Origin of the sequence: Algoriphagus lacus (genome assembly GCF_003583985.1) — a bacterium.
Classification (GTDB): Bacteria; Bacteroidota; Bacteroidia; order Cytophagales; family Cyclobacteriaceae; genus Algoriphagus; species Algoriphagus lacus.
Window position 1 is genome coordinate 287415 of record NZ_QXML01000004.1, and the last position, 115343, is coordinate 402757.

100 protein-coding genes, 2 tRNA genes and 1 other RNA gene (2 of these 103 cut by a window edge) are annotated in these 115343 nt (G+C 43.4%); 40 read left to right on the forward strand and 63 right to left on the reverse strand.

Going from position 1 to position 115343, the window contains the following annotated elements:
* Positions 1 to 320: the 5' portion of a M1 family metallopeptidase gene (locus tag D0X99_RS10300; RefSeq protein WP_119477742.1), read on the reverse strand. It extends 1519 nt beyond the left edge of the window; only the first 320 of its 1839 coding nucleotides appear in the window; its start codon is at positions 318 to 320; its stop codon lies beyond the left edge, outside the window.
* Positions 321 to 580: 260 nt separating this feature from the next.
* Here D0X99_RS10300 and D0X99_RS10305 point away from each other — a divergent pair, with 260 nt between their 5' ends.
* Positions 581 to 3733, forward strand: coding sequence for a VPS10 domain-containing protein (locus D0X99_RS10305; RefSeq protein WP_119477743.1), 3153 nt, complete (start codon positions 581 to 583; stop codon positions 3731 to 3733).
* Between the two features lie 86 nt (positions 3734 to 3819).
* Positions 3820 to 5109 (forward strand): APC family permease, encoded by a 1290-nt coding sequence (locus D0X99_RS10310; protein WP_119477744.1) that lies wholly within the window; start codon positions 3820 to 3822, stop codon positions 5107 to 5109.
* Between the two features lie 19 nt (positions 5110 to 5128).
* On the opposite strand, the gene D0X99_RS10315 is transcribed toward D0X99_RS10310, so the two are convergent.
* The 3 genes from D0X99_RS10315 to D0X99_RS10325 form a co-directional block, all read right to left on the reverse strand.
* Complete coding sequence (locus D0X99_RS10315; RefSeq protein WP_119477745.1) at positions 5129 to 5575, reverse strand: DinB family protein; 447 nt, start codon at positions 5573 to 5575, stop codon at positions 5129 to 5131.
* On the reverse strand, positions 5572 to 6402 hold the full coding sequence (locus D0X99_RS10320; protein ID WP_119477746.1) for an N-acetylmuramidase domain-containing protein: 831 nt from the start codon (positions 6400 to 6402) through the stop codon (positions 5572 to 5574). Before D0X99_RS10320 ends, D0X99_RS10315 begins: the two co-directional genes overlap by 4 nt.
* Positions 6403 to 6478: 76 nt before the next feature.
* Positions 6479 to 7882: a DEAD/DEAH box helicase gene (locus D0X99_RS10325; protein WP_119477747.1), complete on the reverse strand. Its 1404-nt coding sequence runs from the start codon at positions 7880 to 7882 to the stop codon at positions 6479 to 6481.
* A gap of 185 nt (positions 7883 to 8067) precedes the next feature.
* On the opposite strand from D0X99_RS10325, the gene D0X99_RS10330 reads away from it, so the two are divergent.
* Positions 8068 to 9126 (forward strand): carboxypeptidase-like regulatory domain-containing protein, encoded by a 1059-nt coding sequence (locus D0X99_RS10330; protein WP_119477748.1) that lies wholly within the window; start codon positions 8068 to 8070, stop codon positions 9124 to 9126.
* Positions 9127 to 9144: 18 nt separating this feature from the next.
* Positions 9145 to 11016, forward strand: coding sequence for a gamma-glutamyltransferase family protein (locus tag D0X99_RS10335; protein WP_119477749.1), 1872 nt, complete (start codon positions 9145 to 9147; stop codon positions 11014 to 11016).
* Between the two features lie 386 nt (positions 11017 to 11402).
* Here D0X99_RS10335 and D0X99_RS10340 read toward each other — a convergent pair whose 3' ends face one another.
* On the reverse strand, positions 11403 to 12896 hold the full coding sequence (locus D0X99_RS10340) for a calcineurin-like phosphoesterase C-terminal domain-containing protein (RefSeq protein ID WP_119477750.1): 1494 nt from the start codon (positions 12894 to 12896) through the stop codon (positions 11403 to 11405).
* Between the two features lie 129 nt (positions 12897 to 13025).
* Positions 13026 to 14045, reverse strand: coding sequence for an alkaline phosphatase D family protein (locus D0X99_RS10345; protein WP_119477751.1), 1020 nt, complete (start codon positions 14043 to 14045; stop codon positions 13026 to 13028).
* A 268-nt stretch (positions 14046 to 14313) separates the two neighbouring features.
* Between D0X99_RS10345 and D0X99_RS10355 the strand changes: the two genes are divergently transcribed.
* On the forward strand, positions 14314 to 15921 hold the full coding sequence (locus D0X99_RS10355; RefSeq protein WP_147392217.1) for an amidohydrolase family protein: 1608 nt from the start codon (positions 14314 to 14316) through the stop codon (positions 15919 to 15921).
* 60 nt (positions 15922 to 15981) lie between these two features.
* Here the strand turns inward: D0X99_RS10355 and D0X99_RS10360 are convergent, their stop codons facing one another.
* From D0X99_RS10360 to D0X99_RS10375, 4 genes are all read right to left on the reverse strand, one after another.
* Positions 15982 to 17160 carry a serine hydrolase domain-containing protein gene (locus tag D0X99_RS10360; protein WP_119477754.1) on the reverse strand — a complete coding sequence of 393 codons (1179 nt, stop codon included), beginning with the start codon at positions 17158 to 17160 and terminating at the stop codon, positions 15982 to 15984.
* Complete coding sequence (locus D0X99_RS10365; protein ID WP_147392218.1) at positions 17157 to 17765, reverse strand: hypothetical protein; 609 nt, start codon at positions 17763 to 17765, stop codon at positions 17157 to 17159. Before D0X99_RS10365 ends, D0X99_RS10360 begins: the two co-directional genes overlap by 4 nt.
* Before the next feature lie 100 nt (positions 17766 to 17865).
* The gene (locus tag D0X99_RS10370) at positions 17866 to 18693 is read right to left on the reverse strand and encodes a LytTR family DNA-binding domain-containing protein (RefSeq protein ID WP_119477756.1); all 828 of its coding nucleotides are present in this window, start codon (positions 18691 to 18693) and stop codon (positions 17866 to 17868) included.
* A gap of 5 nt (positions 18694 to 18698) precedes the next feature.
* On the reverse strand, positions 18699 to 19670 hold the full coding sequence (locus D0X99_RS10375) for a tryptophan 2,3-dioxygenase family protein (RefSeq protein WP_119477757.1): 972 nt from the start codon (positions 19668 to 19670) through the stop codon (positions 18699 to 18701).
* 117 nt (positions 19671 to 19787) lie between these two features.
* Here D0X99_RS10375 and D0X99_RS10380 point away from each other — a divergent pair, with 117 nt between their 5' ends.
* Positions 19788 to 20993 carry an acyl-CoA dehydrogenase family protein gene (locus D0X99_RS10380; RefSeq protein WP_119477758.1) on the forward strand — a complete coding sequence of 402 codons (1206 nt, stop codon included), beginning with the start codon at positions 19788 to 19790 and terminating at the stop codon, positions 20991 to 20993.
* A gap of 77 nt (positions 20994 to 21070) precedes the next feature.
* Here D0X99_RS10380 and D0X99_RS10385 read toward each other — a convergent pair whose 3' ends face one another.
* Genes D0X99_RS10385 through D0X99_RS10395 form a run of 3 tightly spaced genes read right to left on the reverse strand, consistent with a single transcriptional unit; the run spans position 21071 to position 27544 of the window.
* The gene (locus tag D0X99_RS10385; RefSeq protein ID WP_119477759.1) at positions 21071 to 21937 is read right to left on the reverse strand and encodes a hypothetical protein; all 867 of its coding nucleotides are present in this window, start codon (positions 21935 to 21937) and stop codon (positions 21071 to 21073) included.
* 7 nt (positions 21938 to 21944) lie between these two features.
* Complete coding sequence (locus D0X99_RS10390; RefSeq protein ID WP_147392219.1) at positions 21945 to 26423, reverse strand: T9SS type A sorting domain-containing protein; 4479 nt, start codon at positions 26421 to 26423, stop codon at positions 21945 to 21947.
* A gap of 23 nt (positions 26424 to 26446) precedes the next feature.
* Positions 26447 to 27544, reverse strand: coding sequence for a DUF1573 domain-containing protein (locus D0X99_RS10395; RefSeq protein WP_119477761.1), 1098 nt, complete (start codon positions 27542 to 27544; stop codon positions 26447 to 26449).
* Positions 27545 to 27614: 70 nt separating this feature from the next.
* On the opposite strand from D0X99_RS10395, the gene trpS reads away from it, so the two are divergent.
* Complete coding sequence (gene trpS / locus D0X99_RS10400; RefSeq protein WP_119477762.1) at positions 27615 to 28589, forward strand: tryptophan--tRNA ligase; 975 nt, start codon at positions 27615 to 27617, stop codon at positions 28587 to 28589.
* A 64-nt stretch (positions 28590 to 28653) separates the two neighbouring features.
* On the opposite strand, the gene D0X99_RS10405 is transcribed toward trpS, so the two are convergent.
* The 4 genes from D0X99_RS10405 to D0X99_RS10420 all read right to left on the reverse strand — a co-directional run bounded on the left by D0X99_RS10405 (position 28654) and on the right by D0X99_RS10420 (position 33302).
* Positions 28654 to 29508, reverse strand: coding sequence for a PIG-L deacetylase family protein (locus tag D0X99_RS10405; protein WP_119477763.1), 855 nt, complete (start codon positions 29506 to 29508; stop codon positions 28654 to 28656).
* Entirely contained in the window at positions 29505 to 32918 is a 3414-nt protein-coding gene (locus D0X99_RS10410) for a HEAT repeat domain-containing protein (RefSeq protein ID WP_119477764.1), read from the reverse strand. The genes D0X99_RS10405 and D0X99_RS10410 overlap by 4 nt, the downstream gene beginning before the upstream one ends.
* Positions 32919 to 33097: 179 nt before the next feature.
* A tRNA-Glu gene (locus tag D0X99_RS10415) sits at positions 33098 to 33169 on the reverse strand.
* A 61-nt stretch (positions 33170 to 33230) separates the two neighbouring features.
* Positions 33231 to 33302 (reverse strand) — tRNA-Glu (locus D0X99_RS10420).
* A 186-nt stretch (positions 33303 to 33488) separates the two neighbouring features.
* Here D0X99_RS10420 and gap point away from each other — a divergent pair.
* The gene (gene gap / locus D0X99_RS10425) at positions 33489 to 34502 is read left to right on the forward strand and encodes a type I glyceraldehyde-3-phosphate dehydrogenase (protein WP_119477765.1); all 1014 of its coding nucleotides are present in this window, start codon (positions 33489 to 33491) and stop codon (positions 34500 to 34502) included.
* Here gap and D0X99_RS10430 read toward each other — a convergent pair.
* From D0X99_RS10430 to D0X99_RS10460, 7 genes are read right to left on the reverse strand one after another with little or no spacing between them, the layout of a single operon-like run.
* Positions 34499 to 35569 carry a VOC family protein gene (locus D0X99_RS10430; protein ID WP_119477766.1) on the reverse strand — a complete coding sequence of 357 codons (1071 nt, stop codon included), beginning with the start codon at positions 35567 to 35569 and terminating at the stop codon, positions 34499 to 34501. The genes gap and D0X99_RS10430 overlap by 4 nt on opposite strands.
* Positions 35553 to 36266 (reverse strand): TIGR04283 family arsenosugar biosynthesis glycosyltransferase, encoded by a 714-nt coding sequence (locus tag D0X99_RS10435; protein ID WP_233553696.1) that lies wholly within the window; start codon positions 36264 to 36266, stop codon positions 35553 to 35555. Before D0X99_RS10435 ends, D0X99_RS10430 begins: the two co-directional genes overlap by 17 nt.
* Positions 36263 to 36913 (reverse strand): DUF6134 family protein, encoded by a 651-nt coding sequence (locus D0X99_RS10440; protein ID WP_317133427.1) that lies wholly within the window; start codon positions 36911 to 36913, stop codon positions 36263 to 36265. Before D0X99_RS10440 ends, D0X99_RS10435 begins: the two co-directional genes overlap by 4 nt.
* A complete protein-coding gene (gene arsM / locus D0X99_RS10445; RefSeq protein WP_119477768.1) occupies positions 36867 to 37838 on the reverse strand; it encodes an arsenosugar biosynthesis arsenite methyltransferase ArsM in 972 nt (323 codons plus the stop codon). The genes D0X99_RS10440 and arsM overlap by 47 nt, the downstream gene beginning before the upstream one ends.
* On the reverse strand, positions 37831 to 38442 hold the full coding sequence (locus D0X99_RS10450; protein ID WP_119477769.1) for a TIGR04282 family arsenosugar biosynthesis glycosyltransferase: 612 nt from the start codon (positions 38440 to 38442) through the stop codon (positions 37831 to 37833). The genes arsM and D0X99_RS10450 overlap by 8 nt, the downstream gene beginning before the upstream one ends.
* Positions 38439 to 39494 carry an arsenosugar biosynthesis radical SAM (seleno)protein ArsS gene (gene arsS, locus D0X99_RS10455; protein ID WP_119477770.1) on the reverse strand — a complete coding sequence of 352 codons (1056 nt, stop codon included), beginning with the start codon at positions 39492 to 39494 and terminating at the stop codon, positions 38439 to 38441. Before arsS ends, D0X99_RS10450 begins: the two co-directional genes overlap by 4 nt.
* On the reverse strand, positions 39494 to 39826 hold the full coding sequence (locus D0X99_RS10460; RefSeq protein WP_119477771.1) for an arsenosugar biosynthesis-associated peroxidase-like protein: 333 nt from the start codon (positions 39824 to 39826) through the stop codon (positions 39494 to 39496). The genes arsS and D0X99_RS10460 overlap by 1 nt, the downstream gene beginning before the upstream one ends.
* Positions 39827 to 40112: 286 nt before the next feature.
* Here D0X99_RS10460 and D0X99_RS10465 point away from each other — a divergent pair, with 286 nt between their 5' ends.
* A complete protein-coding gene (locus D0X99_RS10465) occupies positions 40113 to 40748 on the forward strand; it encodes a peroxiredoxin (protein ID WP_119477772.1) in 636 nt (211 codons plus the stop codon).
* Between the two features lie 51 nt (positions 40749 to 40799).
* Here the strand turns inward: D0X99_RS10465 and D0X99_RS10470 are convergent, their stop codons facing one another.
* The 5 genes from D0X99_RS10470 to D0X99_RS10490 are packed head-to-tail and all read right to left on the reverse strand — an operon-like array spanning position 40800 to position 45221.
* Entirely contained in the window at positions 40800 to 42098 is a 1299-nt protein-coding gene (locus D0X99_RS10470) for a TRAP transporter large permease (RefSeq protein ID WP_119477773.1), read from the reverse strand.
* Complete coding sequence (locus D0X99_RS10475; protein ID WP_119477774.1) at positions 42085 to 42576, reverse strand: TRAP transporter small permease; 492 nt, start codon at positions 42574 to 42576, stop codon at positions 42085 to 42087. Before D0X99_RS10475 ends, D0X99_RS10470 begins: the two co-directional genes overlap by 14 nt.
* A gap of 1 nt (position 42577) precedes the next feature.
* On the reverse strand, positions 42578 to 43558 hold the full coding sequence (locus D0X99_RS10480; protein ID WP_119477775.1) for a TRAP transporter substrate-binding protein: 981 nt from the start codon (positions 43556 to 43558) through the stop codon (positions 42578 to 42580).
* A gap of 2 nt (positions 43559 to 43560) precedes the next feature.
* Entirely contained in the window at positions 43561 to 44229 is a 669-nt protein-coding gene (locus D0X99_RS10485) for a beta/alpha barrel domain-containing protein (protein WP_119477776.1), read from the reverse strand.
* Positions 44229 to 45221, reverse strand: a complete 993-nt coding sequence (locus D0X99_RS10490) for a sugar kinase (protein WP_119477777.1) — start codon at positions 45219 to 45221, stop codon at positions 44229 to 44231. The genes D0X99_RS10485 and D0X99_RS10490 overlap by 1 nt, the downstream gene beginning before the upstream one ends.
* 48 nt (positions 45222 to 45269) lie before the next feature.
* On the opposite strand from D0X99_RS10490, the gene D0X99_RS10495 reads away from it, so the two are divergent.
* A complete protein-coding gene (locus D0X99_RS10495; RefSeq protein WP_119477778.1) occupies positions 45270 to 46904 on the forward strand; it encodes a UxaA family hydrolase in 1635 nt (544 codons plus the stop codon).
* 55 nt (positions 46905 to 46959) lie between these two features.
* On the opposite strand, the gene D0X99_RS10500 is transcribed toward D0X99_RS10495, so the two are convergent.
* A complete protein-coding gene (locus D0X99_RS10500; protein ID WP_147392221.1) occupies positions 46960 to 47616 on the reverse strand; it encodes a hypothetical protein in 657 nt (218 codons plus the stop codon).
* Between the two features lie 139 nt (positions 47617 to 47755).
* Positions 47756 to 48037, reverse strand: a complete 282-nt coding sequence (locus D0X99_RS10505; RefSeq protein ID WP_119477780.1) for a DUF1330 domain-containing protein — start codon at positions 48035 to 48037, stop codon at positions 47756 to 47758.
* Between the two features lie 45 nt (positions 48038 to 48082).
* On the opposite strand from D0X99_RS10505, the gene D0X99_RS10510 reads away from it, so the two are divergent.
* Positions 48083 to 49390 carry a tagaturonate reductase gene (locus D0X99_RS10510; RefSeq protein ID WP_119477781.1) on the forward strand — a complete coding sequence of 436 codons (1308 nt, stop codon included), beginning with the start codon at positions 48083 to 48085 and terminating at the stop codon, positions 49388 to 49390.
* Positions 49391 to 49406: 16 nt separating this feature from the next.
* On the opposite strand, the gene D0X99_RS10515 is transcribed toward D0X99_RS10510, so the two are convergent.
* The 9 genes from D0X99_RS10515 to D0X99_RS10555 all read right to left on the reverse strand — a co-directional run bounded on the left by D0X99_RS10515 (position 49407) and on the right by D0X99_RS10555 (position 56631).
* The gene (locus D0X99_RS10515; protein WP_119477782.1) at positions 49407 to 50795 is read right to left on the reverse strand and encodes a TolC family protein; all 1389 of its coding nucleotides are present in this window, start codon (positions 50793 to 50795) and stop codon (positions 49407 to 49409) included.
* Positions 50792 to 52147 carry an HlyD family secretion protein gene (locus D0X99_RS10520; protein ID WP_119477783.1) on the reverse strand — a complete coding sequence of 452 codons (1356 nt, stop codon included), beginning with the start codon at positions 52145 to 52147 and terminating at the stop codon, positions 50792 to 50794. Before D0X99_RS10520 ends, D0X99_RS10515 begins: the two co-directional genes overlap by 4 nt.
* A gap of 4 nt (positions 52148 to 52151) precedes the next feature.
* Positions 52152 to 53849, reverse strand: a complete 1698-nt coding sequence (locus tag D0X99_RS10525) for a peptidase domain-containing ABC transporter (RefSeq protein ID WP_119477784.1) — start codon at positions 53847 to 53849, stop codon at positions 52152 to 52154.
* A complete protein-coding gene (locus D0X99_RS10530) occupies positions 53842 to 54519 on the reverse strand; it encodes a TetR/AcrR family transcriptional regulator (protein WP_119477785.1) in 678 nt (225 codons plus the stop codon). The genes D0X99_RS10525 and D0X99_RS10530 overlap by 8 nt, the downstream gene beginning before the upstream one ends.
* A 97-nt stretch (positions 54520 to 54616) precedes the next feature.
* Entirely contained in the window at positions 54617 to 54979 is a 363-nt protein-coding gene (locus D0X99_RS10535; RefSeq protein WP_119477786.1) for a DUF2237 family protein, read from the reverse strand.
* Positions 54972 to 55367, reverse strand: coding sequence for a DoxX family protein (locus D0X99_RS10540; protein WP_119477787.1), 396 nt, complete (start codon positions 55365 to 55367; stop codon positions 54972 to 54974). Before D0X99_RS10540 ends, D0X99_RS10535 begins: the two co-directional genes overlap by 8 nt.
* An 87-nt stretch (positions 55368 to 55454) precedes the next feature.
* Positions 55455 to 55829, reverse strand: a complete 375-nt coding sequence (locus tag D0X99_RS10545) for a DUF983 domain-containing protein (RefSeq protein WP_119477788.1) — start codon at positions 55827 to 55829, stop codon at positions 55455 to 55457.
* Between the two features lie 83 nt (positions 55830 to 55912).
* On the reverse strand, positions 55913 to 56116 hold the full coding sequence (locus D0X99_RS10550) for a hypothetical protein (RefSeq protein ID WP_119477789.1): 204 nt from the start codon (positions 56114 to 56116) through the stop codon (positions 55913 to 55915).
* Positions 56116 to 56631, reverse strand: coding sequence for a DUF4920 domain-containing protein (locus D0X99_RS10555; protein ID WP_119477790.1), 516 nt, complete (start codon positions 56629 to 56631; stop codon positions 56116 to 56118). The genes D0X99_RS10550 and D0X99_RS10555 overlap by 1 nt, the downstream gene beginning before the upstream one ends.
* A 224-nt stretch (positions 56632 to 56855) precedes the next feature.
* Between D0X99_RS10555 and serA the strand changes: the two genes are divergently transcribed.
* Positions 56856 to 58748, forward strand: coding sequence for a phosphoglycerate dehydrogenase (serA, locus tag D0X99_RS10560; RefSeq protein ID WP_119477791.1), 1893 nt, complete (start codon positions 56856 to 56858; stop codon positions 58746 to 58748).
* A gap of 77 nt (positions 58749 to 58825) precedes the next feature.
* Here the strand turns inward: serA and rfbB are convergent, their stop codons facing one another.
* From rfbB to D0X99_RS10595, 6 genes are all read right to left on the reverse strand, one after another.
* Positions 58826 to 59881: a dTDP-glucose 4,6-dehydratase gene (rfbB, locus tag D0X99_RS10565; RefSeq protein ID WP_119477792.1), complete on the reverse strand. Its 1056-nt coding sequence runs from the start codon at positions 59879 to 59881 to the stop codon at positions 58826 to 58828.
* A 4-nt stretch (positions 59882 to 59885) separates the two neighbouring features.
* Positions 59886 to 60938: an NAD-dependent epimerase gene (locus tag D0X99_RS10570; protein WP_119477793.1), complete on the reverse strand. Its 1053-nt coding sequence runs from the start codon at positions 60936 to 60938 to the stop codon at positions 59886 to 59888.
* A 40-nt stretch (positions 60939 to 60978) separates the two neighbouring features.
* Entirely contained in the window at positions 60979 to 62145 is a 1167-nt protein-coding gene (locus tag D0X99_RS10575) for a glycosyltransferase family 4 protein (protein ID WP_119477794.1), read from the reverse strand.
* 174 nt (positions 62146 to 62319) lie between these two features.
* Positions 62320 to 62520, reverse strand: a complete 201-nt coding sequence (locus D0X99_RS10585) for a helix-turn-helix transcriptional regulator (protein ID WP_119477796.1) — start codon at positions 62518 to 62520, stop codon at positions 62320 to 62322.
* 12 nt (positions 62521 to 62532) lie between these two features.
* Positions 62533 to 62979, reverse strand: coding sequence for a hypothetical protein (locus D0X99_RS10590; protein WP_119477797.1), 447 nt, complete (start codon positions 62977 to 62979; stop codon positions 62533 to 62535).
* 12 nt (positions 62980 to 62991) lie between these two features.
* Positions 62992 to 63414, reverse strand: a complete 423-nt coding sequence (locus tag D0X99_RS10595) for a hypothetical protein (protein WP_119477798.1) — start codon at positions 63412 to 63414, stop codon at positions 62992 to 62994.
* A 183-nt stretch (positions 63415 to 63597) separates the two neighbouring features.
* On the opposite strand from D0X99_RS10595, the gene proC reads away from it, so the two are divergent.
* Positions 63598 to 64398: a pyrroline-5-carboxylate reductase gene (proC, locus tag D0X99_RS10600; RefSeq protein WP_119477799.1), complete on the forward strand. Its 801-nt coding sequence runs from the start codon at positions 63598 to 63600 to the stop codon at positions 64396 to 64398.
* 393 nt (positions 64399 to 64791) lie between these two features.
* On the opposite strand, the gene D0X99_RS10605 is transcribed toward proC, so the two are convergent.
* The 6 genes from D0X99_RS10605 to D0X99_RS10630 form a co-directional block, all read right to left on the reverse strand.
* Positions 64792 to 65904, reverse strand: coding sequence for a TlpA disulfide reductase family protein (locus tag D0X99_RS10605; protein WP_119477800.1), 1113 nt, complete (start codon positions 65902 to 65904; stop codon positions 64792 to 64794).
* Positions 65905 to 66012: 108 nt separating this feature from the next.
* The gene (gene gatB, locus D0X99_RS10610; RefSeq protein ID WP_119477801.1) at positions 66013 to 67473 is read right to left on the reverse strand and encodes an Asp-tRNA(Asn)/Glu-tRNA(Gln) amidotransferase subunit GatB; all 1461 of its coding nucleotides are present in this window, start codon (positions 67471 to 67473) and stop codon (positions 66013 to 66015) included.
* A gap of 18 nt (positions 67474 to 67491) precedes the next feature.
* Complete coding sequence (alaS, locus tag D0X99_RS10615) at positions 67492 to 70116, reverse strand: alanine--tRNA ligase (RefSeq protein WP_119477802.1); 2625 nt, start codon at positions 70114 to 70116, stop codon at positions 67492 to 67494.
* A 264-nt stretch (positions 70117 to 70380) separates the two neighbouring features.
* The gene (locus D0X99_RS10620) at positions 70381 to 71373 is read right to left on the reverse strand and encodes an MlaD family protein (RefSeq protein ID WP_119477803.1); all 993 of its coding nucleotides are present in this window, start codon (positions 71371 to 71373) and stop codon (positions 70381 to 70383) included.
* A 132-nt stretch (positions 71374 to 71505) separates the two neighbouring features.
* Positions 71506 to 72246, reverse strand: coding sequence for an ABC transporter ATP-binding protein (locus tag D0X99_RS10625; protein WP_119477804.1), 741 nt, complete (start codon positions 72244 to 72246; stop codon positions 71506 to 71508).
* A 4-nt stretch (positions 72247 to 72250) separates the two neighbouring features.
* A complete protein-coding gene (locus D0X99_RS10630; RefSeq protein ID WP_119477805.1) occupies positions 72251 to 73024 on the reverse strand; it encodes an MlaE family ABC transporter permease in 774 nt (257 codons plus the stop codon).
* Between the two features lie 247 nt (positions 73025 to 73271).
* On the opposite strand from D0X99_RS10630, the gene D0X99_RS10635 reads away from it, so the two are divergent.
* The 3 genes from D0X99_RS10635 to D0X99_RS10645 all read left to right on the forward strand — a co-directional run bounded on the left by D0X99_RS10635 (position 73272) and on the right by D0X99_RS10645 (position 75275).
* Positions 73272 to 74381 (forward strand): alanine racemase, encoded by a 1110-nt coding sequence (locus D0X99_RS10635; protein ID WP_119477864.1) that lies wholly within the window; start codon positions 73272 to 73274, stop codon positions 74379 to 74381.
* Between the two features lie 152 nt (positions 74382 to 74533).
* Positions 74534 to 75034, forward strand: a complete 501-nt coding sequence (locus tag D0X99_RS10640; protein WP_119477806.1) for an SRPBCC family protein — start codon at positions 74534 to 74536, stop codon at positions 75032 to 75034.
* A gap of 43 nt (positions 75035 to 75077) precedes the next feature.
* The gene (locus D0X99_RS10645) at positions 75078 to 75275 is read left to right on the forward strand and encodes a DUF5683 domain-containing protein (RefSeq protein ID WP_119477807.1); all 198 of its coding nucleotides are present in this window, start codon (positions 75078 to 75080) and stop codon (positions 75273 to 75275) included.
* A gap of 18 nt (positions 75276 to 75293) precedes the next feature.
* On the opposite strand, the gene D0X99_RS10650 is transcribed toward D0X99_RS10645, so the two are convergent.
* Complete coding sequence (locus tag D0X99_RS10650) at positions 75294 to 76454, reverse strand: THUMP domain-containing class I SAM-dependent RNA methyltransferase (RefSeq protein WP_119477865.1); 1161 nt, start codon at positions 76452 to 76454, stop codon at positions 75294 to 75296.
* A gap of 173 nt (positions 76455 to 76627) precedes the next feature.
* Between D0X99_RS10650 and D0X99_RS10655 the strand changes: the two genes are divergently transcribed.
* The 4 genes from D0X99_RS10655 to D0X99_RS10670 all read left to right on the forward strand — a co-directional run bounded on the left by D0X99_RS10655 (position 76628) and on the right by D0X99_RS10670 (position 84437).
* Positions 76628 to 77995, forward strand: coding sequence for a 3-keto-disaccharide hydrolase (locus tag D0X99_RS10655; protein ID WP_119477808.1), 1368 nt, complete (start codon positions 76628 to 76630; stop codon positions 77993 to 77995).
* A gap of 11 nt (positions 77996 to 78006) precedes the next feature.
* Positions 78007 to 79356 (forward strand): Gfo/Idh/MocA family protein, encoded by a 1350-nt coding sequence (locus D0X99_RS10660; protein WP_119477809.1) that lies wholly within the window; start codon positions 78007 to 78009, stop codon positions 79354 to 79356.
* A 369-nt stretch (positions 79357 to 79725) separates the two neighbouring features.
* Positions 79726 to 82743: a SusC/RagA family TonB-linked outer membrane protein gene (locus D0X99_RS10665; protein WP_119477810.1), complete on the forward strand. Its 3018-nt coding sequence runs from the start codon at positions 79726 to 79728 to the stop codon at positions 82741 to 82743.
* A gap of 17 nt (positions 82744 to 82760) precedes the next feature.
* A complete protein-coding gene (locus D0X99_RS10670) occupies positions 82761 to 84437 on the forward strand; it encodes a RagB/SusD family nutrient uptake outer membrane protein (protein WP_119477811.1) in 1677 nt (558 codons plus the stop codon).
* 75 nt (positions 84438 to 84512) lie between these two features.
* Here D0X99_RS10670 and D0X99_RS10675 read toward each other — a convergent pair whose 3' ends face one another.
* Positions 84513 to 85538: a LacI family DNA-binding transcriptional regulator gene (locus D0X99_RS10675; RefSeq protein ID WP_119477812.1), complete on the reverse strand. Its 1026-nt coding sequence runs from the start codon at positions 85536 to 85538 to the stop codon at positions 84513 to 84515.
* 180 nt (positions 85539 to 85718) lie between these two features.
* On the opposite strand from D0X99_RS10675, the gene uxaC reads away from it, so the two are divergent.
* The 6 genes from uxaC (at position 85719) to D0X99_RS10705 (ending at position 93134) form a co-directional block, all read left to right on the forward strand.
* Positions 85719 to 87152: a glucuronate isomerase gene (uxaC, locus tag D0X99_RS10680; RefSeq protein ID WP_119477813.1), complete on the forward strand. Its 1434-nt coding sequence runs from the start codon at positions 85719 to 85721 to the stop codon at positions 87150 to 87152.
* The gene (locus D0X99_RS10685) at positions 87153 to 87974 is read left to right on the forward strand and encodes an SDR family oxidoreductase (protein ID WP_119477814.1); all 822 of its coding nucleotides are present in this window, start codon (positions 87153 to 87155) and stop codon (positions 87972 to 87974) included.
* Between the two features lie 136 nt (positions 87975 to 88110).
* Positions 88111 to 89289 carry a mannonate dehydratase gene (uxuA, locus tag D0X99_RS10690; RefSeq protein ID WP_119477815.1) on the forward strand — a complete coding sequence of 393 codons (1179 nt, stop codon included), beginning with the start codon at positions 88111 to 88113 and terminating at the stop codon, positions 89287 to 89289.
* A gap of 168 nt (positions 89290 to 89457) precedes the next feature.
* Positions 89458 to 91239, forward strand: coding sequence for an acyl-CoA dehydrogenase (locus D0X99_RS10695; protein WP_119477816.1), 1782 nt, complete (start codon positions 89458 to 89460; stop codon positions 91237 to 91239).
* Positions 91240 to 91364: 125 nt separating this feature from the next.
* Entirely contained in the window at positions 91365 to 92297 is a 933-nt protein-coding gene (locus tag D0X99_RS10700) for a UDP-glucuronic acid decarboxylase family protein (RefSeq protein WP_119477817.1), read from the forward strand.
* A 117-nt stretch (positions 92298 to 92414) separates the two neighbouring features.
* Positions 92415 to 93134 (forward strand): DUF5715 family protein, encoded by a 720-nt coding sequence (locus tag D0X99_RS10705; RefSeq protein ID WP_119477818.1) that lies wholly within the window; start codon positions 92415 to 92417, stop codon positions 93132 to 93134.
* Between the two features lie 77 nt (positions 93135 to 93211).
* Here D0X99_RS10705 and D0X99_RS10710 read toward each other — a convergent pair whose 3' ends face one another.
* Together D0X99_RS10710 and D0X99_RS10715 are read right to left on the reverse strand one after the other, a co-directional pair.
* Positions 93212 to 94600 carry an arginine decarboxylase gene (locus tag D0X99_RS10710; protein WP_119477819.1) on the reverse strand — a complete coding sequence of 463 codons (1389 nt, stop codon included), beginning with the start codon at positions 94598 to 94600 and terminating at the stop codon, positions 93212 to 93214.
* A gap of 209 nt (positions 94601 to 94809) precedes the next feature.
* The gene (locus tag D0X99_RS10715) at positions 94810 to 95253 is read right to left on the reverse strand and encodes a hypothetical protein (protein WP_119477820.1); all 444 of its coding nucleotides are present in this window, start codon (positions 95251 to 95253) and stop codon (positions 94810 to 94812) included.
* A gap of 202 nt (positions 95254 to 95455) precedes the next feature.
* Between D0X99_RS10715 and rocF the strand changes: the two genes are divergently transcribed.
* From rocF to D0X99_RS10750, 7 genes are all read left to right on the forward strand, one after another.
* A complete protein-coding gene (gene rocF, locus D0X99_RS10720) occupies positions 95456 to 96406 on the forward strand; it encodes an arginase (protein WP_119477821.1) in 951 nt (316 codons plus the stop codon).
* Positions 96407 to 96579: 173 nt separating this feature from the next.
* A complete protein-coding gene (argS, locus tag D0X99_RS10725; RefSeq protein ID WP_119477822.1) occupies positions 96580 to 98370 on the forward strand; it encodes an arginine--tRNA ligase in 1791 nt (596 codons plus the stop codon).
* A 2-nt stretch (positions 98371 to 98372) separates the two neighbouring features.
* Positions 98373 to 98957, forward strand: coding sequence for a glutathione peroxidase (locus D0X99_RS10730; protein WP_119477823.1), 585 nt, complete (start codon positions 98373 to 98375; stop codon positions 98955 to 98957).
* Positions 98958 to 98973: 16 nt separating this feature from the next.
* On the forward strand, positions 98974 to 99882 hold the full coding sequence (locus tag D0X99_RS10735) for a 1,4-dihydroxy-2-naphthoate polyprenyltransferase (protein ID WP_119477824.1): 909 nt from the start codon (positions 98974 to 98976) through the stop codon (positions 99880 to 99882).
* Between the two features lie 79 nt (positions 99883 to 99961).
* The gene (locus D0X99_RS10740) at positions 99962 to 100816 is read left to right on the forward strand and encodes a universal stress protein (protein WP_119477825.1); all 855 of its coding nucleotides are present in this window, start codon (positions 99962 to 99964) and stop codon (positions 100814 to 100816) included.
* Between the two features lie 53 nt (positions 100817 to 100869).
* Positions 100870 to 101223: a translation initiation factor gene (locus D0X99_RS10745; RefSeq protein ID WP_119477826.1), complete on the forward strand. Its 354-nt coding sequence runs from the start codon at positions 100870 to 100872 to the stop codon at positions 101221 to 101223.
* Positions 101220 to 101936 carry an SGNH/GDSL hydrolase family protein gene (locus tag D0X99_RS10750; RefSeq protein WP_119477827.1) on the forward strand — a complete coding sequence of 239 codons (717 nt, stop codon included), beginning with the start codon at positions 101220 to 101222 and terminating at the stop codon, positions 101934 to 101936. Before D0X99_RS10745 ends, D0X99_RS10750 begins: the two co-directional genes overlap by 4 nt.
* A gap of 8 nt (positions 101937 to 101944) precedes the next feature.
* Here the strand turns inward: D0X99_RS10750 and D0X99_RS10755 are convergent, their stop codons facing one another.
* Positions 101945 to 102508: a DUF3109 family protein gene (locus D0X99_RS10755; RefSeq protein ID WP_119477828.1), complete on the reverse strand. Its 564-nt coding sequence runs from the start codon at positions 102506 to 102508 to the stop codon at positions 101945 to 101947.
* A gap of 292 nt (positions 102509 to 102800) precedes the next feature.
* On the opposite strand from D0X99_RS10755, the gene rnpB reads away from it, so the two are divergent.
* Together rnpB and D0X99_RS10765 are read left to right on the forward strand one after the other, a co-directional pair.
* An RNA gene (rnpB, locus tag D0X99_RS10760) (RNase P RNA component class A) lies at positions 102801 to 103205 on the forward strand.
* A gap of 15 nt (positions 103206 to 103220) precedes the next feature.
* Entirely contained in the window at positions 103221 to 104378 is a 1158-nt protein-coding gene (locus D0X99_RS10765; protein WP_119477829.1) for a sigma-54-dependent transcriptional regulator, read from the forward strand.
* 279 nt (positions 104379 to 104657) lie between these two features.
* Here the strand turns inward: D0X99_RS10765 and D0X99_RS10770 are convergent, their stop codons facing one another.
* On the reverse strand, positions 104658 to 105653 hold the full coding sequence (locus D0X99_RS10770; protein WP_119477830.1) for an acyl-CoA synthetase family protein: 996 nt from the start codon (positions 105651 to 105653) through the stop codon (positions 104658 to 104660).
* Between the two features lie 68 nt (positions 105654 to 105721).
* Between D0X99_RS10770 and D0X99_RS10775 the strand changes: the two genes are divergently transcribed.
* Positions 105722 to 106402 (forward strand): hypothetical protein, encoded by a 681-nt coding sequence (locus D0X99_RS10775; protein ID WP_119477831.1) that lies wholly within the window; start codon positions 105722 to 105724, stop codon positions 106400 to 106402.
* Positions 106403 to 106431: 29 nt separating this feature from the next.
* On the opposite strand, the gene D0X99_RS10780 is transcribed toward D0X99_RS10775, so the two are convergent.
* Positions 106432 to 108846, reverse strand: a complete 2415-nt coding sequence (locus tag D0X99_RS10780) for an alpha-ketoacid dehydrogenase subunit alpha/beta (RefSeq protein WP_119477832.1) — start codon at positions 108844 to 108846, stop codon at positions 106432 to 106434.
* Positions 108847 to 109277: 431 nt separating this feature from the next.
* Between D0X99_RS10780 and ald the strand changes: the two genes are divergently transcribed.
* Positions 109278 to 110393 (forward strand): alanine dehydrogenase, encoded by a 1116-nt coding sequence (gene ald / locus D0X99_RS10785; RefSeq protein ID WP_119477833.1) that lies wholly within the window; start codon positions 109278 to 109280, stop codon positions 110391 to 110393.
* A gap of 146 nt (positions 110394 to 110539) precedes the next feature.
* On the opposite strand, the gene D0X99_RS10790 is transcribed toward ald, so the two are convergent.
* The 4 genes from D0X99_RS10790 to D0X99_RS10805 form a co-directional block, all read right to left on the reverse strand.
* Positions 110540 to 110881, reverse strand: coding sequence for a zinc ribbon domain-containing protein YjdM (locus D0X99_RS10790; RefSeq protein WP_119477834.1), 342 nt, complete (start codon positions 110879 to 110881; stop codon positions 110540 to 110542).
* Positions 110882 to 110971: 90 nt separating this feature from the next.
* Positions 110972 to 111505 carry a DUF4136 domain-containing protein gene (locus D0X99_RS10795; RefSeq protein ID WP_119477835.1) on the reverse strand — a complete coding sequence of 178 codons (534 nt, stop codon included), beginning with the start codon at positions 111503 to 111505 and terminating at the stop codon, positions 110972 to 110974.
* A 70-nt stretch (positions 111506 to 111575) separates the two neighbouring features.
* Positions 111576 to 112181 (reverse strand): DUF6992 family protein, encoded by a 606-nt coding sequence (locus D0X99_RS10800; protein ID WP_199708061.1) that lies wholly within the window; start codon positions 112179 to 112181, stop codon positions 111576 to 111578.
* Between the two features lie 42 nt (positions 112182 to 112223).
* Positions 112224 to 112847 carry a LysE family translocator gene (locus D0X99_RS10805; RefSeq protein WP_119477836.1) on the reverse strand — a complete coding sequence of 208 codons (624 nt, stop codon included), beginning with the start codon at positions 112845 to 112847 and terminating at the stop codon, positions 112224 to 112226.
* Positions 112848 to 112908: 61 nt separating this feature from the next.
* Here D0X99_RS10805 and D0X99_RS10810 point away from each other — a divergent pair, with 61 nt between their 5' ends.
* From D0X99_RS10810 to D0X99_RS10820, 3 genes are all read left to right on the forward strand, one after another.
* Positions 112909 to 113577, forward strand: a complete 669-nt coding sequence (locus D0X99_RS10810; protein WP_119477837.1) for a YggS family pyridoxal phosphate-dependent enzyme — start codon at positions 112909 to 112911, stop codon at positions 113575 to 113577.
* A 105-nt stretch (positions 113578 to 113682) separates the two neighbouring features.
* Positions 113683 to 114063, forward strand: a complete 381-nt coding sequence (locus D0X99_RS10815; protein ID WP_119477838.1) for a DUF423 domain-containing protein — start codon at positions 113683 to 113685, stop codon at positions 114061 to 114063.
* A 2-nt stretch (positions 114064 to 114065) separates the two neighbouring features.
* On the forward strand, positions 114066 to 115343 hold the 5' portion of the coding sequence (locus tag D0X99_RS10820; protein ID WP_119477839.1) for a D-alanyl-D-alanine carboxypeptidase/D-alanyl-D-alanine-endopeptidase. The gene runs 30 nt beyond the window's last position; 1278 of the gene's 1308 nt are visible here — the first part of the coding sequence; it begins with the start codon at positions 114066 to 114068; its stop codon lies off the right edge, out of view.

Below are 115343 nucleotides of genomic sequence, written 5' to 3' on the forward strand. Positions count from 1 at the left end.
ATTTCATCAGGTTTCAATTTGGAAATTCTATCCCCTACCCTTCGATCTGGATCGGCAATGCTTCGCGATCTGACATCCATCATGCTGCCTGGCTGAAAGGCATTGTTGTAGAGGTGATAAAAAACCCGGTTCAGCGTATCAGGGGAATTGTTGGTGTACTTCAGAACCTGAATTCCAGTGTATTGATTGGTCTGGACATCCATTTTGACATCCATTTTGTAATCTACTGCTTGCTGAAACCGCCCGTTCTGGGCATTAACTGTAAAAGCAACTATCAAAAGAAAAAGCCCAAAAACAGGCTTCATCGAAATTTTAAGCATATCATTTAATTTTTCCCTAAAGAAAAAGAAATCATCTACTCAGCCCAAACCAGCCGTCATAAAATGAAGGAACAGAAAAACCAAACCCGTATTCCATTGGAGTAAAATCTACTCCACATTACATTCTTTTTGACTTATTTGAGAACAAAATGAAAACCACCTTAGACACGTGAAATCGAGCATGATTACATCCCATCGAAGAGAGATGGATATCAACCATGAGAGATTCCATGTGCTATTAAAAAATCAATTTTAAACACATGAAAAAAATCTACCTTTTGATTGTGGCGGCTTTGTTCAGCTTGGGAATCCAAGCTCAGCAGGTCAACATGGATCAGTTTAAGTCCATGAAAGCCAGAAGCATTGGACCAGGAGCAATGAGCGGAAGAATTACCGCAATCGATGCCATCCATGAAAACCCAAACATCATTTACGCCGGGTCTGCATCCGGTGGCCTATGGAAATCTACCTCGGGAGGGATTACCTGGGAGCCGATTTTTGACAATGAACGAGTACACTCCATCGGTGCCATCTCCATCTATCAGAAAAACCCAAATATCATTTGGGTAGGAACTGGTGAAGGAAACCCCAGAAACTCCCTCAATATGGGTTACGGCGTCTACCGTTCTCTCGATGCCGGCAAAACCTGGCAGCTGATGGGATTGGAGAAAACCCGTGCCATCCACCGAATCATTGTTCATCCTGACGATCCTAACACCGTATTTGTAGGAGCTATCGGTTCTCCATGGGGTGAGCAAGAAGACCGCGGCGTGTACAAAACTACCGACGGTGGCAAAACCTGGAAGAAAATCTTATATGTAGATGCAAAAACCGGTGTCGGTGAAATGATCATGGATCCCAATAATCCTAACAAGATCTTTGTCAACATGTGGCAACACAGACGCTATCCTTGGTTTTTTGAATCAGGCGGAGCGTCTTCAGGCCTATATGTCACGCAAGACGGTGGAGATAATTGGAAAAAACTGACTGCTGAAGAAAATGGACTTCCAACAGGAAATCTGGGTCGTATGGGTCTTGCCATTTCCAAAGCAAACAGCAGCAAGGTGTATGCCTTGATCGAATCTTCCAAAAATGCACTTTATGTTTCTGAAGACGGAGGAGAGAAATTCAGCCTGTTGAATACCAACGCGGAAATAGGCGATCGTCCCTTCTACTACTTTGAAATCTATGCAGATCCGAAAAACGAAAACCGTATCTACACACTCTATTCCCGAGTGGGTATCAGCGAGGATGGTGGAAAAACTTTCAGACAATTGCTGGAATACGAGGGAGTACACCCGGATCACCATGCCTGGTACATCAATCCCAACGATCCAAGTTTGTTGATCGATGGAAATGACGGAGGATTGAACATCTCAAGAGACATGGGCAAGACCTGGTTCTTTGCTGAAGGCCTTACTGTGGGTCAGTTTTACCACATCAATGTGGACAATGAACTCCCTTACAATGTCTATGGAGGCATGCAAGATAACGGCAGCTGGACGGGTCCGGCTTACAATTGGAGAGTAGACGGAATCCGCAATACCTACTGGCAGGAAGTTTCCTTCGGTGACGGTTTTGACGTTGTATCTCATCCAGCCAATTCCCGCTATGGCTACACCATGTCTCAAGGTGGAAACGTGAGCAGATTTGACAAACTCACCGGGCACAACAGAACCATCCGTCCTACACATCCGGACAAAGATGTCTTCCTGAGGTTCAACTGGAATGCGGCTATCGCTCAGGACCCACACGATGAGAACACCGTCTACTATGCTTCTCAATTTTTGCATAAATCCACCGATTCCGGTGAAACTTGGGAAATCATTTCTCCTGATTTGACTACCAACGATACAACTAAGCAGCGTCAGCAGTTTACGGGAGGATTGACTTACGACATTACCGGTGCTGAAAACCATACCACCATTATTGCCATTGCGCCATCACCAGTGGATAAAAATGTGATTTGGGTAGGAACTGATGACGGCAATCTTCAGGTAACCAAAGACGGAGGAAAGACCTGGACCAACGTTGCAACCAAGTTGACAGGACTTCCTAAAGCTTCTTGGATCCCACAAGTGCAGGCTTCCAAATACAATGCAGGGGAAGTTTGGGTTGTAGCCAACAACTACCGAAACAATGACTTTGCAGCCTATGCTTACCACAGCGCTGATTATGGAAAGACATTTACCAGGATCGTTGACGACAGCAAAGTTTGGGGATATACCCTTTCCATCAAGCAGGATACCGAGGAGCCAAACTTGGTGTTTTTAGGTACGGAATACGGCTTGTATGTTTCTTTTGACAAAGCAAAAACATGGAACAAATGGGAGCACGGCTATCCAAAGGCAGTATCTACCTATGACATGACCATTCAGGAAAGAGAAGCTGATTTGGTAATCGGTACGTTTGGCCGTGCGATTTATGTGTTGGATGACATTCGTCCACTTCGTGCCTTTGCTAAAAATGGAGGAAAAGCCCCCGCAGGAAAAGTAGTTGCTTTCCCAGCACCGGATGCTTATCAGGCAGAAATTCAGCAACCACATGGGGAGCGTTTTGCCGCTAATGCAAAATATGCTGGTGAAAACAGACCTTTTGGAGGCAGACTTTCCTACCTGATCCAAGACGAAAAGGAAAAACTCGACTCTGTTACGGTGAAAATCTTCAATGCATCCGGAGAGCAGATCAGAACTTTGAAAACCCTACCGGTAAAAGGTGTTAACCGCATCATCTGGAACCTCGATCGCAAATCTACGTCAGAAATGACCGGTGGATTTGGTGGCGGTGGTGGCCAAGGTGGTGGCGGACGCCGAACCGGTTTCTTTGAGCCAAGTGGTGGAGATGCACTTCCGGGAACCTATAAAGTAGTTTTTGAATACGGTGGAGAATCTTCAGAAACTTCCATCAAAGTAAGCGCAGATCCAAGAATCGATGCCCAACTGGCGAACCTTCAGGCTAGAGAAGCATTCCTGAAAAAGAACGAAGCGCTTTCCTCTGAAGTAAGTGCAGCAACCAAGAAATTGGATGAAGCACAGAAAGTCATCGACAAAGTCAATGCCTTGATCAAAGATATAAAAACGGAGGAAGCTAAAGCCCTTGAAGCTGCCTCTAAAGACATCAAGAAAAAACTTGATGCCACTCGGGAAGCATTTAACGGTCCAAAAAGAGAAGGTCAGGGTATTGTGAGAAACCTTTACCCTACAACCATGACTCGTCAGTTTGTACCGCGCAGCTATGCAAGTTCAAGTTACGGTGCTCCGGGAGCAACCGAAGAAAGGCTGTACACCCAAGCTAAAGAATCTGCAGAAGAGGCCATTGCAAAGGTCAATGAATTTATGAACGGAGACTGGAAAGCTTTCGAAGAAAAAGTGAAAGCCACAACCATCGATCTGTTTGAGGCTGTAAAAAACTAAGATTTCAAGTTTATTTGTAGGAAAGCACTCCGGATTTTTCCGGGGTGTTTTTTTTTGTTTTACCTAATCCATTATTTTGACGGAAGATGCCTTCACTCACTAAAATCTCCTGGAAAACCGCTGCCGGTCTTGTCATCGCAAATATGATCGGAACCGGAGTTTTTACCAGTTTAGGATTTCAGTTGGCAGAAGTCCAAAATACCTGGTCCATTATTTTGCTTTGGACCTTAGGTGGTGGAATGGCTTTGATCGGAGCTTTGGTCTATGCTGAACTCGGAACTCACTTTCGAAAAACCGGAGGCGATTACATTTTTCTTTCCGAAACCATCCATCCCTCTGTTGGCTATTTATATGCTTGGGTTTCTTTAGCAGTTGGATTTTCGGCACCGATCGCAATTGCTGCGATGGCCATGAATGACTACCTCAGTCCGATGCTAGGAGAAACTATCCTACCTGGTCTGTTTTTCCTGCTAGCTGTTCCTGTTGCTCATGCCTTCTCGGTAAGTAGATCAGCCTACTTCCAGGATATTCTTACCCTGATTAAAATCTGTTTTGTGTTGGCTTTGATTTTTTTGGGATTTGCATTTGCTCCTCGGATCGACTCTTCAGCATTTGATTTTTCTTCCTCCTGGAAGCAGGAGGTATTCATGCCTGGCTTTGCGGTTTCGCTCATCTATGTCTTCTATGCATACACCGGGTGGAATTCTGCCGCTTACATCATTGAAGAAGTGGATGAGCCTAGAAAGAATCTTCCCAAAGCACTGATCTGGGCCACCATGTTGGTGATGGTGGTTTACATTCTACTCCAAATTGTCCTGCTTAAACATGCTTCAGTAGATCAGCTTTCCGGCAAAGTTCAGGTAGCAGATATTGTATTCGGAAACCTGTTCGGCGTAAGAGGCGCACTGTGGGTCAGTTTTTTCATTGCTGTTCAGCTGATCGCGACCATCTCCGGCTATGCCTGGGTAGGCCCGAGAATCACTTATGCGATGGCAAAAGATTTCCGGCTTTGGCGCCCCTTGGCAAAGGTAAACCCCAATGGAATTCCTGTGCGGGCGATCGTCTTAAATACCCTGATTAGTTTAGCGCTTTTCCTTTCCGGTTCATTCGAACAGGTGATGCTGTACGCGGGCTTTGTGCTGCAGTTGATGGGAACCATCACAGTTTATTCCTCACTCCGGATCAAACAGGAAAACGGATTTAAAACTCCGTATAAACCCATGCTTCAGCTTATTTATCTGACATTCAGCACATCAGTGTTGGTATACCTGTTTTGGGATAGACCGGTGGAAAGTCTGGCTGGATTGGGAATTCTGGGGCTGGGATTGGTCGTATTTCTGTTGGATAAAAAAGTTGCAAACGAGTCCTCCGATTAAGTGAATTCTACCTACTTGATCAGTTTCCCAGGAGTCTACGGTGGTAATTAATCTGCCCCAAATGGTAGTTAAAATGTCCGTAAAGGTGGGCCAAAAAGTATCCAATGGACATCGGATATCCGAAAAACGCATGAATCGACATATCTCCCATCCGGCTGGGATCCAGATTCAATAAAGCAGCTTCGACGATCTTTTTCACTTCAGCCAATTCTTCCATCAGTGCTTCCCGAGGTTCGCCTTTTGCTTCAAATTCCCGATCCCTGTTTCTTACATAGGCCACGCCACCCAAATCCATCCCAACAAAATGACGAAGGTTCCCAAAAAGATGTAGGGCTAGGTTTCCGGCCGAATTGGAGATTTGCTGATCAACAATCCAAAGCTTGCTTTCATCCGGATAGCCCATCAACTCCTGGCCAAGTTTATCCAAATCCCGCTGAAAAAGCTGATTAAGTTCTTTTACGTTCATGGATGACTGAGGTGTTTTTGATAGGCTTGGGCCAATTTGATATCGTACTTATTTTGGGCGTAGGCAGGACCATTGTAGCATTTGGCAAATCCTGCCCAGTTTTTATTCCTGAGATGGGTAACACATCCGAACGCTGAAATGTATCTTCCAAATGCTTCCAGTTGGTTTCGTTCATGGAGGTACATTTCATCCACAAAACCTTGCACCGAAGGATAGCCAAGCTTTTTCGCATGGAAACCCATGATTTGATAACTTCCCCAAGAAACTGAAGCCAAAGCGGCTTCCCTTACTTTAGGATCAGGCAGCAGGTTAGCGGCTTTCTCCAAGCGATCATATTCTCTGGTTCCTCCCAGATAATGGGCCTTGGTCCATTTGGAATAAAGCACATCCAAATTGGAAGGATTTGAAATCAACCTTGGATTAAAACCTCTTTCCTCCAACTGTCGCCAGAAAATATGTCCTTCGAATAGAATCTTTGGTCGTCCATCCACCAAAAAACCTTTCCCACTACTTTCCACTTCATTCACTGCTTTTACGGCAGGTAGTTCGAGTTGATGCTTTAGGGCAAAGGCTTTCAGATCCTGTTCTCCCAGAAACTTATCACCTAAAGTCAAAGCTGGGCGGGTTTTGTCAATCAAAACTGTCCAGGTCTTGATGGCTACTTCCCCATCTACGACGAGGTTGTTCTTTTCCTGAAAGTCCCTCACTGCGGAATCGGTCATTTCACCAAAATAACCCGTAGTTGGAATCTGATAGCCGAGTTTGCCTAAAAGCTCCTGAAGGTAAGAGACTAATGGGCCTCTGGATTTGAGTTTTACAGTTTGCATAGCGCTGGATATAAAAATGAAAAGTACTTCAAGATACCTGAAGTACTTCACAAATACCAAAAGATGGCTGGGAAACTCAATCAATCACATTCTTTCTTTGACCGTATTTTGATGGACTGGATTCCTTGGGTTGAGTGGGTTTTGATTCAGCTGAAGCCGGTTGCTGAGCCTGAGGTCTTGGCTTAGGCGGCCTGGGTTGCTCGGATTTTGGTTGCTCAGGTCTTGGTTGATCGGGTCTAGGAGCATCCCCTCCCTGAGGTCTATTTGGTTTTTTCTTTTTCTTCTTGTTTTTGGATGGTGCAGGAGTTCCTGCGTAACCTGAAGCTTTCGCCTTTTCTCCAAGGTATTCAGGTCCTCGCTCAAATCCTTCCGGAAGGGGATTTTGAGTCACTTTCATTCCGATCAGGTTTTCTATTCTCACGAATTTGTGCTGATCTTTTGGATTGACAAACGTGATTGCCTCGCCTTCTTTGTCCGCTCTTGCGGTACGACCGACACGGTGTACGTAATCCTCAGGATCGCCCGGCGTATCGTAATTGATTACCAACTCAATGCCTACCACATCGATCCCACGTGAGATGATATCGGTACCAATCAGGATTTTTACAGCTTTATTCTTGAAAGCTGACATAATATTTTCCCGCTCCACTTGCTCGAGATCAGAGTGAAAAGCTTCCACATCAAAGCCTTTTTTAAGAACCTTATGCAAGGCTTTTACTTTGTCTTTGGTCGAGCAAAAGATAATCACAGCCTCGTAGGCCTTTTGGGAAAGGATATGCCTTACCAAGTCTTCTTTTTGGGTGTCGTAGACAGAGTACATACTCTGAGTAACCCCTTCTGCAGTTTTTCCGAGTGCGATGGAAATCTCCACAGGCTTGTTCAGAATCTTCATGCTGAACTGCCGAATTTTTGCAGGCATAGTCGCCGAGAATAGAATTGTCTGGCGGTTTTGAGGCAGGTAATTGACGATTTTGAGAATATCGTCCGAAAAGCCCATATCCATCATCCGGTCAGCTTCATCCAGAATTAAATGTTCCAAAGAAGAAAGGTCCATCTTTCCTCCAGCAAGTAAAGCAATCAATCTACCCGGAGTAGCCACGACGATTTCAGCACCGGTTTCCAGGGCTTTCTTTTGTTGTTCCCATACAATCCCGTCTCCTCCACCATAAATGGGTACGGAACTGATTCCAAGGAAATAGGAAAAGCCCTGAATCTGCTGATCGATTTGGATGGCAAGTTCACGGGTGGGTGCCAAAATCAGGGTATTCAGAGTCCCTGCACCTGATTTTGAAATTCTGTTAAGGATAGGAAGGACAAAAGCGGCAGTTTTTCCGGTTCCGGTTTGTGCGCAAGCAATCAAATCTTTTCCTTCCATGATGACAGGAATTGCTTTTTCCTGAATCGGAGTGGGTTGATCAAAACCCATTGCATCGAGCCCCTCCTGAAGAGCTGGCTCGAAGTTGAATGTTATAAAATCCAAATTATAAGGTGATTTACGAGAGTAAAAAGGTGTCGGTATCCTTACCGATGTCGGTAAATATACGCCCTTAATGCATAGAAAGCCAATCCTTAAGCCATTGATCTCCTTTCCTTTCATGGAAAAACAAATCAATTGGCATCAATTCCAAGTTTGGCCTATATTACTTACCGATTCTAATCGCTACCATGACTTTTCCCCGCATTGTTGGACTTCTCTTGTTGCTCCTGATGTTTTGGGCCCCTTTAATGCTCCAAGGCCAAAACTTCAGGTTAAAAGGAAGAATTATGGACTTTGACATTCAAGAACCTATCGATGGTGCATCTGTCACCCTCCGCAATACACCTTATGGAGGGCTTAGCAATGGCGCAGGAATTTTTCTGATGGAAAAGGTCCTTTCAGATAAATACACTCTCGCTATTAACTACCCTGGATACAATACCTATGAGCAGGTGATCAAACTGGACAAAGACCTGGATTTGGGTAACATTTTCCTGGTCAAATTTGGAAGTGAAGGTACCGGCTCTGCCTTGCAAAAAACCATCCGTGCCACCAATGTCAGCCGATTGCTGGTGGAGAGGCCCAATTTCATCGGAAATACGTTTTACGGAATTCCACCAGAGCCCAAAAAAGTCGAAGGAAATTTCTACCTCGACAACAAATGGAACATTGCCTCCATCCTCCTCTATCGGGAACAAACGGTCCTGGAAGGCTTTAGGGTACGGTACAACATCAACTCCAATCTGTTTGAATTGTGGGAACCGGAAAGCAGTCAAGTCACCACCGTGCCCGGCTTGCGTATCCAAAACATTGTCTGGATGGACAGTAGCTATCAGGTGCCAAGGTATTTTGTCAACGGCATGGACTTCAGAGAAGACAACGTGCCGATTTCGGGTTTTTTCGAAGTTTTGGTCGAGGGAAAACTGCCTCTGATGCGGCGCACGATGGCAATTTTCAAAGAATCCAATTACAATACAGCACTGATGGTCGGAAACCGAAATGATCAAATCATCAAACGGAATGTCTATTATTACCTGAAGGGAAAGGATCTCTTTGAGGTTCCAAAAAAACGCAAGGAACTCTTCCAAATCTTTGGAGACCAAGCGGCAGCAATTGAAGCTTTTGTGAATGCCAACGGTATCGACCTTAAGGACAGAACTTCCATTTTCCAAATGTTCACCTTTTACAATTCCCAGTTTCCAGGTTTCGTCCCAATCATGGATCAGCTGCTGGATGAGAAAAATTAAATCACCAATTACCCAAATATGAAGAAACTCCTACTTCTCGCATTTATCCTGCTCACCTTCAATTCCCATGGACAAGGTCTCCCCGGACTTGGTGCAGGAACAACCCCCAATAACCGCCCCATCCTTCATGGGAAAAACTGGGTAGCCATCACCGGAAAACCGCTTGCAGCTACCGCAGGAGCGATGGTTTTCCAACAGGGTGGAAATGCTGTTGATGCTGCCTGTGCGATGATTGCAGCCACGTCCACTATGTGGGATGTGCTTTCCTGGGGTGGAGAAACTCAAGCACTCATTTACAATCCAAACACCAAAAAAGTCATCGCGATCAATGCCATGGGTGTGGCCCCAACTGGTGCTACTGTGGATTTCTACAAATCCCAAGGAATGGATTACCCACCACAGTTTGGTCCCTTGGCAGCGACAACTCCCGGTACACCCGGAGGCATCATGACGATGCTGGCAGAGTATGGTAAACTGAGTTTGGAGCAAATTCTTAAGCCTGCGATGGACTTGGCTAAAGGCTATCCAATCGAAGCCCAAACTGCAAATGCAATCGAAACCCAAAAGGCACGAATTAAAGAATGGCCATATTCCAAAAAGGTTTTTCTTCCTCATTTGGGTGAAAAGCGGGAAGCTCCCGAAGCAGGAGAAATTTTCGTTCAGGAAGACTTATACCAGACCTTATCCAAACTGGTGGAAGCCGAGCGGGCGGCGCTGAAAGCAGGAAAAAGCCGAAAAGAAGCCATTTACGCGGCATATGATCGATTTTACAAAGGAGACATCGCCAAGGAAATCGTCCGTGGAACACGCGAGCAAGGCGGGCTTTTCACCGAATCGGATCTGGCCAACTGGAAAGTAAAAATCGAAGAACCCCTTCATGTCAACTATCGGGGAGTCGACGTCTACAAACTTCAGGAATGGACCCAAGGACCGGCTTTGCTCCAGTCCCTGAATATTCTGGAAAACTTTGACCTCCGATCCATGGGTTACAATTCCGCCAATTACATCAACACCGTTTATCAAGCCATGAGTTTGGCGTTTGCCGATAGGGATTTCTACTATGGCGATCCAGCCTTTGTCAAGTCACCCATGAAAGGCCTTCTTTCAAAAGACTACGCAAAAGCACGAGCCAAACTGATCGGAGATGTCAATGATCCGTCAATCACCGCAGGTGACCCCTATCCATTCCAAGGCGAAACCAACCCATATCTGGATTTGCTGAAAAAGAATCAAGAAGCTGTGGCTGAATTGAATCCATCTGAGATCAATTCCACTGTGGATCAAAAATTCCTCAACGACTTCCAAAGCGGAACGACTTCCGTGCAATCCGCAGATGCCGAGGGTTGGGTAGTCTCCGTGACCCCTTCAGGAGGATGGATACCGGCAGTGATCGCTGGTAATACAGGCGTGGGACTCTCCCAACGGATGCAAAGTTTTGTTCTGGATAAAAATCTGAACCCTTACAATCTCCCCGAGCCAGGCAAAAGACCACGGGTAACCTTGACTCCAAGTATGGCAATGAAAGACGGAAAGCCCTACCTCGCATTTTCGGTTCAGGGTGGCGATTCACAGGATCAAAACCTCTTGCAGTTTTTGATCAATGTGGTTGATTTTGACATGAATGTGCAGGAGGCCGTAGAGGCGGCCAATTTCAACTCCTACCAGATGCAAAGCAGTTTTGGAGACCATGAGATCAAGCCGGGAGCGATTACCCTGAGAGAAGACACTCCGGATTGGGTGAGGAAAGACCTGCTCAAGCGCGGCTATGTAATGGACTTCTGGACCAAAACTTCCGGTCCGATCACGGCTATCTGGATCGACTGGAAACACGGTGGCACGTTCTGGGGAGGCGCCAGCAATTACGGAGACGACTACGGGATTGCGTGGTAAACCTTCGGTATGAGGAATTAGGAATGAAAGGAACAAGCCTTCGCTTGTTCCTTTTTTTGTGCCTCTTGGCTTGATTGGTACAAGTATTCAAACTTGAATCTATCATTATGAGGTCTAGGACTGCTTATAAACGCTTCCAGAATTTTTTATTGAAAACTATCTGTAAGAGTCAAACCATATTAATGGTTTTGCATTTGATCAAATCTATCTTCAAAAGATGGTCCTCTACCTTTTTTGCCTACAGCAGTATCTTTAGATGGCAGTCGTTTAGCCAAAAAAGGTACTTTTTTGACCTTTTTTTGAAACAGCTATTCCTTTTTTGGTAGGTAGGTTTTCCTTTGAAGACAGTTCTGTAACCTCAGAAGGTCAAAGTCTTTCCAGCTTTCTTACACCTTCTTCGAATACACGTTCCCAAACCGGTCCTTTACTTCCACCACCAGATTCTCTTTGGATTCGGGTTTGAAGAAAAACATGTGGTCATTTAGTTGCGGCTCAACCCACGAACGACGGGCAGGAAGGTTAGGCCCTGAATGCAGCTCTGTACTCCAGGGATCGACGGCAAGTTTCTTTTCGGCTGCGCCTTTTTTCACCCCGTTTTCAAACCAATTAATCTCCCAAGCGGGATCGTAATTCCAGCAGTTGATTGACATCTGATCCGGAAAGTCGGCATGGTAGCCCACAGGATAGATTCTAAACTGGTCTTCGATGTCCATTCCTGTTCCTTTGTATTTCCAGCGGAGCTCGGATCCTTTGGCCTCATAGACTGCATACCCGTTTGGCGTACCGTCGTGGCAGATGGGACCAGACCACCATGCCCCACAGACTGTGCCATGACAATGTTCGTAAACATGGCCATTGATCATGTTGTCATTGAAGTGGGTATGACCGGAAAGGATGTGGGCTTGGTATCCTTCCAGCATTCGGTAGAGATGCTCGCGATTACTTACTGTACCGCCAAGTGGATCGGTTTTCGGATAGCGCTGGAGATTGCCGGTCACCGTAGGAATATGGAGGGAAATAACGACTGTCTTTCCTTTTTCAACAGTTTTAAGATCCTGTTCCAACCAAGCCAGCTGATCCTCCGGAAGATGTCCGATGTAGCGGGAACCCGCACCCAGGTAAAATACGTCATCCAGCACGATGTAGTGGATTTCTCCGCGATTCCATGAGTAATAGGTCGGTCCAAAATGCCCTTTGAAAGTTCCCGCAGTCCAGGCATCCGAACGCACCCCAAAGTCCATGTCGTGATTTCCGATTACTTGAAAAAAAGGAATGTCATACATCTGAATGGACTGATTGTATTCTTTGAACAGTTCCAGTTTGTCATAAACCAAATCCCCACAGCCAATACCAAATGCATTCGGATCATTAAGGGAGGCAATCGTTTTGACAACATCCGGGGCAGCAACTGTCAGGAGTTGATTGGCTTCAAATTCATCCTGAATCTGGGTGTCGGAAAGCAGCAGGAAATGGTGGTTGGCGTCAGACTGAGTGGTTTTTTTAAGATCAAAGCTCAGGGCCTGTTCCGTTTTGGACTTGTCAATGGCCTGAAAAAAAGAAGCCGAACCATTGGCCTGTTTTTTAATTTCATAACCCCCAGGAAGAGAAACAAACACAAAGTCACGGTCCGAACCGGAAATCAGGTCAAACTCTCCGGCGGCATTGGTTTGCACCACGAGCCGACCATCGGAAACGGCAACTCCAGACAGGCCCTTTCCCGCCGAACTCACTTTTCCCTTGATTCGAATCGGGTAAAAAAGCGTAGGTAATGTCTGTATGGGAAATTCCCGCTGGATCTCCGCTAAGACTGAATCGCCAAAACTCAGCCAAGCGGCAGAGGTCAGGCCAATGCTTTTGATAAAATCTCTTCTGTTGAACATGGATGGGGTGGTGGGTTAGGTTAATTCATCATTCGATATTCGAGGATCGACATTCGAAATTTAAAAATATCGGACTCCGAATGATGAATATCGAACATCGAATGCAAAACTTGATACTAGCTACTTGCTTTACTTAAAATCAATGACTTGAGTGGCGTAAGTCGCTCCTCCTTCGCCTTTGACTTGGAAGGTTACCTCTCCTTTTTTCCAATCGAAAGTAGCCAAACCATAGTTGAGTTTGGCGATCAGATCGCTGACCCGGTAGGAATTTTTCTCCTCGGAAAGCGTGTTCCAAGTATGAGTCAGGCCACTGGAGGTGATTTCGTAAATCCCCTCAGGAAAACGGGAATCAGTCAGCTTCATCACTTCAGCTATGTGCCGGTCTCCGCTCAGAAGAATGGGTGTTTTTGCGCCGGACTTGGCAATCAAATCAAGCAGTCTTTCGCGCTCCTTGGGGAAATTGGCCCATTTTTCATAGGCATGTTCAGTTGGAAGCATTTGGATTCCGGAAACGATGAGGTTGACTTTTGCCGGACTGTTTTTCAGTTCGTTTTCCAGCCAGTTCCATTGAGCGTCCCCTAGGACTTCCCCATTTTCATTGATCTGATAGACTCGATTGATTCGCTCCAGCGTATCCCGGAAGTACCGGGCATCGAGCAGGATTACCTTGACCAAGTCCTCGCCTTTTCCATAAAGATGAGAAGAATAAGCCCCTTCGTGCGATCGCTCGGGTGCGTTGCCTGGAACTCCTAGGAAGTCAAACATCAGGTCTCTCGAGGCTTTCTTTTGAGCAAAAAACTTCCCTCCGTCATTGATCCCGTAGTCATGATCGTCCCAAATACCGATGACTTTTGTCTGGGATTTCAGGGTTTGGTAATCGGCTACTGAATTCTGACGGTCATACTTAGCCTTCAGTGTGTCCATAATTGGAGAATCCCCATAAATATTGTCCCCCATCCAAATCCAGAGATCCGGTTGGTCAGCAAGGATGGGCTTCCAAAGAGGCTGCGGCAAATTCTGTCTGTTGCACGATCCAAATGCCAACGTAGTGATTTCCTGTCCGGAGGTTGCCTGGGGTTGGTTGCTTTTGCAGGAAACCATCAATAACGAAAGGATCAGAAAGGAAATGCCGAGTAGAAGGTTTTTCATTGGAATTGAATTTTAGACTAAAATGTAAAACAAGGAGGATTTTCCCCTGCCCTTTAATCAAATTTATCAATTTCTTAATGCGGGATTCACCTGAAAAGGAAAGTCCATCCCTTGGTTTTATTCGGAATAATCTACAATTTATTGATGGATTTTAACCTGACTATCAGGCGTTCACATCAGTTTTTCGACAATAAAGCATTTCCCAAACGGAGCAATTTCCGTTACCGAAGTGCCAAAAAAGACAACCATCAATTTTTAATTAAAAGCCATGAAACGGAAATTTTCAGATCTGCATTGCCACAACCACATGAGGGCCCATTTTCACATGCAGGAAAAGGCCAAGAAATTCAAACGAAAGGGTGAATTCAGTCCCTGGACGGTCATCGCCTCCAATTCTAAGAATCAGGAAAAAGGAAAAATGGGTGCCAGCTACAGTCAGATTGATTTGGTGAAATGCTGGAACGGTAACCTTCGACTCACCTTCAATTCCCTTTACCCACTTGAACGTCAGTTTGTACAGGGCATGGACCCCAAAATCACCGAAGACAAATGGTACCATTTTGTGGCTAGGGGGATTTTGGGAGATTCCGGCCTGAAACGGGACTTGCTGCAAACGGCCTACATGCGGATTCCGGACAAGGTTATTGACTTTTTCCAGTCCGACGGCTACGATTACTGGGAGTCCCTCAACCGGGAAAAAGACTTTGTACTTCTGGACTCCGGAAAACGAATCAAAAAAAATGAAATCCATGTGCCGGGGGCCTTACTAGGAGATGAAAAAGCAGCAGCCAAACGGGCCAAAGAACATCCAGAATCCTATGTGGCGGAAAATGCCTGTTATCGGATTCCCAAAAACAAAACCGAGCTGCTAAAGTCCCTGTCAGACGATTCGGAGATCACCATGATCCTCACCATCGAAGGAGCACATGCCATCGGAACGGATCGCTGCAAAAGCGTGGAGGACATCTCCGACCGAATCAAGTTTATCAAAGAGCTATGGGAAGTGCCTGTCTTCTTCATCACATTTGCCCATCACTTTGACAATCGTCTCTGCGGACACGCGCATTCCATTCCGGGAATGGGCAAAGTCCTGATGAAGCAAAGGCCTCATATGAATGAGGGATTTCGAAGGAATGGACATCGGATCATCCGGGAGACGCTAGGACTCAATTCAAACGGAGATCGCGATCCTCGTCTGGGTTATCGCATTCTGATTGACGTCAAGCACATGGCAGCGAGATCCCGGGTGGAGTATTACGAACTGGTAAAGGCTTGCCTGGCAAAAGGAGACCGAATTCCTGTGATTGCCTCCCACTGCGGCTATTCAGGTCTATCGACTCTTGCCGAACATATCTCCAAGGAAAAGGAAGAGAAGGATGATCACCAAGGAAAATTCAATCCCTGGAACATCAACATGTGCGATGAGGACATCGAAATGATCGTCCGAACAAGGGGCATGTTTGGAATTTCTTTTGATCAGAGGATTTTGGGAATTACCAAAGCTGATCTGGAAAAAGACAAAACCCGCACTCCCAAACGAAACGGCATTCAACTGATCTGGGAAAACATCGAAGGAATTGCCAAAAGTGCCTACGCTAATCCCAATCTCTCTGATGCGGAAAAACCCCTGATCTGGAAATGCCTGACCATCGGGACAGATTTTGAGGGGTTGATTGATCCGGTAGATCCCTATCCGACCGCACTGGAATACGAGCTTTTTGCCAACAATTTGGTGTTTGAAATCGATCAGGCAAGAAAGAATCCTGCAAATACCCATCTCGCTCACATTCAATCCCGTGAGGATGCGGAAAAACTGGTGGATGACTTCTGCTACACTAATTCAGAGGCTTTTGTAAAAGAGAATTATCCGGTGTAAAAAGAGACGCAAGAATTCAGACATTTAATTGTCTTGAATCTTGCGTCTTAAATCTTATATCTAAGGTTTATCCTTCAAAATCTCCAAATACAATTCATTCAACACTTTTTCAGCCTGAGAATGGATCGGGCTACCTGTCACGGTAGCTAAATTGATTGCAAGGAAGATGTAAGTGTTGCGCTCCGGAAAATAATACAACTGACTTCCTGCTCCCAAACCTCCCCCACTGTGTCCAATGGCTTCCTTTCCTCCAAGTGTGGTAAGGTCTAAACCCAAACCGTATTGCGGCAAAGACTTGGAATCGTTTACCCAGGTTTTCATTTCGCCTAGTGAAGTTGAGCTAATCAACTCCCCTTTCATTAATGCTTCCAAAAACCGGATTCCATCTGCTGCTGTTGTAATAATCCCGTCATCCCCGATCATTTTTCTGACGTTTTGCTTTTGGAGATAGCTTGAGTTTTCCACTATTCCATTGCTATACCGATCCCAGTATCCATCAACCAAAGTCGGCTTTTCCAAATAGGCAGGACTTTCCCGGTAATAGGTATTCTTGAGGTCCAGCTTTTTAAAAATATTTTGCCGAATAAACTCGGCATGATCTCCGGTAAGGTGATCCATCATCAATGCCAGCAAAACATAGCCCGAATTCCGGTAAGAATACCTGCTCCCGGGTTCGAAATTCGGTTCTTTTCCCTTGATCAATTCCATATAATCCAAAGGGGTAAAGGCATGATCTGGATCCTGAAGTAGTACGGTGATGTATTCGGGCAGGTAGTTGTATTCGGGAATTCCTGAAGTATGATTTAGGAGCATGCGCACGGTCATACGATCAGACCCAACAATCCATGCCGCTAATTCTGCAGGCAAGTACTTGGCAACAGGTTGATCCAGATCAATCATTCCCTGGTCCTTCAGTTGTAGAATACTTGTTGCAAGGTAGGTTTTTGAGATACTTTGAAGGTACTGCAAGTTGCAGGAATTCATGGGATTCAGATCCTCGATCCGGGAAAATCCAGCGGCTGAATACCAGCTTTCCTGCTCCGTTTTTACACCGGCCACAATTCCGGGAATCCCCAACTTCACCAGTTCCTCCATTTTCTCCTGGACCTTTGCAAAATGCGAATTGGCAGCAGGAGTATTGGTAGAGTTACACTCATTTTTCTTTTGGGAAAACCCCTCTATAGCCGAAAAGGAGAAGATCAAAATTGCTGAAAAACAGATTTTATAAGTCATTTTCATTTTACCAGTTCGTTAAAGTGAGTACGGGTACCAAACTGAAAAATCGTCTCCGGAACCAAGGGAATGTCCTGATTAAAGCCTTTTAGAAAAATCGCCTGATAGTTGACAAAAGGACTGGTATAGACACTTTCTGAGTAGTCATGAACTCCAAGACCTATGCCGATCGGGATGGCCAGCATTCCTTTCCCTTTTTTTCCGGCGGCGATCCATTCTCGGTTTTTTTGGATAAATGATTCACTGGGTCGGAAGGCAAGCTTATATCCTATTCCTGCCTTGAGTTCGCCAAAAACAGGATTACCCAAATAAGGTCTCCAAGAAGTTTGGGTCATTAGATAAAGACCATTGCCCATGGCCTTGTTTCGGATCCAAAAGAGTGAAAACTCCTGAATCCAGTCGTGGTCACCGTTGTGACTGACTTCGGTACCAATTCCAATCCCCATGTTTTTGAAATTGGCCCCGAGGTTTTTAAAGGGCAGGGAAAAGGATTGAAACTGGAGCGTAAGTGTGACAGGAAAATTCCTGTAATCTGTAGGACCAGAGTCTTGGGCCATTCCTTGAAAGGATGCCAACCAGACCATTAAAAAGAAGAAAATTGATTTTTGCATATGTTTCGGTTTGTGAGGCAATTTTACTTCAAACCATCCCTAGCAAAAGCATAAAGTACCCACAGATTCCCCGAACTGTACCAAAATTATCCCTGAACTGTCAGCGATTTGGCATAAACCAAGCTCGAAATGCAGGGGCTTTAGCTCGGCTTATTCCCAATTCCAAATCAAAATTGAAGCTTGGACCAACCTGCGCTTCCAGTTTGCCATGATCAAGCTTTTTGAATCCCAACAAAACTTGCCGGTGAATGAGAGTCTGTCGGTTTAATCTGAAAAAATCCGACTCCGGGAGGATTTTCTCCCAATAATCCAGGCTTTCATCCAGAAAGTACTTCTTTCCATTCACCGCAAAAAGCAGAACATACTCCTCTTCAATCTTCAACACGGCAAGTTCGGATCTTGGGATGAGCAATTCCTGATTTCCTGATTTGACTGGAATTCCCATTAAGTCAGGCTGAGTTTTGAATTTTTCTTGCTGAATTTCCTGCAGGCTGTGGTAATAAAACAAACCGATGTAAATGCCATTGATCACCAAAAACCAAACTCCGATGATAAAAACATCCATGGAATAGAACTCCGGGATGGCAGGTTTCCCTTTGGCAATCCAGCTGACCATCTCTGTGGTAGCTATAATAAAACTCAAACCGGCAAATGTGGTCAGGACAAGCTGAATCAAAATCCGCTTCGTGGGTTTTGGGCCAAAAGGCATAACATGATCCAACCAAATAATAAGCCTACGTACGATCAGCCAAGCCAAATAGCCTTGGACAGTATCAATTGAAAAAGTCAGCACCAAAAACCCGTTCCATTGAATGTTGGAATAGGTCAAGTAATAATTAAACGCACTGATCACCGGAATCAACAAAAGAAAAATCAGGACATCCGGCCTGTATTTTCTGGAGGTAGAAATAGCTGATTCCTGAGGCATAAAAGTTATCCCTTTTGTATTTCGTCTCCAAAGATTTCCTTTACCACCCAGCCTTTGCCCCACTCTTCTTTTTCTTTTTCTGACCAGAGTTCAGGAAAAAAAATCACCTTCTGAAAACGCGGAGGAAGGTACTTCTGCCAGTTGGTACCTCCAGTAGCGGCGATGTCCACCGGATCCCGCTGAAGGTAACGAACAGCTGATTTGTAATGCGCCAAAGGCCAGAACACATTGGCTTTCAGGTCCAACTGCCGCATCAATTCGGTCAATTCAGCGGTAGGATGATCGATACCCATGAACTTTTGCCAGAGGTTTTTTCGGCGGTAATCTTCAATCAGTTCAGTGAGCTTTTTACCATACTTCGCCTCGAAATTTTTCAGGGTTAAAGTTTTCTGACCGGTAGCCAATTCGATGGCGCCCTGTTGCCAATAGAGATGCTCAAAGAGGTCATCGGCTGGACTATGGTAATCAAACTCGGTCCGCTTGCTCAAGGTTATCAAGTGAAAAGCATCCGTTGCCATCAGTTCGATCTCACGGAATTGCGCACTCTGAAACCCTGAAGAAGGCAAAAGAGACATTCGGAACTTGAGAAACTGCTCCTTTTCCATTCCTTTCCACATCATGGCAAAGGAACTGATCAGGTGATCAAAATACATTAAAATCCGCTCCAATCGGGCTTTGAAAAAGTCCTCCGAAAGCGGATTTTTATCGGCAATCTGCTCCATTTCGGAGATAATCAGCTTGAAATAAAGCTCCGTAATTTGGTGGTAAATGATGAAAATTTTCTCGTCTTTGAAACTGGTTTTGGGCTGCTGTAAGGATAACAGCGTATCCAGATTGATGTATTCCCAATAGGTCAGGTAGTCTGCATAAAGCAGGCCTTCCAGATAAGAAAGCATATCCTGACCGGAAGCCTTGAATTTTTCCTGAAGCTGCTGGATTTTCTCTAAAATCTTTGGGTCAAATTGGTTTTCGTGCATGGGGATTTTTTAGTCAAAAAGGTAGTTTTTTCAGCGCCTTTCTCCTTAATTTCGTGTCGCTGTGGGCTTTTCTTCGCGGCAAAAATGACTGATTCCCAAAAATAAACCAAATATATCATGGAGGCTGTTGAAATTCAGAAATCCCTAAAGCAGGATCTTTTTGAAGGTGTTGATTTTCTTGACTTGGATGATTTGCTCACTGAAGAGCAGAAACTAATCCGATCTTCCATCCGGGATTTTGTGAAGAAAGAAATCTCTCCTTTCATCGAGGACTGGGCTCAAAAGGCATATTTCCCATATGAGATCGTTCGAAAATTTGGAGAAGTGGGAGCTTTCGGCCCACAGCTTCCTGTTGAATATGGCTGTGGCGGTTTGGACTACATTTCCTACGGCCTTATTATGCAGGAAATCGAGCGGGGTGATTCAGGAATGCGGTCAACTGCTTCGGTTCAGGGCTCACTGGTGATGTACCCTATTTACAAATTTGGTTCAGAGGAACAGCGGAAAAAATATCTTCCCAAGCTTGCCTCAGGTGAGATGCTCGGTTGCTTTGGTTTGACCGAACCTGACCACGGTTCCAATCCAAGCGGAATGGTCACCAACTTCAAAGATATGGGCGACCATTACCTGCTCAACGGGGCCAAAATGTGGATTTCCAATTCACCAAAAGCAGACATCGCGGTCGTTTGGGCAAAAAACGAAGAAGGAAGAATTCACGGATTGATTGTGGAGCGCGGGATGGAAGGTTTTTCCACTCCTGAAACTCATAACAAATGGTCACTTCGCGCTTCCTGCACCGGCGAGTTGGTTTTTGACAATGTAAAAGTCCCCAAGGAAAACCTCCTTCCCGGAAAATCCGGTTTGGGTGCACCGATGATGTGCTTGGATTCAGCTCGATTTGGAATTGCATGGGGAGCGATCGGCGCGGCAATGGACTGCTATGAATCTGCCAGAAGATATGCTGCAGAGCGAATCCAGTTTGGTAAACCAATTGGTGCATTTCAACTGACCCAAAAGAAGTTAGCTGAAATGCTGACTGAAATCACCAAAGCTCAGCTTTTGGCCTGGAAAGTTGGTAAGATGATGAATCAAGGCAAAGCCCGAACAGTTCATATTTCAATGGCTAAGCGAAACAATGTGGAAATGGCATTGAATATTGCCAGAGAAGCCCGTCAAATCCATGGTGGTATGGGCATTACAGGAGAATATCCGATCATGCGTCATATGATGAACCTGGAATCGGTGATCACTTATGAAGGCACGCACGACATTCATCTTTTGATCTTAGGTAATGAAATAACCGGGATTCAGGCATTCAAGTAAATGTCATAAAAAAACCCTTGGAAGAACATTCCAAGGGTTTTTTGTTTCTGCTGCTTGTTGTACTACAACAGGTTTTTTTATTTGAATTTACCAGGATTTTCCATGAGTTCCCGCAGGTCTTCCGGACTTGTTTTCTGCTTTCCAGTTAAAAGGTAAATAATCATTCCGGCATCAGAAGGATCAAACTCCTCTCCTTTTTGGGCAGCTACCAACCGACTATACAACCAATCCCAGGAACCTTTCTCGAAAGGTTTTTGATCTTTTTGGGGGGAATTTTTCAGCCAGTCAAACTTACTGATGTTGGTCTTTAAGCCTTCGTAATCCGTTCCTCCATTTTGGTCTGCGATATGGTCCATTTGAAGACCATGACGCTTGAACGCTGAATCTAATTCTGCCCAAGTCCAACCGGTATGAGTTTCCCATTCGTAAGGTTTGTCGGCGTGTTCGTCATTCCAGGTCGAATGGGAAATCAATCGGACAAATTTCAGTTTGGTTGAATCGGCTTCATTCAGGGAATTCCCGATCACATCCATGGGTCCTGCAGCTATAATTGTCAGGGGATCTTTGGCTGAACTTTTATTAATCTGAAGTGTCAGTTCAATGATAGCGTAATTTGGGGCAGCAACCGCTTCGATAAACTTAGTCTTTTTGAAGCCAAATTTATTGCCCCCAATGAATGCACTTTCTCTCATTTGTGCATCAGCACCTTTTTTCTCTTTGTTCGAGCCCCAAGTATGGTCACTGAAGGTATACACGACCAATTGATCCTGAAGCTCTTTGGAAGCCAACAAAGCCAAGCTCATTGGTGTCGCTGCCCAGTCGTCCTCATCGTGTTCATTTCCGTCCGAACTGATCACTATTCGCCCTTTGGAATAGGGAATTGTTTGTGCAACAGAAGCAGTAAAAACAAAAATCAGAACTGCAGAAAGTGAAAATAATCTCATATGTGGGTTAATCTACTATTACTAATTTACCGAAGTAGGATTGCTGGTTTTGGCTAATTACCCAAACAAGGTAAGTCCCTTTGGCCAAAGCTGTCAATCGGATTTCAACTTTCTGAGAGTTCAGTTCAGTAATCTGCAATGAACTACCAACGTCCTTACCTTCTGAGGAATAAACCATAATCTGCGGATTACCAGACAATACTCCATCAGGCAATTCCAATGTAACAAGCTCAGAAGCAGGATTTGGATACATTTTCAAATCCTTTGGAGGACTTACTTGCTTACCTCCCAAACCTGAGATCGTCAAAGTAACGGGCTTTAGTTTGGCCACACAACCTGAAGCACTGGTAAGTTCCACCAAGTACTCGCCCATCAAATCAACAGTAAGCGTACGGGAAGTTGCCCCGTTTAGTTTCTCCCCGTTTCTAAACCATTGATAAGTGAAACTTCCTTCTGGAGCTCGAAGGATATTTCCGTCAACTGAAATTTCACCGGTTGGCAAAGGGTTAACCTTCACTTCAAACTCTGCAGTTTCGGACAAGCATGCACCGGTGTATCGGATTACGGCATGATATTTCCCCGGATCGGACACTTCCAATGTCTTGCCGGTTTGTCCCGGGATTTCAGTACCGTTTCTTCTCCATCGGATTACTTCAAAAGAGGCCTGTGAGGTGAGCGTCAACACTCCTTTTTCTCCCTGACAAAGTTGTGCCGGCCCGGAGATAGTTACTTTTTGGTTTTCGATTCTAATCAATGTAAGGACAGCGGTTGCTTCTGTCACATTCCCCACCATATCCACAGCCCGGATCGCCACAGTAGTTTCCTTACCCAAGTCCTCACAGGTGGCATTGACCTTATTTATCGTTACTTCTTTTATCTGGCAATTATCGGTAAGTGATGTAATAAAGTTTTCCGGCTTAAGCTCAAGGACCCCTTTAGTTACATCAAATTCTGCCGCATAATTTTTAGGAACGAGGATTGGGGCCCGTTTGTCCTGAATCTTGACCAACGTCTTTTCCTCCCAAGTTTTGCCTGACTGATTTTTGATAGTAATGCTGACCTGCTTTTCACCAATATCAGCACAGGTAAATTCGGACTGGCTTAGCTTGATATCCAAATTGGGATCCAACAAAGGCCAGGAAAGGAAAACATCTTCAGGTTTAAGCGTTGCCTTTCCAGAGGCATCAAGCTGAAGTTCTATTACTTCTTTGACACCTGTGTAAGGTTTATCGATAAAAGAAACCGTCACTTTTAAGGATTCGACTATGCATCCGCCATTGGGAAGAATTCTCGCCCAATATGTGCCTGACTCGGTCACGTTTAATGAAGTTTCCTTTTGAAGAGGGATTTTTTGTCCGTCTTTCAACCACTCTTCCACAGTGTAAGCAAACTCACTTCCCAAGGTAAGCTTCAAAGGTTCTCCTGCGTAGGCTTGCTGAGTTCCAGATGGACTTATGGAAATCTTTTGGGACTCAAAAGCCGAGGCTGTTACAATTACCAACTTTGAAGTTTGGTTACCTGAAAGGTCGGTAGCGGTGACCATAATTTCGATTGGAAGCTCGTAATCGGCACAAGTGATTTGGCTCTTGTCCAATACCACAGACTGGATTCCGCAATTATCAGATACGGATGAGACAAAATCCTCCGGCTTGAGCGGTAAAACTCCCTTGACTTTATCGAAAGCAAGAGAAGGAGTCTTAGTAACCAGAATCGGATTCAGGTTATCTTTTACAATTAAATTGATCCAAAATTCTGTGGTAGCAATGCTTGATGAATTTTCAGGGGGGTAATTGATAGTGACTTTGACTTTTTGAGTACCTACGTCATTGCAATCAAATTCATTTTTACTCAATACCACCAAACTACTCGGAACTGCGCCAGGTTGAAAAACAGCTTCATTGGTTAAAGTTGCTTTTCCTGATTCGTTCAGCGCCAAGTTAACGTCATTGGTATACTCTTCAGGTAAATCCTTTTCAAGGATGAAACGTTTGGAACCCACTATGCAACCAGTAGCCAATTGAAGCGTGGCTTGATATTCACCCGAAGAGTTAACCAAAATTTCCCTTCCTGTCTGATTAGGAATCAATTGGCCATTTTTGGTCCATGCCAAAACTTGATATTCCAGTTCATTTCCAAGCCTCAAGGTGGATGTGCCATTGTCGGTCAAAGGATCCAATGAAGTGATAGACACCTTTTTGGACTCTATGACATTTCCAATAATAGCTGTAACAGTTTTGGAAAAGGTATTTCCCGACTGGTCAGTGGCAGTAAGGACAACGGGAAATTGCCATTTTGGAGCATCCGGATTTTGATAAATATCCGCGCAGGTAATTTCCATTCTACTTTGCGAAATAGTCAAGGGAACTGTGCAATTATCCTGAATGTCTGAGATAAAAAAATCCGCAAATGATAACTGTACTTTACCTACTACAGGATCAAACAAATAGGTCGCATTTGCGGCATCAAAATAAGGTGGAAGCTCATCCACCACATTTACTTTAATCAAGGATGACCAAGACTGATTGGATGCGTCTTTAGCTGTAACCGTGACATCCTTCCAACCCAAATCTGTGCAGGTAAATTTCGGATCTCTGGAATAAGTGAACGTATATAATCCTTGATCACCTGAGTTTACCAGGAACTGGGAAGGTTTCAACTCACCCAATCCAGAGTAATCAAGCGAAATTTTTACTGTATCCTTAAAAACCGGAACGACAGTCTCGGTTTGTAATAAAACCTTTAGCTCAATTTCATCCGCGTACACCCTACGTTCCACCCTGACCAGATCATAATTTGAATTCAAAACTGGAAAAGTGTAAACCGGTGAAAATTTGATTTTCGCGAAATCTTGGCCATTCTCTTTTACTTTTTGAAGATTCACTTCTAAGTGGCCATAGTGTTTTCCTCCGTCTTCCAAGAGCGGAACTGGTCCTCCAGTGTTCCAATTTTCGACGGAATTTTGATCAGCAGTCCATTTCCTAAAAGGATTATAATTGAGCGTTTCAAGCGGATTGGTATTCCATTTTCTCTTTTCACCGCGCATCCCATCAGCTGCCACACCCACATCGTAATACATCACCCCTTTACCGTCTCCATTTTCATCCACAAAACTTCGCTCAAAGAGTTCATCATGACCGGAAAAAACAGCAATCACCCCATATTCTTCTAATAGAGGATTTAAAATTCGTAACGGTGTACCTACCTGACCTATAGATAATTCATGGTTCATAGGTACTCCGTGCTCACCTGAACTGTAAGCGATATGGTGGTATTGGACAAAAATTAATTGACCCGCTTCCTTGGCGGTTTTTAAATTTTCTTCTAGCCACTTGTATTGATCTGTTCCTGGTCCAAAGCCACTGAGGTCAGTTCCTCCATTACTTTCATATTCTGCTTTGGTAAAATTCTCCTGAGTATCGGTTCCGGGAACTGTAAATTCAGTCCCTTTTAGTTTTTCAATTCCATCAAAATCTGATGTTTTTTGATCAGGATTTCCATTGTTTGAATCCAAAGTAAGAATGGTAATCGGTCCGTAGTCTACCCTGTAGTAACTCTGACGATGCTTTTGAAGTGGATCGGTAGTGGGAGTTTCAAAGTATTCATGAAATCTTTCCCTGCCCAATCGTGGCAAATAATCTCCCTTATCATTAATTCCATATCCTCCATTGGTAGCGCCAAAACTCTCCCAATTTCCGAGGGCAGGAATAATCGGATAAATACTCAATCCTTTTCCAACCTCTCCTGCCATATGCCTAAAAAATTCATCCCAAGCGGGTTGGTATCCCCCACCCTGAACCAAATCACCCGGCATCAATATGAATTCAGGTGCCCTGTTGTTTATAATTTTAAGGTTTTCTTCAAAGCCTTTAGACTCAGTGAGAAAATAATTGGGAAGCTCGAATCCCTGTTCAGTTGTTGTTCCAAATTTTTGTCTCCAAAGGTCAGGAATTGAAAAGGGTCTGGACAAGGGATTTCCTGGGTACCAAGCTCTGTTACTCACTCTTCCTACGGGCTCCATTTCGGAATCAGAAAGGGCAATAAATCGAATGGATGTCCAATTTTTGTCGTCGGGAACGGGCCTAAAGCTTGATGAAAATATCTCTGAGCCTAGAAAAATCTGATATGAATAAATATCACCGTTTGGCAATTCGGGAAGAACGGCCACATATTTGTAAGCTTCGGAACCCTTCAGCCAAGAACCTTTGGTCAGCCCGGGAATTTCCTCATTGAGCTCTTTAGTGGTATAATAAATCTCGGGAATTAAATCGCCTTCAATAGCTGACGTCCAAATTTTTGTTCCCTGTTCGTTGTAAAGTTCAATTTTGGAATTTAGAATTTGGGAGGAAATCCAAGTGATCTGAATTCTGCCCTGACCATAGACCTGTAGGTAGGGATATACTCTAAACACACTGGAATTAGGAGCTTGAAAAGAACCAAAAAGAAGATTCAATCCAATCAAAAAGGATATCAAAAGAGCTCTTTTCATTTGATTTGTCATTCAACGGAAATTTACTCAATCCTACTTTTCATTACTATCAGTTGGACTGGATTTACGGGATCATTACTGAAAATGTAAATATTTCGCTGATCGATACCTTTTCTACCAATCGGATCAAGAATCAAGGTCAACTCCATGCTTTCACCGGGAGCCAAACTAGTCTTTGGAGCTTCGATCTGCAGGCATTCACAATTGCCCTGAATTTTTCTGATTTCCAACAAAGATCTTCCTTGATTGGTAACCGTGACTGATCTCCTTACAACGGTTTTGGAACTGATTTCCCTTAAATCTATTTGCTTTTGGGCAATGAAAAGTTGGGGAACTTCATTCAGCTCAGCTTTAGAAATTGGGGCAAAGTACTCGAATAAATCAGCGATGATTTCCAATTCAACTGTGGATCCAGCTACGCCCTCCCATTTTACAGGAATATTATCCTCAAAAAACCCTAGGTCGTTTTTCAGTTTACTGTCATAGCGGATCATCAACAGTCCCCTTTCCTGTGGTCTGACAAATTGTTGAACTTGAGAAATTTGAATATAAGGTGGTGTTTCAGCCCGAAATGCGCCTTTGTCCAACAAGTCATCTCCCAGATTGAAAAACTCCACATACTTAATTTTGGGTTCGTTGTCAAACACGTCACCCATATTGATCTTTTTCAGCCTAAACCCCAATGGACCTTTTATTTCAGGATAAGCCCGCCTAACATCAGAGGGATAAGGAATTGAAATCCCTTCCAAATAAAGGGAGTCCTGAACTCCAGAAAGATTTCCTTTGACCACAATCAGTTTGGAAAAAAAACCCGCTGCAGAAGTAGGGTCAAATGAAACTTTGATTTTTCCAGACTCACCGACACTTAAGGTGTCCTTGGTGTATTCAACGGTAGTGCATCCACATTCCAGCCAAACGTCCTGAATAAAAAATAGGGAATCTTGAGTATGGGTAAATTCAAATTCGGCTGTCTGAAGACCCTGTTCCTCCAATACAGTCCCTATATCCAATCGATTGACTTTCCAGATCAACTTGGGTACAGTAGGGACCTGAGCCAGAATTCCGGATTGAAAAAAAGCGGATAAGAAAACCAGGAAAAGAAGTGAAACAAAACGATTCATAGTTGCAATTAACACATATTTTCACCCCGATTATAGCTTGATTTACTTAATTTGCGCCAAAATTAAGCAAATGGCAAGAGTACTTACCGGCATCCAAAGTTCCGGTCGTCCACATTTAGGCAACATCCTGGGAGCAATCGTACCCGCAATTGAATTGATCAACCAAAACCAGGAGGAGTCTTTTATTTTTATCGCTGACTTCCATTCGCTGACATCAAGCAAGGACGGGGAACTTAGAAAGCAAAATACCCTGGCAGTGGCAGCAGCGTGGCTTGCCTTCGGTTTGGATATCCAGCGAACCACTTTTTACAGGCAATCACATATTCCTGAGGTAACCGAACTCACCTGGTATCTCAACTGCTTTACTCCTTTTCCAATGTTGGCTAATGCGCATAGCTTCAAGGACAAATCTGCTCGTTTGGCCGATGTCAATGCCGGGCTTTTCACCTACCCCGTCCTGATGGCTGCAGACATCCTGCTATACTCTGCTAATCTTGTTCCTGTGGGGAAGGATCAACTCCAACATCTCGAAATGACCCGCGATATCGCCACAACTTTCAACAGGATTGTGGATGAGGAAATATTGGTGGTACCTGAAGCCAGAATAAGCGAGGAAGTGATGATCATTCCTGGTACCGATGGCCAAAAGATGAGTAAATCTTACAATAACTACATCGATATTTTCCTTCCTGAAAAGGAATTGAAAAAGAATGTGAATAGTATCATAACTGACAGTACCCCATTGGAAGAACCAAAAGATCCGGATACCTGTCATGTTTTCAAATTATACAGCCTACTGGCTAGTCAAGAACAGACCAAGCAAATGCGGGCCAATTATCTGGGAGGAAATTACGGATATGGCCACGCCAAGAAAGAGTTTATGGAGCTCATCATGAGCAAGTACAGTAAAGAAAGAGAAGCTTTCAACTACTTCATGACCCATCCTGATGAAATCGAAAAGCGCCTCTACGCCGGTGAGGAAAAGGCAAAGTCTGTTGCTTATGAACTTTTGGATCGGGTAAGAAGGAAGCTTGGATTTAGATAAAAATTGACGAGTGTTTGGATCATTTTAGGTTACAAATATTCATCATTTATCACTAAACTCGTTCTTATTTTACCTCCCTAAAGTATTCCCTGTCAAATATCCTGGAGTAAATCCAGGTGGGTACCTTATCGTGAAAAGGCATCAAATCTTTTAAAACTTCCTGCTGCGTCTGATGAGCTTGCATTACTTGCAAAGTTCGAGGAAAAAACTTCCGTGTATTAATTGAAAAATCTGGGCGGGGCAGCCCTTGCTTGGGGTCTTCAGGATAGTTTTTCTGAAAACTCGAGGAAAGCTTCAAGGCAATTTTGATCTGCTTTTTACACAAGGTCACCTGAAACATCTCCTGAGGAGTAAATCCGTCCATCCCTCTTTTTTCCAAAAAGACTTCTTCAACAGCCCTTCCAGTCAGTCGATGATCCGGATGACCGTAAAGTCCGACTTTGGAATCATAAGAAATCAACACATCAGGATCAACTTCCGCAATTAGTTCTCCAACGATTTTTTTTAATGAATCCAGGCCGACTTTCTCCAAACCACTGTCAGGATAGTCCAAAAGATGAAGATGATCTGCGCCAATCAGCTCGGCAGCGTTTTTCATTTCCACGGTTCTGAGTTTTGCCAATTCCACTTCATCTTCGATTCCTGAAGATTTTCCTTTTTCACCTCGGGTCAGGCAAACCATCTGAATTTCATGGCCTTCTTCCTTGAGTTTCATCAAGGTTCCTGACACAGTCACCTCATCATCGGGATGGGGAAAAATAGCCAGAATCAGGTGTTTTTCCCGATCATCTACCAATTGTTCCTGCTGGGGAATATCATGATCGTGCAATTGGTTCCTTCCAAAAAGGATCAAAATCCATGGAGAAAGCACCAATATGACTCCAATAATCCCCAGCGAAACAATCAGTAATTTTTTCATTCCGTTCTTCTTAAGGTGCTTAGATAGCTGACCAAATCCCGAATTTCCCGCTTGCTCAACAGCTCACCCATCGGCGGCATACTGGATGGCGACATTTGTGAAGATTTGATGTCTTTCTTGGAAATCACCTTCTCCTCCGCTCCCACTTTTACTGTCACAGAGGATGAATTTTCCGACATCATGGTACCGGCTACCTTTTCACCAGAATTGAGTTCCACAGTCAAAAAGCCAAATCCAGGAGCAAGTCGCTTGCTGGGCTCTACCAATGCAATCAAGAGTTCCTCTCTGGACAGGGTATTCCCGATTTTATCCAAGGCAGGACCTGCATTTCCGCCCATATCGTCGTAGGCATGGCAGCGAATACATTGAGCAGTCTGATTTTCAAAGAAAATTCTCCTGCCTTGCCGGACATTTCCTTCAGCTAGTGCTCCAGCATATTTCTTCCACGATTCACCACCAGCTTTTGCATCCAAAAGTGCTGTAAACTGAGCGGAGAGCTCTTTAGACTCTGTGGCAGCGATTGCTTCTTCAAGTTCTATCCAGGTTTGGTCAGGTAGTTTCCCGGCTTCAAAATCCGCCAGGATGCTCTTCCAAACCGGTAAATTTTCACTCCCTTCCAATTCGCCCAAGGTCAAAAGTGCGGTTTGTTTTTCCGGTACTGTACGTTTGGCGATAATATCCGTAAGCAGCGCAACTTTCTGGTCATTAGGCAATGAGGTCTGAGCCAGAAGGCCTAAACCTGCTACCCTCACTGATTGGGAGTTATCATTCATTGCTTGGGAGATTGCGTCACCCAGATTCGGAGCATTCATCGCTACCATTGAATTCAAGGCCTGAACTTTTACCAAATCCGAGGGATCAGATTTCAACTTAGTCATCAATAAGTCAGAAGCATCCGTCATTCCCAGCTTACCGAAAGCCTTGGCAGATTCCACTCGTATCGACTCTTCCCGAGCATTGACCTGAGCCACTAAAACCGGCTTAACCTGATCTCGGATCAAGGCAGGATCTCTGGCCACTTCCCCTCTATATCGACCATCCACCCGATCCAAAACGGAAGGCTTTGCCCAAGTACCAATTGATGCAATTACTTCCTGCCGGATTTCTTCTGGGGTGTTTGACTTTCCTAAGAATGCAATCAATTGATTGAGATTTTCTTCTTTCCCAACACGCTGATTTGCACTGATCACTCTGCGGATCAAGGCTTCGTTTTGGAAAGGTGTTGTATTTAAAATTGCTCCCAAAGCTGGAAGTGCCGCCGGAACTGAGAAATCATCATGGATCGCTCTGGCTGTTTCTGTCACTATAAATTCGTCCGAATCATTGAGGAATTTTGACAATTCAGGCGATTCCATTCTTCTCAAAGCAATCACAGCACCCAATCTCACCGCTTTTGATGGATGAGTAGACAAAGCAGCAATCGGTTCTACTTTTCCAATTCTGGATAAAGCCAAGGTGCCGGCATGTCTCAAATAAGCATCCTCGTCATTATTAACCTCCAAGAGTGCGATCAAAGGCTGGATAGCCTCGGGATTTTTGGTTCTTCCCAAAGCCTCCGCACTAAAAAATCTAACCCGGGAATTTTCATCTCTAAGTCCAGCAATCAGATCATTTCCGGCTTTGGAGTATTTGATGTCGCCGAGCCATTTCGCCGCCTGAGCCTTGATTTCAGGATCAGAGTCTTTCAAAAGGGGGACAATTGCATCGGCATACTTCATATCCTCCATGCGAGCCAGTTGGCTCAAGCCAACGATTGCGTGAATACGAGCCAATTGGTTGCTCTTATCCTGAATGACGCTTTGGAACACTTCAGCTCCGTCATCTCCACGTTTTGCAAGTTCAAATTGTGCTTTTCTGCGGATCCGCTGATCCTCAAAGTAGAGTTTTGACTTCAGTTCATCTTCTGAAAGTTTCTTATAATCGGCCTTGATTTCGGATTCAGTTTGCTTTTGCAATGCCCATCCTGCTGCTGTTTCATCTGTCAACTTCCAGATTCGACCGTAGTTTTTATCATCCCAGCCAATGATCCAGTCTGCCATGTACAAGGAACCATCCGGACCAAAATCTATCCCCGTTGGCAAAAAGCTTCCGACGATTTTTTCAGTTTTTGTCAGTTCAAAAGATGCTCCTTTTGGCTGAAGCTGAAAAGCATGAAGTCCCGAGCTAGCTGGGCTTCCCACAAATTCCACCACGAAAAAGTGATCTCTCCATCGCTCACCCAAGCCTGCACCAGGATTGAAAACCATCCCCGTTGGACCGCTTACGTAATTTTGAATACAGGGCGTGATAAATGCAGCCTGTCCCTCCCAACGGGGAAGATAAAGTTTCTCATCCATCCAAACTTTGTAGGTATTGTTGTCCGGATCACGGTACTTCCCAAATTGCCAGTTGATTCTCCATCCGGAATCAGAGCCATTGGTCAGGTAAACCAAGCGTTCTTTTTCGCCAGCGTGATCTCCGTCATTGTCCACAGAGATCAGGTTATTATAATTATCGAATACAAACTCGTGGGTATTCCTCACCCCCATCGCAAAAATCTCAAAATCACTTCCGTCTGGATTGGATCGGGCAATTACCCCACGGTTAGGATACTTCCATTCGGTACCATCAGGGCCTTTTCCATTGAATCCAATGTCTCCGATCCCCCAATAAATCCTACCATCCGGGCCCATTTCAACTCCGGACATACCATGCCCACCAAAGCCTACATGGATTCCATAGCCGTAGGAAAGAGAAGTCTTTTCATCCATGATTCCATCCCCATTGGCATCTTTTAGTCGCCACATGTCTGGTCCAGCTGCCACGTACAAGGCATCCTCAGTTTTCATTAATCCTCCCGCCACATCGGTGACTTCATCATTAAAGTCCTGAACCTGAATCTGAGACCAATCGGCAAAGCCATCTCCATCCGAGTCCTTGAGCATGATTACTTCATTTTTCTCCACCGTCATGTCTTTCCAATCATGCGATCCGTCACCGTTCAGGTCATCCAGCCAAGTGTTTTCGGAGGATCTTTCAGGTGACAATTCAGAACGCAGAAAAGCACGCTTATCCTCGATGGTCTGTAACGCAATGGAACGAATCTCCCAAGACTGATGCCCTCGGATATCAAATTCGGAATTGTTTCTACGAGGAGATCGGACATAAAGCACTTCACCCTGGTCCGTTACTTGAATTGAAATGGGGTCTTTGACCAAGGAGTCCACGGCCCAAACCTCCATTTTCAGCCCCTCTGCAAGTTCGGGACTGACGGATTTTTTCGCTGCCTCGACCTGAACTGCAATTTCTTCTTTACTGATGGTCTTAATTCGTAGGTCTACTGGCTCTTCTTTTTTACAGGAAGAAAAAAAGGCAAGGCATACAACCAAAAGAGGTCCAGCCAGAATAGGTTTGATTTTGGGTATGAGCATAGAAATAACTAAAATGGATACCCAAAATATGAAAAAGGAAAATCAGTAGGTCGCCACTGATATAAATATGGCTAAAAACAAAAATCCCGATCAAAGACCGGGATTTTTGTTCACTTTAACCACTAACAACCATAAAACAAAAATAATTAAGACTGTCGGCTATCGAGCCTTAGGTCTTGTAGTCCGTACGGGAATCGAACCCGTGTTTTATCCGTGAAAGGGATACGTCCTAACCCCTAGACGAACGGACCAGAAGGGGAAAAGAAAAATTTCAATAATCTGATTTAAGTTGCTGAAAATCAGAATGTGATGTAGTCCGTACGGGAATCGAACCCGTGTTTTATCCGTGAAAGGGATACGTCCTAACCCCTAGACGAACGGACCATAAAACTCCTGAAAAACGTGCTTTTCCAAAAGGTTGTGCAAATATAGCGGGTCAGATTTACAAAGCCAAAATCACCACAAAAATTTCTTTGGAAATCAAGGTAAAAACCTGAACCAAAGGGTTAAAATTTTACTTAAAAATACTCTCTGGCTTTTATCTAATTTCGCCTCTAGAAAAAAACTAAAATGAGTACACAGGTCCCAATCACCAAAATTGCTATCAATGGATTTGGCAGAATCGGCCGATATACCGCCAAGTTGCTGCTTCACCACCCAAGCCTTCAACTGGTGGCAATCAACGACCTCGCTGACCCAGTTGCGATCGCCCATCTGTTTCGATACGATTCTGTGCATGGGAAATTTGAAGAAAAAATTTCCCTTGAGCGCAATCTGCTTTTGGTTAATAATCACCCCATTCAACTTTTTTCAAAAGCAAACCCGGAAGAACTGCCTTGGAAAGAATTAGGGATAGAAGTGGTGATTGAATGTACCGGAAGATTTACTCACCGTGATGGAGCGGAAAAACACCTGAAAGCCGGAGCAAAAAAGGTAATTATATCAGCGCCAGCCCAAGACGAAAGCATTCCTATGGTGGTTTTGGGAGTCAATGATGCTATTCTGAATGGATCGGAAACTATTATCTCCAATGCGTCTTGTACCACAAATTGCTTGGCACCAATGATTCAGGTTTTGGAGGAAAATTTTGGTGTTGTCAAGGGATTTGCCTCTACAGTCCATTCTTATACCAACGACCAAAATCTGCATGATGCACCACATCGTGATCTTAGAAGAGCCCGTGCAGCAGCCTATTCCATCATCCCTACAACCACCAACGCCGGCAAGGCATTGGATCGGATATTGCCGGAATTGGCAGGAAAAATTGAGGCTTCTGCTATGCGTGTCCCCGTACCGGATGGCTCGTTGACGGATTTGATTGTAGAATTGAATAAAGAAGTTAGCGCAAGCCAAATCAACCATGCCTACAAAGCTGCCGAAAAAGGAAAATTAAAAGGATTTTTGCAGGTCGAATCTGATCCGATTGTTTCAATCGACATAATCGGAAATCCAAACTCCTGCATCATTGATGAGGCCTTGACTTCGGCGAAAGGAAATCTAGTGAAAGTGGTCGGCTGGTACGATAACGAATCCGGCTATGCCAACCGCTTGGTCAATTTGGTGGAGAAAATTTCCTCAATCTAGGCTTTCACCCGGTTCAAGGCTAAAAGCTTGACCAAAAATTTCGGCAAATTCTTTTTTGGATCCCGATTCTTCAGGTTGAGGTAGAGGTTCCATTTTTGAAGAATGGGAACCCGGTGCGTTTCTACAAATTCGATCAATGTTTTATCGAGATCTTCAAGGTACCCAAAATGACCTGAAGCGCTTCCCATATCAAAGCTGTCCTCACTGTCAACTGTAAATGGATATCCTTCATTCCCGGCTTTTTTCTTCAGGTTTTTCATACCGTTGACGTCCAGACAACAATGAATAAACCCTAAATCTCCCCAAAGGCGATCCTTGAAAATTTGCTTGGAATCACGTCCTTGGACCTCGATCAGTTCGATCTGAGCTGGACAAAGTAAGGCTCCAAAGGCACCCGGATTGCTTTTTCCCGGCATGGTAAGAAGCGCTCTTTTATAAGTCAATTTGTCTCCGGGAATATCATCAAAAACACCTTCCTTTTGATACTGAAGCTGAGTAAAGCCTAAAATATCGCGAAAAAGGGGAATAGATTTATCCAAATTCGAAACTCCAATCACCACCCCAAGGACTCCTCCTGTGGGAGCGGAATTCTCCGAAAACCTGTTGGAATCCTCTACGATCTGAAAAACATTTTCAAAAGGATCCTGGATAAAAAAAGTACCGGTTCCATTTGGGGTTTTTGACGGAGTGGTCAGAATTTTGGCACCTGATTTTTTTAGATGTTCAAATGCTATCTCAAGGTTCCGCACGCGCATTTTCACCGCATAAATCCCCAAATCTCCGGGTAAGATTTGAAATTCAGTTCCTGTTGGAGTTCTGCTGGTGAATTGCCAGATTTCGAATCCTCCTCCCCCTTGCATATTCATCGCCAACACAGCGTGTCGGGATTCCGCTTTGCCGTTTGTATACCTAGTCATCAGATTAGCTGTGGCCTCGTCCTCAAACACGGGAACATCCATTGAAAAGGCTTTTCGATACCAAGCCCAAGCTTTGTGGACATCTTTTACTCCAATTCCGATTTGTTGAATTCCGTTGATTTGATAAGCGCTTTCAGCTGTTTGAGCCATAATTAAGGAGAGTTGAGTACAATTTTTTTAGCTTTTCCGGTTTGGTGCCAAAATAAAACAGCACAAAAACAAACAGATTCACTAGCTGTACTCTAAGCCAGGAGTTATTCTCATATTTTCTGGCTGACACGGTCATGGATTTCTGAATGATATGAAATTTAGCCTTTCTCTTGATTCGTCGCACCAGCTCAAAATCTTCCATCAGACAAAATCCGGAATCATATCCTCCCAATGTATTGAAAAAATCACGTGTAATAAACAGGGTCTGGTCACCTCCACCAGAAAAAACTCCATTGAATTGGGTAAACCATGAATTAAACTTCAACAAGGTGGAGGGGGAATCAAATCGATAACGAAAACATCCGGCCTTGTAACCCTTGATCAGAGCCTTCTGAATATCTTCAGCAAAAGACTTTAAAGGCCTGGTGTCGGCATGGACAAAAAATAAGGTGTTTCCCTTGGCATGTCCTGCTCCCAAATTCATCTGAACAGCTCGCGATTTGATCTCAGAGTGTAAAACATAAGCTCCCAGAGATTCGGCGACTTGGCAGCTATCGTCTGTGCTGCCACCATCCACAACGATCAAATCAACAATAAAATCTCCTCCATATTGCCTCAAAAACGGGATTAATACCCGTAAATTTTGAGCTTCATTAAAAACTGGAATGATCACGGAGATCCGCAATTGTTCCTTCATTGGACACGTTTATAAGTGAAATTTTTGATCGGGTTTTCCAGTTCGACTTTTTGGAGTTTCCCAAATTGATAAAAGTATCGGTTTTCATTACCGGCGATTATTGTCTGATAAACATTTGGTTCCAGCTTTTTTATGGTCGTAGTAAGACCATAGACTTCTGATAGAAATTTCTTTCCCTCCTGCAATTCTTCAAAAAACATTCGGGTCGAACACCATTCCGTCAACCCGTACACCGGCTCCTGGTTTTCAAACTTATAGGACTTGGCGTCTACCACATATTTTTTACCATCCCAATAAACAGTGGAAGCAAAATTTCCCCGATTCGTATTGGAACGGGAGTGGCTTTTCACCAGATAACCTTTCAAATATTTGGCGTGGGTGTTCAATTCCAAATTGACTGATCCAAAAAACCAAAACTTGACCTGACTTTCGGCGACATAATGAGTCGTATCTCCAATCTGGTATTTAGCCACGTTGAGGTCCCCGATTTTCATTCCGAGGACTTGTATTTCAAACTTGATAGTTTCAGTTTTCTGTTGAGCAAAAGCACCCTGGAAATTGCAAAAGCTGAGACATGAGATCAAAAACAGGAGTTTCGATTTAACAACAACCACCGCCATCATAGAAAAAGGTAGATTCCGAAACATAAATATCTTTTCTACCCAAGTTTTGAATTGCAGAAGCAGTTTTATCACATACCGCCAAAGGTTGATTGTTAATCAGAACATGTCCCTTCTGGTCATCGAAGTATTCGCCTTCGCCAAAATAAATCGCTGCTTTTCCAGTGAAAATGCATGGCCCATCTGCGGGCATCGGATCTTTTATCGCACAGACTTCGATAGAATCCAAAAAGATCATTTCCTTCGTGTCGTATTGACCCGGTGCCAAAATGCGATAAGGCCGCTTTGCCCGAACCTCCACAGTTCCAAATCCGGCATCCGTGATCATCTGTAGGTATTCTTTCATGGAAAGGGACCCACTAAGGCAAAGTGCCCGAAGCCTGGAATCATTGCGAAGGGAGTCAGGCATTTGATTTTCTGTAATCGGATCGCTCAATACAAGACGTCCATGTGGTTTTAGCACCCGGTACATTTCGGCCAACGCCTTTTTCAAATCTTCATGCGTGAAAATATTGAATAGACAGTTTTGTGCAGCGACATCGATACAGCTTTCTTCAACCGGCAAGTTTAAGGCAGTTCCTTTTCGTAATTCAACAAAATCACGCTTAAACCAAGCATTTTCATTTTCAGCAAGAGCTAGGTTTTGGTCACAGGCTGCCAACATTTCATCTACTACATCAACTCCAATCACGCCAGCTTTTTGGCGTGAGAAGTAGGCAAATTGCAGTACTTCCATTCCCCCTCCGACGCCTACATACAGAATTCTCGGATTATTGACCAAGTCACGGGGATGCACCGTGCTGCCGCAGCCATAATTCATTTGCTGCATTATTTTTGGAATCTGGAGTTCGGGCAATTGCCAGATGGGAGTAGTAGTACAGCATAACCCTACGTCGGGTTTCAGCGCCGCTTGCTTATACACATCTACCGTGGTATCAAGGTAGCTATTCATGGATGATTGGATTTTTGGTGATAAAATTCTGCCAGTCTTCTGCTGTATCAATATCAGAAAGGGCATTCAATAAGCCATGCTTGAGGTTCAATTCATTTGCTTTGATGCGTGTGAGCTCGAGTACTTTTTCTGTACTCCATGGAATTTCACGGAATAATTCGGGATAATTTCTACGGGTCCCAAGCAAGTAATATCCCCCGTCTTTTGCCGGTCCCAGAACCAAGTCATGGGAATCCAGCATTGAAAATGCATTTTTTAAGTCCTGCGAAGTAAGTTCAGCGCAGTCTGTACCGATGATGATTACTTTTTCAAATCCTATTTCAAACAATCTTGAAAAAGCTTGGCTCATTCGTTGACCAAGATCGGTACCGACCTGAACTTCAAACCGGTAATTAGGAAAGTTTTTAATTTCTAATTCCGGAATGTAATCCGAGAAAAAAAGGAACTTATCTACCTCCAATTCCCCTAAGATTCGATGGGTGTGTGAGGTAAGCCATTGGTAAATTTTCATGGCCTCCTGATCTCCGACTGTGGCGGCCAGCCGGGTTTTCACTTTCCCAAGCGTAGCATTTTTCTGAAATACAATCAACCCACTTCTACTCATGCAATAGTACCTCCGCAACTGGAACCCGCTCCAGCGGTACAGCCAAAGCAGTGGTTGTTGATTACAATTGTTCTAGTGGAAAGAATCGCAGAATTCCAATCCGAAATATGGGAGGTCTTTGGTGCATCCACTTTCAAATCCAGCATCTGATTGAAATCGCAATCATACAGATAACCATCCCAACCCACAGAAATAGTATTTCGGCACATTACGCCTGCAGCAGCTACGGGATTGAAGGCTGCCAGAAGCTTTTCCATGTAGCTTTCGTAATTATCTGACCGGATCAGGTATTCCAAAAATCTGGAAATCGGGATATTGGTGATCGTAAAAAGCGAATTGAATTCAATTCCGTATTTGTCCCAAAGCTTCTTTTTAAACTCCGCTTCAAGTTCGGATTGAGATCCAGGCAGAAAAGCCCCGGATGGATTATAGACCAAATTCAAAACCAAACCGGAGTCCTTTAGTCCGTATCCAACTTCATTCAAAAGCTTTAAGGCCTGAATAGATTTTTCAAAAACCCCATCGCCGCGTTGGGAATCGGTTTTCATAGCCGTAAAATATGGCAAAGAAGAAACCACTTCTACTTGGTTTTTTCTGAAAAATTCTGGCAAATCATTAAATCGAGGATTTGCCAGGATAATGGTCAGGTTGCATCGGACGAGGATAGTTACATCAGGACGAATCTCACGAATCGACTCAACAAACCAACGAAAGTCGGGATTCATCTCTGGCGCTCCCCCCGTTAAATCCACGGTGGTCAGAGAAGATTCACTTTGGATAATCCGAAGACATTGGTCCATTGTTTCCCGGGTCATAATTTCCTTTCGGTCAGGGCCTGCATCCACATGGCAATGCTTGCAAACCTGATTGCACATTTTTCCCAAGTTGATTTGGAAAATTTGAAGCGGAGTAGGTCTAAGTGGAAACAGACCTATCTGTTCCAGATGTTTTTGGAAACTGCTTTCGGACCCGCCCGGATGCCTTTCTTCCAATATTGCCAACTCCTCTTCCGGATCTGCCAAGCTGTGCAGCTGCGCTTTTAATGACTTCATTACATGGAAATTTCTTTGATCTTATTCATCATCTGGGTGCTGTGAACCAGCGAAGCACCGCCACGAATTGCAGCTGCCACGTGTACTGCTTCCATCATTTGCTCCTCATCGCAGCCTTTTTCCAAGGTATCGGTAGTGTAGGCATCTATGCAATAGGGGCACTGTAGTGCATGGGCCACAGCAAGAGCAATCAGAGACTTTTCCCTTGCGGTAAGCGCTCCTTCTTTGAATACCTCCGCATAATAAGAAAAGAACTTGTCAGCCATGGACTTTTGCAACTCGCCTATTTTGCTAAATTTCTTGAGGTCCTCAGGATTGTAGTAGGTTTTCATCTTTTATTGATCTGATTTTTTTAGGGTCGTATATAGCTAGGAGAAGGATATTTTTTCCGTTTACCACTTGAGTCATGCCCGGTTTCGTCGCGTGAAATTTTGTTGATATACGAATTGAAGGTAAAGTACGGATTGACTCATCTAAGAAATATCAGAAAGCTGACATTGTTTAAAATATTAATGTTAAACGGAAAAAAAGAGTTTGAATCAACCAGTTCTTTTTTTTGAAACTTTCAATTGGTATTTTCAGTCTACTCATTCTATAGACTTTAAATTTTAGACTGTTATGGCATTAAGACTTGGGGACATCGCTCCCGACTTTACAGCAGAAACATCCGAAGGGAAAGTGAATTTTCATGAATATTTGGGCAATGGTTGGGGAGTTTTATTTTCTCACCCTGCGGACTTTACACCGGTTTGCACAACGGAACTTGGCGCTGTCGCAAAACTTAGAGATGAGTTTGCGAAAAGAAACACAAAAGTGATCGCATTGAGTGTGGATGGATTGGAAAGTCACAAATCCTGGATTGGAGATATCAATGAGACTCAGCATACTGTGGTGAATTTTCCAATTATCGCAGATCAGGACAGAAAGGTCTCAGAGCTTTATGACATGATTCATCCCAACTCCAATGAAAACTTTACAGTAAGGTCTGTATTCATCATCGGACCTGATAAAAAGATTAAGCTGATGATCACCTACCCAGCCAGCACAGGCAGAAATTTCGACGAGCTACTGCGGGTGATTGATTCACTTCAATTGACTGCAAACTTTTCTGTAGCCACGCCTGCAAACTGGAAACAAGGGGAAGATGTCGTTGTTGCTCCTGCGATCAAAACGGAAGACATCCCGGCCAGATTTCCGAAGGGTCATAAGGTGATCAAACCTTACCTGAGAATGACTCCTCAGCCGGATTTATAACCAAAAAGGGTCCCGAGAATATCGGGACCCTTTTTTTTAGCTTCGTTTCGTCTAGATCAAATCGAATAACCTCGGAAGGAAGAGTGAAATTTCAGGAAAGATCATCACCAGAATCAAGGCAAAAATCATAGCCAAGAAAAACGGAAGCAATGGCCGAATTACTTGAGTCAGGGAGATTTTCGCAATCGAAACTCCCACAAACAATAAAGAACCAACTGGTGGAGTACATAATCCGATACAAAGATTCAGCGTCATCATGATCCCAAAATGAACCGGATCTACTCCTACACGCTCCACAACAGGAAGAAAAATCGGAGTAAAAATCAGCACCGCCGGAGTGATGTCCATAAACATCCCTACAAATAGAAGGATTAGGTTAATCAAAATCAGAATGACCCACTTGTTTTCACTGACATTGAGCATAAACTCACTGATCATTTGTGGAATATCCTCACTTGACATCACCCAGGACATACTCATGCAAGTTCCTATTAGAAGTAATACAACTGCTGTTGTTTCTGATGAACGGATCAAAATTCCCGGCAACTCACTCAACTTCAACTCACCGTAAGCAAATGATAGCACCAGTGTATAAACCACGGCTATGGCTGAGGCTTCCGTAGCGGTAAACACTCCAATTACAATTCCTCCAATCACCACAACCAATAAGAATAGACTGGGAATTGCCCTCCAAAAATACCTTCCCAAGTCACCAAAACTCACTCGTTCACTCGCAGGGAGATTATGCTTTTTTATGAAAATTGCTGCACAAACCATCAGCACCAATCCCAGAAGAATCCCCGGAAGGTAACCTGCCACAAAGAGCGCTGCAATAGACACTCCCCCACTTGCCAAGGAATAAATGATCAATACGTTGGATGGAGGAATGATCAAACCGGTGGTCGAGGAAGTAATGTTAACCGCTGCGCCCAAAGTTTTTGGATAGCCTTCCTGGTCCATTCTTTTACCCAAAATACTTCCAATAGCCGAAGCTGCCGCAGCCGCAGAACCTGCAATCGCTCCAAAAAGCATTGCAGCAAGCACATTGACATAAAGCAATCCACCTGGCAACCTTCCAGTCAAACCTTTGGCAAAATCAATCAGACGATTGGCGATTCCTCCACGATTCATAATTTCTCCGGCAAGAACGAAAAACGGGATGGCCAAAAGTGCAAAACTATCCAAGCCTGAAGCCATTCGTTGGGCAATCGTGGTAGAAGCCGGCATCACAGCCACAGTCACAATCAGCGTGAAAAAACTGGACAAACCCAAACACCATGCTACGGGAACACCCAAAGCCAAGAGGGTAAGGAAGGTCAAAACCAAGACGACAATACTAATCCACTCCATGATGTAAGGGTTGGTTTTTGATGACTGAAAGTAAATGATGGGTATGGTAAAACACGACCAAAGCCCCGGAAATAGGAATGATTACATAAACCCAGGATAAAGGAATCTGAAGCGTAGCTGATTTTTGACCCAACATATCCGTGATGTAGACCAAATTACCGCCTCCGATCATCATGACCACCACTCCAAAAAATATAACCAGTCCATGGATTACCAGATTCAGAAGTAGTTTTTGCTTTCCTTGAGCTTTTTCCGGAAGAATGTCGATCGCCAAATGTCCGTTTTTCCCAGAAACCAATGCAGTTCCTGCCATTCCGAGCCAAATCATCATGTATCGAGAGAGTTCATCGGTAAAGCTGCTGGGATCTTCCAGGACGTATCGGGAAAATACCTGCCAGCTTACATTGATGACCATCAAAGCCATCAACACTGCAATCAGAGAACTAAGAAGCTTGTCCAGCCAGATTTTAAAGGTCATTTCAGTTGGTATTTTGAATACGTTGGATCAACTCTGATAATTGAGGTTGCTCAGTACGGGTCAGTTCATAGACTGACTCAACTGCTTTCATGAAAGGCTCACGGTCAGGATAAGTAATCACCACTCCTGCTTTTTCGATTTCCCGCATTGATTCTTCTACAGACTCTTTCCAGAGTTTTGCCTGAAAAACTGCCGATTCATCAGCGGCTTCTTGCAGCCATTGCTGTTCCTCCGGATTCAGATTTTCCCAAACTTTGGTACTTACCAAAACCACATCGGGAATTGCAGTGTGCTCATCTATGGAGTAAAACTTACAGACTTCGTAATGACGGGAATTGTAAAAACTGGGTGGATTATTTTCTGCTGCATCCACGATTCCCTGCTGTAGGGCTGTGTATAATTCGCCGTAAGAGACAGGAGTGGGTGAACCGCCCATTCCACGAATCATGTTGATCGCCATTTTGGATTCCTGAACTCGGATTTTCAATCCGGTTAGATCCTCAGGAGTTTCAATGGATTTGGTCTTGCTGTAAAAGCTACGCTTTCCGGCATCATAAAAACAAAGACCTCTTAACCAGAATTTCTCTGAACTCAACAGGATTTCGGTTCCAATGTCACCGTTCAACACCTTGTCAATATGATCATCATCTCTAAATAGGAAAGGAAGCCCCAAGACACTGATCTGCGGTGAAAATGCCTCCAGAGAAGCTGCTGAAACTTTGGTCATCCCAACGCTGCCGATCTGCAACAACTCCAAAAGCTCTCGCTCTGTCCCCAACTGTTGGTTAGGGTAGACTTTGACTTTGATTCTTCCTCCCGATTTTTCCTCCAGCCGTTCAGCAAGGAAGACCATCGCCGCATGAACCGGGTGATTAGTCACTTGGGCATGGCCCATTTTGATGATTTTGACTCTGGAATCTGACTGGCATCCCCCGTAGAGAAGTAAAATTCCAAAGAAGAATAAAAGCTTAAGTTTTGGCATAATCAGGGTTTATTGGCTCTAATCGACTCGATGATATCCATGGCATGCCGGACAGATTGCCGGATTTCCGTAAAGGCTTTCTTGGTAATCAAATCCTTCCGGAAAAGCTGAGATCCCATTCCTACGCAAAGTACCCCAGCATCAAACCACTTTTTAAGGCTTTCTACATTGGGTTCCACTCCGCCTGTGGGAATAATTTCAATCTTTGGCATCACTGCATGAACAGCAGGCACAAACTCCGGTGTCAGAATGTTTGCAGGATAGATTTTTACCAACTCGCAACCAAGTTCTTGGGCAAAAAAAACTTCGGAAACGGTTCCGCAACCAGGAATCCATGGAACTTCCACCTTCGCACAATACTCACCCAATTTTGGGTTCATGACAGGGGCAACGATGAACTCTGCACCCATATCAATAAACTCCTCCGCTTCATGAGGATGGTATATCGTGCCTGCACCAAGGTAAAGTCCAGGCATTTTATCAGCAGCAGCTTTGATTTTTGGGAAAATGGACTTGGCTTCCTTTCCCCGATTTACCATCTCAATGACTCTCACGCCACCTTCATAGGCAGAAAAAAGAATATCCAGACAAACTTGTTCATCCGGATGAAAGAAAATAGGCATCATGCCACCGGCATGCATTCGCTTGATGAAAGGAGTTGGGTTTCTCATTATCGTTTGATTTTTCCAACGGCCTCACCGCTGGCTAATTCATGTACTTCCTGAAGTGAGCATAGCAAAATATCCCCCGGAACGCTGTGTTTGATCGCACCCGCAGCCATGGCAAACTCAATCGCCTCTTTCGGCTTCATAGTGAGCAAACCATGAATCAAGCCTCCTGCAAAGGCATCGCCTGTACCAACCCGGTCCACAATGTGAGTCAACTCGTATGCTCGTGAAGAGTAGGTTTTCTTTTTACCAAATAGCGTGGCTGAAATGGTATTATTGGAAGAGCTATGGGAAATGCGATCTGTCTTTACGATGTATTCTAAATCTGAATATCGCTCAAATGCCATATTTCGAACTTCTGTGAAGCTTTTGAAATCTTCATCAAGGCATTGCTTGAAGTCACGAGTACCTGCGATAATTACATTGGTGAGTTCCATCAATCCAGGCATAACTTCATGGGGAGCTTTCCCATATTGCCATAAATTGCTTCGGTAATTCAAATCCCCACTGACAGTAATTTCTCTTTTTCGGGCTTCTTTCAGGGCTTTTAAGGTAAGACCCGCACACTCCTTGGACAAGGCCGGAGTGATCCCAGACCAGTGAAACCAGTTCACCCCATCAAACACTTCATCCCAAGGAAGATCTTTTCCGTCATAATTTGCAAAAACAGAGTTTGCCCGGTCATAAATGACTTGAGAACTCCTTTGCATAGCGCCTTGCTCCAAAAAATAAATACCTATCCTGCCTTGACCATGATGGATAAACTTGGTGTCGATTCCATTTTTGCGGAGTTGACCGGAAGCCGCCCAACCTATTTCCTGGTCCGGAAAGGCTGTTAAGTGTGCTACATGATTGCCCCAATAGGCCAAAGCAGCGCCAACATTTGCTTCGGAACCTCCAAATTCAACATCGAAAGAATGGGTTTGGAAAAAACGCTGATTTCCTGGCGGGGAAAGTCTAAGCATGACTTCACCCAGTGTCACAATTTTCTTCATCGAAGAATAGATTTTTATCTAATTTGACCAAGTTAAGGAATAAAAATTATGAACAACACCACCCTACTTCTCGATCCTTCGGACAATGTCGGAGTAGCTTTAACTGATCTTGATCGAGGTCAAAAAGTGGCTCTCAATGGATTGGAGCTTGAAATTCAGGAATTTGTAGCTGCCAAACATAAGTTTGCAATCCGGGAATTTCAGCCGGGAGAAGACATCCTGATGTATGGTACCATTGTAGGTGAAGCCACCCAAGCCATCCCAAAAGGAAATGCAATCACACTCCAAAATATCCGTCACAAAACCCGGCATTACACCAAAACCACCGGCCATTTCAACTGGAAAGCACCGGATGTCTCTAAGTGGAAAGAAAGAACATTCTTAGGTTATAAAAGATCTGATAATCAGGTAGGTACCGCCAATTATTGGTTGGTTTTACCCTTGGTGTTTTGTGAAAACACCAATGTGAAATTACTGCAGGAAGCCTTCGAAAATGCACTCGGTTTTTCCGAACCCAACCCCTACGAAATTCAAATCAAAAACTTGATTTCAGGCTTTCAGAATAAAAAAATTACGGAAACGGTTGCGGAAAAACCGGTCAAAAACCAAAGTAGGATTTTCGAAAACCTCGACGGGATCCGATTTCTGACCCATGACCTAGGATGCGGTGGCACAAGACAGGACGCCGAAGCCCTCTGCGCCTTGTTGGCAGGATATATCAACCATCCCAATGTTGCAGGAGCAACAGTAATGAGTTTAGGCTGTCAAAATGCACAAGCGAGTATCCTTTTGGAAAAACTCTCGAAAATTCAAAAAGGCCAGCCAAAAACCGTGATCATCTGCGATCAACAACAGGAAGGAACCACCGACCAGCTGATCCAAAAGGCAATCAAGGAAACATTTGAAGGTTTGGTCGAAGCCAATCAAGCCCAAAGGGAGCCTTTTCCACTCAGTAAACTAGTCATTGGATTGGAGTGCGGTGGGTCTGATGGTTTTTCTGGAATTTCAGCCAACCCAACATTGGGTAGAGTTTCCGATTTGATCGTTGCCTTGGGGGGGTCGGCGATCCTATCCGAATTCCCAGAACTTTGTGGAGCAGAGCAAAACCTGATCTCCAGATGTGAATCGGAGGCATTGGCTGACAAATTCATCCACTTGATGGAAGCATACAATGAGTCGGCCAAGCGAGTAGGCAGCGGTTTTGACATGAATCCAAGTCCGGGCAACATCAAAGACGGCCTGCTGACTGATGCAATTAAATCCTGTGGTGCAGCGAAAAAGGGCGGTACCGCACCGATTTCAGATGTGCTCGACTATACGGAATACTTGAAAACACCGGGATTAAACCTGCTTTGTACCCCGGGGAATGACGTGGAAAGTACAACGGGTCTTGCTGGAAGCGGGGCAAATGTAATTCTCTTTACCACGGGTCTTGGCACTCCTACCGGCAATCCGATCTGTCCTGTCATCAAAGTTTCGACCAACAACAAGCTAGCCAAGCGGATGCCGGATATCATTGATTTTGATTCAGGTTCGATTATTTCAGGCGAAGACACAATCGAAACCTGCGGAGAAAAATTACTGGAACTGGTAGTACAGGTTGCAAGCGGGACCATGCAAACCAAAGCAGAGCTAAACAAAAATTACGATTTCATCCCATGGAAAAGAGGGGTTTCCCTTTAAAAACAAAAGAGCGGCACTTGATCACAAGGCCGCTCTTTTTACTTAATAAGGGTGATTAAAAGACAATATTTGCTCGAAGTGTCGTTTCTCCTTTTCCATCTTGGGGGTTAAAATACCCATTCACCTCGCCTGTTCCAGTAGCAGTCTTGTAAATTCCAGTACCACCTATTATTTCAACTTGGGCAACGAAATTTATTCTTGTCGGAGAGGCTGGAGTGGTCACATTTAACACATTTTTGAAATAAATGGCATTTCCTTTTCCATCTGTGGTCAGGGAACTTACCGCATCAGGAATTCCTGTTAATCCCAAATCAGCCAATTCGGACTCAAAAAACTGAGTTACAGGAGCACCGACAGTACTCAATCCATTTGGCCCAAGGGTAGCATATTGATTTATAAATGAATAAGCATTTCCCATGTGAGTTGCGTTACCAAAACCAGTGCCGGGATACCATGCCGGTGCAGGTGCTCCTTGAGACCAGCCACTTGCCTCATCACCAACCAAAAAAATTTGATTGGTAAACTTTTCTTGATAAAATACTCCATTAGGTGCTTTTCTGAGATTCTCACCTCCGGAAATTACTTCAGAAGATTCTTCGGCTGTTTTAGCCATTTCATTGGCAACTGGCGCTTCAACCTCCGACATACAGGAGGTCAAAATCATTGCACTAATCAGGCTTAAGCCCGACCAATTCAGGTAATTCTTTTTCATTGAATTTTTTGATTAAGGTGATAGAATTTTTTTGATACGTTTTTCACAAAATCTACTTTTTACAGGTGGGTGAACAAAGACAACTTTTCTAAAAACAGCATCTTATTTGTATTTCACACCAATTAAAATGCCAAAAAAATCAACCCACAATAAAAAAGTTTGCAACCGAGGCTTTTTGTCGAATATTCTTAGCTTTCTGATATAAGTCTGAATTGTACCATTCCAAGGCTTTCTCCTTATCGGGAAATTCCAATAAAACCAATCGATCATGTTTCCACTCCCCTTCCATGACTTGGACTGGAAGGCCTCGAATAACAAATTTGCCACCGAAGGGCTCGATACTACCGGGTGTGAGTTTCTTATATTCTTCGTAAACTTCAGGATCGTGAATATCCACTTCCACTAATACAAATGCTGACATAAAGGGTGATTTTAGTTTTCACCCAAGTTGTCCAAATCTTCTTATATGGCAAATACTGACATTCAAATTCTTCAGTTTGGAACAGGAAATTTCCTCAGAGCCTTTTTTGAGCCTATGGTTCAAGACCTTAATAAGAAAGGTAATTCTCTGAATATCTGTATCATCCAAACCACTTCAGGAAATACGCTGGGAAAATTGGCTGAGCAAAATTTTCAGTACCATGTTCTTGAGGCAGGCTATCGATCAGGCCAAAAAATAGAGCAAAGCGAAAAGATTACCTGTATCAAAGACGGGCTGAAGCTTCCGGATGAATCAGAAAAATTCATGGAATTTGCAGGTTACTCACAAGTAAAATGGATCATTTCCAATGTCACTGAAGCTGGAATGGTCTGGAAAAATGAGGGGCCATTCGAAAAATTTGCAGAATCCTTTCCGGGGAGATTGACACAATGGCTTCACAATAGATATCTGAAAATCCCCAATTCGGAAACGGTGGTTTTGCCCTGTGAATTACTTCCTAACAACGGAAAGATTCTGAAGGATTTTGTGCTCCAACATGCAGCTAACTGGGGCCTTCCTCCTGATTTCATGAGTTGGCTAAATACAAAAGTCATATTTCTTAATTCATTGGTTGACAGAATTGTACCTGGATTTCCATCTCATCTTGATTTAAGTCTGAAAGAGGAGGATCCGCTTCTAGTACAAACCGAACCCTATTCATTTTGGGCAATCGAAGGCCCTGAATGGTTGCGTTCAAAATTACCCTTTCTTGAATCCAGAGCAGAAGTAAAATTAGCTGAAGACATCTCAGGCTATGCACTGAGAAAAGTGAGAATTCTAAATGGCTCCCATACTGCCATGACTGGATTGGGACTTTTGAATGGCATACTTACCGTGGGTGAATGGATAACAGATCCCAAGAGGGAAAAATTTCTTTTGGAAATGATTGAAGAGGAAATTATCCCTTCAATGGATTTGGATCTCAGTGAGCTGAAGAAATACTCAGAAGATGTGCTGGATCGCTTCAAAAATCCTTTCGTCTCTCACAAACTCAGCGACATTTCGCTCAACAGTACAGCGAAACTTAAAAGTAGAATTATTCCTACACTTGAGGATTACCGCAAAAAGTTCGGGGTACTTCCTTCGAAACTGACGTTTTGCTTAATGTCAATGATCCTGTTTTACCTCCGAAACCCCGAAAAAATCCGGGACACAGAGGAGATCAAGTCCTGGTTTGAAAATGTTCAAAAAACCAATTCAGAAAAAGAAAATCTAAAGGAAGCCCTGAAAGTTTTGTTGGAACTAGACTGGAATTCAGACTTTGAATCAACTTACACCAAGCTCATCCAATAAATTACAAATCAGCACCTTATTCAAAACCCAAACCTGCAGCTACTCGGCTTTTGGCATAAGATACTCTAAGCTTTGAAGCCAGCTCATTCAGGGTGAGTCTTGAATCAAATACAGATACTTCCCGTGCATTGACAAGAAAAAGGCTGGATTCTCCGATTTCAAATCTTCTGGATTCACCCTGCAACAATGCCTGAAGACTTTCCACATTTTGTGAAAAGGTTTTTACCTGTTGGTTGAGGATGGTCAGGTTATTCAACTCAGATTCCAATTTTGTCCGGAGCTGAATTTCCTTCAAATCCCTGGAATTTTGTTTGATGTCAATCTTGGCTTTTGTAAGACCGACAGCACCTCTGGACTTTCTCAAGAGTAAAGGTGTGTAGACAGTGACCCCCCATTTGTAATTGTTTTCGAAGAACTGGGACTGATTAAAATCTGAGAAGGATTCCGTAAGGAAATTATACTTCAGTTTAACCACTGGAATGATTTGCTGGCTTTTTAGTCTTCGCTCAACATCCAAACTTGCCAATTCAAAATCGGTCAGCATCAGTTCTGGATGGGAGGCTACTGCAGCCCTCAGTTCCGAAAAGTCAGGATTCAAAAATCCATTTTCAAACAATCCTTCAGGGGTAATCGTGCCGGAAAGCGCCATTGGGTTACCGTTTTCATCCCATAGAAAGGTGTTCAATTCTTGAGTAGTAGTAAAAAAAGTGTTTTCTGCAGTCTGGAGGCGATACTGTCGATTAAGCAATTGAGAAAACGCTTCTACCGTATCAATTGCCGCCTGGTCACCCTGCTCAAAACTTCTCTTCACAGCCCGAAACCGGATGTCTGCCAATGCCACTCCCTCTTTAAGAACCTGCAAGTTTTCATAGGCCAAAGCCCATCGCCAATACATGTCCGTGGCATCGAGGTTTAGTTCGTTCAGGATTCTCTTTCGTTCCACTTCAGTGGATTGCTGATAAATCTGAGCAGTTTTAAGGGCCGCCCTTCGTTCGTCTAAAATCAACCCCTGGCCCAGATTGACGGAGGCTCCAGCAGCCAGTAATCCACCTGATGGGACAGTTGCTTCCGGATTTAGATAGGTACCGGAATTCTGCTCGAAAGTACCATTTAGCTCCACTCCCATCCAGGTTGGTATGGTTACCCCTGCCTCTCGTTTGTCATAGTAAGTCGACTCCTTGTATTCCTTTTTATCCAAGTTACCGAAAACCAAAGGATCAAAACCTCCCCGTGCTTGACGAACCTCCATTTGACCCATTCTGAGAGTTAGTTCAGCTTGGGCAGCAACGGGGTGATAAAGGCGTACCCATTCCATGTATTCCTCAAAGCTCAGCTTCAAAGAATCCTGAGCCTGAGCAAACCAGGAGACAAAAAACAGCAGTAAAGTCAGCGTTCTGTTCTTCATTTCTTATCAGCTGATGATTTGTCCTTTTCCTCTTGAGTGTAATAGTCTGCCGGGAAACCGTTAAGCTGTCGCCAGATTTCGTACCAAACCGGAACGTCATTGAGCAAGGCAATACCATCTGCTCCCGAACCAATTCTAAGCAAATCAGGCCAAGCATCCTCTTCAGGATCTTCCACTACAAGGACACGGTATTGATTGTTAGGCCCGGCAAACTGGTCTATCGCAACGACTGTTCCTCCGAATGTACCATTTGATATCTGAGGCCAACCTGAAAAGACGATCGCCGGCCAACCATCAAAAATGAACCGGACCTTATTGCCCACTTTCAGCAAAGGCAAATCCACCGGCTGGACATACATTTCCACTGCTAGATCGGCATCAGAAGGCACGATGTTTACAATTTGATCTCCTTCTTTGATGGTTTCTCCGATACCTACTTGGATAGCCTTGGCAATGTACCCGTTCTGAGGAGCTAGAATGTATCTAAATCCAGTTCTTCGTTCATAGTTTGAATATTGATTTTCAAGTTTGGTTGTACTCGCTTCCGCATCAAACTGAGAGGACATAGCTGTATACATTTCGGATTCAGCTTTAGCCAATTTGTCCTTAAAATCATTGTCTATCGCGTCCAAATCAATTCTGGCAGTGATAAATTCATTCTGGCTACTTAGGTATTTATTCTCAGAGGAAATCAATTTTGCCTGAACTTCCTGAAACTTAAGTCTCCTTCCTTCCAAACTCGTAAGGGAGATCAAGCCTTCTTTCATCATTTGTTCGGCTCGCTCCATTTGGTACTTACCAACGTCGTAGTTGACTTTTGCCTGAACCAGCTCAATACTGTCAGATTGAACCTTTAATTCAGCTATTTTAAGTTTGTTTTCAGCCTGTTGAAGTTTTAGGATGTTGTTTCTTTTTAAAGCTGCTATTTGATCCTGTAGCGCAGAGACTTTTTCTCCGTAAGATTTAGCTGAAAGGGACTTAGCTTCCACCTGCATCTGAGTTCTGGGTAAAAGCAGGGAGTCAAAGTATTCGTCCTTTACTTCGGATATTCTCAATATAGTGTCTCCAGCGGCCACAAAATCACCTTCAGCTACATACCATTTTTCAATTCTACCTGCAATTATCGAATGAATCGTCTGGGGTCTTTGATCCGGACGAAGAGCAGTCACATAACCCTTGGAACGAATATTTTGAGTCCATGGAAGGAAAAGCATCAAAAAGGACGCAATCAAAATTCCAGTCAATATTCTTACTCTCCGTTGACTATCTTTCAGCGGCAGAGTCATTACCAGACTTTTGGCCCCGCTGAATGGAATTGAATCCTTGATCTTGTTTGAAGAAATATCCAACATCGCCTTAATTTTTTAGATTTTTAAATTCCTGATAAGTCCCATGGAAAGCTACTAGCCCTGCTTGCATTAGGATAACCTCGTCAGCTTTGCTCAAAATCTCATCTTCGTCTGAGACTAGAAGTAAAGTCCAGTTTCCTTTCATTAGGTAATCCACGATTCTGGTCTTGATGTCCTTTTCAACATATTGTAGGACATTTTCCATGATCAGAGCTTTCATATCTCCAACAAAACCTCTAGCTAGAAGAATTCGCTGAGCCATTGATTTGGAAAGTCCTTTTCCCTCAGGCTGAAGCATTGCATCTAATCCAAAGGGCTGTTGATAGATGTACTCTTTCAATCCAACCAAGTCGAGAATGTAATCCAACTGATCTTGGTTAAAATCCCTACCCATTAACACATTTTCACGGATTGTTCCATGGAAAATCTGTTGGAGTTCAAGGAAATCCCCTACCATTGCCCGGTATTTTTCCAAATTGATGTACTCCAATGAAAGATCGTTGACCGCTACTTTGCCCTCATATTCTTCATAAAGTCCGGCAAAAAGGGCCATCATTGCGCTTTTACCGCTACCGCTTTTCCCGGTAACCACCACCTTTTTACCTGGTTGAATTGTAAGGTTAACCCCTTTAAGGATTGGATCAATGGAGTCTTGGGGATGAAACACCACATTCTCCATACTGTATTTCAAGCCTTCTGGATTAGGTTTGACAACTTTGTCGCTTGGACTCTGGTGCTCCAACTCGAGGTCCATCACTTGCCCAAGTTTCTCCACTGAAACGAGCGTGTCATATACTGTATCAAGTGATAAAATCAGCTTTTCAACCGAATTGACTACTAAAACGATGATTACTTCGGCGGCAACGAACTGACCGATTGATATCTGATCATTAATCAGCAATAAACTTCCAGCCAGAAGCAAACTGGTTACAATCAGCACCTTAAATCCAACCATTACCTTGTATTGAAAAATCAATACAGAGAAATGCTTGGCTCTAAACTCCACATACTTTTGGATTAGCTTGTCTGCTCTCAATATAGGTAGTCGGGTACCTCCCACCAGCTTAAAGGAATTGAGGGTTCTACCAACTTCCTCTAACCAATAGGCGGTTTGGTACTTATAGGTAGATTCCTTTAGCGCGGTTTCCATTCCTTTAGGTCCGGAGAAGTAAAAAATCAAGGTCAATATCCCAATCAGGACAATTCCAAACAGAATGAAAGTCGGGTGGTAAACAGACAACAATAAAAGTCCAAATATCACCTGCAGCATTGCTGCCGAGAAATCAATCAGAATTTTGGAAAGGCCTTTTTGGAGATTGACTGTGTCGAAAAATCGGTTGACTATTTCTGGGCCATATTCTCCATGCATGATTTCGGTTTTAATTCTTGGGAGACGATATGCAATTGACAGACCTGATTTGGAAAAAATCCGCTGCTGGAGTTTTTCCATAATCTGAAGTTGGGAAATCTGCAAAAAACCTCCAAAAACAACTCCAATTGCCACAATGATGACCAAAATCACCCAAGAAGTAGTGATCCTACCCCCTAGGATAAAGTTCAAAATCGCTTGAATTCCTAAAGGCAATGATAGAGTAATCAACCCATTCAGAACTGCATAAAAATAGATCGCATATACTTGATTTTTCTCTTCTCTCAGCAAGCTGAAGAATCGCTTGACAGGTGTAATATCCGGAGCACTATTCATTTGAAATTGCTTTAAAGACAAGTTGATGAAAGAATTGGTAACGTTCACTTCCCTCAGGTTTTACTTCGGTCATTCCGGGAAGGTGCTGGGAATTGAATGACTGGAGAAGACTGGATTCCATTACTGTGGAAACCAATGTCTTTGGAAAACTGTAACTGGGATTAATTTCTCTTATAATATGAGAAATACGCTCACCAAACTTATAAACTTGAGTAAAAATCCCGGATTCATGCTCTAAGTCAACCAATTTGGTCAAATAACCTTTGATCGATTCATTGACTACAAGACCTCTCAGCAGATTTGGGTCAAGAAACTCATTCTCCCGATAGATGGGTCCATCTACCATCAATCGAATGGCCACACTCAATCTTTCTTCAGGGTCCTTGAGATTGGCGGTGGCAAAAACAAGATTATGCTCCATCCATGCCCAATACCAGGCACTTAGATAAAGTAGTAGTTTGTGCTTATTGTCAAAGTACCTGTAGATAGCCGCCTCGGTGCTTCCGATTTTTTGAGCAAGTTTTTTAAAGGTAAACTGCTCCATCCCTACTTCCTGAATCATTTGAGTACCTTCCCTCACAATGGAAACCCCCAATTCTGAACTGAAAGGCTCTTTCAGATACAAATTAGGGCTGACCTCTACCCGGATTCTTTTGATTATTGATTCCATATTTTCCCAGAAAACTATCAGCTAAACGGCTGGAGTTAAAAAAAGGTTTGTATTTCTTCTATTGTTGTTAGTAATGATAACAATAAAAATAATAAAACTATCTCTTGAATGCTTTTGAGATTAGCCAATCCATTGGGATTAAATTCAAAGTGGTCTCGTTGGTTGCTTCTAAAATTACCGGAGGAGCAAAACCTGCCAGGAAAGCTTCCCGCCAACGCAGCGCACAAAGACACCATTTATCTCCTGCGTTAAGTCCAGGAAAAAGATACTCCGGGCGCGGAGTTTGTAAATCATTTCCCCGGCTTTTGGTAAAAAATAAAAATTCTTCAGTCATCACAGCACACACCGTATGAGTTCCGAAATCTTGCTCATCGGTTTTGCAACAGCCATCTCTATAAAAGCCGGTGAGTGGATTCAAGCTACAAGGAATCAACTCCTCCCCAAAAACATTTTTAGGCATAGATGCGTGGATTTTTCCAGATCCAAAAAGACCAAAAGATCAAAACTGGATGAATGATCAATAACCTCAACCATCCTACCAATTCCGGAACACAAAGTCCTCCTTCCAAGCAGGAACCTATTTGAATAAAATAAACGTGAGACGGAATAAAGGCAACCAAAAGGATAACCACTCCTAAGCTTGCTCTTTTCCTTGTAGGAAAATAGAGAATCCCTAATCCTAAGAGAATCTCGGCGATACCGGCCAGGGTATTTATCAATTCAGGCTGAGAAAAAAAGGGGGGGATGAGCGGAAGGTAAAAATCCGGTGCAATAAAATGATTTACCCCTGCAGCGAGGTAGAAATAGGCCATGCCGTGAATGAGTGCTTTTTTTTGCCAGATTTTCATTTTTCCAATGTAATGGATTATTGGATGGTAACTTCTACCAAGCCTTCAAGTTAAAAGCAACTCAAGTATTAATTAAAAAAAAGAGGCTTAAAAGCCTCTGTATTTCAATTTACCTAACCAATAAAGGTACAAGACCTTGGAATAACGGAGCATCGCCGGAAGTAGAATCATATTCAAAACCACCGTAGTCGTCAAATACATCCAAAGCTGCGGTTCAGCTACCAAAACATTGATAGCGGTCAAAGAAGTAATTACCAAAGCCACTGAAAAAGCATAACTGATATACATCGCTCCGTAATAAAAGTCAGGCTCAGGAACAAAATTAGCACCACAAACCGTACAGGTTTTGTTGACATCAGAGAGTCTTCGATAACTAAACATACTGACTGAAAAAAGTCTTCCTTCCCTGCATTTAGGGCACTTGGCCATTGCAATTGCCTGACTGGCGCTGATTTTACTCATTTCTAAAATTTTTCCGAAGATACCTTATTGGCAATAAAACCTGTGTAATCCAAATCACAAAAAAAGGGCTTAAAGCCCCTTTTTTATCGTGTTTCTTCCAGATCGTAATCCTTACCCTTTCCCCATTGAAGAAGTTCATGAAGTGTATAAAATTCCAGCGTGTCCAAATCCTTGACCCTGAAATTCTCACCCGAAATCCTGGACATCACCTCAATCCTCCGAACTTCACCCATATTGATGAGTCGGTAGACTCTCCCTACCCTCAAATTGTCCAAAGCAATCGGCATTAGGCTTTAGGTTTGATCTTTGCGCCAGTTGCTTCAAAGGTAATTTCCCGCTTTGGAGCGGTGATAGATTCCACCTCTTCTTTGGATTTCCCCTGATCTTCAGCATAATGCTTCAAGGTCTCCACGTCGGTTTCGGAGAGTGTAGCCACACCTTCCAATACAATCGGAAAACCTTGGGAATTGGTCGGAATAAAAAACCCGTAGTCTTTAAAAGTCACCCGCATGGATTCTCCGTTTGGCAATTCCATGGAAAACCAGCACCCCTTTTTAGTGCAAACTTCCTTGATCTCACCGGAGATTTTTCCTGAAAAAGTCCCTTTAGCTTCTACCGAAGCGACCATCTCAGCTGGTGTCACCACCTTTTCTTCCTGAAAAATATTCCCATAATTTCCGGGTACTACTTCAACTTCTCCCACAACTTCATAGGTGGTCTTTTCAGATTCCTGTTTTTTTTCCTGACAGGAAAAGATCAAGGCTGATATTAAGGCTGAGGTAAATAAAAATGACTTTCTCATTGAGGTTAATTGTTTGAATTCAAAAATAGCTCAATTCACCACCAGAGAAAAAGAAAAAAACTGCTTTTAGAATAATTTAAGCTGACAATTGGCTTTATCTAATTTGGATCATATTTATAAATTTTTAATCTGAAAAATCTTTTCAAACAAATTCAGCAACAATCCATCGGATTTTTTAACAATCCTGTAATTTTACCCAACGATGACCTATTGACCCTGTACTCATGCCTCAAACCAAAAAGTTTATTATTGATTTTGACAGTACGTTTACCCAAGTTGAAGCCCTTGACATTTTAGGAGAAATCAGCTTGATCAATGACCCCGATAAAGCCCAAAAACTTCAGGCCATCAAAGACATCACTGATAAGGGGATGGAAGGATCCATCACTTTCAGAGACAGTCTTGAAATGCGTCTGAATATCTTAAAAGCGACCAAATCTCAAATTACCGATTTGATCGCCGCTCTGAAGCAAAAAGTCTCCAAATCATTTGAGCGAAATAAGGAGTTCCTTCAGGAAAATGCCAATGACATTTACATCATTTCCAATGGATTCAAGGATTTCATCATTCCGATCGTAGCCGATTATGGAATTCGAAAAGAGAACGTCTTTGCCAATGAATTTGTCTATGACGAAGTAGGAAACATCATTGATTTCAATCGTGACAATCCCCTTTCCAAAAACAACGGAAAAGCAGAAACCATCAAGCGGGTCAATCTCGAAGGGGACATTTATGTAATCGGTGACGGATACACCGATTATGAAATAAAGGCTTCTGGTTTGGCCAATAAGTTTTATGCATTTGTGGAAAATGTCCACAGGCCCAAAGTTGTCAGCCAGGCTGATCACATCGCACCAAGTTTTGACGAAATATTATACCTCAATAAGTTGAATACAAAATTTTCTTATCCAAAAAGCAGAATCAAAGTTCTCCTTTTGGAAAACGTACATCCCATCGCAGTAGATCTGCTTCAAGAAGAGGGATACCAAGTTGAAGTGGCCACAGGCGCCATGAGCGAAGATGAACTTTGCGAAAAAATTAAAAATGTGTCGATTTTGGGCATTCGCTCCAAAACCAATGTAACCAAGAAGGTGCTTGAAAATGCTAACAGGCTTTTGGCTATAGGAGCGTTCTGCATAGGTACCAACCAAATTGATCTGGAAACCTGCCTGGAAAAAGGAATTGTGGTGTTTAACGCGCCTTTCTCCAATACTCGCTCTGTGGTAGAAATGGCGATTGCGGAAATCATCTTCCTGATGAGACGATTCCAGGACAAGTCATTTGGCATGCACCAGGGAAAATGGGATAAATCTGCAACTGGTTCATTCGAGATCAGGGGTAAAAAACTCGGTATCGTGGGTTATGGAAATATTGGAGCGCAGCTTTCAGTCCTGGCGGAAAATATGGGAATGAATGTCTTCTATTACGATGTGATTGAAAAGCTTGCCCTTGGAAATGCCACTAAAGTCAATTCCTTGGATGAATTACTTTCAACCTGTGATATTATCTCCCTCCATGTTGACGGACGAAAAGACAATAAGTGCCTGATTGACCGCGAAAAAATTAGCAAAATGAAGCCGGGAGCGATTTTGGTCAACCTCAGTCGCGGGCATGTGGTGGATATTCCTGCATTGCGTGAGGCTATGCTCTCTGGCCATTTGGCTGGATGTGCAGTTGACGTTTTTCCGGAAGAACCAAAAAACAATAAAGAACCTTTTGTATCCGAATTGATCGGCTTACCCAATACAATTCTGACTCCGCATATCGGTGGAAGTACCTTGGAAGCTCAGGAAAACATTGCCCGATTCGTTCCAGGCAAAATCATGGAATACATCAATACAGGCAATACCTTTAATTCTGTCAACTTCCCGAACATCCAGTTGCCTTTCCTAAAAAATGCGCACCGACTGATCCATATTCACCTGAACGAACCAGGTGTTTTGGCAAAAATTAACCAGGTACTGGCAAACTTCAATATCAACATTGTCGGTCAATACCTGAAAACTAATGAGAAGATTGGTTACGTAATTACGGATATTGACAAGGCTTATGAGCCGGAAGCCATAGAAGCATTAAAGACCATCCCTGGCACAATCCGATTCCGAACTCTTTATTGATTATGGATATTACAATACAACAGAGCCCCGAAAAATTTCGGGGCTCTGTTGTTTATATAACTGATAACCAATGATTTTTATCTGTTTGTATAATGCTCCGAATAATAATCCTGATAAGATCCGGATGTAACGTGGTTAAGCCATTCTTCGTTGGCCAAATACCAGTCAATCGTGATATCTATCCCCTCATCAAATTGAAGACTTGGCTCCCAGCCTAGTTCTTTTTGAATTTTAGCCGCATCAATGGCATAGCGAAGGTCATGTCCGGCTCTGTCTTGTACAAAGGTGATTAGCTTTTCAGATGTACCTGGTTCCCTGCCCAACTTTTCGTCCATCTTTTTGCAAAGAAGTCGAACGATGTCGATGTTTTTCCATTCGTTAAAACCACCAATGTTATAAGTTTCACCTGGTTTTCCTTTATGAAAAACTGTATCAATTGCACGTGCATGGTCTTTTACAAAAAGCCAATCCCTAACATTCTCCCCCTTTCCATAAACTGGAAGAGGTCTCATGTTTTTGATATTGTTGATACAAAGCGGTATGAGCTTTTCCGGAAAATGATTGGGTCCGTAATTGTTTGAGCAATTGGAAACCACCGTTTTCATTTTATAAGTATTGGCATACGCCCTAACAAAATGATCAGAGGCCGCTTTGGAAGCTGAATAGGGAGATTGGGGATCGTAGGGCGTTGTTTCAGTAAAAAAGCCACCATCATGAAGTGATCCATAAACTTCGTCAGTGGAAACATGATAAAACAAATGCTTCTCCAATTCTCCTGCCCAGGCTTTTTTGGCAGCATTTAGCAAATTCACAGTTCCAAAGACATTGGTTTTCACAAAAGCAAGAGGATCTGTAATGGACCGATCCACATGGGACTCAGCAGCAAGGTGAATCACGTCAGTAATGTGATGCTTAGTAAAAACAACATCAAGTGCATCTGCATCCTGAATATCCGCTTTCTCGAAGCAATAATTGGAAGCCTCTTCCACTGACTTAAGGTTCTCAAGATTTCCAGCATAAGTCAAAGCGTCCAAATTGACGATCTTGTATTCAGGATACTTGGTGACAAAAAGTTGAACTACGTGACAGCCTATAAATCCGGCACCTCCGGTAATCAAGATAGATTTAGACATAATTTTATTTTTTGTAATACGCTAAATACCAATCGGTAAAGGCTTTAACACCTTCATCAATTGGGGTATTTGGCTTATATCCAGTATCTCTGACAAGATCCTCAACATCAGCATGCGAAGCTGGCACATCACCAGGTTGTAATGGAAGAAGTTCCATTTTCGCTTTTTTACCCAATCCCTTTTCTACAGCGTGGATGTAATCCATTAATAATACTGGAGCGGAATTTCCAATGTTGTAAATTTTAAATGGGGCTTTACTGCTACCAGGATCCGGGTTTTGGGAATCAAAAGAAGGGTTTGGCCGGGCTGGCCGATCGGCTACTTTTACCACGCCCTCTACGATATCATCAATGTAAGTGAAGTCTCTCTTCATCTTACCAAAATTAAAAACTTGAATAGGATCACCCTTTAGTATGGCTTCGGTAAAAAGGAAAAGAGCCATATCCGGACGCCCCCATGGACCATAAACTGTAAAAAACCTTAAGCCTGTGGTAGGAATTCCAAACAAATGACTGTAGGTATGAGCCATAAGTTCATTTGATTTTTTGGAAGCTGCATAAAGCGAAATCGGATGATCTACAGAATCTGAAGTGGAAAAAGGCAATTTCTCATTGGCTCCATATACAGAACTTGAGGAAGCATACACCAAATGTTTGACCGGATAAAAGCGGGAGCACTCCAGAATATTTAGGAATGCCATGATATTGCTCTGAATGTAAACTTCCGGGTGTGTAAGTGAGTATCGAACTCCTGCTTGGGCAGCCAAATGAATGACCACGTCAAACTTTTCCTGTTCAAATAAGGACATCAATGGCTCCTTTTCCACCAAATCCAACTGGATAAACCGATAATGCGGAAATTTACTGGATTGAACCAGTTCTCCTTTCTTGATGGAGGATTTTGGGATACCCCTGAACTCAAGTCGGGAGTATTTTAGATTGACATCGTAGTAATCGTTAATTACATCCAACCCAATTACCTCATTACCCCGATCGATTAATTTTTGTGCAACATGAAATCCAATAAATCCGGCTGCGCCGGTCACGAGGTACTTCATAGGGAAAAGTGATGCTTGGTTATCCTGCGCCAAATATAAACTATTCCGCGGTTTTGGCGGTGTTTAATAAGCGCTGGTAATTGCTAAAAATTTCTTTATGAAGGATTTTCCGATCATAATATTCGACTACTTCTTGGTTGAGTTTTTCTGCGTACTGAGCCATTTTGTCCCTCTTCACAAAAGCAAACTCCAAAGCCTCTTTAAGCACCTCGGCATTCTTTATAGGAAAAATTAATCCGGTTTTTTGCTGGGTAATGATGTCGATATTCCCAATGATATTTGAACAAATCACCGGCACATTCATCGCTCCAGCCTCGAGCAAAACATTTGGAAAACCTTCTCGATGAGAAGGATGAACCAACACATCTGCCAAAGCTAAGTAATGAGAAACATGGTCTGTCCAATCAATCTGAACAATCCGAGCATGGTCCCGAATGGTCTGCATCGTCTCTGGAGAAATCGGATTAAGCTCCTGCTCAAAAGAACCTAAAAGAACCAGCTTTGATCGGTTTACTATCTTTGAATTCAGGAAAGCAGAGACCAATTCCTCAATCCCCTTGTCCTTCACCAACCTACCCACAGAAAGAATGATGAAATCGTCCTCACCTGGCATGATGCGCATGGTGGCTGCAACCAGATGGTTTTCCTTCAGAGATTCCCGGTTGAATTTTTCCAAATCAACTCCGTTGGATGAGCCTTTGTGAATGAGCTTCAGTTTATTTTCCGGACAAAGTTCCTGTTCGATTACAAATTTTCGGAGTCCTTCGGAGTTTGGCCAAACCTCTGTTGCATTGGAATAAGTCCACTTTTCAACACTTTCCAGGAGGCTTTTTTTATTTCCTTCAGCTGACATTGCGGGAATTCCCGCAAGGGTATGAATCCGGATTTTTACTCCAGAGAGATTTGCAGCAATCATTCCCAAAAGTCCAGCCTTTGGAGTGTGAGTATGGACTATATCCGGTTTTTCACGTTGAAAAAGTTTGATGAGCAACCAAATGCACTTTAGGTCTTGAAAAGGTGTAATCCTTCGGGTAAACGGAATTACCTCATGCCGGACACCCTCATTTCTGACTACCTGATCTACTTCCCGGCCATCAGAGCTAATCATGACCACCTCCCAACCTTGTTCTTTCATATATTTCATTTGCCCTGCGAGCAAAAGTTTGAGTGAAAGTGGAACGGTGGTGATACGGATCAGCTTGGGCATCAAAAAGGAATTCTAAAGCGGCAAAGGTAAGATTTTAACGACAGCACTCCTTCTAAAATTTGAAAGTAATGGGCAAAAACTCCTATGAGTTGCTTTTTCCTAGCCTCGGGTTTTCCAATGGACTTCTCGAAAATGGATTCTGAAAAGAAGCTAAATGGCTTTTCAAAATTGACCTCAATCACCCTCCTCCAATTCAAAAAGATTTTCCATAGCCACACCGAAAATTCTGGCGATTTTCAAGGCCAATACGGTGGAAGGAACATATTTACCAGCCTCAATGGAATTGATGGTCTGTCGGGAAACCTGGACTTTTTCCGCCAAGTCCTGCTGGGTCATGTCTTTCTTGGCACGCTCCACTTTGATAGAATTCTTCATAACATCCGGTCCTTAAATTGCTAGCATGGCTTGCTTTTGCTTGTGTAGAACCCATCTAAACCTACCTATGAATATGAGCTGAATGGTAAACATGTTGTATCCCATGAATTCCAAATAACCAAAACCATAAAAAAGCATAGTTCCGATGATCAGGATAAAGGTGTTGGCATAAAAAGCCACCAAAAGCGAATCTAGGCGGAGCTTTTGAATGTATTCATCTTCTTCTTTCTCTCTGGAAAATGTTAAAAAGAACAAGGAGATAAAAACACCAATCAAAGCGACTTCATTGGTAAAATTCTCTTTGGAATCTTCAAACAGTTGACCATCTCTCACTTCTAATTCCAGAAATCCAAAATTGAAATCAAAGTAGTTGTTAGCGAAGAGAAGTCCGGCAAATGGCAGGAAAAGAATCCAACCGATTTTTTGATAGCGGTGAGGCAAAAGGATTTTGGTCAGCATGGTCGTATGGGATTAGTTTTCTTCCTTGTTGGCAATATATTTTTGGTACTGAAAAGCCACATAGATGTAGGCATTAAGCAGGAAAAGCACCAGATATGCTGTGAATAGCTCCGAGGTGATCCGATCGAATCTGAGGTAATTGATAAGCATCAGCGCACCCAGACCCCATAACAGCCAGAAAAATCCAGTCTGAAAAGCCTGCTGCCGGAAATTGCGTATCATCTCATCCTCCACTTGCTCTCTGCTCAGGTTCAAAATCATAAATGCCAACGCCCAAAAGCCATAAATGATCTGAGTCGCTTCATTTGGGTCAGTCTTGGGATTCAAAAAAGCCATCCCGATGACAATGAATACCGGAAGCGGAAAAAACACATAAGCCAGCTTCTTCCATCCAGGATGAAGCAACGGGACTTCCAATAGTGAGTTCTTTTTCATAAGTCATGTTTATTTTACCAAAAGTAAAACAAACTTTACTTTATGTCAAAATATTTTTCCAAATAATTCACATAAAAAATCCAATGGTAAGGGCAGCATCAGCCAGAAGCTTTTTCATTTTGGCAGAAAGGCCTGTGATTTGTTTACCTTTAGTCAATCAAACCTGTTAAAAATTCAAATTCCATGATCTCAACTGTAAAAATTGCCATAATAGGCTGCGGAAATCTCGGCACATCCATCGCAAACGGACTTTTGATGAGGGGGGACTTTGATCCAAAAAATCTGACCCTGACCAAACGAAATACATCAAGCCTTTCTGAATTCGAAGCCAAAGGAGTTCATGTTCATCCAGACAATGCCGCTGCGGCAAAATATGCCGATTTAATTCTTTTGGGAGTCAAGCCATACAATGTGGCTACGATCCTAAAAGAAATAAAACCTGCTTTAGATCCAAGCAAACAAATCATCGTTTCTCTGGCGACAGGAGTCACCCTCAAAGAAATGTATGAAGTCCTGGATCCAAAAACGGTAACATTTCGAGCTATGCCAAACATTGCAGCTGATATTCAGGAATCCATCACCTGCATTTGCCATGAACAGGCAAATCCAATTCAAGTTGAAATGATCAAGGAACTCTTTGATTCAATAGGTTTTACCATTTCAATCGATGAGACATTGATGGAGGCAGCTACAGTCCTGGGGGCTTGTGGAATTGCCTATGTATTAAGATTTATGCGTGCAATGATTCAGGGAGGTATACAAATTGGATTTGACTCAGTCACTGCCAGTAAAATTGTAAATCAAACCGTAAAAGGGGCAGCAGAATTAATGATTCAAAAAAACATTCATCCTGAGGCAGCTATAGATAAAGTAACCACTCCAAAAGGCTGCACGATTGTTGGTCTAAATGAAATGGAGCATCAGGGATTTAGTTCGGCAATGGTGCGTGGTGTCATTGCGAGCTTCGAAAAGATAGAAAAGTAGAATCTTTTTAAACCTATAATTAGTCGCTGAAAATTTCAGCGACTTTTTTTTGATTTTTTTTTCATTGGAAAAATCTAAATCCAGTTTAAAAAACCGCACCGGAGAACCATTTTGAATTGATTTGATCTTGATTTTTTAAATCATTTTATTAAAATATTACTATTACTTTAAAAAAGAATAATTTTCGAATTGTTTTTCTTTTGAATGTTTTTATTAGATTTGTCTCGGGTGATAAACAACTTTTGCTATTCTTTTTTCAAAGACACGATTTTTAAAGGAAGGACTGTTTGGTAACTTTTTCCTCCTTCCTTTTCTTTTTGATTTAAACCTCTGCTCATAAAAAAAGCCCGAGATCAGAAAAGATCCCGGGCTTTTGATTTTCCTTAAAGGTAATTAATCAAACAATTCAGCAAGTTTGTTTTCCAAACTCGGCCCTCTTAGGTCTTTGGCAATAATTTTTCCATCCGGATCGATCATGTATGTAGCAGGAATAGCCTCGATCTGGTACAATTCCGCTGCTACTGAGTTGAAATACTTCAGATCCGAAACTTGAGTCCAAGTCAATCCATCATCCGCAATTGCTTTCACCCAGTCTTCTTTGGTTCGATCCAATGAAACCCCAAATACTTCAAATCCCTTATCCTTGTATTGATTGTAAAGTCGAACGACATTTGGATTTTCCTGTCTGCAAGGCTTGCACCAAGCCGCCCAAAAATCAATCAATACATATTTTCCCCTTAGATCAGAAAGCTTCACCATTGTTCCATCAGGATTTGGTAATTCAATTTCAGGTGCAGGTTGACCCACAGAAAGTGCCCTCATTTCATCCAGCTGTTGTTTCATCTGAAGAATTGATATGGTGCCTGGGTAGTTTTCATTCAACTTAGCAACCAATTCATCAATAAATGGAAAGTCAGTCTTAGGATTCAAAAGTCCAACTGCCGCAAGTGGAGCGAAAGAATCACCCATACTGGTGATCATTTCCTTCACTTTTTCAGCCTGCTGAGTTTCCAAAGTCATGGCGTCCAACTGGATTTTTTTTATGGCTTCCGAGTCGTTTTTACTCATGGCTTCATAATATGCCTCATTCAGCTTATTCACTTCCAGCTGATAATCTCCCATCAGCTTCTCAATCTTCAGCATTTCCTTGGAGTCTTGGGAACCTTCGATTACCAAGCTTTCCGGATTGGAGAAATTGTAATTCACCTCTACATCATCCTTAAATAAGGCCAGTCTAACTACTTTTTGACCATAGAGATTCAATTCATAAAACGTAGGAGTCTCAACGGTCAGCTCATAGGTGAATTCACCGTCAGAATTCAGGGAGAGCGTGTCCAATATTTTTGGTCGACTATCAGTAAACTGGGAAAGAATCACTACCCCTTCGGGCGCATTTTCGATTTTTCCAGCAACCTGAACTTTGCCATCAGCGGAAGATCCGCTTCCCCCGCAGGAGAAAAAAGCCGTCACGGCCAAAATCCAAACTCCAATCATGGTATATTTCATCTGTTTATAAATTTTTCTTTCAACCCATCCCGATAACCATCGGAAGGAATCCCGCAAAGGCAGTGATCATCCCGAAGGATACTCTTCCTTATGCTTGATTTCATTTGATTAATTTTCCAATAACTCTGTTAAAATTTTGGTAGCGACTTTTGGATCTGCCTTTCCTTTTGACTTTTTCATCACCTCCCCCATAAACATTCCCATCAGTCCTTTTTTTCCTGAACGGTATTCCTTGACCTTATCGGCATTTTCAGCCAAAACACTTTCCACGATGGGTTTCAAAGAAGCTTCGTCGCTTTCCTGAATCAAATTTAGCTTTTGGGCTATAGCCATGGGAGATTCACCAGTTGTCTTCAGCAATTCAGGATAAATCTTCTGCGACGCTACTGAAAATGAAACTTTTCCTTCATCCACCAAGGCGATCAAATCAGCCAAAACCTCCGGCTTAATTGGAAAATCATCGATGTTCAAAGCCAACTCATTCAGATAGGACTTTACAGGCCCCATCATCCAGTTGGACGCGGCCTTATAGTTATTTGTTTTGGAACAAAGGGTTTCGAACCAAAGTGCAATTTCCTTTGCATCAGTAAGGACACCGGCATCTAGAACCGGCAATCCATACACATCTACGAACTTTCTAAAAAGCTCCCTAGGCAGAGAAGGCATGGTTACCCTAATCGAATTCAACCACTCCTCGGAAATCACCACGGGGCTCAAATCCGGCTCAGGGAAGTATCTGTAATCGTTCAAATCTTCTTTAGTACGCATACTTGAAGTGGTTCCTGTATTCGCATCAAAGGTTCGGGTTTCTGAAATCACGTCCACTCCCGCCTCCAGCAATTCAATAATCCGCTCGTGTTCGTACTCGATCGCCCGAGCTACGTTTCGGAAGGAATTCATGTTTTTTACTTCGACTTTTTTGCCATATTCGGTGGCGCCCTTAAGCATCACCGACACGTTGGCATCACAACGAAGTGAACCTTCTTCCATATTACCATCACAGATATCGAGGTATTTGACCAGTTTTTTGATTTCTGTAAGAAAGGCATAAGCCTCCTCAGGAGTCCTCAAATCCGGCTCGGAAACGATCTCTATCAAAGGAGTTCCTGCCCGATTAAAATCAACCAAGGTATCTGTCTCCCCAGCCAAATGCATGGATTTACCTGCATCTTCCTCCATATGAACCCTGTTCAACCGGATTACCTTTTCGGTACCGTCTGCCAATTCAATCGGAACTACCCCTCCAACACAAATTGGACCTTTATCCTGAGTAATCTGGAATCCTTTTGGAAGATCCGGGTAGAAGTAATTTTTTCGTGAGAAAATATTGTATCGGGTAATTTCAGAGTTACAAGCCAACCCCATTTTAACGGCAAACTCTATAACTTTTTTGTTCAATTTTGGCAAAGTACCCGGATGACCAAGAGTAATCACTGAAACCTGTCTATTCGGAAGGTTACCGTATTCCGTAGAATCTGAAGCGAATATTTTACTTTCAGTAAGCAACTGAGCATGAACTTCCAACCCTACCACCAACTGATATTTACTCTTGATTTCTTCGCTTAACATTGCTTTTGATTTAAGCGATTATAAAAACATTTCCTTGGCCTTGGCCACTACTTTTTCCAAACCGCTGAGATCTTTTCCACCTGCGGTAGCAAAGAAAGGCTGACCTCCTCCTCCACCTTGGATTTCTTTAGCAAGTTCCCTTACAATCTGTCCGGCATTCAAGCCCTTGGATGATACTAAGGCATCTTCCAGAATTACAGCAACCTGAGGTTTGTCTTCAATTTTGGCAGCTAAAATTACAAAAGCATTCGCCACCTCATTTTTCAGCTCATAAGCCAGTTTTTTGAGTGAATCAGCATTCGGTAATTCGACCTGAGCAATTAGCGTATTCACACTGTCTTTCACCACAAATTGCTTCAATAGCTCGGTTTTTAATCCAGAAGCCTTTTCCAAATGCAGCGATTCGATCTCCTTCCGCAGTTCATTTCGCTCCTGAATCAAAGACTCAATCGCCTTTTTCACATCCTTAGGATTCTTTAGAAGTTCCTGAATTTCTTTTACCAATGACTCCTGTTCACGCAAATAAGCTTCAGCAGCTTTGGATGTTATAGCTTCAATTCGACGAACGCCCGATGAAATCGAGCCCTCAGAGGTAATTTTAAACAAGCCAATTTGACTGGTAGAAGGTACGTGAGTACCTCCACAAAGCTCGACAGAGAAGTTTTTGTCAAAGGTGATTACACGCACAAAGTCCCCGTATTTTTCACCAAACAGTGCGGTAGCACCCATCTTTTTGGCTTCTTCGATAGGCACATTTCGCTGCTCGTGCAGGTAAACGTTCTCGCGAACTTTTGCATTTACAATCTCCTCCACTTGGGCGATTTCTGAATCAGTCATTTTCCCGAAATGGGAGAAGTCAAATCGAAGCAAATTTTCATTAACCAAAGATCCACGCTGCTGAATATGATCTCCCAAAACTGCTTTCAATGCGGATTGAAGCAAATGGGTGGCAGTGTGATTATTCATCGTTAGCAAGCGCTTCTCACGATCTACTTCTGAGGAAAATCTTCCATCAGGTTTTACCGGAAGTTTTTCCACAAAATGAACGATCAGGTCATTTTCTTTTTTGGTATCGATTACGCGGATCTTTTCAGTATCTGAAATCAACCATCCCGTATCTCCTACCTGCCCACCACTTTCAGCATAAAAAGGTGTCTTATCCAGCACCAACTGGAAATGGTCTCCTTTCTTATCGGTGATGGTTCTGTATTTAATTATATGTGAATAGGCTTCTGTAAAATCATAGCCAATGAACTCCACACCTGTATCCTCATGCACAATCACCCAATCCCCCGTCTCCTGCTCGGAAGCAGCGCGTGAGCGGGTCTTTTGTTTTTCCATTTCCTCGGAAAAGCCCTTTTCATCGACTGAAAACCCATTCTCCCTGGCAATCAATGAAGTCAAATCCAAAGGAAATCCATAAGTATCGTACAGTTCAAAGGCAGTTTTACCAGGGATTACTTTACCAGCATTGCTGGACAGCTCGGACTTGATCCCCTCCAGCATTTTCAGACCATTATCCAAGGTTCGGAGGAACAATGTTTCTTCCTCCTGGATTACTTTGGAGATGAACTCCTGCTGCTGTCTCACCTCAGGGAAAATATCACCGAAATATTCAGCGATCAAGGAAGTCAACTCATAAAGAAAGGGCTGATGGAATCCCAAAAAAGTGTATCCGTAGCGAACCGCTCTTCTGAGTATTCGTCGAATGACATAGCCAGCCTTATTATTGGACGGAATCTGACCATCTGCAATCGTGAAAGAAATCGCACGGATGTGATCTACAATAACCCGGAATGCAATATCCGTCTGCTCATCCTTGCCATAGGTTTTTCCGGATTTCACTTCCAAGGACTTGATGAATGGACCAAAAAGATCCGTGTCGTAATTGGAAGATTTGAACTGGATGGCTCTGACCAACCGCTCGAAACCCATTCCCGTATCTACATGTTTGGCGGGAAGTTCTTTGAGACTTCCATCAGCCAACCTGTTAAACTGCATGAACACCAAGTTCCATATCTCGATCACCTGAGGATGGTCATTGTTCACCAGTTCACGACCCGGGATTTGGGCTATTTCAGCCTCAGATCTCAGATCGACGTGGATTTCAGAACATGGTCCGCAAGGTCCGGTATCACCCATTTCCCAGAAGTTATCCTTTTTGGAACCCATGATGATGCGGTCTTCGGGCACAATTTTGCTCCATAGATCATATGCTTCCTGATCTTTTTCCAACTTATCTCCGGCATCTCCCTGGAAAACAGACACGTAAAGCCTGTCTTTTGGAAGCTTATAAACCTCAGTTAGCAGTTCCCAAGCCCATTCGATGGCTTCTTTCTTAAAATAATCTCCAAAAGACCAGTTACCCAGCATCTCAAACATAGTGTGATGGTAAGTATCCACTCCCACCTCTTCCAAGTCATTGTGCTTTCCACTGACTCGGAGACATTTTTGGGAATTGGCGACTCGGGGATACTTGGCGATTTCGTTGCCGAGGAAAGCGTCTTTGAACTGGTTCATCCCCGCATTTGTAAACATCAGGGTTGGGTCATTTTTGACCACAATCGGGGATGAAGGAACGTACTGATGCTGTTTGGATTGGAAAAACTCGATGAAGGTACTCCGGATTTTCTTTGCTTCCATGGAAGATCTGAGATGCAGAAAGTTCTAATTCTAATTTCAAGGCCAAAAAAGGCCTTTTTTATCGGGTGACAAAATTAACAGAAATGACGGGCTTATGCGCATCTCCCTTAGGAATTTGAGGGATTAGAAAAGTTAGAACCGTCTAAATTCAGGAAAATGATCTCAAAATAATCCTTCGATTGGCTTGGAAAACTCCCCACTGAAGTTCGAATTTTATCAAGTTAAGGGATTTCATCCCCTAAAAATTGACCAAGCAATTCTTTTTCAATTCTTATTGCCCTCTTTTTCAGCTTTCTTTTGGGCTTTTTCCTGGTCTTTGAAGTAGCCTCGGAACAGAAAATTTGATTTCATCGCTTCCATGTTCTGGTTCAGATTATAAGTGCTTTGCTCCACATTTTCCATAGTCCGAACGAGCTGTTCCCTAAAAGCAGTATCCGCAAGGATCAATCCTGCAGTCCCTTGTCCTTTTTCTACGCTTTCCAAAAGTGTGTTCATCCGATCCATTAATTGAGCGGCATTGGCACTGGTTTGATTCAGATTTTCCAAGGACTGTTCAAGATTTCGATCCATCAGGCTATCAGTGAAGAGGGAATTGACGATACCATCTCCTTCCTCTAAAGTTTTTACAAGTTCTTTTCCCGCTTTTGCCATTGCCGAAGCATTTTGCCCCGCAATATGCAATTCCTTCACCGCTCCTTTGAGATCCAAGGCCAGCTCCGGATCTGCCAGAATTTTCCAAATCGCCTCACTTTTGTTCAGCCGCTCGGTGATTTCTGCCAGATTGATCAGTGTCTGCTCCAGGTATTCGCCGGTGGAACTCAGCTTCTCAATCATTTCTTCAGTCCCTACTTGATCCAATGGATACAGAATGTCGCCTTCCTCGATGGTTGAAGCTTCTCCGGTTTGAGGATGGATTTGGACAATTTTATTCCCCATCAATCCATCGGTGTTGATCGTAATCAATGCATTTTTTTTGATGAACGACTGCATTGATTTTCGGATCAGCATGGTCATGATTATGGTCGAATCATTCTCCATTTCAATGGATTTGACTGTCCCCACTTCCATTCCCTGAAAACGGACGTTATTCCCTTGAACCAAGCCGTTTACATGGTCAATTTGCGCCAAAATGGGAATCGAAGTACCAAAGATATTTTGGTTTCTTCCGATCATGTAAAGTGAAAAAATCAAAAACAAAGACCCGGCAATGACCAAGATCCCCAGTTTGGTATTGGAAGCAGCTTTATCGTTTTTCATCTGTTTATAATTTTTTAAGATTCCAGATAGCCTGTCCCAAACTTGCCTGCCCCTGGCAAACTTGATTCGGAAGAATCTCGCTGGATTTCATAATTCCACTTTGCTTTACTTTCATTATGCTAGATTTCATCGTCAGTCAAAAAACTCCCTGACTTTAGGGTCAGAAACAAGCTGTAAATTTTCATACGTGTCAGAAATGTAATTTTTGCCATCTATTAACATAATGACCCGGTCTGAAGTCATCCGGATGCAGTTCATATCATGGGAAATAATGATCGCTGTGGCCTGGTATTTCTCTTGCACCTGAAGGATCAATTCACTGATTTCACGTGCTGTGATCGGATCAAGGCCTGTGGTGGGTTCATCATACAGGATTATTTTTGGTTTAAGAATCAAAGTCCTCGCCAGGGCAATTCGCTTTCGCATCCCTCCGGAAAGTTCAGCTGGCATCATATTAATGGTATGGGATAATCCCACATCTTCCAGAGCCTCCAAGACTGCTGATTCGGCATGTAAGGCTCTCTCTTGTTTGGACCAGTGCCTCCGTAGCGGAAACTCCAGATTTTGCCTCACTGTCATGGAATCATATAGGGCGTTACTTTGGAACAAAAAACCAACATCTGCCCGTAATAAGTCCATCTGATCCTGATCCAATTCACCGACATCCTGACCCAAAACGATGATTTCTCCTGAATCAGGAGGCATGAGATTGATGATGCATTTGATCAAAACAGATTTGCCACTGCCCGATTTACCCAAAATGACCAGGTTTTCTCCGGGAGTCACTGACATCGAAAAATCCCTCAGGACATGGTTGGATCCAAAGGATTTATTCAAATGTTTGACTTCGATGATGGGTTTGATCGGTTCCATGGCCTTAAGTCAATCCCAATATATCGGTAATCTGAACCGCGATCAGATCAAGTATAAACACAATCAAAGAAGCGACAATCACCGCTGTGGTTGCAGAGCGCCCCACTCCCTCGGTTCCTTTTTGAGAATTGTATCCCTTGTAGCAACCGACTATTCCGATGGCAAAGCCAAAGAAGAACGTCTTTACCAAAGAGGGGATAAAATCACCATAATTGAGCGCCCCATAAGCTTGAAACCAGTAGAGATGCCAGCTGACATTTCCCCGAATATTTACCCCCAAGTAGCCTCCATAAAGTGAAATAGCGATCGCCAAACATGAAAGTAAGGGAACCATAAGCATGGAAGCCATCACCCGTGTGACAACCAGATATTTAAATGGATTGGTGCCGGAAACTTCCATTGCATCAATCTGCTCAGTCACCCGCATGGAACCAAGCTCAGCACCGATGCCTGAACCGATCTTGCCGGCGCAAATCAAAGCAGTAATCACGGGTGCAATTTCCCTTACAAGGGACACTGATACCATAGAGGGCAATAAAGAAACCGCTCCAAATTCCACGAGAGTAGGTCTGGACTGAATGGTTAGCACCAAACCCATAATAAATGCCGTGATCCCAACTAGGGTAAGCGTCTTGTAACCAATCCAATAGCATTGATTGATAAACTCCTCCCATTCCTGCTTGGGTTTACTCGCCTCACGAAAAAAACGTCCCGTAAAGCGGGAAATATCTCCCACTTCCCGCAAAAACTCGCTGTCCAGTTTATCGAATAAATTCATACGACTTAGCCTACCTCAAATTGGGCAGACTTCTTCCAAAAATTGATCTGAGAAATCACCTGTTTTAATGATAAAAGTCAGTTTTGAAATGTATTTAAAAATCCTGGATGAGAAATTTGGATAAATTCATTAGCCACCTGATTTAATCCTCCTGCAGATCTGATTTCTTATTTTGTCTTTCCTTTCCTACTTTCAGAAAAATTTTAGAGAACTCAACAATATTCCCAACCAGAGTAAAAATCGACTCATGTCATACCTCGACCAAATCACTTCCCCTACCCTCCTGATCAACGAAAAAATCACCCGAGCCAATCTCAAAAGAATGGCTGATAAAGCCTCCAGACACGGAAAAAAGCTCGTTCCTCACTGGAAAACAGCCCAGTCACATGAAATCGGAAACTGGGCTAAGGAATATGGCATTCGGGAGGTCACCGCTTCTTCAATCAAACTGGCCGAATACCTCTGTGGGCAAGGTTGGGACAATATTCATATTGCATTCCCATTTAATGTCAGGGAAATTGACCGGCTCAACCGACTGGCTGCCAACAAGAGTCTTTCGGTTCAGGTAGTCAATCCGGTTACAGCAAAGAAATTAGCAGACCAACTTTCCGAACGTGTGGGTTTTTACATTGAAATCGATGCGGGTTATGGACGTACGGGAGTGCACATTTCCGATTTTGGAACCATCGAGGAGATCCTGCGCGAGGCCAAAAAATCAGACAAACTTCAGTTCAAAGGCTTCTACCTCCATCCTGGACATACGTATTACACTCCCGACAAATCTGGAATCTACGAGCAGTCCCGTCAGGCACTGCATATGCTTAAAGTAAAGTATCAAAGTGAGTTTCCAAACCTCCTGACCCGAGTAGGCGATACTCCAGGCTGTGCCGTGATGGAAGACTTTGGGGATGTGGACGAACTCGGGCCTGGCAACTTTGTCTTTTTTGACTTAATGCAGGCTGAATTGGGAAGCTGTGCCAAAGAGGATATCGCAGTATGTCTGGCTGTACCAGTCGTGGATATCAACAAGGAGCGCAAAGAAATCCTCATTCACGGGGGTGGTGTCCACCTTGCAAAAGATGTTTTGGTGGATGCAAGTGGGAATAAGAATTTTGGAGAGGTAGTATTTCTGACTGAAAGCGGTTGGACTATTCCTTCAGATCGTTCTTATCTGAAAAGCATTTCCCAGGAACATGGTGTTATTAAAGCGTCCGATTCTCTGATGGCCTCAGTACAAATCGGCGACTTACTCGGTATCCTACCTGTCCACTCTTGTATGACCGCTGACTGCATGGGGGAATATTTAAGCTTGGATGGAAGAAAGATCGATCATTGCGAAGGTGCTTGCTGGAAGTGATCAGCATGTTGGCAACTATTCAAACTCCATTTCTTTGGATCATTCTAAGTTTTGAATTGATCAAAACAGGAAGACTTGGCCCGATAAATGCCGCTAAATCACTCCAAAAAGTTTCATTAACCCTGATAAATTCTGCTAAACCGCTTTAATCGATGTTTACCCCACTAGAAATAACCCAAATCCTATCCACCACTCCTGATAGGGCATTTACACTTTTTTCTCACCGAGATCACCTTGCTAAATGGTGGGGGCCAAAAGGTATGGAGATGAAAATCAAAACCTTCGATTTTCGGTCAGGAGGAATTTTTCATTACCTGATAAAAGCTGGTAATGGCTTCGAAATGTGGGGTAAATTCACTTATCTCGAGATTGAGGCTCCAAATCGGATCACATTGATCAATTCTTTTCCCAATGCAGATGCTGAGACTGTTCCAGCACCAATTGTTCCATTTGGCGCGGATTGGCCCTTGGAAATGTGGACAGAATATCGATTTGAGCCATCAGGTGATCAAACCCTCCTCCGACTCACTTCTTATCCCCTGAATGCTAGTGACGCGAGCAATCAACAATTTTTTGAGAATCACGACAACATGAGGTTAGGATTCAAAGGGACTTTTGATGCCTTGTCCGATTACTTAAAAACCCTGCAGTAGCAAGTCAGTCCCCTCCTTTCCAAACAAGAGACCTTCCGTGAAAATGACCCAACCCACCTCTCAAGACCCTATCACGGCAGCATTCCTTACTTTTTTGATTCCTGGCTGGGGACAAATTCGGCAAGGAAAAGTCAAAACAGGGATTTTATGGATGATAGGGGTAATCGCCGCCTACCTACTTATTGTACCTGGATTGATTCTCCATGCGGTCTGCATAGTTGATGCCTATGTGAGAGATTAAATCTAAAAGGATCTCAATTCACTGCCCTTTCCCTTCGTATAGATCATACTTCAAAAGTCGGCAATCGATCGTTCCATTCCAGAATTCAATTCTTCGACTGGCCTTCAGGCCGACTTTTTTAGCGAGATCCATATTCCCGGTAAAAATATAGCCCCGATAGCCGGCACATTTTTGCTTCATAAAGTCCCCAATCCGCTTATAAGTCTCCTCCAGTTCAGTCAAATCTCCCAATCGCTCCCCATATTCAGGATTGAACATAATCACACCTCGAGGTCGCTCGGGAATCTTCGTTTCGGCAAAATCACACACTTGAAACTCGATCATGTGATCCACTCCGGCAAAGGCAGCATTTTCTTTGGCAAAAGAAATCGCCTGCAGCGAAATATCCGAAGCGATGATTTTCACCTCGGTTGCCTCTACGATTTTGTTTTCCAGCTTTTTCTTTTTGGCTAAAAAAGCCTCCGGATTATATCCTAAAATATGCTGGAAGGAATAATGGTCTCGATACAATCCAGGATAACGCTTGGTTGCCATCAGGGCAGCTTCTATGGCTAGAGTTCCCGAACCACACATGGGATTGATAAACGGCACTCGGGTATTCCACTCGGTTGCATAAATGGTCGCTGCTGCCAGGGCTTCCATCATGGGTGCTTTTCCGGGAATCTTTCGAAAGCCATGCTTAGCCAGGGTTTCCCCTGAGGTATTAAGGTAGACAATGGCTTGAGTTTCCTTCCAATACACCTGAATTACCAATCCATCAAAATCAGACCCAGAATCGGGTCTCCTTCCTTTTAGCTCGCGAAAGCGATCCACTATGGCATCTTTCACTTTCACGTTGACAATCAATGGTGTAGTGATGGATTCATTTTCAGCCACAGAGTTGACAGAAAAGTAACCATCCACATCCAGGTACTCCTCCCAGGGGATGGATTTGAATCGACGGTAGATATCATCGGCATTCCTCAGGTAAAAAGACTTAAGCTCATACAGCACGTGGGAGGCCGTGCGTAAGTGGAGATTGAGGTCCATGCAATCTTCCAAAGAAGCAACCAATTCAATCCCAGTACGGGTAACTTCCTTAGGTACAAATCCCAATTCCCTCACTTCGTGCTCCAGATAGCTGACCGAGCGGTCTTTACAAGTGATAAAAACTTTTCCTTTTTGGTTAAAATCAAGCATGCGCAAAAGTAAGAAAGAGAAATAGGAATCTCCTAGACACAAAAAAATACCTTGCCGCTCATCCAACAATCCCATCAAAAACTCGCAATCGTTTCCGTAAATTGAAACTCAGCTACATTGTCCCACCTACTCTATTTCGTGAATTTTAAGCAATTCAATAAACCTACATTAAAATGAAAATTAAACTTCTCGGCCTAATTGCGCTGATCCTTTGCACCCAAGCGATCCAAGCTCAAAATGGTAACTGGAAAAATCTCTTCAACGGAAAAGACCTCAGCGGCTGGAAAGCAGTAGCGGGTAAAGCCACGTTTGAAGTCAAAGATGGAGTAATCGAGGGAACAGCAGTCCACGGCACAGGAAACACCTTTTTGATCACCGAAGAGATGTACTCGGATTTCATTTTGGAGGTCGACCTCAAAATCAATCATATCTCTTCCAACAGCGGCATCATGGCTCGGGGACAGTTTGATCCTGCAGCCCGCAATGGTCAAGGCTTGGTATTTGGTTACCAGATCGAAGCTGACCCTACTCCTCGAGCTTGGTCAGGTGGAATCTATGACGAAGCCCGCAGAGGTTGGTTTTATCCGGTGGATTTGAATCCGGCTGCCAAGTCCGCTTTCAAAATGGGGGAATGGAACACCTATCGAATCGAGGCTATTGGCAACACCATCAAAACCTGGGTCAACGGCCAGGAAGTGGCCTACTTTGTCGATGACATGGATTCTAAAGGATTTATCGGATTGCAGGTTCACAGCATCCAAAACAAAGAAGATGAGGGAAGAAAAACCTATTTCCGAAACGTAAGAATACAGACCGAAAAGCTGAAACCAACTCCTTTCAAGGGCGATGTATTTGTGGTAAGTACTTTGAAAAATGAATTGACAGACGAGGAAAAGAAAAACGGATGGAAGCTCCTGTTCAACGGTAAAAACAGCGACGGCTGGAGAGGTGCACGGATGACCACCTTCCCTACCACCGGTTGGTCGGTAAAGGATGGAATCCTAACCATCGCCAAAACAGACGGAAGTGAATCCCAAAATGCTGGAGACATCGTCACAACAGATAAATACAGCGCATTCGATTTGGCTTTTGATTTCAAAATCACTGAAGGGGCAAACAGCGGGGTGAAATATTTTGTGACACTATCGGAAGGAAACACTGGTTCAGCCATAGGCTTGGAATACCAAATTCTCGATGATGTCAACCATCCTGATGCCAAGCAGGGCATCAATGGCAACCGAACTTTGGCATCACTTTATGACTTGATCAAAGCCGATAAGCAGCCAAGATTTGTTAGAAAGCCAGGGGAATGGAACCAAGGCCGTATTGTCGTTTATCCAAACAATAAAGTGGAGCACTACATCAATGGAGTTAAAGTGGTGGAATACCAGAGAGGTTCCAAAGAATACCGCGACCTGGTTGCCATCAGCAAATACAAGGTTTGGAAAGACTTCGGTGAGGCTGCCGAAGGACACATCCTGCTTCAGGATCACGGAGACGAAGTGAGCTTCAAAAACATCAAAATCAAGACGCTGAAATAATCCCCAATGCCATGAGCAAGCAAAATAGAAGAGAATTTATCAAGAAAAGCACAGCTGCCACACTAGGGCTCTCGGCCTTGGGCGCAGTTGGATTTTCCGCAAAATCCTATGGTAGAATCCTGGGAGCAAACGAGCGTTTGAATGTCGCCATCGCAGGATTGGGAAGAAGATTGGGCGCATTTTATGAACCTATCGGATTGGAATCCAGTAATGTGAACCTGCTCTACCTCTGCGATGCCATGCAATCGCAGATGCCTAAAGCTGCCAAGAACTTTGAGAAATACATCAGCTATGCCCCAAAGCTGGAGCAAAACATCCTCAAAGTCCTTGATGACAAGGAATTGGATGTCCTGATCAATGCCACGCCGGATCATTGGCATGCTCCGGGTACCTGGCTGGCTTTGGAAAGAGGAAAACACGTATACGTAGAAAAACCCTGCTCCCATAATCCTCGAGAAGGGGAACTGCTCATCGCGCTGCAAAAGAAATACAACAAAGTAGTTCAAATGGGAAACCAACAGCGCTCTGCTCCTGAAAGCCGGGAAATCATCGCGGCAATCCATAATGGTGCTATTGGAAAAGCCTATATGGCCAAAGCATTCTACAGCAATAATCGCGGGGCAGTTCCAAACCCAGTCCAGCAAGCAGTTCCTGCTGGGTTGGATTGGGAACTGTTTCAGGGTCCTGCTCCAAGAAAACCGTATATGCACGACACTTGGGATTACAACTGGCATTGGTACGGTTGGGATTACGGCACTGCCGAAACCGGAAACAATGCCACCCATGAACTGGATGTAGCCCGATGGGCCCTTCAAGTGGATTATCCTTCTGAAGTGATGGTGGTTTCAGGCAAAATGCACTATCCGGAAGATGGCTGGACGATGTATGATACAATGGATGCTACCTTCAAATTTGGTGACAATAAGGTCATCCAATGGGACGGAAAGAGTCGGAATAATTACAAAACATATGGCTCGGACCGTGGCACAATTATCTATGGTACCGAAGGTTCTGTCTATGTTGATCGAGGTGGTTATAAACAGTTTGACCGAACCGGCAAAGAGATCAAGTCCAACTTGGCCAAAAACAATGAAGGCGGTACTGTCCTCGGCGGTGGTGGAGACATGAGTACCACCCACGTTGTAAATTTCTTCAACGCCGTCAGAGGAAAGGAAAAGCAAAACTCCAACATTGAAGAAGGAGCCGTATCCACCCTACTTTGCCACTTGGCCAATATCAGCAGCCGAACCGGTGAGACATTGATCTGTGATCCAAAAAATGGACACATCACCAATTCTCAAAAAGCAATGGCTCTATGGACCCGGGAATATGAGAAAGGCTGGGAACCGCCAAAAATCTAATGGTATTTATGAGTTGATCTAAAACCTGCTTTCGAATTTAAAGCAGGTTTTTTTATTATATCCATAAGATTTATTTATGATCACAAGATTTAAAATAAAAATCCGTCAAGGATTTGGAACTGAAATTATCAAACTGTCAACAAACAGATAGTTTTTAGGTAGAGTATAAAAACCAAAGCTTATTTCGAAATGTGAAAAAATTTACCCGCAATCGTTTCCGTAATTACGCTTAAGCAAGAATTGAAGATTCCTGACCTTCTATCTACCTTTTACACATGGAATTCATCAAATTTTTCCATTCATCAACATAGAGTGATGAATACTTAAAACATGAACCAATTCTATCTATTAACAATAATCCCTATAACTATGCGTACAAAATTTTACACTTACCTGTCGGTGGTGTTGATGGTATTGCTTAGCGCAGGCCTTGCGAAAGCGCAGGATGTGCAAGTGACTGGGACCGTTTCGGATGAAACAGGATCGCCCCTACCGGGTGTGACCATTCTCCTAAAAGGTTCCACCAAAGGTACCACTACTGATTTGGATGGAAAATATTCCATCTCTGGTCCAGCCAATGGAGTGCTGGTCTTTTCATTTATCGGTTATACCACAATAGAGGAAACAATCGGTAATAGAAGTATTATTGATGCAGCTCTTTCTCCAGACCTCTCGGAACTTGATGAGGTGGTGGTAGTGGGCTATGGTACCGTGAAGAAAAGCCAGCTTACGGGCGCAATATCCTCTGTGGGTACTAAAGAAATCCAGGAACTTCCGATTACAGATGCCAGACAAGCATTGCAAGGACGTGCGGCAGGTGTCGATGTGACTCAGGCTGGTTCAAAGCCAGGTGCAGCTCCTCAAGTTCGAATTCGTGGACGTAGATCATTCAACGCTTCAAATGAACCTCTCTATGTAGTGGACGGAATCCCTACGGTAGGTGGTCTTGAAGACATCAACCCACAGGACATCACTTCTATGGAAGTGTTGAAAGATGCCTCGGCTACAGCTATCTATGGTTCCAGAGGTGCAAACGGGGTAGTTTTGATCACCACCAAAAGAGGTAACGTGGGCAAAACCATTGTTTCCTTGGACTCCTATTATGGTGTCAACCAAGAACTAGGACAAATTGAGGTATTTGACGGTCCTCAATTTGCCGAATATAAAAGAGAATCAAGACGCACCACCGGTGCATATCCAGAAGGCCCAGCAACTCCAGCTGCTGATGCAAAAATCTTTGAACCTGTTGAACTGGAAAGCATCGAATTGGGCAGAAGCACAGACTACGTTGGAGGATTAATCCGTCAGGGTAATATCCAAAGCCATCAAATCGGTGTAAGTGGCGGTAACGAAAAGACTACCTTCTTTGTCTCAGGTAATTATTTCAAAGATTTAGGTATCATCTACAACCAAGATTTCTCACGGTATACCTTTCGAATCAATTTGGACCACCAAATCAACAAAAAGGTAAAGATTGGTACCTCCACGCTGTTTACCTACAGTGAACGAAATGGAGAAAACTTCAATCCACTAGGTGGAGCTCTCCAAGAAAATCCTCTCGGAAAACCTTACGATGATGAGGGGAACTTGATTTTCACGCCAACCAATGACGGTTTGAGAACCAATCCGTTTGCCGAAATCATCCCTGGTGCACAGGTTGATGAAACATTCCGATATCGTATTTTCAATAGTATCTTCCTAAACTGGGAGATTACCAAGGGTCTTACTTATCGATTTGTATTTGGACCTGATCTTAATGTCCGTAGAAACGGTCGATTTACCGGATCACAGACTAATGCCAGACGAGGCGGACCTCCAACGGGAAGTGTAGACGATCGATTCAACTTCAACTATACCGTTGAAAACATCTTGACCTACACCAAAACATTGGGTCAGGTTCACAACCTTAAAGTTGACTTATTGCAGTCCTTTCAAAAAGATCGGTTTGAGCAGTCCACAATAAGCGTTCAGGGAATCCCTGCCCCATCTCAGCTCTACCATAGACTGGGCGATGCTTCCCAAATTACAGGCGCCAATACCAACTTGGTGGAATGGTCACTCCTTTCGTACATGGCCCGTGTCAACTATGACTTCAAAGGAAAATACCTGTTGACCGGTACCATCCGTTCGGACGGTAGCTCCCGATTTGGTGAAAACAACAAATTCGGCTTCTTCCCTTCAGTAGCTTTTGGTTGGAATGTTCATCAGGAAGATTTCCTGAAATCCTCTTCTTGGATCAATCAGTTGAAGTTTAGGGTCAGCTATGGGTCCATTGGTAACCAGGCGATCACTCCTTATCAGACGCAGGCTTTGCTAGGTCGAACAAGCTACGCATGGGACAATACAGCGGCATTCGGCTATCGTCCAAATACCATCGGAAATCCAGACTTGAGATGGGAAACCTCTACTACATTTAATACCGGTATTGATTTCTCAATCTTCAAGGACCGTGTTTTCGGTACTTTGGAATATTATATCACAAATACCTCTGACCTATTGGCTCCTCAGCCACTTCCTAACTCCACAGGATTTGGAGGATTCACCACCAATATTGGAGAAACTCAAAACAGAGGTATTGAATTTACCCTCTCTACTCTCAACATAGAAAAAGGAGATTTCTCTTGGTCAACGGATTTGTTATTCACCAGAAACAGGGAAGAAATCATTTCCTTGCCAAATGGAGACGACATTGCTGCAGGTCGATTTATCGGTCAGCCTTTGACTGTGTTTTATGATTGGAATAAACTTGGAATCTGGCAGACTTCAGAGAAAGATATCGCTGCTGGTTTTGGGGATAAGCCCGGAGAAATCAAAATTCAGGACACCAATGGTGACAACCGAATCAATTCCCTGGATCGTATCATCCTAGGATCAGCTGTTCCTGACTTCTCCATGGGTATGACCAATCGATTCAATTACAAAGGTTTTGATTTCTCCTTCTTCATTTTTGCACGGGTTGGCTCAATGATCCGAAGTGCATTCCATGATAACTTCAACACGCTGTTTGGAAGATACAATAACCTAGCCGTGGACTATTGGACTCCTAATAATCCAACCAATGCTTACCCAAGACCAAACCAAAATCAGGAATTCCCTAAGTATTCCAGCTCTATGTCTTACTTCAACGGAACGTTCCTGAAAGTAAGAAACATCAATCTGGGATATACCTTCGGGTCGAACGTATTGGAAAAAATCGGTCTAAGCAGTCTACGCCTTTACACCAGCATTCAGAATCCTTTCATATTCTCAGAATACAGAAAAGTTCACAAAGGAATCGATCCTGAAGTATTTATCGACGGTGAACAAGGTGTAGAAGGTGGTGTGGTCAACTCCAACGTGACACCTCCGGTTGTGCAGTACACCTTTGGAATCAGTGCTAAATTTTAATCCAAAAGAATTAAAAAATGAAAAATATATCATTTCATAACCAATTTAAGACTTGGCTCAAATCCGGGTTGATGGTCATGGGCCTTAGCATGGCAGTGTCTTGCCAGGATATGTTGGAGGAGGATGTGATCTCCCAGATCGGTAGTGAATACATGAATACCCCCAAAGGGATCGATGATGCTGTGAGCGCTGCCTATAGCACCATGAGATCTTGGTATGGCACCGAGCGTGGAAATAACCTCTCTGAATTTGGGACAGACATCTATACCAATGGTGCTGATGGATCTTTTAAGTTCATGAATACCTACACCAACCAATTTGATTCTCAAAATTCTTCAGTTCGAGAACTTTGGGATGAATTTTACAGGGGTATTAATGCTTGTAATGCAGTTATCGACAGAGCTCCAAACGTAGATGGAATCACCGATGCGGTAAGAAAACAACGAATCGCAGAAGCTAAATTCATTCGAGCTCACCACTATTTTCTGATGGTGCAGTTGTTTGGTCCTGTAGAGTTAAGATTGACAGAAACCGTAGTTCCTACCAACGAAGTATCCCGAACTCCTGAATCTGAGATCTATGCTTCCATTATTAAGGACCTTACTGAAGCGATACCTGATTTGGAAGCTAAAAAAGCTTCTTCTCAATACGGAAGAGCGACCAAACCTGCAGCTGAGCACCTATTGGCCAGAGTTTACATCACCAAAGGAACTTCTTCTTCTAAAGCAAGTGATGATTTCGCCAAGGCTGAGCCCCTGCTTAAAAGTGTAATTGCTAATTACGGCTTCCGTCTATTACCGGATTTTGCATCTGTACACGCATTCGGTAATGAAATCAACGACGAAGTCATTTGGTCGATCCAGTATACCCGTGATCCACTCACCAATGGGGGAGGAAATAATGCTCACGTGTTTTTCCTAATGGAGTACGACACCCAATCCGGAATGCGTCGTGACACCCAAAACGGAAGACCTTTCAAGAGATACCGACCAACAGTTTATACCTTGGACAAGGTGTTTTCCAATAGAGAAAATGACAGCAGATACAAAAAGACGTTCATTGATGTCTATTTCTCCAATCGGCCAGGCACATACAATACTTCCTTCGACACTTCCAAACCCTCTGTAACCTTTGCAGCAGGTGATACCGCTATCTTCATCCCCGGGTTTGAAATGTCAACCGCCGACCGCGCTAAGAAAAAGTATCAGGTGCTAGTTCCAAGTCGATATGATGAAAAACTATTCCCAGGATTGAAAAAACACCTTGATCCAGGAAGAGCAGATTTGACTCAATTCGAGGGTGGAAGAGATTACATTGCGTTCAGACTTGCTGATACTTACCTATTACTCGCTGAGTCTCTGTTTCGGCAGGGAAAAATTGCAGAAGCTACAACTGCAATTAATGCCGTGAGAAGAAGAGCAGCCTTCCCTGGAAAAGAGAATGCCATGGAAATTACGCAAGCTCAAATGACTTTCGAGTTCTTGACAGAGGAAAGAGCACGTGAACTCATTGGAGAGCAAACTCGCTGGCTTGATTTGAAGAGATGGGGAATTTTGATCGAACGCGTTAAGCTTTACAATCCGCAGGGCGCGCCTAACATCAAGGATTTCCATGTGCTGAGACCAATTCCACAGAATCAGATTGACAGGGCAAAAGGAGGAGCAAGTGCCTTCCCTCAGAATACCGGCTACTAAGCTAAGATGACCTATAAAAAGAAAACGGCCCCGAAATTCGGGGCCGTTTTTCTTTAATTAAGAAAACCAAACAAATTATACTGCAATAGTGGAAGATCTGATCGTGATTTTTGACGGAATGCTTATTACCTGATTTGGAAGGTCAGGTTGACGTGGTTTTGTCAGTTTCTTAATTAACATTTTTGCACATTCCTCCCCGATCGAGAAGGCCGGCTGGGTAATGGTTGTCAGTGAAGGGGTGAGCAATCCTGCAATGCTCAGGTTGGAAAAGAAACTGATGATTTTTAAATCCTCAGGGATTTTGATATCTGTTCGTTTTACAGCGTGATAGGTGGCCAAAGCCAATTTTTCCACGGAAGAAACAATACCATCCGGGCGCTCTTTGGAAAGGAGCATATTTCGAATGGCCTCAATATTCTTTTCTTCTTCATGCGCACAGGTAATATGCAAGGAAGGTTCCGGAGAAAGTCCTGCCGATTTCAACGCATCCAAATATCCTCTGTACCGCTCTTTGGTAATGGACAATTCCTTGGAAAGCATCAGAAAAGCAATCTTTCTGCACCCCTGCTGAATCAGGTGCTTTGTTCCTTCAAATGAACTTTCATAATCGTTGGTAATGAACTTGGTAGTGGGAATATCCGGGCAAATCCGGTCAAAGAATACCAATGGGAATCCCCGGTCATGCAGACGGGTCAAGTGAGAAATATCGCTAGTTTGGCTGGAAACAGACATTACAATGGCGTCTGCCCTTCCATTCATGAGCAAGTTGACAATTTTCTTTTCCCGCTCCACATCCTCATGAGTGCTATAGACCAAGAGATGGTAGCCATGCTGCTGGGTGACTTCTTCGATTCCGTCAATTACTTTAGCGAAAAAACTGCTCATCCGCTCCGGCATTACCACCGCAATGGTCTTGCTTTTGTTTTCTCTAAGGCTTCTGGCAAATGGATTGGGCTGGTAGTTGAGCTTTTCGGCCATGCTTACGACCTTCTTTTTTGTCTCTTCACTAATCTCGTAGCTATCATTCAGCGCCCTCGAAACGGTTGAGGGGGAAAGCTTCAGTTCAGCTGCAAGCTCTTTCAAATTCACTCCGGCACTCATAGATTATCAGGGTTAATTGGGCTAAAAATTGCTTCAATAAATTCAGCAGCCATAAATTAAGGAAATTATTCCACTTATATAATTTCGAAAACGTTTCCGTATTTAAATACCATGCAGGCAGTTATTCAGGGTAAATTTAGATTGGTATTCTGACACCCATCTAGCCAACACGTCGCCTTTATGATCCAAACCCAAAATTCCTTCCTGACCGAAGACTTTTTGTTGCACTCTGATTTCGCAAAAATTCTATATCACGACTACGCCAAAAACCTCCCCATCATCGACTACCACAACCACCTCCCTCCTGGAGAAATCGCACAAAACAGGAGGTTTGAGAATATCAGTAAAATCTGGCTGGCTGGAGATCACTACAAATGGAGAGCGATGCGCACTTTGGGGATTTCTGAGAAATTCATCACAGGAGAGGCCTCTGATACCGAAAAATTTGACAAGTGGGCCTATACCGTTCCCTTTACAATCAGGAATCCCCTATTCCATTGGACCCACATGGAATTGAAAAGATACTTTGGAGTCGATGAACTATTGACCCCTGCAAATGCTGCGGAAATTTACCTTCATTCCTCTGAATTGCTCCAAAATCAGGATTTTGGAGCCCAGGGCCTATTGGAAAAAATGAATGTGGAAGTGGTCTGCTCCACAGACGATCCAGCCGATTCTCTTGAACACCATGAAACATACCATCATGCAAATGGGAAAGTAAAACTCTATCCGGCTTTTCGACCCGACAAGTCTTTTGCTATTGAAAATCCGGAAAGCTACAAGGCCTATCTGAGTAAACTTGGAGCGGTTGTCGGTTTTGAAATCACCTCCTTTGACAAACTGATCGAGGCACTTTCCAATCGGGTAGACTTTTTCCATTCCAGAGGTTGCCGATTGTCCGATCACGGATTGGAAAATCTAGTTTACTCTTCCGAAACCAAATTTTCGGCTGACGGAATCCTGGTCAAGATCCTTAGAGGAAGTACCCCGACTTCGGAAGAAGTCGAATACTTCAAGTTTAAGGTTCTCAAAAAACTCTGCAAAATGTACCACGCTAAAGGCTGGGTGCAGCAGTTTCACCTCGGTGCATTGAGAAATACCAATTCCAGAATGTTGCGGGAGTTGGGCCCGGATACGGGATTTGATTCTATTGGGGATTTTGATCAGGCAAAGGCACTTGCTTCATTTCTCAATGAGTTGGATTCCTCAGACCAATTAACCAAAACTGTCCTTTACAACCTGAATCCAAGAGATAATGAAGTTTTTGCCACGATGGTCGGCAACTTCAACGACGGGTCGGTGAAAGGAAAAATCCAATACGGATCAGGCTGGTGGTACCTGGACCAAAAAGACGGTATGGAAAAGCAACTAAATACACTTTCCAACATGGGATTGGTAAGCTGCTTTATCGGAATGCTGACCGATTCCCGCAGCTTCCTCTCCTTTCCCCGCCATGAATACTTTCGAAGAATCCTTTGCAACCTTATCGGTCAAGATGTAAAAAATGGGGAGCTTCCATGGGATGAAAAATGGCTGGGAAAACTGGTTTCAGACATCTGCTACCACAACGCCAAAAACTACTTCGACTTCTCTCCTTCTAACTATCAACTTTAAATGGACACAACTGATCTCTTTTCACTGGAAGGGAAGAAAATCGCATTTTCCGGTGCTACCGGAGTGCTTGGAAAAACCATGGCTTTACATCTTGCTTCCCAAGGAGCTGAACTCTTGATTTTGGGTCGTACACCTGAAAAAGTCAATGAGTTGGTTTTGGAAATCAATTCCAAGGGAGGCAAAGCATTTGGGTATTTTGGGGACGTGACGGATGAAGAGTCTTTGGATAAGGTCGCCAAAGTAATTGAAACCCAACATGGACATATTGATGTCCTGATTAATTCTGCGGGAGGAAATATGCCCGGTGCAGTCATCCGCCCTGACCAAAATTTCCTGGATCTCGACACCTCAGCTTTACGAAAAGTCATGGACCTGAATTACCTGGGAACCGTGCTTCCGATCAAGGCCTTATTACCTTTGATGCTGAAAATAGGAGCAGGGAATATTCTCAATATCAGTTCGATGGCAGCTACCCGACCCATGACTCGGGTGATGGGTTACGCCTCTGCTAAAGCCGCCATTGACAACCTGACCAAGTGGCTTTCGGTAGAATTGGCTCACAAGCACGGACCAAAATTTCGGGTCAATGCAATCGCTCCTGGCTTTTTTCTGACCGAGCAAAACAGAACCTTATTAACCGAAGCAGACGGAAGCCTAACCCAACGGGGAAATCAAATCATCACCCACACGCCAATGAACAGATTCGGGAAACCCGAGGACTTGCTCGGTGCACTTCAGTGGCTTTGCAGTGATGCGTCTGCTTTTGTCACCGGAACGATCGTGGCAGTGGACGGTGGCTTCAGCGCCTATTCCGGAGTGTAGAATCGGTAATAGTTAATTGTTAATCGAAGATGGAATTACTCCATAACTTTTAACACTTAAGGTTTAACGCTTAACTTACCTTTAGACAATCAGTAACTCAGTAACCAATTTCCTAATAACCAAAAACACACCTTCCATGAGCTACAAAATGGAACAAACCATGCGCTGGTATGGTCCCAAAGATCCCGTTAGTCTGAGAGATATCCGACAGTCCGGCGCTACCGGAATCGTGACAGCACTTCATCACATTCCAAACGGTGAAGTGTGGAGTCGGGAAGAGATTCAGACACGGAAGAAAATGATTGAAGATGCAGGCCTAACTTGGTCTGTTGTTGAATCCGTCCCCGTTCATGAGCGCATAAAAACCAGAACCGGAGACTTCGAGCAACTGATTGAAAATTATAAACAGACCCTGCGAAATCTTGCAGCAGAAGGAGTTTTCACCGTCTGCTACAATTTCATGCCCATCCTGGATTGGACTCGTACCAACCTGGAATATGAGCTACCAAACGGAGCCAAAGCATTGCTTTATGAGAAGAAAGCGGTGGTAGCTTTTGACCTGTTCATCCTCCAGCGTCCGGAGGCTTTTAAGGAATATTCCGAGCAGGAAATCACCGAAACCAAAGCTTATTATGATGCCCTTTCTCCGGATGCCAAGCAACTTATTATTGACAATATCCTGAAGGGACTTCCCGGTTCGGAAATCGGCTACACCATGGATGAATTCCGCGCCATGTTGAAAACCTACGAAGGCATTGACGCTAAAAAACTGGCAGAACACCTTCGCCTATTTCTTGATGCAGTAACTCCTGTAGCCGAGGAGGTAGGAGTCTATCTTTGCATTCACCCGGATGATCCTCCGTTTTCGCTGTATGGGCTGCCGAGAGTGGTCAGTACGGCAGCAGATGCACGACGGATTTTGAGCGAGACACCCAGCCACCACAACGGATTGACGTTTTGCACAGGTTCATATGGGGTAAGACCTGATAATGACCTTCCAGCCATGGTTCGGGAATTTGGAGAACGGATTCACTTTATCCACCTGCGCAGTACCAAGAGGGATGCAGAAGGAAACTTCTTTGAAGACAACCACCTGGAAGGAAATGTGCCTATGGTAGAGGTAATTTCAGAGATTTTGAATTGGCAGGAAAAACGAAAGAAAAGCCTTCCGATGCGTCCAGATCACGGACATCAAATGCTGGACGATTTGCACAAAAAAACCAACCCAGGCTATTCTGCCATCGGTAGATTAAAAGGCCTTGCCGAAATCCGAGGTGTGGAAGAAGCTTTGCTTTGGGTGAAAAACCGCAAATAAAGAATCCCATTTCTCTTAAATTTCCCCGGTGAATGGACTTTGCCGGGGATTTTTGTTTTTATAGGGAGTCAACTTTCAAAAGTTTAAATCTTTGGAAAAATTCATCGGATTGGAAAAGTTTCCTTTACCTTCTGATCAAGTTTAGTTTAACAACAAACCGAGTAGATCATGCCTTCCTTTTACTCCAAAAGAGACTTACAATTTCAGCTTTTTGAAAATCAAAACTGCCTGGAATTAACCCATCTCCCCTACTTCGCAGACCATTCCGAGGAGACCTTCAAATTGGTTTTGGACTCCGCAGAACAGATTGCCGAAAAGTCACTACGCCCTTTGCTGACCGAAATGGACCGAAATGAACCTCAGTTGGTCAATGGAAAAATCCGGATTCATCCAAGTATGAAGTCCATCATCCGACAATTTGGAAAGGATGGCTGGATCAATGCCCTATTTTCCTACGAGGAAGGCGGGCAGCAACTCCCTTGGACCATTCATATTGGAGCTGGATACATCTTTCAGGCGGCAAATTATTCGGCTAGCGTTTTTCCTTTTTTAACTACCGGTGCGGCCAATCTGATTAGAACTTTTGGGACCAGAGCCCTGGTCGAAAAATTTACGCCAAAGATGTACTCCGGTGACTGGCAGGGTACAATGGCACTGACGGAACCTGATGCCGGCAGCTCCTTGTCTGACCTTTCCACGACTGCTTACCCTACCGACCAAGAAGGTATCTATAAGATCAAAGGCCAAAAAATCTACATTTCAGCAGGAGATCACGATGCCTGTGAAAACATCATCCACCTAATGCTTGCACGGATTCAGGGTGCGCCGGCAGGCACCAAAGGGATTTCCCTTTTTGTAGTTCCTAAACATCGGATTTCAGGAGAGCCAAATGATGTACTCACTCAAGGGATCTACCACAAGATGGGCTACAAAGGAGCTCCAATTGCCCATCTGATGATTGGAAGCAACGATGGCTGTGAAGGGTACCTGGTTGGGGAGGCTAATCAGGGACTCAAGTACATGTTTCAGATGATGAACGAGGCTCGCTTGGGAGTTGGGATGAATGCGGTGGCAATTGCTTCAGCAGCTTTTCAGGCTTCATTGGCTTATGCCAAAGAGCGGCCTCAAGGCAGAAAAATCACAGAAAAAGACCTTAGTAAACCTCAGGTTCCAATTATTGAGCATGCGGATGTCAAGCGCATGTTGATGTTTCAAAAAAGCGTAGTCGAAGGAGCTTTGGCTTTGCTTATTTTTTGCGCAATCCTTTCCGATAAAATTTCGCAGGAAACCGATTCGGAAAAGAAAAAACAAGGTGAATGCCTTCTGGGTCTCCTCACTCCGATAGCCAAATCCTATCCTTCTGAAATGGGCGTTTTGAGTACCTCCGCTGCGGTTCAGATTTTGGGAGGCGCGGGGTATACGACAGACTTTCCGGTTGAGCAATACTTCCGGGAATCACGAATCCACCCGATCCATGAGGGAACAAGCGGTATTCATGGATTGGACCTTTTGGGAAGAAAAGTTTTGATTGAGGATGGATTGGGATGGAAGCTTTTGCAGCAGGAAATCCAAGCTTCTCTTGAAAAATCCAGCAAATTTTCAGCTTTAGATTCAATCCATCAACTCTTTGAAAATCAATTGAAAAAATTCAATCACAGCGCAGCACAATTGCTTTTCAAAATGAACCAAGGCCCTGAAATATTCCTGGCAGATGCCACGTTGTTTTTGGAGGCAACGGGTTTGATTTGCGTAGGTTGGATGTGGTTAAATCAGTCCGTCACAGCTCAGGAAGCATTGGAAAATGGATCAGCAGAACAGGATTTCTATATGGGAAAAATCGAAACAGCCCGGTACTTTATGGAGTATGAACTCCCAAAAATCAATGGCTTGACCGAAAGGTTTCATTCCAATTCCTACCCGACTTTAGAGATGAAAAGAGAATGGTTTTAAATCCTGATCACATTGAACAAAAAACAGTCAGATTTCAAAAAATAGGTGTTCGCTGATTGAAATTTGAATTCGCAAACATTTGCTTATTTTTGGCCGCGAGTGTTTTTATCCTTTAGAAATTTCGAATGAAAAGAATTTTAGTAAGTGGTGGCGCCGGATTTTTGGGCAGCCATCTATGTGACCGACTCCTCAAAGAAGGAAACGAAGTGTTGTGTGTTGATAACTTTTTCACAGGCAATAGAAGAAACATCCACCACCTGTTGGACAACAAGAATTTCGAGTTGCTTCGTCACGATGTAACTCACCCATTGTATGTTGAAGTAGATGAAATCTATAATCTGGCTTGCCCTGCCTCTCCGATTCATTACCAGTTTGACCCGGTGCAGACTACCAAAACCTCAGTAATTGGTGCGATGAATATGCTGGGTTTGGCTAAGCGACTGAAAATTAAAGTTCTTCAGGCTTCCACCTCCGAAGTTTATGGTGATCCAGAAGTCCATCCTCAGCCGGAATCCTACAGGGGAAATGTCAATACCTTGGGTCCACGCGCCTGTTATGATGAAGGAAAAAGATGTGCGGAAACGCTCTTTTTCGACTATCACCGCCAGCATGGAGTTTCGATCAAAGTGATGCGAATTTTCAATACCTACGGACCGAGGATGCATCCCAATGACGGACGTGTGGTTTCCAACTTTATCGTTCAGGCCCTAAAAGGCCAGGACATCACCATCTACGGTGACGGTAAGCAAACCCGCTCCTTTTGCTATGTGGATGATAACATCGAAGGAATGTACCGTCTGATGAATTCCCGGGATGGCTTCACCGGACCGGTCAACATTGGAAATCCAGGTGAGTTTACCATGCTGGAACTAGCACAACTGGTCATTGACCTGACCAATAGCAAGAGTAAATTGGTCTTTATGCCACTTCCTCAGGATGATCCGATGCAACGTAAACCGGTCATCGATCTGGCGAAAGAAGAACTGGGCTGGGAACCGAAAGTAAATCTCAAGGAAGGTCTGGTAAAAACTATCGCATATTTCGAATCCGTAATCTGATCAAAACTTTACCAAACCAAAAAGACCGCCCCACCAAGCGGTCTTTTTAATTTCAATCTATTTTACCGCTGAAATCAAAAAGCCTTGAAAGCTGGGTCGATCTCAGTTTATTGCTCCATGAAGAAATCCACACTTCTTTTTGTTTCCACCTTTGTCATCTTATTTTCCATTTACCTGGTTGCGGTGGTCAGCTTACAACCAGAGCTGAAATATGAATTGCTTGAATTCTATTCAGCACTTTTTCACAAAGAACCCAAAACTGAAGGAGTAGAAAAGCTTACCAAAACAGAAGAAGGATTTAACCTAAAGGAATTACTTACCTATTCCGGCAGGCTAAAAAAAGACACCTATGAAGAACATCTAAGTGCTGCCGAACTGAAGGGACTTGACCTGATTCAAAATGAATATGATCTCTTTGGGAGGGTCTATGAAAAAACTTTGGTAAAAGCTGATTTCGGAAAAGGATACCGGGTGGATTCACTGGCTTACAGCTTTCCATACATCACACCGGAGTCCAAAGAGGTTCTGGAAGAAATTGGGAAAGCATACGAAGCTTTGGCCGGAGCAGGAAATTACTTTACCATTACCTCAGCCACGCGTACGGAAGAACAACAAAAAAGTCTAAAAAGAAGAAACCGGAATGCCACCGACGGCGAGAGCTCTCATTCGTATGGCGTATCCTTTGATATTTCCTATATCCGGTTTAATGGCGTTAGGGAGTGGAATCAAAAAGAACAAAAGAACCTGGAAACGGTCCTGAATCACTTCCAACAAAAAGGAAAGATCTATGTGATCAAAGAGCGACGACAGAGTTGCTATCACATTACGGTTAGATAAAAATGGAATAACTAAATCTCAGCAAACCAAAAAAGACCGCCTCGCAGCGGTCTTTTTTAATTTCAGTCTTCCGATGTTCAATATCCCAACACTTTCAACATACTTTCCTCAGTCTGATCCTTGGCGAAAAGTTTGTGCGTGATGTTTCCGTTTTCGTCCCGGTCTATCAAGACATGTTTCGGCGCAGGAATCAGACAATGTTGAATTCCTCCATAGCCACCCAAGGATTCCTGGTAGGCTCCGGTATGGAAAAAACCGATGTATTGCTTTCGCCCGGGTTCTATCTTCGGGAGATAAATGTTGAACTGGTGAGCTTCAGAGTTGTAGTAGTCCATGCTATCGCAAGTCAGTCCACCCAGCGAAATGTTGTGATATGTTTCATCCCAATTGTTTATTGCGAGCATGATGTATTTCTGGTTCAAACCCCAACTATCAGGGAGTTGGGTGATGAATGATCCGTCGATCATGTACCAGAGTTCCTTGTCGTTTTGGAGCTTTTCTTCCAAAACCGAGTACAAGACCGCGCCGCTCTCCCCTACGGTGTAACTGCCAAATTCAGTGAAGATATTTGGTTCAGTCGTGTTGTTTTTTGCGCACATCCACTTGATGTTTTTTACGATTTGATCAGCCATGTATTGGTAATCGTAATCGAAAAAGACATTGGTCTTGATCGGCCAGCCGCCTCCGATATCCATCGTATCCAATGTGGGAGCGATTTTTTTCAGATCCACATATTTCTGGATGAATCGGGTAAGTTCAGACCAATAGTAAGCCGTATCCTTGATCCCGGAGTTGATGAAAAAGTGCAGCATTTTCAAGCTTACCAAAGGGTGATCTTTGATTTTCTCTTCGTATAGCTTCAAGATGTCGTTGTACCGAACGCCCAGTCGGGATGTGTAAAAGCCAAATTTGGGTTCTTCATCAGAAGCAATCCGGATTCCTACCTGAAAAGGAACTTTTACATGCTCGAGATAATAATCTATTTCCCCGAGATTATCGAGTATAGGTACACAGTTGTGAAATCCGTCGTTGAGTAACTCGGTGATGTATTGCTTGTAGAGCTCCCGCTTGAACCCATTGCAAACTATGAAAGTGTCCTTGGTGATTTTGCCTTTTGCATAGAGGCTTCTGACCAAGGGAATATCAAAAGTCGAGGAAGTCTCGATGTGGATGTCATTTTTCAATGCCTCATCCAACACAAAACTGAAATGTGAAGACTTGGTGCAATAGCAATAAGTGTATTTTCCTTGGTAATTGTGGGTTTCCATGGCATTACCAAAATACGTTTTTGCATTTTGGATGCTTTCCGAAATCTTAGGCAAATAGGTTAGTTTAAGCGGAGTGCCATAAGTCTCGATGATCTCCATTAGATTGACTCCATTAAAAAAGAGCTCATTGTTCTCGACATGAAACTCTTTGGTTGGAAAATCAAACGTCTGTTGGATCAGGTCAATGTATCTGTTCATTTACCAGGGGTTTAACTGAGTTAAATAAGGCTGCAAAAATTGCGCTTTTATCGGGGTATATCAAATGCCCGGAAGAAAACTTAACATTCAGTGGACTGATTAATATCGGAATCCCAAAAGGACGATAAGAGGCAATGTAAAATCAGATTAATTGAAAAAGGGACAAATCCATCATGGAAATGCCCCTTTCAGCAGAATTTAATTTGGCCTTAATCCCAAGCTGCCCCATGCAAAGCGGAGTTCAGCAAGGCTTGCTCAGCCTGAAATCGCTTATTTTTCTCAATTACTTTTTCCAAAATCTCCTTAAATCTTACTTCCTTTTTGAGTAGAAGAATTACTTGATTAAAAAACCGGACTACTTCCTGCTCCTCAGATTGGGCAAAGGTGAAGAATACTTGGGCACGTTCGTGGTCAAAAATCAGGCTCAGTGACTTTGGTTTGCCCAGCCAAATCAAACCTCTGAATAATGGAAGAAGCTGTTCAAAACCTTTTTCAAAACGACACATTCCTTGCATTTGATTGGCGACAGGCTGAGAAAAAATCTTTAAAATTTCCTGCTTGTTTACTCGAAACTTTGCCAGTTCAGGAGAGGTTCTTACCGTCCAAGAATTTGACTTCAATTCGGAACTGATAACTTGTGCTACTGCGCTCATGATAACGGGATTTGTGTCTGATGATGTTCCAAAAGTATAAGAAGGAATTCTATTTTCCTATATTCCCTATAATTTTTATAGGTTTTTAAATAAGAAAATTTTTCTCTCGCCCTAAAAATGCCCAAAAATTGAAATCTGTGCCCTTTTGACTAGTTTTGCTGAGAGACAATAACCCTTGTTGAAACCCAAATAAACCCCTGAGATGAGAAAAATTAAACTCGTGGAAGTACGATCTGAGATCGCTGCAGGTACTCGAGGCGCAAGTTTGGGTGTGGATGCACTCAAAATCGCCAGCCTGGACAAGAAATCAGGGTTTTTCACTCAGTTCGATCCAATCAATATACCTGACGCAAATAATTTTCTCTGGAAAGGAAATAAGCATCCTCATGCCAAATACATCGACGGGGTCTACCAGGTATTAAAAAATGTATATTCCACCATCGAGTCCCTTCGATTGGAAAAAAAATTCCCCATTGTTTTAGCAGGTGATCACAGTACCGCAGCAGGTACCATCATGGGGATCAAAGCTGCCCATCCCGAAAAGAGACTTGGTGTGATATGGATTGATGCCCATGCGGATCTTCATACACCATTTACCACCCCTTCCGGAAACATGCACGGTATGCCACTTGCCATGGCTTCCCATTTGGATAATTTGGATTGTAAAGTGAATGAACCTGGCCCGGATACGCTTTCGTATTGGGAAAAAATAAAAAAAATCGGAGGAGACTTTCCAAAAATCAACCCGAAAGATATTGTTTTCATCTCCGTCCGGGATACCGAGGAACCAGAAGATTACCTGATCCACAAATATGGAATCAAGAATTTCAGTACGCAGGAAGTTCGGGAAAATGGCATCCGGAAAGTTGCCGCCCAAGCCTTGGAAATCCTCAAAGATTGCCAGCAGATCTACATTTCCTTTGACGTGGACAGCTTGGACAGTTCTATTTCAGTAGGCACCGGCACACCAGTTCCAAATGGTTTAACAGTGGAAGAAGCCATCCAACTCAACGCTGAACTGATCAAAGACAAGCGGGTGTGCTGTTGGGAAATCGTAGAAGTCAATCCTACGCTTGATACCGAGAATACTATGGCCGAAATTGCCTTTGAAGTGCTTGAGATCACGACAAAGTCCCTGGTGGATAATTTCTAATTAGTTTAAGGGTATTTGGCTATTGAGTTATTTGAAAAAAAATCAAAGCTTATAGTCCATTGTCTATAGATTTGCAGCCTGCTTCCATACTGGAAAGAGAATAAAAATTAGAGCTAATTCGAATGGGAGATCAGACATCTTTTGTCTTTCGTCTCATTTCTTACATCTTACCGATGAACATACAAGAAAATATCATCCAAGGCATTCAACTGGCTTTCCAGAATATTTACAACTATGATTTGCCGTTGGATCAGATCAGTTTGGCTCCAACCCGAAAGGAATTTCAGGGAACTTACACCTTCGTGGTTTTTCCTTTTTTGAAAGTTTCCCAAACCACTCCGGAGGCAACTGCCAACCAAATCGGAGAATATCTCAAAGGTAACCTACCAGTCGTAGCTGATTTCAATGTAGTCAAAGGCTTCTTGAATCTCGTTCTCAATGAGCGAGTTTGGTTGGATCTTTTTCAGCAACTTTACTCCAATCCCAATCTGGGTCAGTTGCCTGCAAATGGCCAAAAGGTAATGGTGGAATACTCTTCCCCAAACACCAACAAACCCCTTCACCTGGGACATTTGAGAAATAACTTCCTGGGTTATTCCGTAGCAGAAATCCTGAAGGCCAATGGCTACGAAGTCATTAAAGCCAATTTGGTAAATGACCGGGGCATTCACATTTGCAAGTCGATGGTCGCTTACCAGCATTTTGGAAATGGCGAAACGCCGGAAACCTCAGGATTGAAAGGCGATCACCTTGCTGGCAAATACTATGTGCTTTTCGATAAGGAATACAAAAAGCAGATTGACGAACTAAAAGCAGCTGGGAAATCGGAGGAAGAAGCCAAAAAAGCTGCGCCTTTTATTCTTGAGGCCCAAGAAATGCTCCGCAAATGGGAAGCAAACGACGAAGCGGTCGTTTCCCTTTGGAAGAAAATGAATGCTTGGGTTTATGCCGGTTTCGACGCTACCTACCGCAAGATGGGCGTCAACTTTGACAAATTCTATTACGAGTCAGACACCTACCTGTTGGGCAAGGACATCGTGGAAGAAGGCTTGGCAAAAGGCGTATTTTTCAAAAAAGAAAATGGGTCAGTTTGGGTGGATTTGACCGATGAAGGATTGGATGAAAAGCTGGTTCGACGTGCGGATGGGACCTCGGTATACATCACGCAAGACTTGGGAACTGCCGATCTGAAATACAAAGATTTTCAAATTGACAAATCAGTATATGTCGTTGGAAATGAGCAGGATTATCACTTTGACGTCCTGTTTAAGATCATGCGAAAACTTGGCAGATCCTATGGAGATGGCCTGTATCATTTGTCCTACGGAATGGTGGATTTGCCTACCGGAAAGATGAAATCCCGGGAAGGAACCGTGGTGGACGCGGACGATCTTATGCAGGAAATGATCGAAACTGCAGAGCAACACACCAAGGAACTTGGAAAGATCGAGGGCTTCACGGAAGAACAGGCAAAAGAACTTTATGAAATCCTGGGGTTAGGTGCTTTGAAATATTTTCTGCTCAAAGTGGACCCCAAAAAGCGCATGCTGTTCAATCCCCAAGAATCGATCGAATTTCAGGGATACACTGGACCGTTTGTTCAATATTCGCATGCAAGAATCGCTGCAATCCTGAGAAAAGCCGAACAAATCGGCGTGAATTACCAATCACCGGATTACGACAGCGTAAGCGAACTGGCAGAATCCGAATCTGCATTGATCCTGATTTTGAATGAGTTTGAGCGGAAAATAAAAATGGCTGCGGACGAGTATTCTCCGGCCATCATAGCCCAATACTTATTTGATCTAGCTAAAGAATACAACCGATTCTATGCCGAAGTGCCAATTTTCCATGAAAAGGACCACGCAATACAGGCCTTCAGATTGGCGCTTTCGGCACAAACAGCCAAAACAATCAAGAAAGGAATGAGTTTACTCGGTATCAATGTCCCAGAACGCATGTAATTATGAAGACTATTTTACTCCTAATCAGCATTTTAATTTTTGCCTGTGGCAAAACGCTTGATCGACCCACCGAAGCAGAAGCATTTCATCCCTCCTACGACAAAACAATGGAAAGCACCTTCTACAACTTTAAAATGAAAGATATCAACGGCAAAGAAGTTGATTTCTCAGAATTTAAAGGCAAAAAACTATTGATCGTCAATGTGGCTTCCAAGTGTGGCTACACCAAACAATATGCTCAACTGCAAGAACTGTATGCCGAGCATGGGGATAAAATCATGATTCTGGGTTTCCCTGCCAACAACTTTGGTGGTCAGGAACCCGGGTCCAACGAGGAGATCAAAGAATTCTGCTCAACGGAGTTTGGAGTGACTTTCCCGATGTTTGAAAAGATTTCTGTCAAAGGTTTTGACAAGCATCCACTTTACAGATGGCTATCCGACGCCTCTCAAAATGGTTGGAACAACGAAGAACCAAGCTGGAACTTCTGCAAGTATTTTATCAATGAAAAAGGTGAACTTGTTAAGTTCTTTCCTTCTTCCGTAGCCCCTTTGGATGAAGAAATCCTCAAATTAATCGAGGCCTGATTCAAGAATTCCTGTTTTGAAAAAAGAAATTAAAACCAAAAAAGAAGCCTGGCTGCACGCAGTCAGGCTTCGTACTTTACCTTTGGCTTTAGCCAGTATTTTTGCCGGATCCTTCTTAGCCGCCTGGAAGGGGGATTTTCGGTGGGAGATTCTCCTCCTGGCTTCATTGACCACAATATTTCTTCAAATCCTTTCCAATCTCTCAAATGACTATGGGGACACGGTTCACGGAGCAGATTCGGCAGATCGGCAGGGTCCGATTCGTGCAGTCCAATCCGGTCTGATTTCTTTGCCTGAAATGAAAAGGGCCATGTACCTTTTCGGCCTATTTTCCTTGGTTTCTGGTTTGCTTTTGCTCTACCTGGCAGTACAGGATTGGAAGCTATTTTCGCTTTTCCTGGCATTGGGATTGGTGGCGATTTGGGCGGCGATTTCCTATACCTCCGGCAAAAATCCTTATGGCTATGCCGGCTTGGGTGATATTTCAGTGTTTGTTTTCTTCGGTTTGCTGGGAGTCTTGGGTACTTTTTACCTCCATACGCTAAGTTTTGATCCTTTGGCAGTGGTAATCGCAATTTCATTGGGATGCTTTAGCACAGCCGTTTTAAACATCAACAATATCCGGGATATTGAATCGGATCAAAAAGCCGGGAAGCGTTCAATTCCAGTCCGAATCGGTCGAAAAGCAGCTGTTCAGTACAATTGGGCACTTTTGGTCACAGGGTATATTTGTTTGATTGGTTTTGCCATTTTGAGTGATCACCTTTTTTCTTTGCTGGCAAGCTTAACCTGGCCATTAATGATGAAAGTTGCCTTGGGGGTACAAAATGCCAAGACATCAGCTGAAACAGACCCTTTTCTGAAAAAAATGGCCATAAGTACCCTTCTTTGGGTCATTCTTTTTGGAATTGGAATATTGATCTGATCAAAAGCTGACAAAAGTCCTTTTCTGGTCGACGATTTTGGCTAATATTAGTAGAAACATTTAGCCCAACACGATCACTATGATAAAAGTCCTCGTTCCTTTTGATTTCTCCCAAACTGCCTCCTACGCGCTGAATTTTGCCACAAAACTTTCCAGCAATTATTCAGGGATTCAGATTACGGTTTTACACATTTTGGAAATGCCCGTTACCACCGGATTAAGCACCATGGGAGGTGGAATGGATCCCATTCCGGATTTTCAAAACCAAATCTTCTTTATGGAATTGGTTGAATCCAGGAAAAAACAGCTGAAAGAATTGGAGGATACTTATAAATCCGCCTTGTTTACTCTACAAACCAAACTGGTGATGGGTAATGTTTTCAAGAGCATTTCTCAGGCCATCCAAGAAGAAGAATCTGACTTGGTGGTCATGGGTTCCAAAGGTTCCTCCGGCCTGGAAGAAGTAATGATTGGAAGCAATACCGAAAAGGTAGTCCGCACTGCATCCTGTCCGGTAGTCACTGTAAAAGCTGAAACAGACGTTACCAAAATGAAAAAAGTGGTCTTTGCATCTGATTTCAGAGAAGCTAATGATGAAGTTGCAGCACGATTTAAGCGGATCCAAACCTTGTTCGATGCCCAGTTTTACTTTGTTGTGGTGAACACGCCAGGGAATTTTGAAACCACTCGTGACTCAATGGCCAGAATCAAGGCATTTGTCAATAAGTATCATTTCGAAAACATCAAAGCTGAAGTTTACAACTCGCTCTCAGAAGAAGCAGGCATTATCGATTTTGCAGATGATATAGACGCCGATCTGATTGCCATGACGACTCATGGACGCACGGGACTTTTACACCTACTAACAGGAAGTATCGCAGAAGATGTGGTCAATCATTCTCAAAGACCGGTCTGGACATACAAAACGAAATAATTCAAGCGTAAATTTGAGGCCTGCACATCAATGCAGGCCTTTTCATTTTACCTATGAGCAAGAAAAACAACGACTGGAAAAAACGCGATGGAGTAGTCTATTCCACCAGCGATAATTTTGAATACAACCAAGGAGAAGAGGAGTCTGCAGTCACCTTGCCCCCTTCCCAACAAAAGCTTAAAGTGCTTTTGGATAAAAAACAACGAGCTGGAAAACAAGTGACTTTGGTTGAGGGCTTTATTGGCTCAGAGGAAGATTTGAAAGAATTGGGAAAGCTGCTCAAAAACAAATGTAGTGTGGGTGGGTCCACTAAAGACGGAGAAATTCTAATCCAAGGAGATCACCGGGAAAAAGTCCTCCAGGTGTTGATACAAGCTGGTTACGGCGCTAAAAAGGCTGGAGGGTGATTTCGGATTACACCATTTTTCAGGCAAAACTCTATCCGGTTTTGCCTTTTCTTTTCTATCAGGCTGGAAAAGTCAAAATGGAACGTCCTACTCCACCAGCAATTTCAGAGCAGTTGATTCTTGGAAGTGGGGAACTGAAAATTCTGGTTTTGGGAGAGTCCACTGTTGCCGGTGTCGGTGCAAGTCAGCCTCAGTTTACCCTTCCAGGCCAGCTCTCCAAACTAATGGGGCACAATTATGAAATCACCAATTTGGGAAAAAATGGTCTCAGGATCAGTCAAGTCTTCAGTCATTTAGGAGGAGAAATTTTAGATCATAAAAATGGGGTTAAAGGTATATTCATTTTTCTCGGAGCAAATGATTGCTTTCATTTAACCCATCCTATCCGATATAGAAAGCATTTGAATAACGTAATTTCAAAATTACTGACCCAATTCACTCCGGATTGGATTTACCTGGCTGATATCCCTCCTGTCCATCTTTTTCCTGCATTTCCAGCTTTGCTTCGAAACTATCTCAAGACCCAGCGCAACTTCCTGAGAGCGGAAATGATTGCCTTTGCCAATGAAAATCAAAATGTTGTTTTTGATCCACTGACTGGAACTTTCAATCCGGAATTTTTCTCTTCAGATGGAATCCACCCTTCTGATTTTGGATACGAAAAAATTGCAGAATTTGCTTTTAATGGTTTGAAGAATAGATTTCTGATTTGAATTAAGGATTAGCCTTCAATCTCAGCGATCAACTCATCATACCAGGCTTCTCCGTATTTTCGAACCAATGCATCCTTCAAAAATCGGTAAAGTGGAACTTTTAGGCTTTGGCCAAGCTGGCAGGCAGGATCACAGATATGCCACCGATCATAATTAAGCGCATCAAATTGGTCATATTTTGTGACCCGGATTGGATAGAGGTGGCATGAAATCGGCTTCTTCCAGGAAATTTTTCCGTCAATATAAGCCTGTTCAATTCCGCATTTCAGGATTCCTCGGTCATCATACAGAGCATAAGCACATTCTCGGTTTTCACCAATGGTAGGAGTTCCTTTACCCCCGTCCTTGTCAATCACCCAAGTACCCTGAGCTTCGATTGCTTTTCTCCCCTCTTCCGTGATGTAGTCTTTGACAATAGGATTGATTTCTTCAAGAATTTTGGTTTCCTCATCTTCCAATGGAGCCCCAGCATCTCCTTCCACGCAACATGCACCTTTGCAGGCTTCGAGATCACATACAAAAAAGTTTTCTTTGATATCGTCGGACAAAACCGCATTACCCACCAGAATCATAGCCTATTCAATTTTAGTCAAAGGTAAAAATCAAAGATTCCGAATCCTATTCACTCATTTTGGCAGGTCTTTTTTTTTTAAAATTTGAATCAAATGGGCACAAAAAAGAACCGCCCCTTTCGGAGCGGCTCAACCCAGCACTATGAAGAAAAGCTATTTAAGCCTTTTGAGTATAGAACAGGAGAATAAGATTAATGTTTCTCCGAGATGAAAAAAAAGTGGATTTTTTTTCAAAGGGTCATCAACTTTCCCCAAAAGCGAACTGATTACCTCAAATTACCGTACTTTGCAGCGTGCAAGTCGTCTTGTCGCCCCGATCTAGATCGGGGAGGAAAGTCCGGGCAACATAGAGCGCCATACTTCCTAACGGGAAGGCCCCAGACTGGAGACGGTAAGGGGACAGAAAGTGCCACAGAAAACAAACCGTCCCGATCCCGATAGTTATCGGAATCGGGATAAGGGTGAAAAGGTGGGGTAAGAGCCCACCGCTCCGACAGTGATGAAGGAGGCACGGCAAACCTTATGGGTTGAAAGATCAAATAGGCCCTGGGCAAAGAGCTGCTCGTTCGATTCCCGTTTAGGCGGGATTCCGGGGTGGGTAGATCGATTGATCCCGACCGCGAGGTCGGGACTAGATAAATGACAAGAGCCCCGAGTGATCGGGGAACAGAACCCGGCTTACAGACTTGCACTTTTTACTTACTTTCATACTATGCCAAAGATTCTGATTATTGACGACGAACGGTTCATCCGCGCTTCCCTTAGGGAAATTCTAGAATACGAGAAATTTGAAGTTACCGAAGCAAAAGACGGAGAAGAAGGTCTTGCCAAACTCCAGGAGGAAGAGTTTGACTTGGTTCTTTGTGATGTGAAAATGCCCAAAATGGACGGAATCGAGGTATTAGATCATGCCAAAGCCATGGATCGATCACCTCAGTTTATCATGATTTCTGCGCACGGCAGTATTGAGACTGCTGTTGAGGCAACCAAGAAAGGTGCCTTTGACTTTATCCCCAAACCACCGGATCTCAACCGACTATTACTCACTGTTCGGAATGCTTTGGACAAAAAGCAATTGGTGACTGAGACAAAAGTCCTCAAGAAAAAACTTTCCAAAAAACTGGATATGGTTGGTGAATCACCTGCCATTGCAAGAGTCAAAGACACCATTGAAAAAGTGGCTCCAACAGATGCCCGAGTCCTAATTACTGGCCCAAATGGGACAGGAAAAGAACTTGTCGCTCACTGGATTCACCAAAAAAGCAATCGACAGGCAGAGCCTTTTGTGGCTGTTAACTGTGCTGCAATACCCTCTGAACTGATTGAATCGGAACTTTTTGGTCACGAAAAAGGAGCTTTTACCTCTGCCCATAAACAACGAAACGGAAAATTTGAACAAGCCCAGAATGGGACTTTGTTTCTTGATGAAATCGGAGACATGTCACTTTCTGCCCAATCGAAAGTCCTCCGTGCGCTTCAGGAAAATCTTATCAACCGTGTAGGAAGTGACAAAGACATCAAAGTAGATGTACGGGTATTGGCTGCTACCAACAAGGATTTGAAAAAAGAGATTGAGGCAGGGAGGTTTCGGGAAGATCTTTACCACCGACTAAGTGTAATACTTATTCAGGTTCCGGCTTTAAAGGACAGAAAAGAGGATATCCCTCTCCTAGTGGACAAATTTCTGGAGGACATTGCCCAAGAAAGCGGGGATGCCAAAAAAGCAATCACAAAAGAAGCACTTGGAAAACTTCAGGAATTCCCTTGGACTGGAAATATCAGGGAGCTAAGAAACGTGGTGGAGCGACTGGTAATACTTGGAGAACCCACGATCAGTCTGGAAGACATAAAAAAATATGCTGACTATTAAAGGTCAGCATATTTTTTAGCTATTGGATTTTTGTGCGGAAGGCGCTTTTGCATAGGCCGGGCAAGGTTTGCTGGAAGCGCATGCTCCCAAGGCTAAAATCCCGATTAATAGTGCAATCGTTGCTAATCTTTTCATCTGTTTAAAATTTGTTTTTTAGAGGTCAGATGGAATCTCGCATTGTTAATAATCATTCCCCCAAACTGAGAATTGATCCAAGCTTGATTTCATAGGTTAATTTTTATACTGATCAAATATGTCCATTAAATTTTAAGATAGCAATTACTGCACCAACAAGTTGCAGCCTCGGATTTCTGAATTGTCAAACCGACCCAACACCTCCAAAAATCCATCTTCATCAAATCTTCCTAGATCCTGGGTTTCAATAAATGCACAGGAATGGAAATTGGCCAAATCAATTACATTGATTCCTCCTTGCGACCTACCAGACCAACTTAGCGGATCATTGACATCCCTTAGCATAACGCGCATACTGAAAGGAAGTGTATATTTTCCATCTCCTTTTGAATAGGCTTGGGACATTAATTCGGTCATACCATATTCTGAATGGATGCTATTCACCTTGAAATACCCCTTCAAAATATCATGGACTTCTTCCCGGATCATTTCCTTTCTACGGCCTTTCATTCCTCCCGTCTCCATGACAATCAGATTTTTCATGGGTGAAAGCGCTTTGCCTGATTCTGCCAAATCCAGCAAGGCAAATGTTACCCCCAGCAGCAAAACTTGTCTTGAGTCATCTTTGAGCTGATCCAATTTTTTCAGCAATTCATCCTGATTGTAGAGGTAAAATCCGGAGTGTTCAGAACCAGATTTTTCGATAAAATGCTTAGCCATGGAAACCAAACTACTCCCTGGTCGCTCAAGATAAGCCGGAAGCAAAGCGAGGACATGGTAATCCTTTAATGCACCATACTCTTTTTCAAAAATCCGTTGAGCATGATCCAAATACCAGGATTCCGACCAGATAAAATGCTTTGAAGTAATCATCCCAGTCGTTCCGCTACTGGAATAAAACGAATTAAAACTATTTACCTTCCCACAAACCACCGGAAAATCTTTAAAAAAACGGATGGGAAGAAATGGAATGGACGTAAGCGTTTTTATCGATTTAAGGTCAATTTTACGAGCCTTTAGATATGATTTATACACCTCATTTTCAATAGATTGTAAGTGAAAAAGCTCCAATGCAAGGTCTTCGAATCGGTCGGCATCCAAAATGCTTATCCTTTCCGAAAAACTTTTAAATTCTAGCATCGTTTTATATTTTGCGTTTTAGAGATAAAAACAAACCTTATTTTCGGAAGTAAATTTACCTTCAGCTGATGCGATTCAAAAACTATTCAGGATTATTGTTTACAACGGCCTTGGGCTGGACTTCCTGTATCAGTCCTCCGGAGAATTTTCCAAGTACACCTGAAATCGAATTTTCCACGATCGAATATGTAAGGACATCTGCTCAGGATTCTTTAATTATAAGTGTGGACTTCAAAGATGCTGAAGGGGATTTAGGCCTATCCTCCACCGACATCAATCCGCCATTCAATCCGCTGATCTATAAGCGCGATGCGGCTGGTAACCTCATCACCTATTCTAAGCGGCCTCCCGGAGCTCCATCCTATAATCCAATTGATTGGGTGATAGATCCAATCATTAATAACACTATAGTAAAGGACACCATTTGGGTGGAACAAAACGAAGATCAGTACAATATCTTCGTTAGGTTTTACATCAAAAGAAACGGAAAATACACTGAATGGAAATGGCAGGATCCTCCCTTTTACACTACGTTCAACGGAAGGTTTCCTAGAATCCTCACCTCAGAAGAGGGTCAGGCTGTTGAAGGAAATATAAAGTATAGGATGCTTTCCTCTGGATGGGAGTCCATCTTCAGAACAGACACCTTACGAATCGATGTGGAAATCCAGGATAGAGCACTAAACCGGAGTAATCAGGTTTCCAGCCCGGAAGTCACTCTCAGACAAATCACAAGAAATACCCCATAAAAAAGCCCGCTTTAAAGCGGGCTTTTTGGTTAAATGGCTGGAAACTTTTTTGGATTGGTTTCATGCATGATGCTGTAGACTTTCTCCACCACATCATCACAACTTGGTTTGGAAAAATAATCTCCATCTGAAGAATATGCCGGTCTATGTGCCTTGGCAGCGATAGTTTGTGGTTCTGAATCCAGGTATTGAAAAACCTCTTGACCTTCAATCACTTGTTGCAGCATAAATGCAGAAGCACCCCCAGGGACATCTTCATCAGCAAAAATCACCCGATTTGTCTTTTTCACAGACTCTCCGATTACTCCGTAAGTATCAAACGGAAGGAGTGTCTGGACATCTATAACCTCTACTGAAATGCCCATTTCAGACAACTCATCCGCTGCTTCCATCACGATCCGGCACATACTTCCGTAGGTAACCAGGGTAATATCTTTTCCTTCTCTAAGAATTTCCGGCTTACCCAAGGCAACATTGTACTCTCCAAGGTTGGCGGGCATTATTTCTTTAAGTCGATACCCATTGAGACATTCCACCACAATGGCCGGCTCATCGGATTCCAGTAAAGTCTTATACATGCCGGCCGCTTGGGTCATGTCTCTTGGAACGCAAACGACCATTCCTCTCAAGGACGATAAAATCATTCCCATTGGTGACCCTGCATGCCACACGCCTTCCAATCTATGACCTCTTGTTCGAACGATCAATGGAGCTTTCTGTCCTCCTTTGGTACGGTAGAGCAATGAAGCCAAATCATCAGATAGCATCTGAAGTCCATAGAGTAAATAATCAAGATACTGGATTTCGGCAACTGGGCGAAGCCCTCTTAATGCCGCCCCAATTCCCTGCCCAATAATGGTACATTCTCGGATACCGGTATCTGTAACCCTGCTTTCGCCATACTTGGCTTGAAGTCCTGCAAATGCCTGGTTCACATCCCCGATTTTCCCCACATCCTCACCGAAGGCAAAGAACCTAGGATCTTTCTCAAGGGTATAATCAAAAAATGCTTGCAGGATTTCACGTCCGTCAACTGAAGCGGACTTTTCATCATAAACTGCGGGTACCTCTTTTATTTTTTCAACAGCCCAGCTGGTCTGACTATATAAATGGCTGTTGTACCGATCAAAATTTTTCTCCTCCTGAGTTTTGTACCAAGCCTTAAGGTTACTTTTTACGTTTTCCGAGTCAAATCTCAAGGTCATTAAAGCTTTTCTGACTGCACTGATTGCATCCTTTCGAATTGGATTGATGGTCTTACCCAAATCATCAGCCATTTGTAACAGGACAACTTTTCTGGTACTCCTATCAGCAGCAGCTTTTATCAATGTTACAGCTTCCTGAATTTCATTTTTGATTTCACCAGAAAACTCATTCCATGCTGCTTCTTTCTGCCTTCTTACCTCAATTTTGACTTCATTTTCGATTTCATCAAGTGTATCTACAGTCGCAATCCCGGAAGAAACGATATACTCACGGAATTTGGCAATACAATCCCAGTCCTTCTCCCACTGAAGACGTTCAGCTGACTTATACCGCTCATGGGAACCTGATGTGGAATGTCCTTGGGGCTGAGTCATCTCCTCCACATGGATCAAGACAGGTACATGCTCTTCTCTCGCAACTTGTCCGGCATGGTAAAAGGCCTGAACCAAGCCTTCATAATCCCATCCTTTTACTCTTAAAATTTCAAATCCCTTTTGAGTTTCAGTTCGCTCAAAACCCATCAACACTTCGGAAATGCTCCCTTTAGTAGTATGATATTCAGCCGGCACAGATATTCCAAAACCATCATCCCAAACCGATATTACCATAGGCACTTGCATTACTCCGGCAGCATTGATTGCTTCAAAAAACATCCCTTCAGAAGTGGATGCATTACCAATAGTGCCCCAGGCTACTTCATTCCCGTTGACTGAGAACTGTGGTAGGACTTTCAGTCCCTTATTTTCCCTAAATAGTTTGGAGGCGTAAGCCAATCCAAGCAGTTTGGGCATTTGAGCTGCAGTAGGTGAAATATCCGCTGCGGAATTATACTTTTTGGTCAGGTCTTTCCAAGAACCGTCTTCATTGATCGACCGTGTCGCAAAATGCCCGTTCATCAACCTTCCTGCGGAGGCCGGTTCAGCCTTCACATCGGTATGCGCATAGAGTTGCGCAAAGTATTGTTGCACGGTCAATTCACCTAAAGCCATCATGAACGTCTGGTCACGATAATAACCCGATCTGAAATCACCGAGTTGGAAGGCCTTAGCCATAGCGATCTGGGCAATCTCTTTCCCGTCCCCAAAAATTCCGAATTTGGCCTTTCCCATAAATACTTCCTTCCTCCCCATCAGCGAAGCATGCCTACTGGTCATTGCGATTCTGAAATCGCTCAGAATTTCTTCTTTGGAAAGTATCGGAGAATCCGAGGGTCTAGTATATGTTTTGGTACTTGGCATAAGCGCGATGAATCTAAAGAAAATTTGGGTTTATGGTATAGCTCTTAGCTTCATCAAAAATAGCCAAAATCCAATTTGATCCAAATTTGAGCTTTACTATTTGCCAATCAAAAATTTTGATTCTTTTAAACAATATTCATTAAAAAGAAATATTATTTTGACAAACGTTAACAAACAGGGATTTTATTTGAAGATCTGAAATATCGAACAAATTTCTGGCAGAAAGATTTTTCCAAAAAAAATTTTCAAAATTTTCGTTTTTTAAAATTTAAATTTTGGAATAATCTACATCCACAGCAATAAAAGTGAAATAAACTTTTGAAAAACCTATTTTAACCAAATCGATACCAAATACTATTTCATAATCAGCTTTTTCGATCGTCTTTGCTTCTTATCTTTGCAGGCAATACTTAAATCCAAATATACTCGCCATGATAATAGGTGTTCCTAAGGAAATCAAAAACAACGAAAACAGGGTAGCCCTTACTCCTGCCGGAGCCAAGGAATTGATTAAGAGAGGCCATTCGGTTTATGTTCAACACACTGCCGGTGAAGGAAGTGGTTTCTCCGATGTGGAGTATACTGCAGCAGGCGCCACCATCCTTCCGACTATTGAAGCGACATACGAAATCGCAGAGATGATCATGAAAGTGAAGGAACCAATTGAGCCTGAATACAAACTGATCAAACCAAACCAATTGTTGTTTACTTATTTTCACTTTGCTTCTTATGAGCCTTTGACCAAGGCCATGGTTGAAAGCAAGGCGGTTTGTTTGGCTTATGAAACTGTGGAAAAAGCAGACAGAAGTCTTCCTCTTTTGATTCCAATGTCTGAAGTAGCCGGTAGAATGGCGATCCAGAAAGGCGCTAATTATTTGGAGAAACCTCTCAAAGGACGTGGAATTCTTCTAGGAGGAGTACCTGGTGTCCTTCCTGCTAAAGTTTTGATCCTTGGAGGAGGAATTGTGGGAACACAAGCCGCTTGGATGGCTGCCGGATTGGGTGCTGATGTGACGATTATGGACGTTTCACTTCCAAGAATGAGACAATTGGCCGACGTAATGCCTGCCAACGTAAAGACTATGATGTCCAACGAATACAATATCCGGACAATGATCAAAGATGCGGACCTAATTGTAGGTGCTGTATTGATTCCCGGTGCAAAAGCTCCACACCTGATTACCCGCGACATGCTGAAAGACATGAAGCCGGGAACTGTTGTGGTGGATGTTGCAGTAGATCAGGGTGGTTGTATCGAAACCTGCAAACCAACTACTCACGAAAATCCGACCTACATCATCGACGATGTAGTTCATTATTGCGTTGCCAATATGCCCGGCGCCGTTCCTTACACTTCAACTTTGGCATTGACCAATGCAACTTTACCTTACGCGATTCAACTGGCTGACAAAGGCTGGAAAAAAGCCGCTCAGGAAAATGCTGATCTTGTTCCGGGTTTGAATGTAATCAACGGAGAAATAGTATATGAAGCAGTGGCACAGGCATTCAACATGCCTTATACCCCAGTTGACAAATACTTGGCTTAATCGGAAGATTACTTAAATAAAAATCCCACTGGAGCGATTCAGTGGGATTTTTTATATCCTGAGAGTTGAAGCTACCTTCAAAACATTCAATCCATTTTTAGACCTTTTCATACTGGCAGCTAACCAGCGGAAAATGCAGACTGAATTCAAGCTTTTCTGACAAATTCCGACTTCAGCGCGATCGATCCAAACCCGTCGATTTTGCAATCAATGTTATGATCTCCTTCTACCAGTCGGATATTTTTTACTTTGGTGCCGGCTTTGATTGATTTTGGTGCACCCTTCACAGGAAGGTCTTTGGCAATCACCACCGAATCACCATTGGCAAGAATTGTCCCATTGGCGTCCTTTACAACAAGTCCGGTTTCCACTACCTCGACCACTTCATTTGGTTCCCACTCAAATCCACAATCCGGACATACCATGAGGTTATCCATTTCGTAGGTGTATTCGGATTTGCATTTTGGGCAAGGTGATAAATTTTCCATGTGGTAAAGATAAAAATAATTTATAACTAAGCCTTGTCCTCAATTCTTACATACTCAACCTACCAAGCATAAGACCACCTCGCTACATTATCAATATAGCGAGAACAATAACTGATCGAGTACAAGGTCCATCTTCTCAAGATCAAACTGACGACCACCTCCATAGACCACTCCTGAACTGATCCCCATCCAAGCGATTTCATTGGTTTTTGCATCCTGAATCAAAAAAATCGCCTTTCCGATCAATCCGCGATTAATTATCGAATTACGACCACCACTGGGAAACATATTGCCAGAATTACTTGCGCTATAAAAAGTACCCGGGATAGACGAATTATAAAATTGCCCTCCTTCCTTTATGAAATCTCTAGAAACAATCACTCCCTGAATCAAAAAATCAGGATTTTCTGAAGCCTCATCAAATCCAAATTCGATTAATTTGTCTCTAAACGTAAGTTTAAGGCGCTCATTTCTTTTGTCAGAATAATCCTCTTCGATCATTTTAAATGTCTGATACTCTTTCAGCATTTCAGAGTTAGTAAGGGTATCCACGGAAACGACTTCTGAAACCTTGCAAGAACCCAAACTAATAACTAGAAGGAATAAAAGAAGTAACTTTTTCATGGTTCGGGATTTATCGGTCAATCAACTAAAAATACGATTAATTCAGTGCCAAGTTTAAGCTCCGTGTTTTTTAAAAAGTCATTCTAAAACTTACCCCTCCAGGTCCCAAACTGATATGTTGAACCAAACTCGGAAGCTCTTTTCCGTGAGATTGATGAAAGCCATACATCACTGCATCAAAAGCCATTAAAAAAGCACCCTGCAAAATCACCGATTTCCCAAATCCCACCAGTTTAGAATTATCCGTACGCAACCCTCTTTCCTTCAAGTAAAGTCCTCCTGCCATGTAGGCTACATCCAAAGCGGCATTTACCAAAAGGACTTTTTCGATTCCTTGCTGCGCTTCCATCGTCGCCCAAAAATCAGTACCGGGACTTTCCTTGGTGGCCTGCCAATACCCGAAACCTGCGATCAGTAAATTGACCGAATTCCAATACAAATTCATCTGGTGAAAGGCCTTGGTTTCACCGGTGCTTTGGCTTGCTCCTATTCCACCCCAAACCATATTTCCCACTGCCCAGCTTCCCAAAATGAGCATTCCGTTTCGGTTATAATCCAACCTGGTCTGATTGAATTCCTGAATAGCAGGAATCTCCTGCGCAAAGAGCGGAAATGCGAAAAGAAAGAAAAACAGAAAAAGGGTTGACCTAAAGGCGGGATTTTGGGCTGATTTCATGATCACTAAACCTACAACATTCCGATTAGTTTGAACACTGCCTTATCGATTAAATGTGCTCCAAATCATTTTAAATCCAAAGTAACAAACCAGAACTCCAACACCCTTATTCAAAATCATCCGTAACCGGGGTGTCATCAGGTGGGATAATTTTCCGGCCACAAAAGCCTTCAACAGGTCAATTCCAAAAACTGTAAACAGCAATCCAAAATAGTAGGAAAACACTTCCGATTGACCCCACGTCGATTTGAGTGTGACCATACTGGCAATAGAAATCCAAAATAGCATCACAAAGGGATTGACTCCATTGATGCCAAATCCTTTGATAAAGGCCGTTCTCTTTTTAGCTTTTGGCAAAGCTATCCCTCCTGTATTTGGACGGTCTACTTGCCTTTTTCTCCAAAAGCTAATCCCAAATCCTACTAAAATCGCACCACCTCCGTAGCCCAAGGTTTTCTCAACCAATGGCGATTCGGTCAAAATACTTATTCCAAAATAGGTAATAGCGACATAGATCAAGTCACTGACCAAAATCCCCAAAGCCAGCACTGAAGCATATCGAAAGCCCTGCTCCATACTGGCCGTAATGAGGGTGAAAAAAACAGGACCAACCATCAGGGAAAGTAAAAGTCCCATACTTACCCCTTCCAAAATCGCAATTTGCATCTCCAAAAGTACGTCGCTTCAGTCTATATTTGCTCAAGCTGAAAAAGCAAAACCAACGAAAATGGACATCAAAGTCAACCTTGAAACGGTCAAAAAATCCTTTGTCAATCCGGATTGCCAACTGATAGCCGTCAGCAAGACCAAACCGATCGAAGATCTCAAAGCCGCTTATGCCGCAGGAATCCGGGATTTTGGTGAAAACAAGGTTCAGGAAATCCAGGCCAAACAACCCGAAATGCCAGCTAATACCCGATGGCACATGATCGGCCACCTGCAAAGCAACAAAATCAAGTATATCGCTCCTTTTGTCCACCTGATTCACGGGGTTGATTCTTTTAAGCTTCTAAAGGAGATTGACAAGCAGGGAAAGAAGATCGATCGAATCATCCCAGTCCTGATTCAAATGCATATTGCTGAGGAGGAAAGTAAGTTTGGTTTTGACCGGGCAGAACTGGAAGAAATGCTGGATTCGCCTGATTTTGGAGCACTTACCCATGTTCGGATTATGGGCCTGATGGGAATGGCGACATTCACCGAAAATCAGGATCAGATCCGAAAAGAATTCCGTGGTCTGAAACAGCTTTTTGAAGAATTGAAAAGCCGAAACCTTCCTGAATTCGTGCAACTGAAAGAAATCTCCATGGGCATGAGCGGAGATTACAAAATCGCTCAGGAGGAAGGAAGTACGATGGTCAGGATTGGTTCGGCGATATTTGGTAGTCGTTCTTGATTTCGGATTTCAGATGTCGGATTTCGGATATTTCGATGCTATTTCGAGTTTTCGGTCTATTCCGTATTTTCCCTATAACTCATTAACAAAAAACCAAACCCTTCCTTGAAACCAACAACCATAATCCAAACAGCAGCCATTTTTGGAGCAGTCGCCGTAGGAATCGGAGCCTTCGGGGCTCATGGACTAAAACCCATGCTTGAGGCAGCCGGACGCTTGGAAACCTTTGAAACTGCCGTGAAATATCATTTTTACCATTCCTTAGCCTTGTTTGGATTGGGGTCTTTAGCATTGATCAAACCTGAATGGAACAAGCTCGGCCTGAGTTATTGGGGATTTACCCTGGGAATTATGATTTTCTCCGGATCGTTGTATGTGCTTTGCCTGAGCGGAATTACCTGGCTTGGAGCAGTTACACCATTAGGCGGGGTGGCGTTTATTCTAGGCTGGATTGGTCTTTTCTGGGGAGGATATTCCAAAAAGTAAACATGAAACGATCCGTCATTTTTTTGATTCTCATTCTTTCATTTTCCAGTCTACTATTCTCATTCCCTTCCTTTTCCCAACTTTCCCGAGACCAGTACCAAAAGCTGGAATCAGCCTTGGGCGATCAGAGTTTTTTCAGCGGACACTTGACGGGATTTATGTTGTATGACTTGGATTCGCAGCGGGTTTTATTCGAAAAAAACTCACAAATCCGATTTATCCCTGCTTCTACCACGAAGCTGTGGACGCTTTTCTCCGCAACAGTAGTACTACAAGATAGCACCCAAACTATCCGCTACATTACATCGGGAGACACGATCAAAATCTGGGGCAGCGGCGATCCGACATGGAAATACAAGAACTTTCAGCAGCCTGATTTTCAAAAAATAATCGGGCCATATTCGGTTGTTGTCTTTTCGGATGCCAATCAGATTTCACCAGCGTATGGGTATGGTTGGCAATGGGACGATTACTACTACGACTTTTCTGCCGAGCGAAGTCCCCTGCCGATCTATGGTAATCTCCTTCAGGTAAAAAAAGTCGAAAATCGTCCGGAAGTTTTCCCCACACGCTTTCAAGGCTCAATCCGAACCACCCAAAAGCCAATCAAGGAATTGGAGCGGGACTTCCACAGCAACACCTTTGCTTACAATCCAGCCACTTTTCTCGGAAGAGAAAAATTCATCCCTTTACTCACTTCGCCCCAGCTTTTCGTAGAACTAGCCTCAGCAGAGATCGGCAAAACCTGGATTTATCAACCTGATTCCTTGCCGCAGGATCATAAGGTCTTTCGAGGGTCTCCCCTTTTTCCACTTCTCAAGGAAATGATGCTTGAAAGCGACAATTTCCTAGCTGAGCAGATGTTGTTCATGGTTTCCGACCGGCTATTTGGGCAAATCGACACCGACCGAGCCATCGAATACATCCTCAAAACCCACCTTTCAGACCTGCCAGACACGCCCAAATGGGTTGACGGAAGTGGGCTTAGTCGCCACAATTTGTTTACACCACGGTCGATGGTGGCAATTTTTGACAAAATCTACCGGATCCTTCCCGAAGATCAACTGTATGAATTTCTCCCTACAGGAGGAGTATCCGGCACCTTGAAAAACAGCTATCAGGCAGCAAAACCCTACATTTTTGCTAAAACCGGAACCATGAGCAACAATCATAGTCTGGTCGGATTGATCAAAACCAAAAGTGGCCGGACCTATTGCTTTGCATTTATGAATTCCAACTATCCCCACACCGCCTCTGCCGTTCGCAGGGAAATGGAAAAG

Excerpts from the sequence above, each read along its gene's own strand:
- D0X99_RS10605 (WP_119477800.1), bottom strand. The coding sequence starts at position 65,904 with ATGAAATATACCATGATTGGAGTTTGGATTTTGGCCGTGACGGCTTTT.
- D0X99_RS10595 (WP_119477798.1), bottom strand. The coding sequence starts at position 63,414 with ATGAAAAAGAACTCACTATTGGAAGTCCCGTTGCTTCATCCTGGATGG.
- D0X99_RS10705 (WP_119477818.1), top strand. The coding sequence starts at position 92,415 with ATGAAGAAATCCACACTTCTTTTTGTTTCCACCTTTGTCATCTTATTT.
- D0X99_RS10575 (WP_119477794.1), bottom strand. The coding sequence starts at position 62,145 with ATGCCCAAGCTGATCCGTATCACCACCGTTCCACTTTCACTCAAACTT.
- D0X99_RS10525 (WP_119477784.1), bottom strand. The coding sequence starts at position 53,849 with ATGAATAGTGCTCCGGATATTACACCTGTCAAGCGATTCTTCAGCTTG.
- D0X99_RS10715 (WP_119477820.1), bottom strand. The coding sequence starts at position 95,253 with ATGAGCGCAGTAGCACAAGTTATCAGTTCCGAATTGAAGTCAAATTCT.
- D0X99_RS10645 (WP_119477807.1), top strand. The coding sequence starts at position 75,078 with ATGACCCAACCCACCTCTCAAGACCCTATCACGGCAGCATTCCTTACT.
- D0X99_RS10740 (WP_119477825.1), top strand. The coding sequence starts at position 99,962 with ATGATAAAAGTCCTCGTTCCTTTTGATTTCTCCCAAACTGCCTCCTAC.
- D0X99_RS10345 (WP_119477751.1), bottom strand. The coding sequence starts at position 14,045 with ATGAAAAACCTTCTACTCGGCATTTCCTTTCTGATCCTTTCGTTATTG.
- D0X99_RS10795 (WP_119477835.1), bottom strand. The coding sequence starts at position 111,505 with ATGAAAAAGTTACTTCTTTTATTCCTTCTAGTTATTAGTTTGGGTTCT.
- D0X99_RS10370 (WP_119477756.1), bottom strand. The coding sequence starts at position 18,693 with ATGCCTCAGGAATCAGCTATTTCTACCTCCAGAAAATACAGGCCGGAT.
- D0X99_RS10305 (WP_119477743.1), top strand. The coding sequence starts at position 581 with ATGAAAAAAATCTACCTTTTGATTGTGGCGGCTTTGTTCAGCTTGGGA.
- D0X99_RS10775 (WP_119477831.1), top strand. The coding sequence starts at position 105,722 with ATGCGATTCAAAAACTATTCAGGATTATTGTTTACAACGGCCTTGGGC.
- D0X99_RS10380 (WP_119477758.1), top strand. The coding sequence starts at position 19,788 with ATGGAGGCTGTTGAAATTCAGAAATCCCTAAAGCAGGATCTTTTTGAA.
- D0X99_RS10435 (WP_233553696.1), bottom strand. The coding sequence starts at position 36,266 with ATGAAGGAACAATTGCGGATCTCCGTGATCATTCCAGTTTTTAATGAA.
- D0X99_RS10440 (WP_317133427.1), bottom strand. The coding sequence starts at position 36,913 with ATGTTTCGGAATCTACCTTTTTCTATGATGGCGGTGGTTGTTGTTAAA.
- D0X99_RS10465 (WP_119477772.1), top strand. The coding sequence starts at position 40,113 with ATGGCATTAAGACTTGGGGACATCGCTCCCGACTTTACAGCAGAAACA.
- D0X99_RS10745 (WP_119477826.1), top strand. The coding sequence starts at position 100,870 with ATGAGCAAGAAAAACAACGACTGGAAAAAACGCGATGGAGTAGTCTAT.
- ald (WP_119477833.1), top strand. The coding sequence starts at position 109,278 with ATGATAATAGGTGTTCCTAAGGAAATCAAAAACAACGAAAACAGGGTA.
- D0X99_RS10630 (WP_119477805.1), bottom strand. The coding sequence starts at position 73,024 with ATGAATTTATTCGATAAACTGGACAGCGAGTTTTTGCGGGAAGTGGGA.
- D0X99_RS10530 (WP_119477785.1), bottom strand. The coding sequence starts at position 54,519 with ATGGAATCAATAATCAAAAGAATCCGGGTAGAGGTCAGCCCTAATTTG.
- serA (WP_119477791.1), top strand. The coding sequence starts at position 56,856 with ATGCCTCAAACCAAAAAGTTTATTATTGATTTTGACAGTACGTTTACC.
- D0X99_RS10535 (WP_119477786.1), bottom strand. The coding sequence starts at position 54,979 with ATGCCTAAAAATGTTTTTGGGGAGGAGTTGATTCCTTGTAGCTTGAAT.
- D0X99_RS10470 (WP_119477773.1), bottom strand. The coding sequence starts at position 42,098 with ATGGAGTGGATTAGTATTGTCGTCTTGGTTTTGACCTTCCTTACCCTC.
- D0X99_RS10555 (WP_119477790.1), bottom strand. The coding sequence starts at position 56,631 with ATGAGAAAGTCATTTTTATTTACCTCAGCCTTAATATCAGCCTTGATC.
- D0X99_RS10585 (WP_119477796.1), bottom strand. The coding sequence starts at position 62,520 with ATGAAGAATTCTATCAAAGTGGAGCGTGCCAAGAAAGACATGACCCAG.
- D0X99_RS10410 (WP_119477764.1), bottom strand. The coding sequence starts at position 32,918 with ATGCTCATACCCAAAATCAAACCTATTCTGGCTGGACCTCTTTTGGTT.
- D0X99_RS10780 (WP_119477832.1), bottom strand. The coding sequence starts at position 108,846 with ATGCCAAGTACCAAAACATATACTAGACCCTCGGATTCTCCGATACTT.
- D0X99_RS10520 (WP_119477783.1), bottom strand. The coding sequence starts at position 52,147 with ATGTTGGATATTTCTTCAAACAAGATCAAGGATTCAATTCCATTCAGC.
- D0X99_RS10650 (WP_119477865.1), bottom strand. The coding sequence starts at position 76,454 with ATGCTTGATTTTAACCAAAAAGGAAAAGTTTTTATCACTTGTAAAGAC.
- D0X99_RS10730 (WP_119477823.1), top strand. The coding sequence starts at position 98,373 with ATGAAGACTATTTTACTCCTAATCAGCATTTTAATTTTTGCCTGTGGC.
- gatB (WP_119477801.1), bottom strand. The coding sequence starts at position 67,473 with ATGTTAAGCGAAGAAATCAAGAGTAAATATCAGTTGGTGGTAGGGTTG.
- D0X99_RS10365 (WP_147392218.1), bottom strand. The coding sequence starts at position 17,765 with ATGCAAAAATCAATTTTCTTCTTTTTAATGGTCTGGTTGGCATCCTTT.
- D0X99_RS10335 (WP_119477749.1), top strand. The coding sequence starts at position 9,145 with ATGAAGAAACTCCTACTTCTCGCATTTATCCTGCTCACCTTCAATTCC.
- D0X99_RS10315 (WP_119477745.1), bottom strand. The coding sequence starts at position 5,575 with ATGAACGTAAAAGAACTTAATCAGCTTTTTCAGCGGGATTTGGATAAA.
- trpS (WP_119477762.1), top strand. The coding sequence starts at position 27,615 with ATGGCAAGAGTACTTACCGGCATCCAAAGTTCCGGTCGTCCACATTTA.
- D0X99_RS10625 (WP_119477804.1), bottom strand. The coding sequence starts at position 72,246 with ATGGAACCGATCAAACCCATCATCGAAGTCAAACATTTGAATAAATCC.
- D0X99_RS10360 (WP_119477754.1), bottom strand. The coding sequence starts at position 17,160 with ATGAAAATGACTTATAAAATCTGTTTTTCAGCAATTTTGATCTTCTCC.
- alaS (WP_119477802.1), bottom strand. The coding sequence starts at position 70,116 with ATGGAAGCAAAGAAAATCCGGAGTACCTTCATCGAGTTTTTCCAATCC.
- arsM (WP_119477768.1), bottom strand. The coding sequence starts at position 37,838 with ATGAATAGCTACCTTGATACCACGGTAGATGTGTATAAGCAAGCGGCG.
- D0X99_RS10700 (WP_119477817.1), top strand. The coding sequence starts at position 91,365 with ATGAAAAGAATTTTAGTAAGTGGTGGCGCCGGATTTTTGGGCAGCCAT.
- D0X99_RS10500 (WP_147392221.1), bottom strand. The coding sequence starts at position 47,616 with ATGAAAAAGAATTACCTGAATTGGTCGGGCTTAAGCCTGATTAGTGCA.
- D0X99_RS10320 (WP_119477746.1), bottom strand. The coding sequence starts at position 6,402 with ATGCAAACTGTAAAACTCAAATCCAGAGGCCCATTAGTCTCTTACCTT.
- D0X99_RS10340 (WP_119477750.1), bottom strand. The coding sequence starts at position 12,896 with ATGTTCAACAGAAGAGATTTTATCAAAAGCATTGGCCTGACCTCTGCC.
- D0X99_RS10485 (WP_119477776.1), bottom strand. The coding sequence starts at position 44,229 with ATGAGAAACCCAACTCCTTTCATCAAGCGAATGCATGCCGGTGGCATG.
- D0X99_RS10310 (WP_119477744.1), top strand. The coding sequence starts at position 3,820 with ATGCCTTCACTCACTAAAATCTCCTGGAAAACCGCTGCCGGTCTTGTC.
- D0X99_RS10655 (WP_119477808.1), top strand. The coding sequence starts at position 76,628 with ATGAAAATTAAACTTCTCGGCCTAATTGCGCTGATCCTTTGCACCCAA.
- D0X99_RS10355 (WP_147392217.1), top strand. The coding sequence starts at position 14,314 with ATGAAACGGAAATTTTCAGATCTGCATTGCCACAACCACATGAGGGCC.
- D0X99_RS10405 (WP_119477763.1), bottom strand. The coding sequence starts at position 29,508 with ATGAAAAAATTACTGATTGTTTCGCTGGGGATTATTGGAGTCATATTG.
- gap (WP_119477765.1), top strand. The coding sequence starts at position 33,489 with ATGAGTACACAGGTCCCAATCACCAAAATTGCTATCAATGGATTTGGC.
- rocF (WP_119477821.1), top strand. The coding sequence starts at position 95,456 with ATGAGAAAAATTAAACTCGTGGAAGTACGATCTGAGATCGCTGCAGGT.
- D0X99_RS10590 (WP_119477797.1), bottom strand. The coding sequence starts at position 62,979 with ATGCTGACCAAAATCCTTTTGCCTCACCGCTATCAAAAAATCGGTTGG.
- D0X99_RS10620 (WP_119477803.1), bottom strand. The coding sequence starts at position 71,373 with ATGAAAAACGATAAAGCTGCTTCCAATACCAAACTGGGGATCTTGGTC.
- D0X99_RS10770 (WP_119477830.1), bottom strand. The coding sequence starts at position 105,653 with ATGCTAGAATTTAAAAGTTTTTCGGAAAGGATAAGCATTTTGGATGCC.
- D0X99_RS10675 (WP_119477812.1), bottom strand. The coding sequence starts at position 85,538 with ATGAGTGCCGGAGTGAATTTGAAAGAGCTTGCAGCTGAACTGAAGCTT.
- D0X99_RS10660 (WP_119477809.1), top strand. The coding sequence starts at position 78,007 with ATGAGCAAGCAAAATAGAAGAGAATTTATCAAGAAAAGCACAGCTGCC.
- D0X99_RS10810 (WP_119477837.1), top strand. The coding sequence starts at position 112,909 with ATGGACATCAAAGTCAACCTTGAAACGGTCAAAAAATCCTTTGTCAAT.
- D0X99_RS10490 (WP_119477777.1), bottom strand. The coding sequence starts at position 45,221 with ATGAAGAAAATTGTGACACTGGGTGAAGTCATGCTTAGACTTTCCCCG.
- D0X99_RS10640 (WP_119477806.1), top strand. The coding sequence starts at position 74,534 with ATGTTTACCCCACTAGAAATAACCCAAATCCTATCCACCACTCCTGAT.
- D0X99_RS10755 (WP_119477828.1), bottom strand. The coding sequence starts at position 102,508 with ATGATTCTGGTGGGTAATGCGGTTTTGTCCGACGATATCAAAGAAAAC.
- D0X99_RS10685 (WP_119477814.1), top strand. The coding sequence starts at position 87,153 with ATGGACACAACTGATCTCTTTTCACTGGAAGGGAAGAAAATCGCATTT.
- D0X99_RS10460 (WP_119477771.1), bottom strand. The coding sequence starts at position 39,826 with ATGAAAACCTACTACAATCCTGAGGACCTCAAGAAATTTAGCAAAATA.
- D0X99_RS10805 (WP_119477836.1), bottom strand. The coding sequence starts at position 112,847 with ATGCAAATTGCGATTTTGGAAGGGGTAAGTATGGGACTTTTACTTTCC.
- argS (WP_119477822.1), top strand. The coding sequence starts at position 96,580 with ATGAACATACAAGAAAATATCATCCAAGGCATTCAACTGGCTTTCCAG.
- D0X99_RS10545 (WP_119477788.1), bottom strand. The coding sequence starts at position 55,829 with ATGAGTAAAATCAGCGCCAGTCAGGCAATTGCAATGGCCAAGTGCCCT.
- rfbB (WP_119477792.1), bottom strand. The coding sequence starts at position 59,881 with ATGTCTAAATCTATCTTGATTACCGGAGGTGCCGGATTTATAGGCTGT.
- D0X99_RS10550 (WP_119477789.1), bottom strand. The coding sequence starts at position 56,116 with ATGCCGATTGCTTTGGACAATTTGAGGGTAGGGAGAGTCTACCGACTC.
- D0X99_RS10540 (WP_119477787.1), bottom strand. The coding sequence starts at position 55,367 with ATGAAAATCTGGCAAAAAAAAGCACTCATTCACGGCATGGCCTATTTC.
- D0X99_RS10390 (WP_147392219.1), bottom strand. The coding sequence starts at position 26,423 with ATGAAAAGAGCTCTTTTGATATCCTTTTTGATTGGATTGAATCTTCTT.
- proC (WP_119477799.1), top strand. The coding sequence starts at position 63,598 with ATGATCTCAACTGTAAAAATTGCCATAATAGGCTGCGGAAATCTCGGC.
- D0X99_RS10695 (WP_119477816.1), top strand. The coding sequence starts at position 89,458 with ATGCCTTCCTTTTACTCCAAAAGAGACTTACAATTTCAGCTTTTTGAA.
- D0X99_RS10710 (WP_119477819.1), bottom strand. The coding sequence starts at position 94,600 with ATGAACAGATACATTGACCTGATCCAACAGACGTTTGATTTTCCAACC.
- D0X99_RS10450 (WP_119477769.1), bottom strand. The coding sequence starts at position 38,442 with ATGAGTAGAAGTGGGTTGATTGTATTTCAGAAAAATGCTACGCTTGGG.
- D0X99_RS10505 (WP_119477780.1), bottom strand. The coding sequence starts at position 48,037 with ATGTCAGCATTTGTATTAGTGGAAGTGGATATTCACGATCCTGAAGTT.
- D0X99_RS10330 (WP_119477748.1), top strand. The coding sequence starts at position 8,068 with ATGACTTTTCCCCGCATTGTTGGACTTCTCTTGTTGCTCCTGATGTTT.
- D0X99_RS10670 (WP_119477811.1), top strand. The coding sequence starts at position 82,761 with ATGAAAAATATATCATTTCATAACCAATTTAAGACTTGGCTCAAATCC.
- D0X99_RS10395 (WP_119477761.1), bottom strand. The coding sequence starts at position 27,544 with ATGAATCGTTTTGTTTCACTTCTTTTCCTGGTTTTCTTATCCGCTTTT.
- D0X99_RS10570 (WP_119477793.1), bottom strand. The coding sequence starts at position 60,938 with ATGAAGTACCTCGTGACCGGCGCAGCCGGATTTATTGGATTTCATGTT.
- D0X99_RS10375 (WP_119477757.1), bottom strand. The coding sequence starts at position 19,670 with ATGCACGAAAACCAATTTGACCCAAAGATTTTAGAGAAAATCCAGCAG.
- D0X99_RS10765 (WP_119477829.1), top strand. The coding sequence starts at position 103,221 with ATGCCAAAGATTCTGATTATTGACGACGAACGGTTCATCCGCGCTTCC.
- D0X99_RS10635 (WP_119477864.1), top strand. The coding sequence starts at position 73,272 with ATGTCATACCTCGACCAAATCACTTCCCCTACCCTCCTGATCAACGAA.
- D0X99_RS10510 (WP_119477781.1), top strand. The coding sequence starts at position 48,083 with ATGGCAAATACTGACATTCAAATTCTTCAGTTTGGAACAGGAAATTTC.
- D0X99_RS10480 (WP_119477775.1), bottom strand. The coding sequence starts at position 43,558 with ATGCCAAAACTTAAGCTTTTATTCTTCTTTGGAATTTTACTTCTCTAC.
- D0X99_RS10515 (WP_119477782.1), bottom strand. The coding sequence starts at position 50,795 with ATGAAGAACAGAACGCTGACTTTACTGCTGTTTTTTGTCTCCTGGTTT.
- uxuA (WP_119477815.1), top strand. The coding sequence starts at position 88,111 with ATGAGCTACAAAATGGAACAAACCATGCGCTGGTATGGTCCCAAAGAT.
- D0X99_RS10495 (WP_119477778.1), top strand. The coding sequence starts at position 45,270 with ATGAACAACACCACCCTACTTCTCGATCCTTCGGACAATGTCGGAGTA.
- D0X99_RS10475 (WP_119477774.1), bottom strand. The coding sequence starts at position 42,576 with ATGACCTTTAAAATCTGGCTGGACAAGCTTCTTAGTTCTCTGATTGCA.
- D0X99_RS10385 (WP_119477759.1), bottom strand. The coding sequence starts at position 21,937 with ATGAGATTATTTTCACTTTCTGCAGTTCTGATTTTTGTTTTTACTGCT.
- D0X99_RS10800 (WP_199708061.1), bottom strand. The coding sequence starts at position 112,181 with ATGAAATCAGCCCAAAATCCCGCCTTTAGGTCAACCCTTTTTCTGTTT.
- arsS (WP_119477770.1), bottom strand. The coding sequence starts at position 39,494 with ATGAAGTCATTAAAAGCGCAGCTGCACAGCTTGGCAGATCCGGAAGAG.
- D0X99_RS10790 (WP_119477834.1), bottom strand. The coding sequence starts at position 110,881 with ATGGAAAATTTATCACCTTGCCCAAAATGCAAATCCGAATACACCTAC.
- D0X99_RS10430 (WP_119477766.1), bottom strand. The coding sequence starts at position 35,569 with ATGGCTCAAACAGCTGAAAGCGCTTATCAAATCAACGGAATTCAACAA.
- uxaC (WP_119477813.1), top strand. The coding sequence starts at position 85,719 with ATGATCCAAACCCAAAATTCCTTCCTGACCGAAGACTTTTTGTTGCAC.
- D0X99_RS10665 (WP_119477810.1), top strand. The coding sequence starts at position 79,726 with ATGCGTACAAAATTTTACACTTACCTGTCGGTGGTGTTGATGGTATTG.